This window comes from Hymenobacter properus (assembly GCF_015694735.1).
In the GTDB taxonomy this organism is placed as follows: domain Bacteria; phylum Bacteroidota; class Bacteroidia; order Cytophagales; family Hymenobacteraceae; genus Hymenobacter; species Hymenobacter properus.
The window spans coordinates 634,388-747,856 of the sequence record NZ_JADQDP010000003.1 but is presented as its reverse complement, the minus strand read 5'-3'; the positions used below and the strand labels follow the sequence as shown (position 1 = coordinate 747,856).

Below are 113,469 nucleotides of genomic sequence, written 5' to 3'. Positions count from 1 at the left end.
AGTAAATGGCTTTAATTAACACGATTCGGGAAAAATCTGGCTGGGCGGTAGGCACCGTGGCGGTCGGGATGCTGCTCTTCATTGTGGGCGGCGACCTGGTGGGCGGCAAAAACCGCCTCTTCAACCGCAACGACACCGTGGTGGGCGAAGTGGCCGGCCAGAAGGTGGAACTCGCCGACTACAACAATGCCCTGGAGCAGGCCAAGCAGGCCTTCGCTGCCCAGCAGCAGCGCCAGCCCGACGAGCAAGCCCTCGGCTACCTGCGCGACCAGGCCTGGAACCAAACGGTTTACAACCTGGCCTTCCAGCCCGAGTACGACAAGCTGGGCCTGAAAGTATCGGAAGAAGAGTTGATAGACATGGTGCAGGGCGACAACATCAGCCCCGGCATCAAGCAGGCCTTCACCGACCAGAAAACCGGTCAGTTCGACAAGGCCCGCCTGATTGACTACCTGAAAAACCTCGACAAGCTGCCGCCCGAAAACCAGATGGCCTGGCACAACTTCGAGGCCAACCTGCCCATCGAGCGCCTGCGCAACAAGTACAACGCCCTGCTGAAAAACTCGGTGTACGTGACCACGGCCGAAGCCAAGCGCTTCGACGCCAACCAGAACGCCAAGGCTTCGGTGAAGTACCTGTTCGTGCCCTACGGCAGCATTTCGGACTCGGCCGTGAAAGTGACCGATGCCGAGCTGCAAGCTTATCTGGACAAGAACAAGAGCAAGTACAAAGTAGAAGACGGCCGCTCAGTGGAGTACATCACCATCCCGGTGGTGGCTTCGAAAGAAGACAGCGCCGCTGTGAAAACCTCGATGGCCGAGCTGGCTACGCAGTTTGCCTCGGCCCCGGTCGATTCGCTGTTTGTGGCCGCTAACTCGGAGCAGCCCTACAACAAGGCTTTCCGCAGCCCCGCCGACCTGCCCGAGGAACTGCGCAAGCAGCTGCCCCTGACCCAGGGCACCATCTACGGCCCCTACGCCGAGAACGGCACCTACTCGCTGTACAAAGTGACGGGTACCGGCACCGGTAAGCAGGCTGCCGCCCGCGCCAGCCACATCCTCATCAAGGCCGAAGGCACCACGCCGGAAGCCAAAGCCGCCGCGAAAGCCAAGGCCCAGGACATCCTGAACAAAATCAAGGGCGGCGCCGACTTTGCGGCCATGGCCCGCCAGTTTGGCACCGACGGCACCAAGGACCAGGGCGGCGACCTGGGCTGGTTCGGTCAGGGCCGCATGGTGCCCGAGTTTGAGAAAGCTATTTTCGGCGCTACCAGCACCGGCCTGCTGCCCAACGTGGTGGAAACGTCGTTTGGCTACCACGTTATCAAAATCACGGCTGTGCCCACCAAGCAAACCTACCAGGTGGCTGAGGTGAAGAAAACCATTGCTCCCAGCGACGCTACCCGCGAAGCCGCCTACGCTAAAGCCCAGGAGCTGAAAGGCCAGGCCACCGACCTCGAAAGCTTCCGCAAGCTGACCACCAAAGACAAAACGCTGGTGAAGCAGGAAGCCAAGAACCTCGACCGCGGCGCGCGCAGCGTGAACAACCTGCAAAACGCCCGCGAGCTGGTGCGCTGGGCCTTCGGCTTCAGCCAAAACGGCAACGAAACCAAGGTGGGCGACATATCGGAAGTGTATGAGATGGGCGACCAGTACGTCATTGCCGCCCTCACCGACGAGCGCACCAAAGGCACCGCCACCATCGAAAGCCTCCGCCCCGAGCTGACTGCCCTGGTGCGCAACGAGAAGAAGGCCCAGCAAATCATGGACAAGCTCGGCAAGGGCGGCACCATTGAGAGCATGGCCGCCAAGTACGGCCCCACCGCCCAGGTGGGCACGGCGCCCAACGTGGTGCTCGGCCAGGGCAGCATTCCCAACATCGGCTTCGAGCCGCTAGCCGTGGGCAAAGCCTTCGCGCTGAAGCCCGGCCAGACCTCGGCCCCCATCCAGGGCGAGCAGGGCGTGGTAGTGGTGCAGACGGAAAGCGTAACGCCCGCCCCGGCTCCCGCCAACCTCAAGAACGTGCAGCAGCAGCTGGCCCAGCAACGCGCCCAGCAGCAGGACGGCAAGATTTACGAGGCCATCAAGGCCCACGCCAACGTGAAAGACAACCGCACCAAGTTTTTCTAGGTCGTCAATCCGCAAATTTGAAAAGGGCCGTACCTTCGGGGACGGCCCTTTTTCGTTGCATCAGGTGGGAGAGAAGCCCATTGAACGAACCGGCCGGGGCTGGGCGTTAAAGCCTGAGTCTGATTACTTCGCTTGCTATTTCTCGCTTGTCTATGCGCCCTTATTCTTTTCTGCTTGCCGTTTCCTTGCTCACGGCCGCGCCGGCGCTGGCCCAGCAGCCCAAGGGCTGGGCACCGATGAGCGGCACGGCCCTGGCCCAGGACTATGCACGCCGCGGCGAGCACGAGAAGGTGGTGTTTTTGTTCGAAAAGCTGTCGACCGAAGAGCAGGCCAGCTTGGCGGTGTTTCCGATATACCTGAACTCGCTGCAGGCTCTGAAGCGCTACAAGGAAGCCGAGAAAGTAGCCAAGAAAGCGGTGAAGCTGCACCCGGAAGACGCTACCCTGGGTGTGACCCTGGGAGGCGTGTACGCTGCCGCGGGCGACCAGCCAGCGGCCGACAAGCAGTGGCAGAAGGTGCTGGCCCAGCTCACGCCCACGCAGGTGCTGCCCGTAGCCACCGAGTTTGCCCGCCGCGAGCTGCCCGAATGGACCGAGCGCACCTACCTGCGCGGCCGCGCTCTGGCCAAAAACGACACCGAGTACGCCCCGCAGCTCATCCAGCTCTATACCCAGACGCAGAACCAGCCCCAGGTGCTGGCCGAAACCCTGCGCCTCGTGGCCCAGGACGACAAGCAGCTGCCCTTTGTGCGCAACATGCTGCAAAATGCCCTGCACGAGGAAAAAGACTTCGACGCACTGGAAAAGCTACTGCTCACGGCCACCCAAGAGCATCCCGAACAGGCGGCCTACAGCGAGCTGCTGCTGTGGCTGCAGGTGCAGCGCAAGGATTTCAGCGGGGCCCTGGTGCAGGCGCGGGCGCTGGACCGCCGCAGCCGCGGCGAGGGCGTGCGGGTGATGGAGCTGGCCGCCATTGCCCAGCAAAACAAGGACTACGAAAGCGCCATCGACGGCTATGCCTACGTGGCCAAGGAATACCGCAACGGCCCTTATGGCAACCTGGCCCGCCAGCGCCTGCTGCAAGCCCGCGAAGCCCAGGTGAGCACGACGTATCCCGTCGATTTGGCCAAAGTGCGGGCCTTGGTGGCCGATTACGAGCAGCTGCTGGCCGAGCTGGGCCGCACGCCCGACACGGCGCCGGTGCTGCGCAACCTGGCCAATCTGTATGCCTTTCAGCTAGGCGACCGACCCAAAGCCATGGCCTTGCTGCAGCAGGTCATCGACATGCCCCGGGCTAGCGACGAGGTGATTGACGAAGCCAAAATCACGCAGGCCGACTTGTATTTGCTGAAAGGGGAGCCCTGGGAGGCCACGCTGCTGTACTCGCAGGTAGAAAAGTCGCATAAAGACTCGCCGCTGGGCTACGAGGCCAAGCTGCGCAATGCCCGCCTGAGCTACTACGCCGGCGACTTCAAGCTGGCCCAAAGCCACCTCGACATCCTGAAAGAAGCCACCACCCGCGAAATTGCCAACGACGCCATGCAGCTCTCGCTGCTGATTCAGGACAACACCGTGGAGGATACCTTGGGTTTGGGCCTGAAAGCTTACGCGGCTGTGGAGCAGCTCGTGTTTCAGAATAAAATACCGGAGGCCATTGCGGGCCTCGACGCGCTGCTGGAGAAGTTTCCGGGCCACTCGCTTTCCGACGATACCTACTACCTCAAGGCCCAGCTGCAGCGCCGCACCGGCGACTTTGCGGGAGCCATTGCCACGCTCGAGCGCATCACTAACAACCCCAAATACGATGTGCTGAGCGACGACGCGCTGTTTTTGCTGGCCCGCATTCAGGAGGAAGATGTGAAAGACAAGGTGAAAGCGCAGGAGCTCTACAACCAAGTGATTACCAAGTACCCCGGCAGTATTTACGTGGCCGAAGCCCGCAAGCGCTTCCGCAAGCTGCGGGGTGATGGGGTGTAGGTTTTCGGGTAAGAAGGCGTGGGGGTAGAAGTTGGCGGCGGCCTTTTTACGTCATGCCCTCCTGCCCTAAAGCACTACCCAAAAAACACGAACATCAGCGCCAGCACCAGAATGAACGTGCCGTACATCAGCGCATCTGTACCGATGTACTGGCGGTATTTGCGGTAAAATTCTTGCAGCTTACGCATTGCCGGCGGCAGTAGGAGAGGGGAACGGCCCAAAGGTACGACAACAGAAAAGGCGAGGGGTTTGGTTGTACTTTTATAGCCATTTTGACGAAGTATCCGATGCCCATATCCGCGAGTAAGCGGTGGAATTATATCCCCCAACCCGACCCGGCCCTGGCCCACCGCCTGGCGCAGGCGGTTTTTATTGCCCCCGAAATAGCGGCCCTGTTGGCGCAGCGCGGCATCGACACGCCCGAAGCCGCCGCTGAATTCTTTCACCCCGACCTGCGCCGCCTGCCCAACCCATTGCTGATGCGCGGCATGGACCGCGCCGTGGCCCGGTTGGTGAAAGCCCTTGAGGGCGGCGAAAAGGTGCTGGTGCTCGGCGATTACGACGTGGACGGCATCACCTCGGTGGCCACGGTGATGAGCTACCTCACGCCGCTGTTTGGCGCCGAGCGCCTGCGCGACTACATCCCCGACCGCTACACCGAGGGCTACGGCATCTCGCAGAAAGCCATTGACTTCGCCGCAGATAACGGCTTCGCCCTCGTGGTGGCCCTCGACTGCGGCATTAAGGCCGTGGAGCAGGTGGCCTACGCCAGCAGCCGCGGCGTCGACTTCATTATCTGCGACCACCACCTGCCCGGCGAGGAGCTGCCCGCCGCCGTGGCCGTGCTCGACCCCAAGCGCGCCGACTGCCCGTATCCCTACAAAGAGCTGTCGGGCTGTGGCGTGGGCTTTAAGCTGATGCAGGCCTTGGGTGAACACCTGGGTTTGCCGACGGAGCCGCTGCACGACCTGCTGGATTTGGTGACGGTAAGCATTGCGGCCGACATCGTGCCCATTACCGGCGAAAACCGCATTCTGGCGTCCTACGGCCTGCGCCGCTTCAACGAGGACATTGCCCTGCTGCGCCCCGGCCTGGCCGCCCTGCGCGAGCTGGCCACCCTGCGCGAAGGTCCGCTGGGCATCAGCAGCCTGATATTCGGCTTCGCGCCCCGCATCAACGCGGCCGGCCGCATGGGCGACGCCCGCCGCGCCGTGGCCATGCTGCTGGCCCCCGACCAGCAGGAGGCCCGCTACACCGCCGAAGTGGTGGACCAGATGAACCAGCAGCGCCGCGGTTCCGACCAGCACACCACCCAGGAGGCGCTGGACATGATTGCCGGCGACCCGCTGCTGCAAAACGCCCGCGCCACCGTGCTTTACAAGGCCGACTGGCACCAGGGCGTGCTCGGCATTGTGGCCTCGCGCTGCCTCGACCAATACTACCGCCCCACCGTCATCCTGACGCAGCGCGACGGCAAGGCCACCGGCTCGGCCCGCTCCGTGGCGGGATTTGACGTGCACGAAGCCCTGGAAGCCTGCGCCCCGCTGCTCGACCAGTTTGGCGGGCACCGCGCCGCCGCCGGCCTCACCCTGAAGGTGGAGAACGTGCCCGCCTTCCAGCGGCGTTTCGAAGAAGTGGTTGCCGGCACGCTTACCACCGAGCACCTAGTGCGGCCCGTGGAAGTGGCCGCCGTGTTGCCCATCGGCCGCATCACCGAGGAGTTCTTCGCCGAGCTACGCCGCATGGAGCCCTTCGGCCCCGGCAACCCCAACCCGGTGTTTGCCTCGCAGCGACTCATCGCGGTGCCGCACAGCGCCCGCGTGGTGGGCCAGGGTCACCTCAAGCTGCGCCTGGCCTCGGCCGATGCCCAAGGCCCGGCCGTGGACGCCATCGGCTTCGGCCTGGCCGACTACCTGCCGCAGATAGAGCAGGGCCAGCCCTTCAGCGCCTGCTACACCGTGGAGCTGAACGAGTACCGCGGCCAGCGCAGCGTGCAGCTGCGCCTGCTGGATGTGCGCTGGGAATAGCCGCTTAGGACCCGGTGCGCCGGCTGGGCTTTACTGCTTGCTGGTGGGCGCAGGCAGCAAGTCGAAGTAAACAAATGTCTTTCGGGCAGCCGTGGCCGAGGACGGCTGCATGACGTGCTTCAAGTAGTTGCCGCGCATGAACAGCCAGCGCGACGCGGGGTGGCTGCGTACTTCGTTGTACTCGAAGGCTTCGAGGCGGATGAGGCGGTGGTCTTCGTAACGTTCCTGCAGAATGTTGCGGCCCTTGGCGTCGTAGTACGCCACCTTTTCCAGCTCAATGCCGGAGCGGCGCTTCACGACCTGTTTGCGGACGAGGCCGACGCCGCTGGGCGCTTTAGTGCCCGAGAAATCGACGGTACCGCTGAAAGACTTGGCATAGGCTTTTACGCGACGGTGCGGCCCGCTGGCATCTCCCATCGATGACTTGAAATAGCGCATGCGTGCTTCGGCGTCCGTATGCAGTTGGCTGACCAGCAGCATCAACGAGTCGTTGGCGGCAGTATAACGCTCTTTTTGGGTGTGTACCACTGCCGCGGGCAAAGGGCTAGGTGTAAGGTTTTGGGCCTGCGCCACCGCGCCGGTGGTCAATAGCAGCGCAGTCGAAAGGGAAAACAACTTCATCGGGTAGCCTGGAAAAGAAGAGAATTTCGCTGCAAGGTACTGCCCAGCTTCATGCCTGCGTTGTCTTCCATACCCACCACAGCATCGGCAACTGCAACGGTAGCCGGCCCCACGCCACCCAGCCGGGAATGCCCAGCTTTTCGTGAATCAGGGCCATGTACACATTGGCCGGAAACACGGCCACCAGCAGCGCCAGCAGGCCCCAGCCGGCTAGGCGGCGCGTGGGTTGCGGCAGCAGGCCAAGCCCACCCAGGATTTCGAAAAAGCCGCTCACGTAAATCAGCGCCAATGGGTACGGCAGCTGGGGCGGCATGATGGCCAGGTAGGTGGCAGGGTGCAAAAAGTGCCAGCTTCCGGCGGCCACAAAGAGCAAGGCCAGCGCATAGCGGCTATAACGAAGGAGCATGGGGGTAAAAGTCGCACCAAAAACCTGCCGGATACGCGCCTTGTTGACGTGCTCAAAAAAGGACGGCGGCCGCAGAATCTTTTGTGGTTCTACGGTTGTCATCAGGTGCGGCGGGCGCCAAGCTCTGCCTTGCCTAACGCCCGTTAGCAGCGTACTTTTGTGTCATCAACTCATCACTCCCACCATTCCATGCAAACGGCCACATCCTCTAGTATTTACCAACTTACCGAAGAACAACTGGCCGTGCGCGACGCCGCCCGCGACTTTGCCCAGAGCGAGCTGTGGGCTGGCGTCATCGAGCGCGACGAGCACCAGAAGTTCCCCGCCGAGCAAATCAAGAAGATGGGCGAGCTGGGCTTTATGGGCATGATGGTGAGCCCCGAGTACGGCGGCTCGGGCCTCGACACGGTGAGCTACGTGCTGGCCATGGAGGAGATTTCGAAAGTGGATGCTTCCTGCTCGGTTATCATGAGCGTGAACAACTCGCTGGTGTGCTGGGGCCTGGAGAAATACGGCACCGAAGAGCAGAAGCGTAAGTACCTGCCGCGCCTGTGCTCGGGCGAAATCATCGGCGCCTTCGCCCTGAGCGAGCCCGAAGCCGGCTCCGACGCCACCAGCCAGCGCACCACCGCCGAAGACAAAGGCGACCACTACCTGCTGAACGGCACCAAGAACTGGATTACCAACGGCACCACCGCCTCGGTGTACCTCGTCATCGCCCAAACCCACCCCGAGCTGAAGTCGCGCGGCATCAACGTCCTCATTGTCGACAAGGACATGCCCGGCTTCGTGCAGGGCCCGAAAGAGAACAAGCTCGGCATCCGCGGCTCCGACACCTGCTCGCTGATGTTCACCGACGTGAAGGTGCCCAAGGAAAACCGCATCGGCGACGACGGCTTCGGCTTCAAGTTCGCCATGCAGGTGCTGGCCGGCGGCCGCATCGGCATTGCCTCCCAGGCCCTCGGCATTGCATCGGGCTCGCTGGAGCTCAGCCTGAAGTATGCCAAAGAGCGTAAGGCCTTTGGCGTGCCCATTGCCCAGCACCAAGCCATTCAGTTCAAACTGGCCGATATGGCCACCAACGTGGACGCCGCCCGCCTGCTCTGCCTGCAAGCCGCCGCCGACAAGGATAACCACGCCGACTACGGCAAGTCGGGCGCTATGGCCAAGCTCTTCGCCTCGAAGGTGGCCATGGAAGCCTCCGTGGAGGCCGTGCAGATTCACGGTGGCTACGGCTTCGTGAAGGAGTATCACGTGGAGCGCTTCATGCGCGATGCCAAGATTACCCAGATTTACGAGGGTACTTCGGAAATTCAGAAAATTGTGATTTCGCGGGATATCCTCAAATAAGCCGCGAATTGCCTAAAATTCAGATTCATTGCACAAAACCCAGCCACTTTTTGGCTGGGTTTTTAGTTTTTGTGAATTTCAAGGTGTTATATTGCACTGCGATTTGTACCTATCCATGTAGGTCGCTCTTTTAAAAGGCCGATTTGGCACCTTGAATTATGGAAGATTACAATAAAGTCATTGAATCGTTGGGCGTCCGCTACATCAAGGCGAAGAATCTGGTGCTGCACCAGCCCTTCACCGTGCGCAACTCCTACGACGTTGGTAATAACCTTATCCTGCTGCACAAAGGCCACCTAACCTTCGGCGAAGAATCTCTGGTTGTGGAGGAGGGCGAGATGCTCTTTATTCCCGGTGGCCGCCCCACCCGCGTGAGCTACGGCGTCGACCAGAAAAACCGCGTCATCACCAACGACGACCTCATCACCAACAAGGACAAGTTCTTTCATTCCAACGATAACCTCGACCTCATCGGCGAGGCCGAAGAAAGCCACAGCTTCGTGAGCTTTGAGGCCAAGGTGTTCGACTCGGTGAACTTCTTTGCCTCGCTCGACGTGCCGGCCTTCCTCATCTCGGGGCAGCCCAAGCTGGCCAACCTGGTGATTAAGGTGGTGGAAGAAAGCATTCAGGACCTGCCTGGTCGGGAGCGCCTCATCAACATCTACACCGAAAACATTGTGGTGGAAGTGGTGCGCTATGTGCTGCGCAACAACATGTTTGTGGAGCAGCTGGCCACCAACAGCACCTACTTCAAAGACCCGCGCCTGATTGACCTGTTCAACTACATCAAGGAAAACCTGGGCGGCGACCTGTCGAACAAGGTCCTCTCGGGCGTGGCCAACGTGAGCGAGGACTACGTGGGCCAGTATTTCAAGATGCTGACCAACATCAACCCGCAGGACTACATCGAGTACCAGCGCATGGAGCGCGCCGTGTTCTTGCTGCGCACCACCAAGAAAAGCATCCGCGACATCGGCAAGGAAGTGGGCTACAAAGACACCGCCTATTTCTGCCGCCGCTTCAAGATGATGTTCGGCATCCCGGCCGGCAAGATGCGCCGCCGCGAGTCGGCCATGAACATCTAAGCAGCCAGAACCTCAGTATTTAAAAAGCCCCTGTTTCGGAAAGAAGCAGGGGCTTTTGTGTTGATTGTGAAAAACTATTGCTTGCGGTCAAAGCGTCCATCCGCGACTTGAATGGTCTTGGCTGGGTCCAGGTTGCTGACCGCTGTAAACTCAAAAGTGCCAGCTACATCTCTATTATTTAACGTGTTAACATCTACGTTAGTGATTTTAATCTGCCCTGTGTGGTTAGCATCTGTGGCATACACTTCTTGACGGGAATCATTCGGAAAGAATGCTGCGTAATTCATACACTGAGAGGGTATAGCAGCCGGTCGTACCGGCGTATTATGGTTTAAAGCGTATGTTTTGACTAATCCTTGATTTCGCTTGGAGGGGAAGCTGTTGAGAAACAGGTGCAAGCTGCCTTCGCGGTCGCCGAACTTGCCATTGAGGCGCAGGTAATAAGCGCTGTCATCGGCGAAGCCGCCGCCGATGGCGGCGACCTTGCCCAAGCCGCTGCCGTAACCCGTGGCCACGAAAACTTGCCCATTGATGCGGCAGCCGGCGGTGTTGGCTCCCGTGTGGGTGGCGGCGGGCAGGCCCGCTTCGGGGTCGTCTTTCGAGCAGCCAGCGGCGAGCAGGAACAGCAGCGCGGGCAGGCAATGCAGAGCAGATTTCATAGGAAAGGAAGTTGGGGTGTAAGGCGGCCTGAATGTAGCAGTTTACGTCACCAAATAATAAATTAAAGTATTATAAATCCGACTTTTAAATCAGTATTTAAGCCCTGGTTTGCGAGTTCGAAAAGCATTAACACTAGCTTCTGACAGGATTTGCGGGCTTAAGAAAAGGACTTTGGGAATTGCCCCTTTTTAACCACAAGCCGGCAGTTTGCTATAAAAAAAGCCCCGCTTCATGTTGAAGCGGGGCTTTTTTGCAGACTTTAATGCAGCCTATTCAATGCTGCGGAAGTCGTCATCCTTGCGGTAGCTGCTTTCCGAAGTACGGGCGCCGTGGTCGCCGGAGGCGGAGCCATAGCTGCTCTCAGAGCGGCCGCTGCCGGAATGAATGCCGGTGTTGCTGGAGGAACTGCTGGAAGAACCGCTGTTATAGCTGGAGCCACTGTTGTAGCCACTGCTGCCGTAGCTGGAACCACTGCCGCCGTAGCGGCTGCCGCTGTTGCCGTAGGGCGAGCCGCTATCGGAGCGGCTGCTGGCGCCCGAAGCCGAGCGGCGGCTAGTAGACGCATCGGGGGCCTGGTAGCCGTAGCTGCGGCGGCCGTAGCTGCCGGTGTCGCGTTGTTTGCCGTAGTTGTAGCTGGCGCTGTCCGACGACGAGGAAGACGAGGACTTGCCTTTGCGCATGGCCAGCCAGCCCAGGCCGGCGGCCAGAATGGCGCCGCCCACTACTTTCTGGGTGGTGCTCAGTTCGTTCACGCGCGACAGGGCGCGCGAGCCCCAGTCTTTCACGCCCTGGGGCAGTTGGTTTACACTGTCGAGCACGCCCGAGTCCTCAATCCATTTCTTGCCGCTGTTCAGCGCGGTGTCGAGCAGGTTGCCTTCCTGGTCGTTGGTTTGCTGGCCTTCGCCCTGGCGGTTAGTGCCGGCGTTGGCAGTGGTTTGGCTGGAGGCGCCGGGGGTAGCCGACGTGCTTTGGGCGCTGGGGTTGGCTGCCGACTTGCGCGAGGAAGTCGAAGCACCGCTGGCCGTGGCGGCCGGGTTTTGCGAATTGCGGTTGGCGTCGCTCGTGTTCGGCGTGCCGAACTGGTCTTGCTGGTTATCCATGGTAATGAGACGGAAAGGAATGTGAAAAGAAAGGAGGAAGGTGTCCTGCCGAAGCAGGAAAGCGTGGGGTTTTATTCGTAATCAACTGACGGGATGTTGCATGAAGACGGCTTTATTTTGGATTAGGCCCGAATTCCGTTGGCGCAAAAAAGCCTCCCCGTTTTGGCGGGAAGGCTCTCAGCAAGGGTCATTACCTGAAGCGCGCTTACGCAGGCGGAGTGGCATGGCGGGGGAGGGGGCGTAGCACATGGCCAGGGTCGGCCAGCACCACGCGCCGGGCTTCTTCGCGGGCTTCCACCTCATACTTGTTGTGGTAATAGCCCACACGGGCCGATTCGACCAGGTATTTCCAAAGGAAAGGCAGCAGGCCATGCTCGCGGTATTGGCGCAAGTGCACGGCCTCGTGGGCCACCCACTCGGCATCGGCCAGAAACTCTTCGCGGGAGGTGCCGCTCAGGTGCACGGTCTGGCCTACCACCATGGCTACTCGTGGCGCTTTCAGCACCATGCGGGCAATGCGGGCCAGGGGCGAATTCGTCCAGGTGCGGGGAGTGTGCATAAACAAAGATAGGGAGATAGCAGAACCGCGCATTTACGAATAGAATTCGGGCATGGTTGCAAGGCGAAACAAGATTATTGGCGACTGAGATTGTAATATAAAAAGAAAATTAGAATTTTTCTCACAAAAAGTGCGGAGCTTATCAAAAGTTTAACCTAGCTTTACCCAACGGCCTGCTCTATAGGGAATATAAATTTCCCGATTCGACGGCTTTTTCTCTTCTTTTTACCCGGCCCATTACGGCTCTGCCTATCGCCTAAGAAATCTACTAGCCCGGCTCTTTTTGCTCCCCGCAAAAACCCGGATTTGTGCTTCCCCACCTAACGACGGACAATGAAAAATACGATTCTGTATTGCCTCGCCGCTGGCTCCCTTGCTCTCTCCTTCTTCTTTGAACGCGCCCCCGATGCTTCGGCAACGGCCCGTGCCACGGCGGCACCGGTCGTGGCCGAAGCATCGCTGCTTCCGGCCCTGACGATGGACGAGCCCACCCTGGTAGCCCCTGCCGGCGATGGCAACCCAATCGAAAAGCCCACCGCCGCCGAACTGGCCGCCTCGCGCGACTCGCTGGCCTACCATTACTACGCCCAAACGCTGGGCCTGCACCTAGCTTTCAACGAGAACAAGGACCTGCTCCGTACCGTGACCGACTGGATTGGGGCGCCCTACTCGTACGGCAGCAACTCGCGCCGCGGCACCGACTGCTCGGGCTTTGTGACCCGCGTGTTCCGTGAGGTTTACGGCATCAACCTGATTCACTCCTCGCGCGCCATGTTCAGCACCACCAAGCGCGTGGCCAAGAGCGAGATGGAAACCGGCGACCTGGTGTTCTTCCGTCGGGGCAAAGGCCCGATTTACCACGTGGGCATCTACCTGAAGGACGGCAAGTTTGCCCACTCGGCCACCAACGGCGGCGTGATGATTAGCTCGCTGAACCAGCCTTATTACCACCGCAACTTCTACGCCGCCGGCCGCGTGAGCGCCGCCAAAGCTGCCGATGAAGCGCTGGTGGCAGCCGCTGCCGTGGCGGCCGCTCCTACCGAGGAATAGATTCTGTTTGCCACCCTACAAGGCAATGCGCCCGGCCCCCACAAGGCCGGGCGTTTTTTTTGGTCCATTCACCAAGTAATTGGCGCTGTTGGTAGGGAAACTCATCCAGGGCTTATGCGCAAAAGGCCATATTGTGATTAAACCCGGGGTGCCCATTTAAGTCTAGGGTAAGCCATTGGCCCAGAAGCAGAAGGCGGCTGGCTGCGGCGATGGGTTTGGGCTTCATTTTTTACGCGCTTGCTTATGAATCGTAGACATTTCCTCCAACGAAACGCCACCGTACTCAGCGCCCCGGTTGCGGCCGGTCGGGCGGCGCCCGCCGCCACCGCACAGCAGGACCCACCCGAAACAGTGAGCCGCTACGCCAACAAGGTGCTGCCCACTTTCGCGTCGCGCCTCACCAGCACGCTCACGCCCTACACCGGCACCTGGGGCGAAGCGCAGGCCGCGCACCTGCTGCGCCGCTGCCTGTTTGGGCCCACGCGCACCGAGATTCAAACGGCGGCAGCGGCTAACCTGACCACGGTGCTCAATGGCCTGCTGACGGTGCCCGCCACCGCCCCCGACCCGCCCCTGAACGTGAGCACCACCGACACCAGCGTACCCATCGGCACGACCTGGATGGCGCAAACCTTCGACCAGAATTTTGAGGGCGTGCGGCGCACCTCGCTGCGCGACTGGTGGCTGGGCCAGCTGCTGACGCAGAACACCTCGCTGGTGGAGAAGATGACGCTGTTCTGGCACAACCACTTTGTGGTGGAGTTCGGCGACATCAACGACGCCCGCATGGGCTATGAATACTGCCGCCTGCTGCGCCAGTACGCCCTCGGCAACGTGAAGCAACTGGCTAAGGACGTGACCGTGACGCCCGCCATGCTGCGCTACCTCAACGGCAACCAGAGCACGGCCGGCGCGCCCAACGAGAACTACGGCCGCGAGCTGCTGGAACTGTTCACGGTGGGCAAAGGCCCGCTCATCGCCGCCGGTAACTACACCAACTACACGGAGGCCGATGTGCAGGCTGCCGCCAAAGTCCTCACCGGCTGGCGCGACCAGAACGCACCGGTGGGCAGCTACTTCACCGCTAGCCGCCACGACACCACCACGAAGACGTTCTCCTCAGCCTTCGGCAACGCTACCATCGCCAACGCCGGCGCTACCGAGTACCAGAACCTCATTGACCTGATTTTTCAGCAGGCCGAAACGGCGCGCTTCATTGTCCGCAAGCTCTACCGTTGGTTTGTGTACTATGTGATTGATGCGCAGGTCGAAACTGATATTATTCGGCCGCTGGCCACGCTGTTGATTTCTAGCAATTTCGAGGTGGCGCCGGTGCTGCGCACGTTGCTTAGCTCCGAGCATTTCTTTGATGTGCTGAACATGGGCTGCCTTATCAAGAGCCCGCTTGATTTCACCGTTGGGCTATGTCGGCAGATGCAGGTGATGTTTCCGCCAGCTTCCGGCCCGGTGGCGCAGTACGGTATGTGGAACTACCTGAACGCAGTGACCTCGCTGCAGCAGCAGGTCATCGGCGACCCGCCCAACGTGGCGGGCTGGGCGGCCTACTACCAGACGCCGCAGTTCCATGAGCTGTGGATAAACGCCGTGACGCTGCCCCGGCGCAACCAGATAACGGACCTGCTCATCGGCTCGGGCTACACGCGCAACGGCGTCAAGATTGTGATTGACGTGCTGGCCCTCACGCAGTCGTTTCCGGCCGCCACAGCCTCGGACTGCAACCTGCTCATTGCCGAGTATGTGAAGCTGATGGTGCCCATCACGCTCACGGCCAACCAACTGGCCTTCCTGAAAACGGCGCTGCTGCCGGGCCTGCCCGATTTTGAGTGGACTGTGGAGTGGCAACAGTACCTGGCCGCGCCCACCAACACCGCCAAAAAAGCTGCCGTGACCACCAAGCTGCAAGCCATGCTACGCGCCCTCATGGGGCTGGCGGAATACCACTTGAGCTAGCGAGTGCCGGGCCTGTCATTGCGAGTGGAGCGCCGCGAAACGCGGCAATCCGTCCTCTCAACCGCGACTAGCCTTCTAATGTGACAAAGCCCTGAAATGACGGGCAAATACCTCATCACTTCTTTACAAGTGTCTGGCATTGACAAGACTGATTGCCGCTTTTTGCGGCGCTCCACTCGCAATGACAGGTTCGCTCCAACTCCATGAAACGTCGCGAATTTTTACAAACCACGGCTGCGGCCGCTGCAGGCACGGCTTTCCTGAGCGGGATGCCGGTGGGCGCTTACGGCTACTCGCCCGAGCTGGCGGCCCTCACCAATGCTACCACCCAGTCGGATAAAGTGTTGGTCATAATTCAGCTGCAGGGCGGCAACGATGGCCTGAACATGATTATCCCACTCGACCAATATTCGGCCCTGATGGCCGCGCGCTCCAACATCGCGCTGCCTCAGAATCAGGTATTGCAACTGACCACGGCTACAGGCATTCACCCCGCCATGGCCTCGCTGCAGAACATGTATCAGAACGGGCAATTGGGCGTGGTGCAGAGCGTGGGCTACCCCAGTCCTAACTTTTCGCACTTCCGGGCCACCGATATCTGGACTTCGGGCTCCGACTCCAACGTGACCTGGAACACCGGCTGGGCCGGCCGCTACCTCGACGGCGAGTACCCCGGCTTCCCCACCGGCTACCCCAATACCCAGAACCCCGACCCGCTGGCCATTAGCATCGGCTCGGTGGTGAGCAACTGCGTGCAGGGCCCCAGCGTGAACATGGGCATGGCCATTGCCAGCACGTCGTCTTTCTACCAGTTGCTTAGCGGCGGGGTAGACGCGGCGCCAAACACGCCCGCCGGCCACGAGCTGACCTTCATCCGGCAGGTGGTGAGCCAGACGCAGGTGTACACCACCACCATTCAGGCAGCGGCCGGGCGGGCCCAAAATCTCTCGCCACTCTACCCCACAGCCGGCCAGAATTCGCTGGCCGACCAGCTCAAAATAGTGGCCCAACTGGTGGCTGGCGGCCTGCAAACGCGCATCTACGTGTGCAACCTGGGCGGCTTCGATACGCACACCTTGCAGGTACCCGCCACCGGGGGCACCACCACCGGCACCCACGCCACGCTGCTGGGCAAGATTGCCGAGGCCGTGAATGCCTTCCAGGACGACCTGCGCCGCCTCGCGGTGCAAGACCGGGTGGTGGGCATGACGTTCTCGGAATTTGGCCGGCGTATCAAGTCCAACTCCGGCCTGGGCACCGACCACGGAGCGGCTGCCCCGCTGTTCGTATTCGGCACCAAGGTGAACCCCATCGTGCACGGTGCCAACCCCACGCTGCCTGCCAACGCGGGCGTAAACGACAACATCAACATGCTGTACGACTTCCGGAGCATCTATACCAGCATTTTGCAGGACTGGTTCCGGGTGACGCCAGCCACGCTTACGCAGCTCTTTGGCCGCAGCTTCCCCTACGTGCCCGTGCTGCGGCCCGGCGCCCTGGCCACTACTAAAGCGGCGGAAGTGGCCGATTTCACGGTGTACCCGAACCCGGTGGCGCGCGATGGCCGCACCACCGTGGCCTACGAAAGCGCCGGGGGCCACGTGCAAGTGGTGCTGCTCGATGCCCTGGGCCGCGAGGTGCGCCGCGCTGTGGACCGCACGCTGGCCAGCGGCCCCCAGTTCCTACCGCTTGATTTAAGCGGCCTGGCCCCCGGGGCCTACCACTGCCAGGTGCGCGAAGCCCAACGCACAGGCTCACGCATTGTGGTGGTGGAGTAAGCCGGGCGAGTATAAACAAATAACCGGCAATTGATTTGGTTGACTGCAAGGTCATTAACCCAATCAATTGCCGGTTATTTTATGGAAAAGTGGCTGGAAAGCTAGACGTAGCCAACGGTTTTGCGTAGAGGATTTTCCGGGGCGCAGGCCTCGTTTCCTTTCATTCCCTCCTTCAATCATTCCTTCTTTTATGGAAGCGCAAATCGAACAACAACTGGAAAAAATTCTGCCCGAAGACCTCGCCCGGACCTTTGAGAGTGCTTACCACGTATTCCAGGGCAACCACGAGCACATGGACGACCTGCTGAAGAACGGCGGCGTGCTGCTGCGCAAAGTGGCCCAGAAACTGTCGCCCACCCAAACCATTCTCGGCATCGCCGCCATCGCCGCCGTGGCCGTGATACTGGTGAACCGTGCCACCGATGACGACCACGAAGGCGAAGCTAAAGATGTGAGCGACCGGGACGGCAAGCGCCAAATCGGCGGCAACCAAGATAAGAAATAGGTTCGACCCCGAACCCTGAAAAGCGGCGCCCACCCGGAGCCGCTTTTTTTGTGCCCATAAAAACGTAAAGACGCAATATTTCGCTTCTTTACGCAAATAGCTTCTAGCGAATATTAACCAGTACGGGTACTACCAACCGCACGGCCACGGCCTGCCCGCGCAGCCGGCCCGGCTCGAACCGGGGCAGGCGCAGCGCCGCTGCCAGAATAGCCTGGTCGACGGGGCCGCTGATGCTGCTGAGCATCACGGGGCGGGTAACCCGGCCATCGGGCTCGACCACGAAGCTGACCTGGCCTTCGCCGTTGGTGATGTGTTCGGGGTAGTTAATCAGTTCTTGCAAAGCTGCTTGTACAGCCGTAGGGCCGGTGCGCCCGGGCAGCGTGGGCATCTGTTCTACCTGGCTGTATACCTGGTTTTCGGGCACGGGCGGCGCGGTGCCCGCGGGCGGCGCCGGCGGCCGGAACCAGATGTTGAGCGTTTGATGCACAGCCACGGGCTGGTCGTCGTAGCCCAGGGCGGGTTGCCAGCGCGGCATGGCGCGCACCAGGCGCAGGGCTTCTTCGTCGCAGCTGGCGCACAGGGAGCTTTGCACTTCGCAGGCGCCCACGCGGCCGTCGGCTTTCAGCACGGCGCGCACGGCCACGTGGCCCTGCAAGTCGCGCTGGCGGACTTCGGCGGGCACTGTCAGGTTCTTCTGAATGTATTGCTCCAGCGCCGCTTCGCCGCCAGGGAACTGCGCCGGCCGGGCCACCTCGTTGGCGGCAAACACGTGGCGCGGCGACAGGAACATAACCGGCAGGGTGAGCAAAGTGGCCACCGGCTGCCCGCCGTAGTAGCCCGGCACGAGGCGGGGCAGGCGCTTCACGGCGGCGAGCGCAGCCGCGTCGCAGGCGGGGTTGAGCGACTGCACCACGGCGGCCTGCCGGCCCACTCCGCTCACGCCCACCACGAGGCGCACAAACACCCGGCCCTCGGTGCGGCCCTCGCGCACCTCGGCGGGCAGCTGCACGAGCTTCTGCACGGCTTTTACCAGGGCCAGGTTGCCGCCCCCGCCGGGCAGGGTAGGCATTTGCTCCACGTAGCTGAATACCTGCGTGGTATCGAGGGCGTAGGGGCTGTAGAATTGCGCGGCAGCCGGGCGCACCATCCCAAGCAGCAACAGCAAAAGCAGCGCCGGACGCAACCCGGCTTGGCCGGCAACACAGAAAGCGGTTCTGAAAAGGCGAACGTCCATGCTGCAAAGGTATTGCAAGCCGAAAATGACTGTCAATACCCCGCCAAAGCGGTTATTTAGACGCAGGTTGCTCGGATGCAGCAACTATCGGGAACGTAATGGGCAGGCGCATCTGCACGGGCACGCGCTGGCCCTGCTGCCGCCCGGGTAGCAGGCGCGGCATCTTGCGCACTGCCGCCAGCACCGCAGCGTCGGGCCCGCCGCCGATGCCCGAATCAATGTAGCCGTCCTTGAAAAGGCCATCGGTGCCAATGGTGAAGGCGACCACCACACGCCCCCTGGCACTGCTGGCAACGGCCGGGTTGGTGCGCAGAATGTAGCGCTGAATGCCTTCGACCAATGCTTTGCTGCCGCCGCCCGTGGGCAGCTGGGGCATCTGCTCCACGTTGGTGTACACCTTCGAGGGCTCGGTGGAAATAGTGGGCTGGGGTGAGCCCTGCGCCGCAACAGAAGCAGGGGCAGCCGCCAGCGCAATGGCGCCTAACAATGCTAGCAAAGGGAGGGCCTTGACTCTCATAGTCTGGCTTGGCATCAATTTATTTCGCTTGCAGGGTCCAGGCGGTGGCCACGCGTGGGTTGGCCTCTTGTGCCGAGCGCAGAAAAACTAGTTCGTCGAGCTGACCAACGCGCCAGGTTTCCAACATATTGTTGTAGAACGGCGAGCCGGGGTTGCCGCTCTGCCCGCCGGGGTACACGCCATAGGCTTTCACCTGCGGGCCCAGCGCCACCACCATGCGCCACGAAGGCCCGTTGCGCTCCGAGGTGGCGTTCACGATGCCCGCGCCGCCGCCGCAGTCCACGTCCATCTGCCCGAAGCCGGGAAGCTGAAGCAGGTGCAAAATGTCGGTGCTTTTCTGGGCGGCCCAGCGCCACTTGGGCGACAGCGGCCCGAACTTGCGGGTGAGCGAATCGGTGGCGAAATGCAGGCTCTGCAGCGCCAGCTGCGGCAGCGTTTCCTTGGCCGGTGTGCGGTGGTCGTCAATCCAGGGCGAAGTAGGCTCGCTCAGAATCAGGTTGTTGGTACGGTCGCGGGCGGGGTAGCGGTAGGCCAGTCCAGTAGGCGTAATGGGAAAATCGTCGTCCCAGAGCCGTTTCACCAAGTCGTTGTACCACAGATTGAACACGCTGGGTCCAATGGCGTCGGCGGAGTACTGGTAACGCCAGCGGCGCATTTCGGCCAGTACCCGGCCTTCGGGCGAATTGGCGGCGGGAGGCGTAGCGCCGGGCTCGCTCACCAGCGCCAGCATTCGCGGCAGTATAAGCTGGGCGTTGAGGTCAAGCACGTCGTTCTGGAGCTGGCGCAGGCTGTCGGGTGTCACCTGGCTCATGGCCGCCAGCCGCTCGTTGATGCGGTGGCCGCGCTCGTAGTTGGCGTAGGTCCAGTTCAGGTAATAGGGGTAGTCGGGGCCGGCCGAAAACTGGTTGGCTGAACTCACGAAGCCGCGCGCCGGATTTTTCACGTGCGGGTTCTGGGCGGCCGGAATCCAGCCCTGCCAGTCGTAGGCCGGGTCGGTGCCGTCGAGGATGAATTTGCCCTGGTCGCGCCACTTCAGCGGAAACTTGCCGTTCGGCCAGATAGCAATGTCCTTGGCATTGTCCGCAAAAATGAAGTTCTGAGCCGGCGAGCCGTAGTTGGCCAGCGCAGCGCTGTAGTCGGCGTAGGAACGGGCCCGGTTCAGTTGGTAGAAGGTGAGGACTTCGTTAGCGCCGTCGTGGGCCGTCCAGCGCATGGCGTGGGCAATGGGCGTCTGGTTCAGGAAGGGCTTTTCGTCCTTATCATACACCACCGGGCCGTGGTGGGTATAGAGCACGGTGTCGAGCCGGTCGGGCTGCCCGCGCACCTTAATGTGCTCCACCACGCGGCGCACGGGTTTCCAGCGGCCGTCGTGCCAATACTCGCGCTTGGTGTTGTCCTTGAATTTGAGCTGGTAGAAGTCGAGCACGTCGGCCGCCACGTTGGTCACGCCCCAGGTGGCCTGCTCGTTGAAGCCGATGATAACCGTAGGCGCGCCCGGAATGGTGACGCCGTACACGTTCACGCCCGGCGCGTTCAGCTGCACCTGATACCAGATGCTGGGCAGGTTGAGCTGCAAATGCGGGTCGTTGGCCAGCAGCGGGTAGCCCGAGGCGGACTTCGCGCCGCTCACCGCAAAGTTGTTGGAGCCCAGCTCGGCGTCGGGCTCATCGCGGAGTTGCTGGGCCGCGTAGGCCGCCTCAAACGACTTTGGCACCGGCGGCGCAGGCAGCGGCTTGAAGTCCAGCGGGGTGCCTACGGGTACAATGGGGTCTTCTCGCGTGGGGTAGTCCGGAAAAAGGTCCTTGGTCACGGCCGGGCCGTACTTGCGCAGGATGTTGCTCATGCGCAGGTCGTCGGTGCGGCCACTCAGGTCCCAGGCCATGTATTTGAGCAGCAGCGCGCACTTCAGCGGTTCCCAGGGCTCGGGCTGGTAGTCGAGCAGCTTGTACTCGAAAGGCAACGACTTAGGCGTGAGCTGGCCGATGTAAGCATTCACGCCATCCGAATACGAGTTCAGCACCACCCGCGTGGTGGGGTCGGCCAGCATCACCTTCAGCGAGTTGGCTGCGCCGAAGGGCAAACCCATGCGCCGGAAAAACCGGTCGGTTTCGAGCCGGGCCGGGCCCACGATTTCGGCCAGCCGCCCGGCGGCCACGTGGGTCACGAAGTCCATCTGCCAGAGGCGGTCGCGGGCCGTGAGGTAGCCCTGGGCGAAGTACAGGTCGTGGTCGTTCTGGGCGAAAACGTGCGGCACCCGGTGGTCGTCGTAGCGCACGGTCACGGGAGCCTGCAGGCCGGGCAGCGTCAGGGTTTGCTGAGCCGGGAAGTCGCCAGTCGTCTCGCCATTTTGCCAGAAGCCGCGGTAGGGGCTCAGCAGCTTGCCAAACGGGGGGACGTCGCCGTGCTTGGTGTTCAGCGCCCACACGAGCGCAAGGCTGGCGGCCAGGGCCAACAGGGCTTTAATCATATTCGCTGTCAGTTGCTCGTTGTCAGTTGTTAGGGTTTGAGCAAAAGCAAAGGCCAATTAACGACAATGTCGCCAATTGGCCTTTGCAAAAACCGTTGCCATCAACTGAATGCCGCTTTTTAAGCAAGTGGCCTAACAACTAACAACAAATAACCAAATCACCGCAGCGCCACCTCGCGCACCAGCCCGCCGATGCCCCAGAGCAGCAGCTGCTGGCGCACAGCTTCGGCCTCGGGCTTCTCGCCAAACTGGCCCACGAGCACGCGGCTGCGCTGGCGGCCGTCGAGCAGCTCCTGGGCAATTTCCACTTTCAATTCGGGCATCAGGGCTTTGATGCGGGCCTGCACGGCCGTGGCATTGGCCGCATCCACGAAGGAGCCGGCCTGGATGAGGAAGCCAGCGGGGCAATTCACCGTTTCGGCAGTGCTGATGACTTTAGATTTGGCAGTGCCGGAGGCGGCGATGAGGGCGCCGTGTGCGTCCACGCTAGCCGAGTCGGCATTTACGGCCGGGAGGGTGGATACCGAATAAGTGGTGAATGCAGCCTCGGGGTCGGGGTCGGCGGCGTAGAGGGCGGCCAGGTTTTCGGGCGTGGTAGCGGGGCCCAGGGGCGTTTCGTCGGCCACTACTTCGGCCACCACGGTGGCGGCGCCGCACTCGGTGATGCCCAGCGGGCGGGCAGCAATTTCGGACAGGTCGAGGATGCGCTGGTGACGGAAGGGGCCGCGGTCAGACACGCGCACCACCACCGATTTGCCGTTTTTCACGTTCGTGACCCGCAGGCGGGTGCCGAAGGGCAGGGTTTTGTGGGCGCAGGTGTACTTGTTGCGGTTGTAGCGCTCACCGCTGGTGGTGCGTCGGCCCTGAAAGCTACTCGCGTACCAGGAGGCCCGGCCGCGCAGCACGGTGGTGCTAACGCTAGGGGCAGATGCTACCGTGCTTTTGGTGGTGCGCCGGGTGGTGGCGTGCGCCGGAGCGCTCAAAAACGACAGCAGAAAAAAGAAGCAACTGGAAAGGACGAGTAAAGCAGAGCGACGAAATAAAATCATGCGTTTTGCAGATGGTGAGCAAAACAAACATAGGCCTACCCGTCTAGCCAATTGCTAATTTTCCCATCCGACTACTAAGCCAATTGGAATTAAAATTGTCCTTTTCTTATAAAACTTGCATTTAATTAATCTTCATGTTGGGCCGAAAAGTAGCCGTGAGATTATCTCAAACTATATTTTGCCAAAACCGGCCTTTGCCATTGCGCAGGTGCCAAAATTAGATTATGCGACGGGTGTAAAATTCGGGCATCGCCCGGCCGGCCATCTTTGAAACCCGGTTGCACAAGTCCAGCTTTTTTTGTATGGCCCGTGCTAACCCGCCGCGGCCTAACCCTACCTTTGCCCCATGGATTTTGGCCGCTTGCCCGACCTGCGCTACGTTGATTTCCGGCTGCCGCCCGACCACCCCGAAACGGCCCGCGTGCTGGCCAAGGCCCGCCCCACGCAGCCCGCGCCCGCCCGCCTACACGTGGGCTGCCCCATCTGGACCAATAAGGAGTGGCTGGGCAGCTACTTCCCGGCCGGCATTAAGGAGCCCGACTACCTGCACTACTACGCTCAGCAGTTCAACAGCATCGAGCTGAATACCACGCACTACCGCATTCCCGACGCTACCACGGTGCGGCGTTGGCGCGAAGCCGTAGGGCCGAAGTTCAAGTTTTGCCCCAAGCTGCCGCGCAGCATCAGCCACGAGCGGGAGCTGTTTCAGGCCGATGATTTGGTGGTGACGATGGCGCGGGCCTTTGAGGGCCTGGGCGATAACCTGGGCTGGGCTTTCCTGCAGCTGCCGCCGCATTTCGGCCCCGAGCACCTGCCGCGGCTGGAACGCTTCCTACTCGACTTCCCTGATACCATACCGCTGGCTGTAGAACTGCGCCACCCGCGCTGGTTCGCCGATAAAGGCTTGGCCGATGCCGTGTTCGCCACCCTCGAAGCGCTGAACAAGACGCTGGTGATAACCGACGTGGCCGGCCGGCGCGACGTGCTGCCCATGCGCCTGACCACGCCCGTAGCTTTTATCCGCTTCAACGGCCACGGCCTGCACAGCACCGACTACCAGCGCGCCGACGCCTGGGCCGAACGCCTGGCCGCCTGGGTGGCGCAGGGCGTGCACGACATCTACTTCTTCATTCACCAGAAGGACGTGCGCCACGCCCCGGTGTTTGCGCAGTATTTCCTGGAAAAGGTGAAGGGGCTGACGGGCATTGTGGTGCCGCCACCGTTCGTCATTCCCCAGCCCGTGCAGGGAAATCTGTTTGGGTTTTGAGGGCTAACCTCAAATTGTTTGTCATCCTGAGCGCAGCGAAGGACCTTACCACGTCAGAACCAATTGGTCTAGCGTGATAAGGTCCTTCGCTGCGCTCAGGATGACAGGCGGTTGTGGCTACAAGCTAACCGGCTGCGTCAGCAGCGGCCCCAGCACCTGCCATACGTTCTCGGCTAAGATTCTCTGGCCGGCGGGGTTGGGGTGCACGCCATCGGGGAGGTTGAGCTCGCGGCGGCCCAGCACGCCTTGCAACAGAAAGGGCACAAAGGGCAGGCTGTTTTTCTCGGCTAGGGTACGGAACAGGGCTTTGAATTCGGCGGCGTAGTGCGCCAGGCGGTGGCCGCCGAGTGGGCCGAGGTCGAAGGGAAATTCCAAGCCGGCCAGCACGAGCTGAGCCTGCGGGTACTGGCGCCGCACGGCGTCGATGATGAACTGCAGGTTCTGGGTGGTTTCGCGCACCGGAATGCCGCGGATGCCGTCATTGGCCCCCAGGGCCAGCACGAAGACGTCGACCGGGTGGCGGGCCAACACGGAGGCCAGGCGTTGACGGCCGCCGGCGCTGGTTTCGCCGCTCACGCCGTAGTTGTAGGCTTTATAAGGAAGGTTTTGCTCGTCGAGGCGCTGCTGGAGCAGCGACGGGAAGCTTTCGGAAGCGCGCAGGCCGTGGCCGGCGGTGAGGCTGTCGCCGAAGAAGATGATGTTTTTCATATCGTCTTTTTTAACAGTGCAGCGAAGGGTTTCGTGCCGGAACGGCCTGCTAAAAAAAACGTCATGCGGAGCGCAGCCGAAGCATCTCGCGTGCAAGAGTAAATGATTACGTTGCGCGCTATAAATGCTTCGGCTACGCCCAGCATGACGTTCTGCTCAACATCGGCCGGCTTACTCCACCACTTCCAACATGGTGCGGAAGGAGTGGTAGCGGCCGGCGAAATGCTTGTCCATGTCGGCGCGCAAGGCGGGGGCGCACACGGTTTGGTAGCCTTCGAGCTGTTCCAGGCTGAGGCAGTAGTATTGGGCGGCGTAGGTAATGCCGTTGTCTTCCTCGTTGAGCAGGCGCAGGAGCTGGCTTTTGATGAAAAAACCGGTTTCCATCACCTCGGGCATGTGGGTGGTGCGCATGTAGTCGAGCCATTCGTCGGCCACGGCCGGGTCGATGCTGCTGGTGACGTTGTAGAGAATCATGAGTTTAGTTGTCGGCTGTTGGTTGCTTGTTGTTAGTTAAAATGGCGCAGCGGCAGGTATGCTAAAGGCCCTGACAACTAACAACAGGCAACTAACAACTAGAAATATCACACGCGCATGGTGTCAAACTGAAAATCGGTAATACGGGCCTGAATGTCTTTGGGCGAAAGCTTTTCGGTCGCGGCGGCCTGGGCCAGAGCGGGCAACTCGGCGTCGCCGACCAGGCGTAGGCTAAGGATTTGCTTGAGGGTGAGTTGCTTTTCGAGCGGGGCGAAGCGCTGCCCGCTCACCTCAAAATAACGTTGGCGCACTTCGAGCCGGCAGATGCGGTCCTGCAGTTGCAGGGCGTAGTGCTGGCGCAGCATCACCAGCACGCCCAGCCCGATGATGGCCAATGCCGCTACCGTGAACCACAGGCGGGCTATCTGGTCGTCTTCGCCGGCCACTTTGATGTAGCGCGTGATGGCGTAGCCGGCTATGAGGAAGGCCAGCGGAAGCAGCACAAAATGGTGCCACGGGTAATACATGGGGGTGTTTTTGGTGGGCGTGGCCATGCTCGGAGGCGGAATGAGAGGCGAAAACAGGTTAGAAAGAACTCCGACTAAAAATCGGAGTTACCGAGACCAAAGACGCGGTGCGGCCGCTGATGCTTGAGCTGCTTGTGCTAACGAAGGCCGCGGGCCGAGGTTGAGCCTATTCTTCCACGTAGTCCAAGTCTTTGTGGAAGCTCTCGGGCAGGGTGCTCACGGCCCAGAAAGCCACCAGCAACGAGAGGCCGCCCAGCGCCGCCGCGCCCGGCAGGCGGCCGCCCAAGTGCGCCTCGGCCCAGCGGAAGGCCGGCACTAGCGCCACTACCGAGCCGCGCGCGAAATTGGGGGCTGTGGTGGCTACGGTGGCCCGCAGATTGGTGCCGAACTGCTCGGCCGCCACCGTCACAAACAAAGCCCAGAAGCCCACCGAAATGCCCATTGCGAAGCACACGGCGTAAAACACAGTCTGCGAAACGCCGTGCAGGCCGAACAGGTAGATGCCTACCATTAAGGTGCAAAAGGCCAGGAAGAGCTGCAAGGCGCGGTTGCGCGAGCGCAGCAGCTGGCTGAGCGCCCCGCTGGCAAAATCGCCAAACACCAGTCCGAAGTAGCACCAGAACACGGCCAGTCCGGCCGACAGCGGCGCCGGCCCCGGCTGCACGCCCAGGGCCTCGCCAAACTCGGGCGCGAAGGTGATGAGGATGCCCACCACAAACCACAGAGGCACCCCAATGAGCAGGCAGCGCAGGTAGCGCCCGAGCCGGGGGCCGTTGGTGAACAGGCTCAGGAAGTTGCCCCGGCTGACGTGAGCGGCCGCCTGTGCCTTCTGAAACATACCCGACTCGAACACGCTCACGCGCAGCAGCAGCAGAGCCAGGCCCAGGCCACCGCCCACAAAGTAGGCATTGCGCCAGCCCCACCGGTCGCCTACCCAATAGCCGAGTAGGGCGCCGCTCACGCCCACGGTGGCCACTATCATGGTGCCGTAGCCGCGTTTGTCTTGCGGCAGGCTTTCGCTCACGAGGGTAATGCCCGCGCCCAACTCGCCAGCCAGGCCGATGCCGGCAATGAGGCGCAGCCAAGCATATTGGTCGAGGGTTTGCACAAAGCCGTTGGCAATATTGGCCAGCGAATAGAGCAGGATGGAGCCGAACAACACCGACAAGCGGCCCTTCTTATCGCCCAGTATGCCCCAGAGGATGCCGCCGAGCAGCATGCCGCCCATCTGCATCGAAATCAGGTACTCGCCCTGGGTTTTGAGGGCTTCCTTGCCCACCACGCCCAGCGAGGTGAGGCTGCCGACGCGCACGATGCTAAACAGAATCAGGTCGTAGATATCAACGAAATAGCCCAGCGCCGCCACGATGACAGCAGCGGTGAAAACGGTATTTTTAGTGGGGTGGGAGGCTTGCATGGCCGAAATGTAGCGCGGACTTTTAGTCCGCGAGGCCAGAAGCTGCTTAAATTCAATACTCGCGGACTAAAAGTCCACACTACTTGTGGGCTACTTCCGGCGCTTCACAATGACTGTGGCAGCCGCCGGGCAGGGCGCCGTCCTCCACCTGCACGGTGCTGTGATGAATGTGGAAGTTGGTTTCGAGTCCCTTCGTGAGCGCCCCAAGCCAGGCGGCGTCGGCGCCGCCGGGGCGCACGAGGTGGGCCATGAGGGCCGCGTCGTGGCCCGAGCTGCTGAGGCTCCAGATGTGCAGGTCGTGCACGGATTCGACCTGGGGCTGGGCTAGCAGCCAAGCGCGCACGGCGGCGGGGTCGATGCCGTCGGGTACGGCTTGCAGGCCCAGGCGCAGGCTGTCGCGCAGCAGGCCCCAGGAGCTGTAGGCGATGATGCCGAGGATGATGAAGCTGATAACCGGGTCGAGCCAGGTCCAGCCGGTGAGCAGCACGAGGCCGCCGCCGGCCACCACGCCCACGCTCACTAGCGCATCGGTGAGCATGTGCAGGTAGGCGCCGCGCACGTTCACGTCGGACTTCTGCCCGCTACGGAAGAGCAGGGCCGTGACCCCATTTATCAGAATGCCGATGCCGGCCAGCACCATCACCCAGCGGCCGTTCACGGGCTCGGGATGGCGCAGGTGGTCAATGGTTTCCCAAAGGATGAAGCCCAGCGCGGCGTAGAGCAGAGCTGTATTCAGCAGCGCGGCCTGAATGGTGGCCCCGCGGTAGCCGAAGGTGTAGCGCTGGGTGGCCGGGCGGCCCGCCAGCCAGGCGGCGCCCCAGGCCAGAGCCAGGCTCAGCACGTCGCTCAGGTTGTGGCCGGCATCGGAGAGCAGGGCGGCGGAGTTGGCCCAGAAGCCGCCGATGGTTTCGGCCACCACAAAGGCCAGGTTGAGGCCAATGCCAATGGCAAAGGCGGCGTTGAAGCCACCGCCGGGCGGCGGGGCGGCGTGCTGGTGGCCGGCGTGAGAATGGTCGTGGGGCATGGCGGGAAAGCGTGGGCGCTACGCAAGAACGTAAACGGCCAAGCTTTCGGTGCGCCAACCCGTGGAAGCACCCGATTGGGCGCTGCCGACTGAAACCTCAACCACCAAATAGTTTAGCTGTTGTCACCATCCCTGCCCTTCAGGTGCCTCGTAGGAAACTGGCACTGGAATGGAAATAATTTTGGTGCCCTCAAGGGCCAAGTCTTCAATTTGGCCCTTAAAATTCTTGCGCTGCGCCTGATGCACCTCCACCAGCAGTTGGTCGCCCGGCGCCACTATGCTTTGGAAAAGGGATAGATTAATAGTAGGAGTATTGCACACTTGAGCGGGTTCGAGCGGGGTGCCATTTCGCATCAGGGTAACGCTGTATCCCTTCAGCCGGTATTGAGCGTCGTCGAACATCATCGTTTCCAGGTACGGGTCTGGCACGGCACGCACGGTTAGGGAGTATTGTTCGTTTGGCTTAGTGTAAGTGTGCAACGGGGCCGTACCGTAGCAGGAGCAGACGTCGTTGCCATTATTTAGGGTGCAGCTTATCGTGGGTGCAGGCGGGGAGACAACCTTGAACTCGTGCTTAAACAGCAGGGCCCGGCCCTTATAAGCCCACAGAGTGACTTCTGGCGCGAAAGGCACGATGATGAAGCGTCGTTTACTCGCATCGAGCCTGCTGGTAGCACCAGTCGAAACGAAACGGATAGCGGACTGCCCACTACGCGGTGCTGCTGGTGCAATAAGTTGGTTTTCGCAGCGGGCGAATAGTTGAATGGAGTCCGGAGAGGCGTTCCACCGCGCCGGAATTAACTCGACATCGTTATTTAAGGTGATAACGGTATCCGTTGCATTATCCCAATTGCGTGTATGCATGATACGCGGCTGATATATCACCCGCCACGGTCCCCGCAACGGGCAGTTTTGTGCCTGCACATGCGCCGCGAGCAGCAACAGGCTCAACAGCCACAAGGCTGGAAGTAGAAAGCGCGCTCGCATAGAATAGTGAAAAGGACCACTTAAAAGTAAAGCGAAAACGCTGCCAGCGCGGCCGTAGTGCGTAATGAACAGCCGCCAAAAAGCAGCGCGGCTTTCCGGCCCGCTACCCTGTGCCAATGGCTCTTGTGGTGATGCAGGCTGGAAGTCCGCGCTGATTCGTTTACGTGCTGCTCCTGATGGATATAGCACTTCTGTCACGCACATCGAATTCGTGGGCTGCGATGGCAACCCTAGCTTCGCGGCGTTTAGTGCAGCACCTGGGCGCTCAGCCGCGCCAGGGCCCAGGCACCCACAGCCATCACCAGGTCGCGTACGGCCACGTCGAAGTAATGCCCGCCGGCAAGCAGGGTTGCCGCAATGGCAATGAGCCAGCCCATCACCACCCAGGCCCCAATGCGTGGCCGCAGCAGCACCAGCACCCCGGCTATTACTTCAATGATGCCAACGATGAGCATAAACGTGTGGGCCGAGACAGGCAGCATGTGGGCCAGGCCCGCCGGCAGCATGGCTTCCCAGTTGGTGAGCAGGTTGGTGAACTTGTCGAGGCCGGCCACGATGGGCACCAGGCCATACGTGAGGCGCAGCACCTGCACCACCGTGCCCAAGGTGGAGGTGGGAGCGGCGGCAGGACGCACGGCGGCGGAAGAATACGAAACGGTTTCCATGGCGTTGAGAAATTGGTGAGGTTTGGCCATTAGATGCGGCTGTGCGAAGGGAGGTTACAGCTTTTTGGCGCCTTTTTTTATGGCCCAAATTCCTGTAACCTTTCGGCCGCTGGTGCATCTAAGGGGCTCAGGGCCGGGCCGGCCTTGCACTGCTCATGCTCCTGTCGCTCCCTCCCATGCCCTACACGCCCCTTTCCGACCTGGAAGTAATTCAGCGCGTCCTCGCCGGCGAAAAGCAGTTGTTTGAACTGCTCATGCGCCGCTACAACCAGCGGTTGTACCGCGCCGGCATGGCCGTGCTGGGCGAGGCCTCCGCCACCGAGGAAGCCATGCAAATTTCCTGGGTGAAAGCCTACGAGCATCTGGCCAGTTTTGCCAGCCGGGCCAGCTTCGCCACCTGGCTCACGCGCATTCTGCTGAACGAGTGCCTGATGGGCCGGCGGCGCCAGCACCGCTTTGTGGGGCTCGACGATGATGGCACGGGCATGCCAGCCGGCGCGCGGGCTGCCGACGTGCCCACGCCCGTGCACCTGGCCCTCAACAACGAGCTGCGCATTGCCCTGGAACAAGCCGTGCAGGCGCTGCCCACCAACTACCGCAGCGTCTTTATTCTGCGCGAAGTAGAAGGCCTGAGCGTAGCCGAAACCGCTCACACGCTGGGCCTGAGCGAAGCCAATGTGAAAGTGCGCCTGCTCCGGGCCCGCGAGCAGCTGCGGACCCAGCTCGAAGATTTTGCCCCGCAGCACGCCTTCCCGTACCTGGGGCCCCGTTGCGACCGCATGGTGCGCCTCGTGTTGGCGCGCCTGCAACCCGTTGCGTAGCTGCAGTCCGCGAATCTGCTTCTTGCGCTACGCCCGCGTCAGCACCTCGTCAATCAGCCCGTACTCCTTCGCCTCATCCGCGCGCATCCAGTAGTCGCGGTCTGAGTCGTCGTGGATTTGCTGGTAGGTTTTGCCGGTGCGCTCGGCGTAGATGCCGTAGAGCTCCTGGCGCAGCTTCACCACCTCCCGGGCCGTGATTTCGATATCGGACGAGGGACCCTGCACGCCGCCGCTGGGCTGGTGAATCATGACGCGGGCGTGGGGCAGGGCCGAGCGTTTGCCCAGGGCCCCGCCGCAGAGTAGGAAGGCCCCCATGCTGGCCGCCAGCCCGGTGCAGATGGTGGCCACGTCGGGCCGCACGTATTGCATGGTGTCGTACATGCCCAGCCCGGCATACACCGAGCCGCCCGGCGAATTGATGTAAAGCAGAATGTCCTTGCGCGCATCCACTGATTCCAGGAAAAGCAGCTGGGCGTTGATGATGTTGGCAATGTTGTCGTCGACAGCCTGGCCCAGGAAAATGATGCGGTCCATAATAAGGCGTGAAAACACGTCGATTTCGGCGAAGCGCGTGGGCCGCTCCTCAATCACGGAGCGGGTCATGCCGGTGAAGTGCTGACGGGCGCGGCCTTCGGCGTGGGTGAGAAACTGGTCCACGGCGATGCCGTTGAGGCCCTGGCCGTGCACGGCAAATTTTCGAAATTCCAATTTGCTAAGCATGAGATGGAGTGGTTTGAAAACGAAAAAAATGAGGCACAGGAAGCCCCGCTTCGCCGGAAAAGGCGAAGGGAGATGCTAACCCGTGTGGGATGATTGATTAGAAAGAAGGCGGATTCAACAGCCGGTTACCACGGCTTCATCCGTTGCCAGAGCCGCGCCCACGGGCTGGCGGGCAGCTCATAAAGCCGGGCGTGAATGTCGGCCAGCTCGCGGCGCAGCTGCCGCCGGCCGGCCAGGCGCAGGCCCTGGTAAAGCTGCTGCTGGGCAGCCGTGTCGGCAGCTAATTCGCCATCGAGCAGCAGGCGCAGCTGCCAGTCCTCGGCCGGCAGGGCAGTGGAGCTGTTCAGCAGCTGTTGCTCAATCAAACGTAGGCGTTCGAGTTCGGGGCGCATGGCTTAGTAGTCAATGGTTTCGGACCGGAAAGCCCGGCGCACCGAGTTGCGCAGCCGCTCCAGGCACTTGAATTTCTGTACCGTGGCCGAGCGCACGGAGCGGTAGTCGTGGTCGGCGGCAATCTGCGTGAGCGGCTGCTGGAAGTAATAGAAGGCCAGCAGTATGTTCTTGCACCGGGCGCCCAGCTGCTCCACGTAGTCGAGCACGGCGAAGCGGGTTTCGTCGGTTTCGGGGGCAGCTTCGGCTTCCAGCGCGCTGGGGTCGTCGGGTAGGGCGTCCTGCGGGAGGCGGGCGCGGCGGCGCTGCTCATGCCGCCACAGGTTGCGGCCGATGCCCAGCAGGTAGGTGCTGGCCGAGGCGATGAGGGTTAGCTGTCCGCCCACCGCTTGCTCGTACAGAATCACCAGCGCATCGTGAAACACATCCTGCGCGTCCTCGGCCGTGCCGCCGTGGCCACACACGTGCCGGCGTACCAGCGGAAAGGCTTGGCGATAGAGTCGGGTCAGAGCCTGCTCGCGGTCGGCCAGCAGGGCGGCGCGAAGCGTGGCGGCAGATAGAAATTCGGGAGAAGTAACCATGGCGGTTGGAGTTGTATCTAAGTAATCCAGTTTCGGCCCAACTATCACCGGTTACAACAAAAAAATAGCCGCCCTGCTTTCTGGTTCCAAAGCAGGGCGGCTGGCAATCAAGTGCTTTCATGCAGATGCCTACTTAAACGACAGGGGCACCACCAGCCGCACGCTCACGTTGCGGCCCTGGTTAAACACGCCGGTGCGGCCGTTAGCAGCGTTATAGTCGGCATATTTCAAGCGGCTGAGGTGGCTTTGGTAGCCCACGTCGAACAGGTTGTTGGCCGTGACAAACAGCGAGAACAGCGTGCGGCCGGTGGCCGAAGCCACGTCGGTGCCCACACCGGCGTTGAACAAGGTGTAGCCGGGCGTGGCCGTCTCGGTATCGAAGGCCGAAAAGTAGCGGTTCTGGGCGAAGGTGTGCTCCATCTGTAGGCGCGCGTAGGGGTTGGTGAGGCGCTTGCCCTGGCGGCGGAAGTTGGCCCGCAGCTCCGACTGCAGCCGGTCGGCCGGGATGAAGGGCAGGTAGCGCTGGTCGGCTTCCACGTCCAGCTGCCGGGCGCGCACCATCGAAAACGAGTTTTCGAAGTGCAGCCAGTCGAGCGGGTGGGGGTGGAAGTCGAGGCTCACCTCGCCGCCGTAGAGGCGGGCCTGGCCCTGTTCGTACTTGTAGGCGCCGGTGTCGTCGCGCAAGGAGTCGGCCCCGCTGGCCGTGAGCAGGCGCCGCGTGAAAATGTAGTTGCTGATGCTGTTTTCGAAGGCATCGACGCTGAAGCTGACGTGCTCCGTGGCGTAGCTCACGCCGGCATCTACCTGCAGGCTGGTTTCGGCGGCCAGGTTTTCATTGCCGATTTCGTAGCGAATGGTGCCCTCGTGCTGGCCGTTCGAGCCCAGCTCGGCAATGTTGGGTGCCCGGAAGCCCCGGGCCAGGTTGGCCTTCACTGTGAGGCGTTCATTCAGGCTGTAGGCCAGCCCCAGGCTGCCGCTGTAGTTGTGAAAGTTGCTGCGGAAGCCCGGAAACTTCACCTCCGCCGAGGGGTCGGTGCTGGGCCGCTCATTGTCATCGAGCAGCAGGCGGTCGGCCGAAATCTGGCGCACATCATAGCGCAGGCCACCGCTGATGTCGAGCGCGCCAATGGTTTTCTTGGCCACGCCAAACACACCGCCCTCGTTCACGCGGTAGGCCGGAATCAGGAATTCTACGCCCAGGTTGCGGTTTTGCTGGTGCAGGCCGGTGCTGCCCACGGTCAGGTTCCAGCCGTTGCGCTCCGGCAGAAAGTAGCGCAGGGCGTAGTCCACGGTGCGCAGCTGGAAATAAAGCGAGGTTTCCGAGGGGTCGAGCGCGTTGCCATACTCGCGGCGCAGGTTCTGCTGGTAGCTCACCTGCAAGGTCAGGCGCCCGCCCTGGTCGCCCAGAATGAAGTTGTTGTCAGTACCGATGCGCAGGTGATTAATCTGCTGCTGGGGCACGGCCAGGCCGTAGCCGCGCAGGTCGGCATCGGTTACCGGCACGCTCAGGGTCGAGTCGCCGCTGGGCACATCCTTCAGGAAGCGGCCCTTCTCGTCGCGGGCGCCCTCGGTCAGCCCCACGCGCTGGTTGAAGCTGCTGAACGTGAGATGCGAATAGCCCCAGCTTTTGTTCACGCCCACGTAGCCGTTGGCGTCCCACTCGTTGAAGCCGGAGTTGTACACGCGGCCGTCGTAGCGGTTCTGGTAGTTGCCGGCCACCTTGCGGGTGCCGCGCACCAGCCAGTTCAGGCCATTGAGGTTGCCCGCATTCAGTAGCGAGTAGCCTTGCTGGTGGTTGTTGGTCTGATAGTTGGCGGTGGCCGTGCCCAGGATGCGGCCCTCCGCTACCGGGTCGGGCGCCACGAAGTTGATGACGCCGGCCATGGCATCGGAGCCGTACAGCAGCGAGCCCGGCCCCTTGATAATCTCGGCCCGGTCGATGCTAAACTCGTCCATCTCAATGCCGTGCTCGTCGCCCCACTGCTGGCCTTCCTGGCGGGCGCCGTTGTTCAGGGTCACCACCCGGTTGTAGCCCAGCCCGCGCACCACTGGCTTGCTGATAGCCGCACCGGTCGTAATCTGAGCCACGCCGGGCGTGTGGGCAATGGCATCCACGATGTTGGTGCTGGAGGTTTGATTCAGCCGCGTGCGGTCCACCACCGTGGTGGGCACCGGCGAGCGCCGCAGCTGCGTGGCCTGGCTCACGCCCGTCACCACCACTTGGCCGATTTCGGTAGCCGCCGCCGTGAGCTTGATTTCCAGCGGCTGGCCGCTGCCCGTGTCCACGGTTTGCGTCACGGTGTTGTAGCCAAGGGAGCGGACTTGCATGGTGAAACGCCCGCGCGGCAGGTTGGCAAACGAGAAGCTGCCGTCGGGCCCGGTGGCGGCGCCCTGCTTCAGGTCGTCAAATAAAACGGTGGAGCCGGGCAGGGCCTCACCGGTAGCGGCATCTACCACGCGGCCGGTGACGGGCGCGGCGGTAGCCCGGCCGCGGGTGGCGGCAGCCGGAGCAGCGGCAGGGCTACCGCTTTGGGCCAGGGCCGGCGCAATAGAGCCACTCAATAAGCCCAGCATCGTGAGCGCAGTGGGGCGAATTTTTAGAAAATCAGTTTTCGATAAGGCAGCAAACATGAAATAAAAGGGAGGGCCGCGCCAAGAAGGCGGCATAAGCGCAAGCGCCGGCCCCCGGACCGCGGCGCAGTCGGGGCAGGGCGTAGCTTAAAAATCAACAGAAGCCGGGGTGCCGCTTAGGCAGTGGGCGGGCCGCGCAGCTGGGCGGGCTGCCGGGCTATCCAGGGCGCCGTGGCCACTGTGGGCACGGGCGCGGTGGCAAAGCACGGCCGGGCCACCGGCGCAGGCGTCAGCAGGGGCGCGCTCGGCAGAAAGGGCACGTTGTAGAGCTGCTCAACCGGGCAGTGCTTGTGCTGCTTGCTGATGAGGGCCTTGCCCTTGTACCGGAAAGCCGGCGCGTGGGCTGGCTCTTCGGTGGTGTGCTCGTGGGGGTGCAAGGCCAGAATCCATGCCTCGGGCAGCAGCGTCCGAATCAGACACAGCAGCAGCAAAATGGCGAGATGGGAACGCAGGGCTTGCACGGTGCAAAGATGGGCGGAAACAGACAAAGCTGCTGGCCCCGAAAAAAAATGCTGATATTTCGGTTTCGGGCAATCCGAGGCCCTGGGTTATTACGTATGGCCCACGGCTCCTAAAAGGAGCCCCCTTTTTCGAGTTTTTTGTGATTATTACCTCCATCCCAGACCTTTCGCTGCAGTACGACGAAGCCCTGAGCTTGTTGCGCGTGGAATGGGCCGCGGGCGAGGACATGCGCACCTTCCGCAACAGCGCCGAGCAGCTGCTGCAGTTGGTGAACCAACACAGCATCCGGAACATGCTGCTGGAAATGAATACCTTCCCGGATATCTCCGTGTACGACCAGGTGTGGCTGGGTGTGAACTGGATGCCTGTGCTGGTGAAGCTGCCGCTCCAGCGCGTGGTGCTGGCCATTCATCGCCGCCGGGTGCACAACCAGTTGGCCATCGACTCGCTGATTGCCTTGTTCCGGCCGTTCATCAAGTTTGACATTCAGTTTTTCTCTACGGCCGCGCCCGGCCTGCAGTGGCTTGGCGATTATTCCGAGCGCATCCCCGCCCTGCTAACGGAATGGGATGCCGTGCACGGCCCCACGTCCGGCGGTGTGGGCGAGTCGCGGCAGATGTACATGCTTTAGAAGCCACTCGGAAAGTGGCCGAATGGTGGGACGCATCCCGGCGTCTCGCTGCAAAACCGGGCCCCGTCGCTGTCAATCTGACAGCGCCCTTCTCCTTGGAACGTGCTTTGAATGCCGCCTGGTAAGCGGCCCGGCGCCCCGTGCCCGGCCATTCCGTCTGCTTTCAACCGTTTCAAATTCTACATCATGCAAGAAACCGGCTCTATCTCCATCCACACCGAGAACATCTTCCCCATCATCAAGAAGTTCTTGTATTCCGACCACGAAATCTTCCTGCGGGAACTGGTTTCGAACGCCGTCGACGCCACCCAGAAGCTGAAAAGCCTAGCCCAACTGGGCGAGTACAAGGGCGACTTGGGCGAGCTGAAAGTGCGCGTGACCGTGGACAAAGAAGCCCGCAAAATCACGATTTCCGACCACGGCCTGGGCATGACGGCCGAGGAAATTAAGAAGTACATCAACCAGATTGCTTTCTCCGGCGCTACCGAGTTTGTGGAGCAGTATAAGGAGAAGGACGCCAACACCAAAGACCAGATTATCGGCCAGTTCGGCCTGGGCTTCTACTCGGCCTTCATGGTGGCCAAGGAGGTAGAAATCTGGTCGAAGTCGTACAAAGACGACACCCTGACGGCCCACTGGACCTGCGACGGCAGCACCGAATTCACCCTGGAAGAAACCGAAGGCGAGCACGCCAAGGCCGAGCGCGGCACCGACGTGGTGCTGCACGTGGCCGAAGATTCGGACGAATTCCTCGAAGCTGGGCGCCTGCGCGGCATCCTGGCCAAGTATTGCCGCTTCCTGCCCATTCCGATTGAGTTCGAAGGCGAGCTCATCAACGACACGAACCCCATCTGGACCAAGCAGCCCTCGGAGCTGACCGACGAGGACTACAAGAAGTTTTACCAGGAGCTCTACCCCATGAGCGCCGACGAGCCCCTGTTCTGGATTCACCTGAACGTGGACTACCCGTTCAACCTCACGGGCATCCTGTACTTCCCGAAGGTGAAGGACGAGCTGCAGTTCCAACGCAATAAGATTCAGCTGTACTCGCGCCAGGTGTTCATCACCGACGAGGTGAAAGACGTGGTGCCCGAGTTCCTGATGCTGCTGCACGGCGTGATTGACTCGCCCGATATCCCGCTGAACGTGAGCCGTAGCTTCCTGCAGGCCGACGCGGCGGTGAAGAAAATCAACACCTACATCACCAAGAAGGTGGCCGACAAGCTGAGCAGCCTGTTCAAGCAGGACCGCGCCGGCTATGAGGAGAAGTGGTCTGACATCGGCCTGTTTGTGAAGTACGGCATGCTCTCCGACGACAAGTTCTACGACAAGGCCAAGGACTTCGTGCTGCTCAAGAACGTGGACGGCAAGCTGTTCACCCTGAATGAGTACACCGAGCACATCCAGGCCAACCAGAAGGACAAGAACGACAACACGGTGGTGCTTTACACCAACGACGCCGAGCACCAGCACAGCTTCGTGGCTGCCGCCCAGGAGCGCGGCTACGACGTGCTGAACTTCGACCAGGTGCTCGACCCGCACTTCGTGGGCCTGCTGGAGCAGAAGCTCGAAAAAACCAGCTTCAAGCGCGTGGACGCCGACACGGTGAGCAAGCTCATCGAGAAGGACGACACCACCGAAAGCGTGCTGAGCGAAGACGACACCAAGAAGCTGGAGGAAACCTTCACCGCGGCCATCTCGAACCCGGCCATGCACGTGAAAGTGGCGGCCCTCTCGCCCCAGGACGCCCCGGTGGTCATCACCCAAAACGAGTTCATGCGCCGCATGAAGGACATGCAGCGCACCGGCGGCGGGGGCGGCATGCAGATGTTCGGCGCTTTCCCCGAGTCGTACGACGTGACCGTGAACGCCAACCACCCGCTCGTAAGCAAGGTGCTGGCCGACGGCGGCGACCAGTTGGCCAAGCAAGCCTTTGATTTGGCCCTGCTCTCGCAAGGCCTGCTGAAAGGCGAAGCACTGACGGCGTTTGTGAAGCGCAGCACCGAACTGCTGTAAAACCATTCAGTTGCAACCTATAGAAAGCACCCGAGGCTACGGCCCCGGGTGCTTTTTTATTGAAGCCTCATCGGCCTTAAAGGTCACAGCTTCAGATGCCTGGCTCCAAATCGAGAAGCCAGCGCGGCGGCTCAACGGCCAGGGCCAAGTCGGCCAGGTTGAGCCAGGCCCCGGCCCGGTCGAGCACAGCCGAATCGGAAGTGACGACCACATCGGTGGTTTCGGCCAGCACGCGGTCGGGGTTCATCACTACTTCGGCTGTCCAGGGCAAACCCAAGGCCGGGCCCAGCTCGCGCAGGCGCGCCGCCAGCCGGCCACTGTTCGATACAGGCTGGTCGAGCAGCCACCGCACGGGGCCGGGCGCAATGGTGAGCAGCGCAGTAGCCGCCAGCCGAATGGCCCGGTCAGTTTCCTGCACCGCCCGGTAGGTGCCATGAATGCTCGAAAGGTCGCGCAGGGCCCCGTCGCGCCCGCGCAGCACCACGCCGCCGCTCAGGGCAGTTTCGAGGGTGATAATCAGGTTGAAGCCATCGATAGACACGGGCCGGCCGTTGAGGTCACTGGGCGGCAGCCGGGTGGCGGCGCGCTGCGTGCACTGCTCATCGGGGCAGGCAGCGCGGCCCACGGCCCAGCGCTGGCGCTCGGTGAGGCCGTACCGGTCGCCCACCAGCTTTAGGGTGCTGGCGGGCGGGTAGCCCCGCGTGAGCAGCCACGACAACTCCCCCACGGCTTGGCGCAGCACCGGCAACCAGCGGGGCGCAAATAGATGGTCGTCGGCAGGGTGGGGGCCGCGGTGGCGCGTGTCGGCAGGACGCATGAGCAGGGAAGGCGTTAGCCGCAGCAAGTTGGGCGGAAAAGCGCCGGATTTCCTACTCCTGCAAACCAATAGCTGCGTAGGGGCCTGCGTCCTTAGCGGGTGGACTGATTGGCCAGCGCCTTGCTGGTGGCCCGGGTAGCTACCAGGCGGCGCAGCTCGGCATTGGTCAGCACGGTCACGCCCGAATGACTCACCAGCCACAAGCGCTGCCGTTGGTCAACCTGCAGCAAGGTCGGGTTGCCGGTTTCGGGCAGAAGCGGTAGCGGCACCAGCAGGCGCTTGGGCTCCACCTTATCGGTTGAAGGAGCGAAGCTGGCGAAACCGGCCGGCTCATTGGGCAGCAGGAGCAGGCCTTGGGCGGTAGCGAACAGTCGCCCCGCACCAGGCACGCTGGCCACGCCCATCACTTCATTGCCGGGGCGGCCGATGAACTTCACGGAGGGCAGTTCTTCCTCGGCCGCGCCGCGCTGGCCGTTGTTTTCAAACACACAGATGGCGTCCGACATCACCACCCAGAGGTTGCCGGCGTTGTCGGGCAGCAGCTTTTCCACGATGTTGTCGGGGATTTCGTGGTTGGCCACGCCTTCCTCGTTGTAGCGCGTCCACTCCGTGCCCTGCTTTCGGCTGAGGCCGATGCTGGTTGCAATCCACACGGAGCTGTCGGCCGTGGCCACGCCGCCGTTGATGGCCGGCGTGTGCAGCTCCTGGGTGAAGGTATGGTTGGCCCAGCGGAACACGCCCTGGCCGTTGGCACCCACCCACATAGCGCCGCGTGCATCGCGGAAAACGGCCGTGATGCCGGGCGTGGCGTCGGAGCCGGGCAAGGGTAGCGGGTGTGCTTTGAAAGTGGCCGTGCTCAGGGTTTGCACGCCGGCGCGGGTGCCCAGCCACAGGGCCGTATCAGCCACGGCGGCGCACTGAATGGACTGCGCGAGCTGCTGCTTGCGCACGAATTCTTTGCCTTCGAGCCGGAACACGCTGCGTTCGGTGACGAGGTAGGTGGCGCGACCCGCGTGCAACAGCGCCACCGGTTTTTCATTGCCAGCCACGGCATAGTGGGGGCGGGGCTTGGCCTGCGCGGCGCCGCAGAAGCTCAGCAGCAACAGGCCCAGCAGGGCCGGGCGGAAGCGGACGGAAGCGGGCAGGAGCGAAGGGAAAAGCATGTGCGGGCCGGCTGGGTAAAGGTGACCACAAAGGTAAAATTGCTCTAGTAAGCCATTGGTTAGGCAATTGTTACTAAATGAAACGGTGGGCTTTTTATTGGTAACGAATGGTTGATGCGGCCGTAACGGCGGCCTCACGGCGGCCCGGGAATTTTGCGGCCGAAAACCAGTCACCTCAATTTTCAGGGATTTATGAAAGGCAAACTTTTACTCAGCGGCGGCCTGCTGCTGGCCGCGCTGGCCGGGCAGGAAGCCCGCGCCCAGGCGGCCAACAACAATGTCATCATCTACATCGGCGACGGCTTCGGGTTGGCCCCGAAAACGGCCGCGCGCATGGCCATGGGCCAGGGCACCACGGGCAAGCGCTTCCCGTCGGACGCCGGCTTCCAAGTGCTCAGCCTCGACAAGCTGAAGTACAACGCCACCGTCACCACGCACTCGCTCAACTCATGGATTACGGACTCGGCCCCCGGCGCTTCGGTGTATGCCTGCGGCAAGCCCGGCAAACAGGATAACGAAGTGATTTCGCTGAACCCCAGCTCCGGCGCGGCCATCGAAACCATTCTGGAAAACGCCAAGAAGCAGGGCTACGCGGTGGGCCTCGTGAGCACGGCCCGCATCACGCACGCCACGCCGGCCGCCTTCGCCAGCCACATCTGGTTCCGCGACCTGGAAGACTACATTTCTGCCCAATACATTGCCTCCACACAAGCTCAGTACGAAGCCATTTTCAACAGCAGCCCCACCGCTTCGTACCGCTACACCGCGGCCCGCGACTGGGTGTTGCCCACCCCGAAAGTGGGCGTAGAACTCGACGTGATTCTCGGCGGCGGCGCCCGCCACTTCATGCCCCGCACCCGCACGGCCGCCAGCTCCTACGAAACCATCGTGGACCGCAACGGCACGGCCATCATCGACCCCGCCACCGGTGCTGCCGCTACCCTGCGCGGCAACCGCGCCGACGACGTGGACCTGGTAAGCTACGCCGTGAACCAGCGCAACTATGGCTATGTGAACAGCCGCGACGCCCTTAACAATATTAACCTGAGCCAGTACGGCGTAGGCGGTAAGAAGCTGCTCGGCCTGTTCAACAGCTCGCACGTGAACTACGAGCAGGACCGCCAAACCAGCGCCGCCTGGGAGCCCTCGCTGGCCGAAATGACCCACATGGCCATCGAGGTATTGAAGGCCAAGAGCAACGGCAAAGGCTTCTTCCTAATGGTAGAGGCCGGCCGCATCGACCACTTGGAGCACGCCAACACCGGCGGCATCACGGTGGTAGCGGGCGCTACGGCGGGCACCAACCAGTACACCGTGGAGGCCGACCGCCCCGCCTACGTGGGCGGCGGCGAAGCCAACTACACGGCCACGCCCAGCACGGCCCGCACCACCAACGTGTACGCCTCCGACTACATGATTAAGGAGGTGCTGGCTTTCGACTACGCCGTGGCCGAGGGCCGCGCCCTGCTCGGTACCCCATCCACCACCGGCAACACGCTCATCTTTAGCACCTCTGACCACGAGTGCGGCGGCTTTGCCGTAACGGGCCTGCACGACGAGGCCGACGCCCAGCAGAACGGTACCAAAATCCGCACCTATTCGGGCCAGATTACCAAGTCAGTAGCGGCCGAGGCGGGCTACGCCACGCCCACTAATTTGCTGCGCGGCGACGGCGGCACCGGCGGCTGGTTCCCCGATTATGTGATGAACACCTTCCAGGGCAAAGACTACCCGCAGCCGGCCTCGGCCACGGGCAAGCGCATCGTGGTGGCCTACGGCTCGAACCCCCTCACCAACGGCAACGGCACCCGCGCCAGCACCGGCGTGGGCAGCAACCAGGGCGGCACCCCCGGCAACCACACGCCCCAGGACATCTGGGTGGGGGCCGAAGACAATACCAACAACCCCTTGCACGCCGCCGCCATCACCGGCCAGGGCCTGCTGGATAACACGTCCATCACGCCCGTTATGGCCCGCTTCCTGGGCCTCACCAGCTTCTTCAACACCATCACGCTGCGGACCACGCCCGCCAAGGCCGACGAACTGCAAGGTCTGCAGCTGAGCCCGGTGCCCTTCCTCAACCAGTTCAACGTGGGCTTCACGCTGCCCACCGCCGGAGCCGTCACCGTCGAGTTGTTCGACGAGATGGGCCGCCGCGTGCAAAGCGTGGTTACGAACCAGAATTTCAGCACCGGCACGCACTCTGTAGCCGTGGACGGCAGCCGCCTCAGCGCCGGCCTCTATATCGCCGCTGTTACCATGAACGGTCAAGTGGTGAGCAAGCGCACCATCAAGCTGTAGACAGCATAAGCTGAGGGACGAATGAAGTCCTGAACGTCATGCTGAGCGCAGTCGAAGCATCTCTACCGCGCAAGTAATCCTATCAACAGGGGTTTACTTGCGCGGTAGAGATGCTTCGACTGCGCTCAGCATGACGTTCTTTTTGTGAGTTTATTTCACGTTCCGCGCCACCACAAACATCCGGTCGCCAAACCGACCCGTCAGCTTGTTCAGGTAATAGGTGGGGTACTGCCCGGCCAGCTTGCTGGCTTTTTCCAGCAGGCTGCCGCCCAGGCGGATGTTCTTCGGCGGCTTCACCGGGTTCAGTAGCTCCACTACTTCAAAACCCTGCTTCTTCAGCATTTTGGTAATGGTGGCCGGCGTGAATTCAAACAGGTGGTAGGGTGGAATGTCCATCTTGCGCTCCTTGCCCAGCGCGCCGTAGGCCGCGAAGCCCAGGCGCACGGTGGGCAGGTTGAGCGTGGCGGGCAGGGCCAGCACCAGCAGCCCGCCCGGCTCCAGAATGCGGTGGAACTTGGCCAGCGTGGCGCTGGGCGAGAGCAGGTGCTCCAGCACATCGCCCATGTAGGCGAGGTCGAACTGGTTTTCGTGGAAATCCTCGGTGGTTTCAATGTTGCCCGTTACCACGGGCAGGTGCAGTTCGCGACGAGCAAAGTCGGCGGCGTGCTCCGATATTTCCAGGCCGTGGGCTTCCCAGCCCAGCGCTTCGAGGCTTTTGAGGGTGTAGCCGGGGCCGCAGCCTACATCGAGGTAGCGGAACTTGCGGCCCGGGTATTTGGCCAGGATGTAATTGGTGAACTTGTCGGGCCGCACGTGGTTTAAAGCATCCTGCTTCTGGCCTTCTTCAATGAATGTCACGTCCTGCTGGGTGCGGTCGTAGTTGGGGCGCTCGGTGAAATAGTCCTTGCCGTAGAGCCGTTCCAGCTGCGCCGGGGTGGGCTGCGGGTCCAGAAACATCAGGGCGCAACTGCGGCATTGGGTGCCTTGCAGCCGTTGGCCTTCAAATTCGTAATAGAAGGGCAGCTTCTTAAAATCGGTGCTGCCGCACAAGTCACAGGTACGCATAGCGCAAAGGTAGAGACGCATATTTGCGTCTCCGCGTCGGGGCCGATGGGTTTCGGGACGAAACCTACCCATTCACTGTTCTTAAGGACTAAACGCCAATACGCGTTTCTACATCATATGCTCGACGTTCTCATCATCGGTGCCGGCCCCGTGGGCCTGGCCTGCGCCCTCGAAGCCCAGCGCAAAGGCCTGCGCACGGCCATCGTGGAAAAAGGTGCGCTGGTCAATTCCATCATCGGCTACCCCACCAATATGGAGTTTTTTTCTACGCCGGAGCTGCTCGAAATCGGCGGATACCCCTTTCCCACGGCCCACTACAAGCCCCTGCGCGAAGACGCCCTCGACTATTATCAGCGCGTGGCCCGGAGCGAAAAGCTCGACATCCGCCTGCACGAAACGGTATTAAAGCTTGAAGGCGAGCAGGGCAATTTCACCATCACCACTAGCAAGGGCGAAATCCCGGCCCGCAACGTCGTCGTGGCCACCGGCTTCTACGACCTGCCCAACCCGCTGGGCGTGCCCGGCGAAGACCTGCCCCACGTCAGCCACTACTACAAGGAGCCTTTCCAGCACGTGCTGCAACACGTCGTCGTCATCGGAGCCAAAAACTCCTCGGCCAAAGCCGCCCTGCAGCTCACCCGCGCCGGCGCCAAGGTCACGCTCATTGTGCGCGGCCCCGAAATCAGCTCTTCCGTGAAGTACTGGATTCGCCCCGACCTTGTGAACCGCATTGCCGAGGGCCGCATCACGGCGCATTTCAACGCCTGCGTCACCGCCATTCGGCCCGACGCCGTGGAGGTCCGCACGCCCGACGGCCCGCTCACCATTCCCACCGATTTCGTGTACGCCCTCACCGGTTACCACCCCGACGAAGCCTTGCTCGGCCGCCTCGGCGTGGAGCCCGACCCGGCCGACGACGCCCGCGCTCCGCTCTTCAACCCCGCCACGCACGAAACCACCCGGCCCGGCTTGTTCGTGGCGGGCACCGTGTGCGGCGGGCGCGCCACCAGCCGCTGGTTCATCGAAAACGGCCGGCATCACGCCCAGCTCATTGCGGCGCATCTGGCGGCGCAAGTCGCGGCTTAGTTGGCGTAGGTCACGTTGTCGACGATGGTGGTGCCGTTGCTGGTGCGCGTCGAGCGCAGCTGCATGGCGTCGGCCGTAAGGGTAACAATATCGAACGTGGTACCACCGATGGTCAATTGGGTCTGGGCCGAGTTCATGTTATAGGGGTAGGTGCCCACCACGGTCTGCGAGGTGTTGCCGCTGCAGGCCGTGGGGCCCTCCGTGCGAATCTGCACACCGTTGGTATTGAAGGCGTACCGGTCGTCGCGCTCGCAGGCAGTGGGGAAAGCCGTAGGCAGGTAATCAACGGCGGCCGCGCTGCCCGTGGTGCGGGTATAGGCCGTGATGTGCCAGGGGTCGCTGGTCAGCAGCTGGGTTTTGCTGGCAGGAGCGGGGCTCTCCGTGTCCTTTTGGCAACCGGTGAGCAGTGCGGCCGTCACGGCCGAAAGCAGCGCAATTTTCTTCAGAAAGGAGTAGCGTTTGGTCATAGTCAATGGCATTGAAGCAGGCTATTTAGCCCACAAATTAAAGTAAGCGACCTTGAACAGGGGCCCGCCGTTCTTGCTTGGGCATTAAAAAAAAAGCGCCAGCCCGATTCGGACTGGCGCTTTTGGCTGATAGGAGGCGGATGCCAACCGGGTTACGGGAACAACACGCCGCGGTAGTTGTTCGGGGCCACGCTCGGCACTTGCGAGCCGTAGTAGGCATTGATGACGCGGATGAACTCGTTGGCCACCACCGCGTAGCCACGGGGCGTGGGGTGCACGCCATCGAGGCTGAACAGGTTACCCGAGGCAAACGTGGCCGTGTTGTTCACGGCATTGGTCACCACGCCCTGTGCCGCAATGTTGTTGAAGAACGTGTTCATGTCGGCCAGGGCCAGCTTGTTTTGGCGGGCTGTTTTGGCAATGATGTTGTTCAGCTGGGTGGTGCGGGTCGTAATGGCTGTGATTTCCGAGGCGTCCAGCACGTACTGGCTGGGCAGCGGATTGGTGGGGCTTGAGCCCACGCCCGTGGCCACTACGGCTTGCGCCGTCAGCGTCAGCAAATCCGCAGACGTAGCCAGGCGTACCGACGGCGTGCCGCTGGTGGTGATGAACACACCCGGCGAAGCGGCGTTTTGGGCTTTGAAAGCCGCTGCCACCGCCGCCACCGTCACCGTGTTGAAGTACGGAATGGCCGTTACGTTGGGAATGTTGGCGCACACGCCCTTCACCGTACCGTTCTTGGAAATGGCGTTGATGATGTTGCGGTAGCCCCGGCCGAAGCTGGTGGTGTCGGTCAGGCCACTGAAGGGGTTGGTGGTGAGGCTACTGGTGGCGCCGGCCGTGGCGTAAGTCAGCACGTCGTTGTTACCCATCCAGCACGTAAAGAACGTGGGCGTTTTCTGGCCGATGTAGGTCACGTAGTCTTTCACGCCGCGGTCGGCGGCGGGCAGAATGCGCTGATAGAAGGGGTTCACGTTGCCATAGGCGCCGGCCGTGGCGCGGGTGGTGGCATCCAGCACGGCATTGCCCGTCGAAGAGGCGGTGCGGTCGGCGCTGAGTACCGAAATACCGGGCACACCCAGGTTGTCGGGCTGGGCACCGGTGTAGGCTTCCAGTTCCGGTTGGCCCGAGCCGAGCGGCGGGGCCGGCAAGTTATTGCCGGTATAAGCCACCTGCTCGCCCAGGAAGCTATTGGCGGCCGAGGGCTGCACGGGCGCGGCTGCGCCATTCACCAGCTGCAGCTTGATATAACCCGAGCCGTCCTTCCGAGCGGCCGAGAAAGCGGGCTGCACGAAGCTGGCCGGGCCCTTGCCGGTTTTGGCAAACTGCTGGGCCAGAATGGCGGGGTACGACACGGCCTGCACCTCGTTGTAGAGGCCGCCGTCGGAGTAGCCCGAGGTAAGGGAGTTGCCCACGGCCACGTAGCTGCTGAAGTTCAGCTGGCCGGCGTCGGCGGTGGGGCGGGTGTCCTCCAGCGTGGGCTGGCAGCTGCCCAGCGTCAGGCCTAGCAAGGCCAGGGCGGGCAAGGAGTGTTTAGCGGAAAAATTCATGGTTGTGCGTCAGTCTGGAAGCCGGTGGGAATTAGAATTTAACGTACAGCCCCACGCCGGGCACGGCAATGGTGGTTTTATAGGTGCCAGCCACGCGGTCGGTGGTGCCGTTGTTCAGCAGGTCGGTCTGGCTCTGGCTGCGTTTCAGGAAGTCCTCGAAGAGGAACGAAGCATCGATGCCGAAGCGCTTGCCAAACTCATAGGAAGCACCGGCCGTCAGGCCAATGCGGTCGGCGTCGGGCGTTTCCGGGGTTACGTAGCCGTCTTTCACGGCCGCCATGTCGTAGAAGCCGCCGGCGCGCACCGTGAAGGCATCGGTCACTTTGTACTGTCCGCCGAGGCGGAACGCCAGCGCATCCTGGTAGTAGCGCTTGGCCGAGGAGGTGCTGCTGCCGCCCAGCAGGCCGGGCGTGCCCACCACAGCCGGCGTGGTGCCGGTGGCAGGGCGGTCGCCGTAGCCGTTGTTGCCGCTGAACGTGAAGTCGAGCGTCCGGTAGGTGCTCCAGAACACGAGGTTGGCTTCGGCCGATATCGTCAGCTTTTCGGTGGGCATGATGGCCACGCCCGCGTTGGCAACGGCCGGCAGGGGCAAGGTGGCCGAGAAGTTTTTAGCCGTGAAGTTGCCGCCGGTCGAGTAAATCACGTCGCGCAGGCGCACGTCGCCGTCCTCAATCTTGGCGTCTACCTGCGAGCGGTAGCTCACGCCCACGGCCAGTTTGTCGCTGGGCTTGAAATAAATGCCGGCGTTGTAGCCGAAGCTTTGCTTGGCCTTGCCGTTGAGGGTGACGTGGGGCGTGGGGGCGCCGCTCTGGGCCGTCAGGGGCACGTCTTTTTGCAGGTCCACGTCGCCGTAGGCCAGCATCACCAGGCCCGCGCCCACGCTCAGCTGCGGCGTGATGGCGTAGGAGGCCGTCAGCTGCGCGAAGATGGAGCGCAGGTTGATGTCGGTGAGGGCATAGCGGCCCTCCCAGTTGTCGGCGTAGTGCAGCTCGCTGCCAAAGGGCGTGTAGGCGCCGATGCCGATTTTCCACTTGCCTTCCTTCGGGCCGAAGCCGGCGTAAAAGTTGGCTGGCGTCACGAGGGTGTTGCGCAGGTTAGACTGGCCGCCGCCGCTTTCGGGAATGAAGGCGTTGCGGGCAATGGCGGCGTTCACGCCCACCTGCACGCCGTTTTCGCGCACCATGGCCAGGGCACCGGGGTTGTAGAACATGGCAGCCTGGTCGAGCGTCAGGGCTACGCCCACGCCGCCCATGCCGTTGTTTTTCTGCCCGTTGAGGTTCACTTGAAAGCCGCTGGCAGAGGCAGCCGACGTGCCGACCAGCAGCGCGCCCCCCGCGAGGAGTAGTCTTTTAACCGTCATATAAAATAAAGATTTGGGGTGGGGTTGTTTACAAGGGTTAAAAGTAGCGCAAAAAATCAACCCAACTGTTCGGCAAGCCGCATATTTAATTGCTTTCCATCGTTGAAAGGCTACTAATCTTCCCGTCGCCTTCGCCCGTACCTTTGCTTGCATGATTCTTCGCGCCGACCATCTCATCAAAAAATACAAGGCCCGCACCGTCGTCAACGACATGTCGGTGACCGTTGAGCAGGGTGAAATCGTGGGCCTGCTCGGGCCTAACGGCGCCGGCAAAACCACCTGCTTCTACATGATGGTGGGCATGGTGAAGCCCAACAGCGGCCGCATCTTCCTGGATACCACCGAAATCACCACCATGCCCATCTACCAGCGGGCCCGGCTGGGCGTGGGCTACCTGGCCCAGGAAGCCAGCGTGTTTCGCGACCTGAGCGTGGAAGAAAACATCATGGCCGTGCTCGAAATGACCAGCATGAAAAAGGAGGCCCGCCAGGCCAAGGTAGAAGAACTGCTCGATGAGTTCAGCCTGGGCCACGTGCGCAAAAACCTGGGCAAGGTGCTGAGCGGCGGCGAGCGGCGCCGCACCGAAATAGCCCGTGCCCTGGCCGTCGACCCCAAGTTTGTGCTCCTCGACGAGCCCTTTGCCGGCGTCGACCCCATCGCCACCGAAGAAATCCAGGGCATCGTGGCCAAGCTCAAGCACCGCGGCATCGGCGTGCTCATCACCGACCACGATGTGAACTCCACCCTTAGCATCGTGGACCGCGCCTACCTGCTCTTTGAAGGCAAGCTGCTGAAAGCAGGCACCGCCGAAGACCTGGCCAGCGACGAAACCGTGCGCCGCGTGTACCTGGGCAAAAACTTCGAGCTCAAGCGCAACATCTAGCTTTAGAATGTGAAAATGTGCAGGATGTGAAGATGTACTAGATGCGGAAAAGGCGGAAAGCCCGCTTGGAAACGAGACGCTTTCAAAACTCTTTCCATTTTCGCATTTCCATATCGTCTCATTTTCACATTCAACGGATGCTCGACCAGCTACTCGCCCGTGCCGTTCAGTGGAGCAGCCTGCCGCGGATAACCCGCGTGCAAGAGCAGCCCGATGTGCTGCAGGCGCGGCTGCTGGCCCACCTGCTGCGCCGCGCCCAAGGCACTGAGTGGGGCCGGCGCTACGGCTACCGCGAGCAGCTGTCGGCGGCCGAGTTTGGCCGCCGCGTGCCGGTGAGCACCTACGAGCAGCTCTACCCGGAGCTGGAAAAAGTATTGCGCGGGCAGCCCGACGTGCTGTGGCCCGGCTGCCCGCTCTGGTTTGCCAAGAGCAGCGGCACCACCAATGCCCGCAGCAAGTACATCCCCGTCACGCCGGAGGCACTGCAGGAATGCCACTACCGCGCCGGACGCGACATGCTGGCCCTAAGCACGCACTTCTACCCCCAGGAGCGGCTGCTGGCCGGCAAAACCCTGTCGCTGGGCGGAGCGCACGGGCCCAACCCGTTTCGGCCGCAGGAACCGGCCTCGCAGGTGGGCGACGTGTCGGCCGTCATCATGGCACAGCTGCCGGGCTGGGCCGAGGGGCTGCGCACGCCGCCGCTGCCCCTGGCGCTGCTGAGCGAGTGGGAAGAGAAAATCGAGCGAATCGCGCAGCACGTGCTACGCCAGGATGTGCGCGTGCTGGCCGGCGTGCCCACCTGGATGGTGGTGCTGCTGCGCCGCGTGGTGGCCCTGGCCGGGGCCGAGCACATCACGCAGGTGTGGCCGCAGCTGCGGCTGTTTCTGCACGGGGCGGTGGCCTTTGGGCCCTACCGCGAACTGTTCCGCCAGCTGATTCCCGATGCGCGCATGCGCTACCTCGAAATTTACAACGCCTCAGAAGGCTACTTTGCCCTGCAAGACCAGCCCGATAGCGAAGACCTGCTGCTGCTGCTCGACCACGGCATCTACTACGAATTCCTACCCGCCGACCAGTGGGACGCCCCCGACCCGCGGCCCATTCCGCTGGCCGAAGTAGAGCTGAACCGGCCTTACGCCTTAGTCATCAGTACCAATGCGGGCCTGTGGCGCTACCTGGTGGGCGACACCGTGCGCTTCACCTCGCGGGCGCCCTACCGGGTGCGCATCACGGGGCGCACCAAGCACTTCCTCAATGCCTTTGGCGAAGAAGTTGTCATCGAAAATGCCGAAGCCGCCGTGGCTGCCGCTAGCCAGGCCACGGGCGTGGCCGTGCGCGACTTCACGGCGGCGCCCGTGTGGTTCGCGGCCGACAACGCCGCCTCGCGCGGGGGGCACGAGTGGGCTGTGGAATTTGCCTCAGCCGCCCGGCCCGACCTGGCCCATTTCGGGGCCGTGCTCGACGCTAAGCTGAGCGAATTGAACTCCGATTACGCGGCCAAGCGCCACCGCAGCCTGGCCCTGGCGCCGCCCCGTGTGCACGCCGTGCCCGCCGGCACCTTCGAGGCCTGGCTGGCCGGGCAAGGCAAGCTGGGCGGCCAGCACAAAGTGCCGCGTTTGCTCAACTCCCGCGACGTGCTGGATGCCGTGCTGCAAACGGCTGCGCAGCTAGTAGGCCAGGTACCCTAAAGAGCTATTGCTGAATCTTAACTGAAATTTATTCGAGTAAAAAAAGCCGTTTGCCCGCAGGAAACAGATTTTTCACAGAATCCTGAATTAACCAATTAGCGGAATTCAAGGATATGTAGTAATATTACCTTAATATTCCTACTTATGTCCACTCTTACCCAAATTCCTGCAAGCCGCAAATCGGCCTATAAGCGGCCTTATAAAACTCGTAGCCAGCGTCGTGAGCGCGACCGCCGTAAATACGACGAGAACAATGACTACAAGTTTTTATTGCGCGTCGGCATAGCCATTGGGGCTTTGATTGTGGTAGCCGTCATCTGTGCGGTTCGGGGAATGAGCGAGACTGCCATCTAGGCAGGCTTGGTGCACGGTCTTAAAGCAGCGCGCTTTACTCGTCGAGGATGCCGCCGAGCAGGCCGCCCAGCACCGAGCCGCTTTCTTTCTGAGCATTGCCGCCGGTAGGGGCCAAAGCCTGGATAAGCTTTTTAACGGGCATCGATTGCAACCACACGCGGCCGGTGCCGCGCAGGGTGGCCAGCAACAGTCCCTCGCCGCCAAATATCATCGACTTGAGGCCACCGGCCCGGGCCACGCTGAAATCGATGCTGGGCTCGAAGGCCACCACGCAGCCTGTGTCTACGCGCAGTAGCTCGTTGTTGAGCCGTTTCTCGATGATAGTGCCGCCGGCGTGCACAAAGGCTTTGCCGTCGCCGGTCAGCTTTTGCAGAATGAAGCCTTCGCCGCCAAACAGGCCGGCTCCGAATTTCTGGTTGAAGTGCAGGCTGATTTTGGTGCCGCGGGCCGCGGCCAGGAAGCCGTCTTTCTGCACAATGAGGCCGTTGGGCATATCCTCCAGGTTCACGGGGATGATGGTGCCGGGGTAGGGCGCCGAAAACGCCACCCGACTTTTGCCGTAGCCGCCGCGGTGCGTGAAGTGCGTGAGAAACAACGACTCGCCGGTGATAAGGCGGGTGCCGGCCGAAAACAGCTTGCCCATAAAGCCCTGCTCGGGCTCCGAGCCGTCGCCCATTTTGGTTTCGAAGGCAATGCCTTCTTCCATGTACACCATGGCCCCGGCTTCGGCAATGACGGTTTCGTTGGGGTCCAGTTCAATTTCCAGAACCTGAATATCGGACCCAAGAATGCGGTAATCGACGTCGTGAGAGTGCATGGCGCAGAAAGAAAAGGTTGGTGCGGCCAAAGATAGGAGCAGGCCCGAATCAGCGTCAAAAACTTTGGGCGTGGGGCAACAATATTTTGCAGCGCTTGCGTTAGTGGAAAGCTGTAACTAAATTTATAGTTACAGTTAACCACTTCTGTTTATGCGCCTTTCCCGCTTTCTGCTTCTGTGCTGCCTCACAGCGCTTCTGGGCGCTTGCGCCAGCTCTCACTCTTCGTCCCAAGCTGGTCGGCGCGGCTTCTGGCGCCCCAATCATTTTGACCGCCACGGGCTGGAAAACGGCCGCTGGCGCACCTACTACGACGATTACAAAAAGCAGCCCTTCACCACCGGCCGCTACCGCCACGGCCGGCCCGTGCGCACCTTCAATTACTACAACCCCATCGGCCAGCTCGACCGCACTGAAACCTACCGAAAGGACGGGCTGTGCGACGTCACTTACTGGCACCCAGACGGCCAGGTGGCTCGCAAGGGCACTGCCCAGTGGGTGACGGGCAAAGGCCGGGCCCCGCGTTTCTTCTGGTACGGCACCTGGACGAGCTACAACCCCACCGGCCAGGTGACGGACGTGCAAACCTACCTCGACGGCACCATCACGCGCGCCGAGAAATACGAAGACGGCCAGCTCACCCAGGTCGATATCTACGAAGGCAACAAAACCACGCGCCACGAAACCTACCAGAACGGGCAGTTGCTGAAGGTAGAAACCTACGAGAAGGGCCTGCGCACCGGCACCACCAACACGCTGTAGCCAGGGCGGCTATTCGTCGTCTGGCAGTTCGCTGCGGGTTTCGGCCACTTCCTTGTCGGGGTCGTCCACCGTTTTCTTGCGCTTGGCCTCGCGGCTGGTGCGGCGCATGAAGTCCTCGTCCGATTCTTCCGGCTCGGGGTTGTGCTCGGCATCGGCAATGGGGAAGGCCTCGTCTTCCGACTCGTCGGGGCCGGGCTTTTCGCCGAATTGCCCGGCGCGGTCGACCAGCTTCTTGTCGCGCACGTGGCGTCCCAGAAACTGGTTGATTTGCTCGATGCTGTAATTGGAGGTGATTTCGCCCAACGGGTTCACGCCAATCTCGAAGCCCTCCAACTCCTTGTGGACGCGGGCTTTTTTATTCGGGTCGGCGGCGGTTTTCTTGGGCTTGACGGGTTTCTTGGCCATGACGAAAAAGGATAAGGCAGATGCTTTGCTTGCTTTACGCGAATTCGCCTGGTGGGGTAAAACTCCTGCACAAAAAAGGCGGCCCCATCGGGCCGCCTTTTTTGTGCCCGTTGGGGCCAGATAGAATCATTGCAGTTTCCGGAGCAACCGGCCGTGGCTAGGCTGCGGCCGGCAGCATAGCCACGGCCTTGCGCAGGCGTTCGGCCACTTCGCCCGAGCCCAGAATGGCCAGGGTTTCGAACAGATCGGGGCCAGCGGCGGCGCCGGTCACGGCCACGCGCAGGGCCTGCAGCACCTGGCCAGGCTTCATGCCCTGGGCCTCCACGGTCTGGTTAAAGATGCTTTTCAGCACTTCGGCGTTGGCGCTGGGCTCCGAGTTGGCGGGCAGGCCATCGGCGTAGGCCGTGAGGGCGGTGGCCACCTGGGCGTTCCACTTCTTGCTGACAACGGCCTCGTCATACTCGGTGGGGGCCTGGAAGAAATACTTGGCTTCCTGCCAGAAGTCCTGCGGGAAGCTCACGCGCTCCTTCATCACGCCCACAATCTGCTCGGCTTTCTCTGGCGAGCAATCGATGCCGTGCTCCTGCAGAGCCGTGAGCAGGTAAGGCGCCAGCTCGGCGTTGGACTTGGCGCGCAGGTAGTGCTCGTTGAACCACTTCACCTTGTTCTGGTCGAACTTGGCCGGCGACTTGCTCACGCGCTCAATCGAGAAGGCCTGAATCAGTTCGTCCATCGAGAAAATTTCCTGCTGCGTGCCCGGGTTCCAGCCCAAGAAGGCCAGGAAGTTCACCAAGGCCTCGGGCAGGTAGCCGTCTTCGCGGTAGCCGCGGCTCACGGTGGGCTCGCCGGTGTCACCGTCGATGCCGTGCCACTCCAGCGGAAACACCGGGAAACCAAGGCGGTCGCCGTCGCGCTTGCTGAGCTTGCCGGTGCCGTCAGGCTTAAGCAGCAGGGGCAAGTGGGCAAACTGCGGCATGGTTTTCTCCCAGCCCAGGTAGCGGTAGAGCAGCACGTGCAGCGGCGCCGAGGGCAGCCACTCCTCGCCCCGGATGACGTGCGAGATTTCCATCAGGTGGTCGTCCACGATGTTGGCCAGGTGGTAAGTCGGCATGCCGTCCGACTTCATCAGCACCTTGTCATCAATGGCTGAAGAGTGCACCACTACCCAGCCACGAATCAGGTCCTGGAAGCGGACTTCCTCCTTGCGGGGCACCTTCAGGCGAATCACGTAGGGCGCGCCGCTGTCGAGCAGTTGCTTCACCTCGTCCTCGGGCAGGGTGAGGGAGTTGCGCATCTGGGCGCGGGTGATGGAGTTGTACTGCGGGTTGGGAACCTTAGCGGCCTGCAGGCGGGCGCGCATGGCGTCCAGTTCCTCGGCCGAGTCGAAGGCGTAGTAAGCGTAGCCATCGGCAATGAGCTGGTCGGCGTACTGCTTGTACATGGGCTTACGCTCGCTCTGCTTATAGGGGGCATGGGGGCCGCCTACGCCCACCCCTTCGTCAATTTGAATGCCGCACCAGGCCAGGGCTTCCAGGATGTACTCCTCGGCGCCGGGCACGAAGCGGTTCTGGTCGGTGTCTTCGATACGAAGCAGCATCTTGCCACCCAGCTTGCGGGCCAGCAGGTAGTTATAAAGGGCCGTGCGCACGCCGCCAATGTGCAGCGGGCCGGTGGGGGAGGGCGCGAAACGCACCCGAACTTCTCTTTCAGCCATAACAAATGAAAAGCGCGCCCCGAGGTTCGGAACGCGCTGCAAAGGTAAGTGGAAGGGCAGTAGCACAAAGACCACCCAGCCTCACTCGCCCCACGGGTACAGGTCGGGTAGGGTGTGCTCATTGCCTTTAATAACCAGCGGGTGCAGGGCGTGCGTGCGGTCGATAAACACAAAAGCGTCGTAGCGGTCGGGCAGGAGGGAAGGCACGTAGTTGCCAAACTGCTCGAACTGCGGCCGATATACCACCCCAATGGCCCGGTGGCCCAGTGACTTCGCCAACCGGGCATCAGTTCTGATTTCGTTTGAAAATAGCAGTGCATTCTCGCCTCCCAGCTGGTTGTGCAGCAGGGCTTCCCAAGAGTTGCGCGTGGCCGTGGGCACTGTCATACTTTCCCACAGCGCCCCCCATTCCTTGCCCGCAATCACGCTGCCCTGGTAGGAGCCAAAACCCACGCTGAACACGTTCTCCCTGCCCAACTGCTCGCGGGCCAGCTGGCCGATGTTTACCATGTCTTCGCGCCGCATGTCGGTATAGCGCGCGTCGCCGATGTGCGTGTTGTGGGCCCACACAATGGCCTTACTGTCGGGGCCGTGTAGGTTGAACAGGCGGGTAAGGGTTTCCATCATGTGCTCGTCGCGCACGTTCCAGGAGGCTCCGCCGCCGCGCAACATGGCCTTGTAGTAGCGCTCAGCATTCACGGCCACCAGCGCGTTTTGCTCGGCCGCAAAGGCTTGCTCGCGCTCCGACAGCGTGGCATAGGTACGTGTGGCCGCCTGGCGGCGCAGGGTGCGCAACAACCCGTTCACTTCGTCGTGGCAGTCTTCGGATACAAAAGCCACGGCGCGGGCGTATTCCTGCGGGTCGGAGCTGTAAGGTTCGAAGCAACCGAAGGCCTGGCGGGCGGCGGCCATGGCGCCGTCGCCCTGCTGCTCGGCGTAGTGCAGCACTTCCTGCAACGATTCCCAGAGGCTATACACATCCAATCCGTAGAAGCCCACCCGGCGCTCGGCGGGCTGCTTCAGGTTGTGGCCGTGCAGCCATTCCGTGAGGGCTGCCACCTCCCAGTTGCCCCACATCCAGGTGGGCCAGCGGTTGAAGGTTTGGAGCAACTGCGCCGCCGAACCGTAGGTGGCAGCGTCTTGCTTGATGGCCGCATTCACTTCAAAGCAATCCGGCCAGTCGCCCTCCACGGCGATGAAGGAAAACCCCTTTTCCCGAATCAAGCGTTTGCTGAGCGCCGTGCGCCAGGTGTAGTACTCGTGCGTGCCGTGCGAGGCTTCGCCCAGCAACACCACGCGGGCCTCGCCAATGGCGGCCAGCAGCGGTTCGAGGTCGGTGGCTGAGCCAAGGCGATGGGTGGGAAGGGGCGTTGCCATAGCTGAATAATCAAAAAGCCCGCCCGCAACGGTTGCGGACAGGCTTTTCCTACGCGGCTATTTACCCTGGCGTTAATGCCGAGCTTTCCGGCTGCGGCGGCTTCCAGGGCTAGTCTCGGTTCTTAAAACCCAGCCAAAGCACCAAGCCCAGCAGCGCGATGCTACCGCGAATGGCCCAGGCTACGGCGGACCCCCACTGTTCTATCCAGGTGAGGAAAACGTAGTGTAGGTTGGGGTTAATCAATGGCAGCACAAGTGAAATAAGCCCAATGATGAGCAAGCCGAGTCCAAGTTCTTTCATGCAAAGCGGGGTTTAAAGATTGGGAATGAGGCACTCCCAACGCCCACGCCAGCCGGATATTATGCGCCCACGGCGATGCACGAAATCTCCACTTGCACGTCGCGCGGCAGGCGGGCTACTTCCACCGTTTCGCGGGCCGGGGCGGTGGCTTCGTCAAAATACGAGCCGTACACCTGGTTGATGGTGGCGAAATCGCCGAGGTTTTTCACGAAAATGCTGCACTTCACCACGTCGGCCAGCGTGAGGCCGGCAGCAGCCAGAATAGCCGTCAGGTTTTTCAGCACTTGGTGGGTTTGGGCCGTGATGTCGCCGGGCACGAGCTGGCCGCTGGCGTCCAGCGGAATCTGACCCGAAACGTACACGGTGTTGCCGGCCTTCACGGCTTGCGAGTAAGGGCCAATGGGGGCCGGGGCCTGGTCGGTGAGAATAATCTGATGAGCCATGGTTGGTGGATTGGTGAGTTTGCGGGTTGGTGGATTCAGGGCCGCAAATAACGCGAAAAGCCGCCCCTGTTTCCAGAAGCGGCTTCTCATGAGCGGGCTTTAAAGCCTGCCAATTCTCAAACAACTATTCTACCGTTACCGATTTGGCGAGGTTGCGGGGCTGGTCCACGTTGCAGCCGCGCAGCACGGCAATGTGGTAGCTCAACAGCTGCAGCGGAATCACCGACACCAGCGGCATCAGTACTTCGCTGGTGTGAGGCACTTCAATTACGAATTCGGCCATGGCCGGAATCACTTTGTCGCCTTCGCTCACCACCGCGATGATGCGGCCTTTGCGGGCCTTCACTTCCTGAATGTTGCTCACTACCTTCTCGTAGGAGCTGTCGCGGGTGGCAATGACCACCATCGGCATGTTCTCGTCGATGAGGGCGATAGGGCCGTGTTTCATCTCAGCGGCCGGGTAGCCCTCGGCGTGGATGTAGCTGATTTCCTTAAGCTTCAGCGCGCCTTCCAGTGCCACCGGGAAGTTATAGCCGCGGCCCAGGTACAGGAAGTTAGAAGCGTCCTTGAAAATCTCGGCAATGGCGCGAATTTCGGTATCCAGCTCCAGCGCCTTGGTCACCTTGGCCGGAATGGTGTCCAGCTCCACCATCAGCTCGCGCAGCTTGGTGTCGGTGAGGGTGCCGCGCTTCTGGCCCATAATCATGGCCAGCAGCGTGAGCACCGTCACCTGGGCCGTGAAGGCTTTGGTGGAAGCCACCCCGATTTCGGGGCCGGCGTGGGTGTAGGCGCCGGCGTCGGTGGCGCGGGCAATGCTACTGCCCACCACGTTGCAGATGCCGAAAATGGTCGCGCCCTTGCTCTTTGCCAACTCAATGGCGGCCAGCGTATCGGCTGTCTCACCGCTCTGCGAGATGGCAATTACGATGTCGCGCTCCGTGATGATGGGGTTGCGGTAGCGGAATTCCGAGGCGTATTCTACTTCCACCGGAATGCGGGCCAGGTCTTCAATCAGGTACTCGGCCACAAGGCCGGCGTGCCAGCTCGTGCCGCAAGCCACGATGATGATGCGCTGTGCATTCACAAACTTTTGCTCGTAGGCCCGGATGCCGCCCATGTTCAGGTGGCTGGCTTCCAGCTCCAGACGACCGCGCATGGAGTCGAGGATGGAGCGCGGCTGCTCGAAAATTTCCTTCAGCATGAAGTGCGGGTAGCCGCCTTTCTCGATGCTGTCCAGCTCCAACTCTAGCTTCTGGATGTAGGGCGTCTGGCTCACATCTTCCTTCGTCCGGATGTTCAACTGCCCGTCGCGAATCATCACGATTTCGTAGTCGTTCACATACACCACCTCGTTGGTATACTCGATAATGGGCGTAGCATCGGAAGCAATGAAGAACTCACCGTCGCCAATGCCAATCACCATCGGCGAGCCTTTGCGGGCGGCGATGAGTTGGTTGGGGGCATCCTTGCTGAGCACCACAATAGCGTAGGCGCCCACTACTTCGTGCAGGGCCAAGCGCACGGCCTCTTCCAGCGAGCAGCTATTCTGCTTCTGAATCTCCTCAATCAGGTTTACGAAAACTTCCGTGTCTGTGTCGGAGTGGAACACGTGGCCCTGCTGCTGCAAGTGCTTTTTCAGCGCCGCGTAGTTCTCAATGATACCGTTGTGAATGATGGCAATGCGCTCCGACGTGGAGTAGTGCGGGTGGGCGTTTTCGTCGTTGGGCTCACCGTGGGTGGCCCAGCGGGTGTGGCCCATGCCCACAGTGGCGTGCGTATCCTTCTCGGCAATATAGGCCTCCAGGTCGCTCACCTTGCCCTTTTTCTTGTACACATTAAGGTCGCCGTTGAGCAGCGCCACGCCGGCAGAATCGTAACCGCGGTATTCGAGGCGGTGCAGGCCTTTGAGAATGATGGGGCAGGCCTCGCGATGGCCCAGGTAAGCAACAATGCCGCACATGGCAGGATGGGTTAAATTCGAAAAAAAGAAAAGCAAAAATGGCCAGAAACTTTCGCTGGCTCTGCCCCGCGGGGCAGCGTTACGTTACCGCTGCCGCGAGTAGTACACGCGCAAGCGAATGTTGTTAGCATCCAGCGCCGCCCGATTCAGCGAGAGGTTGCTCTGGGTACGGATGTTGGGCGTCAGCACCAAGTACTTTGCCTTCGTAGCCGGGGCGCTATAGAAATAGTTTTGCAGGAATGAGGTAATAGGAATGGTGTAGGAAGACTGCCCGGTCGCGTTGGCAAGCGGCCCCGTGGCCGGATAGCCTGTGCCCACGGGGTTTTGACCGTCGGCTTGCACTACCCGGTCTACGGACAAAAAGTTTACCGTACGCTGCAAAATCGCATTATTTGCATCCACCTCCACGGCATATAGCTGAGCGGGGTTAGTATACAACACATTGGTATAAGGCTTGATAGGTACCAGCAACTCGGCCCGGTTAATAACTACCCCGCTGGTATCATCCGATTGTGTCAGGTACTTCAGGGTGATGCGCGGTTGCAGGGTGATGCGCGGGCTCAAGCCTGTGCCTTCCTGCGCATAACTGGTGCCGCTTAGCGCTGCTGCCGACACGGCTCCAGACGGCGCCGCCAGCGCCGCCAGCGGCGGCGGCAACACGTTGCTGATGGTGGTGTAATAGCGGGGGTCGCGCGAGGAGGTGAGCCCCATGCCACTGTAGGTAGGGCCGAAATAAATGGAATAAACGCGCTTCAGGGTGTCCGCAGCGTGGTAGTAGACCACCATGCGCGACTTATAGCCCTTGGTGAAGCTCACCAGGCTGCCCGTATGGTTGGCGTTGGGCAGCACAGCGATGCCTTTCAACTTCGCGTCGAGCCGAGCCTGTGAGAAACCAGGAGTGTTGAGGTCGGCAAACAAGTCGGTGGCAAACGGCGAGGCCACGCCGGACACAGCCGGCCGGGTTCCACTAGCGGGCACCGCCGTGCGCTGCAGGAGCAGCCGGACCGTGGGGTCGGGCACGGTGGCCGTTACCGCCGGTGTCCCGGCCGTGGTCGATGTCGCCGCCACGGCCGCCGTCACCACCTGCACTTGCGTGCGGTCGAGGCGGCTGGTCAGGTTTTGGCCCAGCGGCGTCGGGTCGAGCGCCACGGGGTTGCTGCTGTCGTAGCCAGCTTGCCGCTCGTCGAGCGGGGCTGTCAGCTTGAATACATCAAACCGCACCGGGGCGGCCGTGCTGCCGTACACGCGGTCGAAGCCCGCCACCAGCACCACCGAGTCGAGCCGGACATTGGGCAGGCCCGCCGGCAACGAATCGGTTGGAACGCCGCCGCTGGCAGTCACGATGGTGTTGACGCCGCTCGCGTCGAGCACGTTGGAATAGAAGCCGGCCGTGGTGGTGCCGGCCACGTTGTCGGCCAGGCGGCCCACCATGAAATGGTCGGCTTTCAGGGTTTGTATCGGCGAGAGGCGCACGGTGGCCACCTCCAACTGAATGTCTTTGTAAGAAGTGTTAACGGCCGTGGTTTCCGGCAAGTCCACGTTCAGGTCGGTGCCCTTGTCGCAGCCGGTGAGCGCCGCCAGGGCGGCCACCGCTACAAGGGGCGCACAGCGGCTAGTTAGCCAATTCATTGTACAGCGCTAGGTAAGAAGAGTGCAGGTTTTCATCGGTGGCTACCTGGCTGAGCTTGTGGTTTAGGGCGTATTCGTGGAACATGCCGTTCATGTTTTCGCTGAAGTCCTCATCGGACCGGACCACGGTGTCGGCATACTCCATGCCCATTTTGATGAAGCCGCTGAAATCAGCCGACTTCAGCGAGGCCAGCATCTGGTCGTCGATGTCGAGCATCTTCGCTTTCTCCAGGATGTTACCCTCAAATTTGTCGTTGAACTCGTTGTTGTAAATCGAGAACACCGACTTGGCGTCTTTGAACACCGGGTCCTTCTTGTAGGTCGTTTTCAGATACAGCGGAATCAAACCAGTCATCCAGTCGGAGCAGTGCACGATGTTGGGCGACCAGCCCAGTTTCTTCACCGTTTCGAGCACGCCCTTGCAGAAAAAGATGGCGCGCTCGTCGTTGTCGGCGTAGAACTTGTCGTTTTTGTCGACCAGTGCCGACTTGCGGTGGAAATAGTCTTCGTTATCGATGAAATAAACCTGCAGCTTGGCCGTCGGGATAGAAGCTACTTTGATAACCAGCGGCTTTTCGTCGTCGCCCACGGCAATGTTGATGCCGGAGAGGCGCACCACTTCGTGCAGCCGGTTTTTGCGTTCGTTGATGATGCCGAAACGAGGCACAAAAATGCGAATTTCGCAGCCCATTTCTTGCATGCTGGCGGGTAGGCGCCGGAGCATTTCAGCTACTTTCGTAGTCTGCAGAAACGGGTCGATTTCGGTGGCCGCGTAAAGGATTCGTAGCTTCGACATAAGGAATTATTGAAGAGAATGGGACAAGGCCATACTATGGGTGCACAAAATTAAACAATTTTGAGCGGAAAATCAATACAGAACCCCCCAGGGCCCTGCCCACCGCCTCCCTTCTCTATGCAGATACTGACCACCGCCGCCGCGTTGCATGCCTACACCGAAACCGCCCGTCGGGCCGGACAACGCGTGGGCCTGGTACCCACCATGGGTGCCCTTCACGACGGCCACCTGCAGCTGGTGCAGGCCGCCCGAGCCCAATGCAACGTGGTGGTAGCCAGCATTTTCGTCAACCCCACGCAGTTCAACAACGCCGAAGATTTTCGCCTCTACCCGCGGGTGCCCGAGGCCGACGCAGCCCTGCTGGCCCCGGCCGGTTGCACGGCCCTGTTCACGCCCTCGGTGGAGGAAATGTACCCCCGCCCCACAGTCCTGCGATTCGACTTCGGTGACCTGGAGCGGGTGATGGAAGGCGCGCACCGGCCCGGTCATTTCAACGGTGTGGCCACCGTGGTGAGTAAATTATTTCACATGGCGCGGCCCCACCAAGCATTTTTTGGGCAGAAGGACTGGCAGCAGGTGGCCATCATCCGGCAGTTGGTGGCCGATTTGTCGTTTGACCTGGAAATTGTGACGTGCCCCACCATCCGCGAAGCCGACGGGCTGGCCATGTCCTCGCGCAACTGCCGCCTCGACGCCCCGGCCCGCGCCGTGGCGCCGCTGCTGCACCAGGTGCTGGAAGCTGCCGCCGCCCAGGTACGCCAAGGTGTGCCTCCTGCCCAGGTAAAAGCCGCGGCCGACGCGACTCTGGCTGCCGAGCCGCTGCTAACGCCCGAATACGTGGAAGTGGCCGACGCCGAAACCCTGCAGCCGCTCGATGTTTACGCTCCTGGCCGGGCCGTGGTGCTTTGCCTGGCGGCTCACCTGGGCGGCGTGCGCCTGATTGACAACGTGGTGGTAGAGTAGCGGCAGTGGAGTGACAGGGAGCGGGGCGCAAGACGTTTTACCTTTGCAGGAATTTTCTGGCTGGCGTTCTTTCTCGCTCATTCGACTTTCTCATTGAAAACGGTTTTCACGGTTCTTAAATACGCGCTGCTGCTGAGCATTTCGGGCGCGCTAATGTGGTATGCAGTGCGGGGGCAGGACCTGTCGCGCATTGGCCACTACATTGCCACGGCCAACTATTTCTGGCTGGCCGTTACCTTGTCGCTTTCGGTGTTGGGGTATTTCAGCCGGGCCTACCGCTGGCAGATGCAGCTCAAGGCTTCGCAGACGCCGGCGCCTTACTGGCCCGTGTATCACGCTATGATGGTGGGCTACTTGGCTAATTTGGTGCTGCCGCGCATGGGCGAAGTCATCCGGTGCTCGGTGCTGCGGCGCACCAGCGGCGTGCCGGTGCAGGTGGCCATTGGCACAGTGGTAACAGAGCGTGTGATTGACGTGGTGGTGCTGCTGGGTTTGCTGAGCAGCCTGCTGCTGCTGGATTTTCAGACCTTCTGGAAATTTGTGACCCAGGAAATACTGGGTGGGCGCTACGACTCACTGGCCCGCAATCCGTTGCCGCTAGCCATTGCGGCGGTGGTGGCCATTGTGCTGCTGGTGGCAGCGGGCTTTGCGCTGTTTCGCAACCTAGAGCGGCTGCGGCAGAATGCGTTTTTCAATAAGGCCGTGCTGTTTGTGAAAGGTTTGCTGGCGGGCGTATTCAGCGTGCTGAAGCTGGAAAACAAATGGTTATTTCTTTTCCACACGTTTTTCACTTGGCTGGTCTACTACCTGATGGACTACCTAGCCTTCTTTTGCTTCCCTGAGACCTATAACCTCGATATGCGCGCCGGCTTGGCCGTGTTAACATTTGGGGCGTTTGGCATGGCGGCGCCCGTGGCGGGCGGCATCGGGCCGTTTCACGTGTTGGTGCAAGGTGTGCTCATCGTGTATGGAGTGAGCAAGGAGGCCGGTATTGCATATGCGCTGGTCGTACACGGTGCCCAAACGTTACTAGTAGTGCTCATGGGCGGCATTAGCTTCATCGCGGTGGCCGCCGCCGACAAAGGCAACGTGCTGACCGAAGCCGAAGCTCTTGCTGACGAGCCACTTACCAGTGAGTGAGTGGATTAGCAGGATGGTGGATTAGAGCGGTAGCGAAATCATACGCCCTGCCTGCTATCCCTGCCATTCCATTTGCTGTTAATCCACCTATCCAATAATCCACGAACCCACTAGCATATGTGGACGAAAGATAAAATTCTGAGCCGGGAACAGTTGCCCGCTACCGTGGCCGGATGGCGTGAGCAGGGTCGCAAAGTGGTGTTCACCAACGGCTGCTTCGACCTGCTGCACCTCGGCCACGTCGACTACCTAGAGCAGGCCCGGCACTTGGGCGATGCCCTAGTGGTCGGCCTCAACACCGATACCTCCGTGGGCGCGCTCAAGCCCGGCCGGCCCATTCAGGACGAGGACGCGCGGGCCCGCATCCTAGCGGCGCTGGCGTTTGTAGATGCCGTGGTGCTCTTTGGCGAACCTACGCCACTGGCCCTCATCGAACTGGTGCAGCCCGACGTGCTGGTGAAGGGCGACGACTACGCCATCGACGGAATTGTGGGGCACGAGTTAGTGTTGAACAGGGGCGGGAAGGTGCTCACCGTGCCATTAGTGCCGGGCTACAGCACTTCGCGCATCGTGGAGCGCATTTTGCGTACTACCTAGCGTTACTCACCCTTTTTCTCTTTCAGCCATGTATTTTCTGTTGATTTTGCTGATGCTGGTTAGTTTCGGCATTCAGTGGCGTCTGCGCAGCAAGTTCAAGCAATACGCCCAAGTGGGCCTGCATGCCAATTTGACCGGCGCCCAGATTGCCGAGCTCATGCTGGCCGACCACGGCATCACCGACGTGCGCATCATCAGCACCGACGGCAGCCTTACCGACCACTACAACCCCACCGACAAGACCGTGAACCTGAGCGAGGGCGTATACGCCGAGCGCAGCGCCGCTGCGGCCGCCATTGCCGCCCACGAATGCGGCCACGCCGTGCAGCACGCCACCGCTTACTCCATGCTGCAGTTCCGTTCGGCCATGGTGCCGGCTCTCAGCGCCGTTTCCACCTACATGCCGTGGATTCTGCTCGCTGGCGTATTCATGATTAACCGCTCGCTGATTCCGCTGGGCGTGGGCATTGCGCTGTTTTCGCTTACCACGCTTTTCTCGTTCGTGACCCTGCCCGTGGAGTTTGACGCTTCGCGCCGAGCCTTGGCATGGATGGACAAGCGCGGCGTGGTGACCACCCAGGAGCACGCCATGGCCAAAGATGCCCTGTGGTGGGCCGCCATGACCTATGTGGTAGCCGCTATCAGCTCGCTGGCAACGCTGCTATACTACGTGAGCATTTTCATGGGTGGCAGTCGGCGTAACTAAGCGTCACGCATTATTTCTAAAGAAAAAGCCGCTCTGCTTGCAAGCAGAGCGGCTTTTTCTTTGGGCTGTGACTTTTGAAGCTGATTATCCCAGCTTCTTATACCGCACGCGCTTCGGCTCTACGTCGCCCAAACGCTTGCGCTTGGCCTCTTCATAATCGGAGAAATTGCCCTCGAACCACACCACTTCCGAGTCGCCCTCGAAGGCCAAGATGTGCGTGGCCAGACGGTCTAGGAACCACCGGTCGTGCGAGATGATGACGGCGCAGCCGGCGAAGTTTTCCAGCGCGTCTTCCAGGGCGCGAATGGCATTTACGTCCAGGTCGTTGGTGGGCTCGTCGAGCAGCAGTAGGTTGGCGCCTTGCTTCAGCGTCATGGCCAGGTGCACACGGTTTTTCTCACCGCCCGAGAGCATGGCTACCTTCTTCTCCTGGTCGCCACCGCCGAAGTTGAACTTGCTCACGTAGGCGCGCGAGTTCACCGGCCGGCCGGCCAGCAGCATGGTTTCGGTGCCGCCCGTGATGGCGTCGAACACGCTCTTGCTGGGGTCCAGCGTGTCGTGCTGCTGGTCGATGTAGGCCGTTTGCACCGTGGGGCCTACCACGAAGGTGCCCGCGTCGGGCTGCATCTGCTCGGTGATGAGGCGGAACAGCGTGGTTTTGCCAGCGCCGTTGGGCCCGATGATGCCCACAATACCGCCCTGCGGCAGTGCAAAGCTCAGGTTCTCGAACAGCAGCTTGTCGCCGAAAGCCTTGGTGATGCCCTCCGCCTCAATGACCTGCGCGCCCAGGCGAGGGCCGTCGGGAATGAACAGCTCCAGTTTCTGTTCCTTGTCTTTGGCTTCCTCGCTGGCCAGCTTGTCGTAGTTAGCCAAGCGGGCCTTGCCTTTGCTCTGGCGGGCTTTGGGCGACATGCGCACCCATTCCAGCTCGCGCTGCAGGGTTTTGGCGCGCTTGCTTTCCTGGTTTTCCTCCTGGGCCAGGCGGGCGGTTTTCTGCTCCAGCCAGCTGCTGTAGTTGCCCTTCCACGGAATGCCCGAGCCGCGGTCCAGCTCCAGAATCCAGCCGGCCACGTTGTCGAGGAAGTACCGGTCGTGGGTCACGGCGATGACCGTGCCCTTGTACTGCTGCAAGTGCTGCTCCAGCCAGTACACGCTTTCGGCGTCGAGGTGGTTGGTGGGTTCGTCGAGCAGCAGCACGTCGGGTTCCTGCAGCAGCAGGCGGCACAGGGCCACGCGGCGCTTCTCTCCCCCCGAAAGCGTGCCGATAATGGCTTCTTCGGGCGGGGTGCGCAGGGCGTCCATGGCGCGCTCCAGCTTAGAGTCCAGGTTCCAGGCGTCGAGCTGGTCCAAGCGCTCCTGCACCTTGCCCTGGCGTTCGAGCAGCTTGTCAAAATCGGCGTCCTCAGCCCCGAAGGCTTCGTTGATTTCGTCGTATTCCTTCAGCAGGGCCACGGTTTCGGCAGCGCCTTCTTCCACCACCTCGCGCACGGTTTTGGTGGGGTCGAGCTGGGGTTCCTGCTCCAGGTAGCCCACCGAGTAGCCCGGCGACCACACCACTTCGCCCTGAAACTGCTTATCCACGCCGGCAATGATTTTCAGCAGGCTCGATTTGCCCGAGCCGTTGAGGCCCAGCACGCCGATTTTGGCGCCGTAGAAAAACGAGAGATAGATATTTTTGAGAACTTGCTTCTGGGGCGGGTAAATCTTACTCACGCCGGCCATGCTGAAAATGATGGTCTGGTCGCTCATGGGAGTCGGAGAGGGGCTAATGGACGAATTGCAGCCGCAAAGAACGACAACTGCGGCTTGTGCGCCATGCGCCGGCCGCTGGGCTTTGCAGGCTTTGTGCCAGGCCGCCCGGGGCATTGGTCCGCGTTTCGACCTCGTTTATCGGCCCCTACATCTTATCATCACGTTTTTAGCGTAAACTTGTATTCCCTTCCCTTTCCCTTTTCAGCCACTTCCCTCTTTTTCACCTTCCTGCCCACCCTCGCACTCCTACCCACGAGCTTACACTTTTAGTATGGAATCAACCGACCACTTGCTGGCCGAAGCCCAGCGCTACGGCTACGTGGAAGCCGGAGGCGTGTGGCTGCGCCCCGTGCTTGCCCAGCCCGCCCGCCAGATTGGCTTGGTCAAAGAAACGGACGAAGCAGCGCTGCTCTATTTCGCCCAACGCTTTGAGACGCTGACCGCCAAGATTGATGCCTTGCTGGCCAAAATGGACGCCAGCGAAAACAAAGGCTCCTTCCTGATGAAGGCCCTGCACCTCAAAGAGCAGCTACGCACCTTCGACGGCCTTGGCGACTTTGAAGCCCTGCACCGCCGCCTCACCGAAGCCGAGGAAGCCATTGGCGTGACGGTGGCCCAAAACCGGGAGAAAAACCTCGCCACCAAGCAAAGCTTCATTCAGGAGGCCGAAGCCCTGCGCGACACCGTGGAGTGGGTATCGGCCAGCGAAAAGGTGAAGGACCTGCGCCAGGGTTGGCTCAAAACCGGCCCCGTAGACAAGCACCTGACCGACGAGCTCGAACGGCGCTTCCAGGCGGCCATTCAGGAGTTTTTCGACCGGCGCAAGGCGTTCCAGTCCGACAAGAAGGCCATGGTGGCGCGGGTGCAGAACCGTTACCGCGACCTCATCCAGCAAGCCGAAGACTTAAAGAATTCCGACCAGTTCGAAACCACTTCGCGCCAGCTCAAGCAGTTGCAACAGGCGTGGCGCGAGGTAAACGGTACCCTGCCCAAAAAGCAAGCTTCCGAACTCTGGACGCGCTTCCGCGCCGCCAACAACCACTTCTTCGAGCGCCTGAAAGCGCACATTGCCGCCCAGCAGGCCGCTGGTGCCGGCAGTGCCGCCACGCCCGAAGTACTGCTAGCCCGCAAGCGCACGCTCGCCGAGCGCGCCGAAGCCCTGATGGCGGTGCCGCCCCAAGAAGCCATTCACCAGGCCAAAGCCCTGCAAGCCGAATGGAAGCAGGTGGGCACCGTGCGGGGCGAAGAGTCGGACCGCATCTGGCAGCGCTTCATGGTGGCCTGCGACAAGATATTCGAGCTCAGCGCCTTGGAGTACCACCTGCGCAAGCGCGCGGCCACCGAGCCCGTGCCCACCGCCCCGGCCGAGCGCGCCCGCTTTCGAGCCAACACCTTGCGCGAGCTGCTCAAGGACGACCACACCGAGCTGGCCGCCCTGCGCGACAATCTCGACAAGCTCAGCCCCAGTGCTGCCAACGACGCCTTCCGGCAGATGCTGCAAACCAAAATCCGGTCCTTTGAGCGCAAAATCCGCACGAAAAACGACTTGATTGTGCTGTTTACCCAGCAGGCGCAGGCTGCTGGCTAACTTTGGTCGGGCTTTTGCGTTGTCGCAAAAGCCGCGGTTTAGGACCTTGTTTCTTAAGCGGAAATCGTTACCTTCGCCAACCTTTTTTTATCCGACTCCCTATGTATTGGACACTCGAACTGGCTTCTTATCTGGAAGATGCCCCCTGGCCCGCCACCAAAGACGAACTGATTGACTTTTCCATCCGCTCGGGTGCGCCCATGGAAGTGGTAGAAAACCTCCAGGCCCTGGAAGACGACGGCCAGCCCTACGAAAACATTGAGGAAGTGTGGCCCGACTACCCCACCAAGGAGGACTTCATGTTCAACGAGGACGAATACTAATAATGTTGAGTGTTAAGGATTGAATGTTGAATGATTGATACGGGCCTGTTAATGAATAACAAACCGTCACTCAATACTCAGCATTCAACGCTCAACATTCAAAATCTGGTTGCGGGCTACCCCGGCAGGGTGCTGGTCCGCAACCTTTTTTTGTGCCTGCCGGGCCCGGCTTTCGTAGCGGTGGTAGGCCACAACGGCAGCGGCAAAACCACCTTGTTTCGGGTGCTTACCGGCCAGTTGCCCTACCAAGGCAGCGTGCAGCTGTTGGGGCAGGAAGTGCGCAGCATAAGGCGGGCGGCCTCCGCGGGTCTGCTGGGCTACTTGCCCCAGCGCGGCAGCATCGACTTTGCCATCTCGGTGCGCGAGCTGGTGGTGATGGGCCGCTACCGCCACCAGGGCTTGCTCAGCACCTACGCTCCGGCCGACTATGCGCTGGCCGATGCGGCCCTGGCCTGCGTAGGCATGGCGCACCTGGCCAAGCGCGACTTCACCCAGCTATCGGGCGGCGAGCAGCAGTTGGTGTGGCTGGCCCAGCTCAGTTTGCAAGATGCCCAGCTATACTTGCTCGATGAGCCCACCCAGCAGCTCGACGTGTACTACCGCCGCCAGGTCTTCAATCTGCTGCACGACTGGGCCACTACGCAAGGCAAAACCGTGCTCTGCAGCACCCACGACCTCGACAACCTGCCCGAGCTAACGGGGTTTCTGTTGAACTTGTCGGAGCCCGAGCCGCAGTTGCGGCCCATCAGCGCTGCCTCGGTGCGGGAAGCGCGTCATTGGCTGGAGCAAGCGCCCATGGTGCGCTGAATGAACTGCTGAAGGGCCCGGGCTCAGCTAGTGGCGCTGGCCCGGCCGGCCGCGCAGCACGTGCACAATAGAGCGCATAAACGGCCATGGCGACACCGAATTCATGATGCGAAAATTATCGACCCACGAGGTGGTTTCGTCCAGAAAGCGGAAGATGCGCTCCACCGGGTTGCGCTCAAATAGCTGCCGGAAAATGTCGCGCGTGCTCTCGCCATGCCGCTTCATAATATCAAGCAGTAACGTGTCGAACAGCCGGAATTGCCATCTATCGCCAGTCACGTCAACCGGCGGGTGGCCGGTGCTGGCCAAGGCCGCCACGAGCCGGGCCGAATGCTGCTGGATGCGCTTGAAGGCGTAGCCGGTACTGGGTTTGGCCCGCCCGCCGCGCGTGCCGAGGTTGATGATGTGCGCCCCGTCGCGAGCGGGTAGTGGGTGGTCCGTCATCGGGATGGCCCCCATTTCCTCGGCTGTTATACGGAAGCTTTTCAAGCCCAGCGTATCGGTCAGATAGGCACGAATAGCAGCCTCGTACTCTGCTTTTGGCAGCACATTTTCTGAAAACAACGTGTACTCCACCAACGCTTTGCGTGGTGCATAAGGCAGCACATAGATAAATCGTGCCTCATGGTGTTGCTCGCCGCGAAAATCCATGAATTCCATGGTTATCGGGTCGAACACATCCACGTCAGTTTCCACCTCCCAGCCCACGAAGTGCTGCAGCAGGTAGCGGTGTCGCGCGGGCTGCTGCAGCTTCGCCAGGTCCGGCGGGCGGCTATCGAAGCCATAGCGCGCAGTGAATTTGCCGGTGGCGGTGGCGGCGCGCACGCCTGATGCCGTGTTTTCCAGGGCCGTCACACTGCCCTGTTCAAAGCGGAACTGCGGATTGTCGGCCAGCGCACGCCGCACAAAGTGGTAGTAATCCAGGCCGTTGATGGTTTTGTAGCGGTAGCGCCCGAGGTTGATAACCTTATCAAAGCCGGGGCTGCGAAAGGCTATCTGGCTCCATTCGTGGGTCACAACGCCATCAAAAACCGTGGGTTCATCGGTCCAGAACGACCAGGTGCGGTCGTTCTGGTCTTTGGCTTCTGGCTCAATAATCAGTACCCTTTTCGTCGCCAACCGTGGTTCCTGCGCAATGTGGAACGCCAGGCTGAGGCCTGCGGCGCCGCCCCCGACTATGAGGTAGTCAAAATCAGAATCAGCGGCAACGACGGTATTTTGCATGGAGACACGGCAGCGGGGCGGCGCAAACTAGCCACAAAAAAGCCGCTCCCGAAGAAGCGGCTTTCTGACAACACGATTAAACCGGGGCGGTTTAGAAGTTTGGCGACAGCAGGTACTTGTGGTAGAAGTCGTCGATGATTTTCACGGCTTCGCTGGCGTCGTCCACAATCTGCACCAGGTTCAGGTCCTCGGGCGAGATGTTGTGCTCTTCGTGCAGCATCACGTCCTTAATCCACTGGAACAGGCCGTTCCAGTAGGCCGAGCCCACCAGCACGATGGGGAAGCGGCTGATTTTCTTGGTCTGAATCAGCGTCATGGCTTCAAACAGCTCGTCGAGCGTGCCGAAGCCGCCGGGCATGCCCACAAAAGCCTGCGCATACTTCACAAACATCACCTTGCGCACAAAGAAGTAGTCGAAGTCGATGCACTTGTCCTGGTCGATGTAGATGTTGTGGGTTTGCTCGAAGGGCAGCTCAATGTTGAGGCCCACCGACTTACCGCCCTCGGCACGGGCGCCCTTGTTGCCGGCTTCCATAATGCCCGGGCCGCCACCCGTGATAACGCCGTAGCCGTGACGCACCAGCTTCGAGGCAATTTCCTCGGCCATCTGGTAGTAGGGATTCTCGGGCTTGGTACGGGCCGAGCCGAAGATGCTCACGCAGGGGCCGATTTTGGACATCTTCTCGAAGCCCTCCACAAACTCGGCCATCACCTTGAAAATCTGCCAGCTGTCGGCAATTTTAATCTCGTTCCAGTCCTTGTCCACGAAGGCTTTGCGCAGGCGCTGCTCGTCTTCCAGGGCCATGGTGCTTTCGCCGTGGGTGCTCTGGCGCATCTCCGTGATGGAAGTGAGCTTGTCGTCGTTGACGTTGGGTTGCTTGATGGTTTTGCCGCTGCCGGCATTCAGCAGGTCGTCAGCAATTTTGGTTTTGCTGGTTTTGGGTTTTTTCAGAGTAGACATATTGTCGAGGTGGGAGTTCCTACAAAAACAAAATCGCCCCGAAGGCGGGGCGACCAAAAGTAGGGCGTCAAAGTTATCAAATTGTTAGCAAATAAAAATGCTGCGAGTTAGGACGCTATATCGGCTGTCATCCAGCGCGCCGCGAAGGACTTTCTCACGCTAGAACAACAGTTGTTCAGCAGTGAAAAGGTCCTTCACGGTGCTCCGGATGGCAGCCGATTACGAGCAACTGCTGGTTACACCAGCTGCCGCAGCGCCATCTCAAACGAGCGTTGCGCAATGCCGGTGGGCTGCGCATTCTCGGCATGGGTGCGCTCCAGAGCCGCGCCAATGATGCGCGAGGTGTCGGCAAAAATGGCTTGGTCGGTGATTTCGGCGCCGGTTTCCATCAGGTAGGCGAACACACGGGCCATGCCGCAGTTGGCAATGAAATCGGGAATGACAGCCGTGCGCTCATCGGCAAAGACACCGGTGGGGCCGAAGAAAATTTCGGGGTCGGCAAACGGCACGTTGGCGCCGCAGCTAATCACTTTGAGGCCCCCAGCCACTAGCTGTTCCACTTGGCTTCTGGTCACGAGGCGCGAAGCGGCGGCCGGAATGAAAATATCAGCCCCCACCGACCATATTTTCTCGTTGATTTCGGCAAACGATAGCAGGTTGATGCCCGTCAGTGCGTTGCCCTGGCGAGCCAGCAGCAGCGCCCGGATTTCCTCCAGGCCCAGGCCCTCGGTGCTCAGCAAGCCGCCGGCCCGGTCAATAATGCCCACAATGCGCACGCCTTGGCCGGCCAGGTAGTAAGCAGCGGCTGCGCCCACGTTGCCCCAGCCTTGGATGATGGCGCGCTGCCCGCGCAGGTCGGTGCCGGGCCAGAGGCGGTAGTAGTGGCGCACGGCCTCGGCCACGCCGTAGCCGGTGATGAGGTCGGCTACGGTGTACTTGCGGCCCAGGTCGGGCGAAAAGGTAGCGTCTTCTACCACCTTGATAACGCCTTGGCGGAGCTGGCCCAGCTTCTGGATTTTTTGAGGTTCGGTGGCGCGGTAGTGGCCGTTCACCACGCCCTCCTGCGGGTGCCAAAGACCGTATTCCTCAGTGATAGGAATAACCTCATGTATCTCATCCACGTTAAGGTCTCCACCGGTGCCGTAATAATTTTTCAGCAGTGGGAAAACGGCCCGGTACCAGCGTTCGAGTACCCCGCGCTTGCGTGGGTCTTGCGGGTCGAAGTTAATGCCCGATTTTGCCCCGCCAATTGCCGGACCCGATACCGTGAATTTGACTTCCATCGTCTTTGCCAGGCTTTCTACCTCGCGTTTGTCGAGGCCCTTGCGCATGCGCGTGCCACCGCCGGCGGCCCCGCCCCGCAAGGAATTGATGACGACCCAGCCCTCGGCTTCGGTTTCGGAATCTTGCCACTCGAACACAATCTCGGGGCGCTTGTTTTCAAATTTTGTCAGCAGGTCAAGCATCGGTTGAACTCAAAAAAGCGTCTTTCCAAACAGGGCCGTAAAGGTAGGCGGCATTTGCTGCCCCCGCCGAGGTTTCGAATTGCATTTCGAATAGAACTAAAACCTTCGAATACTTAAGTATTGTAGTGGAGAATAAATCGATTTTCCCCTATTTTGCATAGTGCTGTCGGAACTACCTCGGTAACACGGCTGTATTTCATTTATTCTACGCTTCCATTTTCCCGTACACTTTTTATCGACTTCATGAAACCATTGCATTCGCGTGTTGAAGCGCAACAGTTGGACCGTGCCGCGGCTATGCTCAAGGTTCTCTCGCATCCCAAACGACTGGCTATTGTTGACCTGCTGGGCAAGACCAAGGGCAAAGACAGCCAAATGTCCGTTACCGATATCTACCAGGCCCTCGACCTCCCGCAGGCCATTGCTTCGCAGCACCTCATCACCCTCAAGGACCGGGGCGTGCTGAAATCGAGCAAGGTGGGCACCAAGATTTATTACTCCCTGGCGGTGCCCCAACTGCTCAAAGTAATTGACACCTTGGAGGACTACTCGGGCCGGTTATAGCTGGAGAGAGTTGAGCAAAGAGGAGGCTGTTTCGAAAGAAGCAGCCTTTTTTATGCCCCGGTGGGCCGGCTAAAGGCCGCGTGCAAAGCCAGCACCTGGGGCAGCAACGGCTGCACGTCGTCGTTGGTCAATACATAATCGGCCCGTTGCATCTTTTCCTCCTCGCTCATCTGCTTGGCCATGATGGCCTGCACATCGGCCAGGGAGCGGTGCGCGTCGCGCCGGAGCACGCGGGCCTCACGCACCGCTAATGGGGCGTACACCGTGATGATGCGGTCGAGTTGCTTGTAGGAACCTGCCTCAAAGAGCAGGGCGGCTTCTTTGAGCACGTAGGGGTAGCCGGCCGCGGCCTGCGTGGCGGCCCAGGTTTCAAAATCGGTGCCCACGTGCGGGTGCACCAAGCCATTGAGTTGGGCCAGCAGCGCGGGGTTGTTGAACACCGTGCCGGCCAATGCCGCGCGATTGAGCCGTCCGGCAGCGTCGTACGTACCCGGGCCGAAAGCGGCGCTGAGTTGTTCTCGCAATTCGACCCCGTTTTCCATCAGCCAGCGGGCGCGTGAGTCGGCGTCGTAGGTGGGCACGCCCAAGGCCTGAAACAAGCGGCTGGCAATGCTCTTGCCCGAGCCGATGCCGCCGGTAATGCCAATGCGCAACATAATCAGGATTTGGGGGCTTTGGCCGCCCGGCGTCGGGCCGGCGTTTGAGACGTTTGATTGACGCGCACGGTAGAAACGGACGAGCGCACCCGCGAAGGTGTCACCAATTCGACTTCTGTTCCGTCGGCATCCGGGGTGCCCGGCGGCAAGGCGACGGGGTAGGGGCTGGGCAACCCATTGACCAAAGTGGCTGGCCCTCGGAAAACGGCTACAGCCGGCGTCAGGCGTGCAGCTTTCTCACGGGCCGAATCGGACATGAGCACAAGCGGCAGCTTTCGCGTGGCGTAGCGGTCGAAGGTGAGGCGCAGGGTATCGCCAGCCCATTCATTCACCTGCACGCCTTCCAGCGCCGTTTGCAGGCCGCGGTGCCAGGCCTCGGGTGGCAGGTAGCGGGTGCCGGGCAAGGGCACGGGGCGCAGGTCGGCGGGGTGCGTGCCCCAGCCCATATTGGCCCGCAGCAAGCGCCAGCCCTGGCCCGTGACGGTGACCGGCAGCGCCGCCGGCAATGGCCGCAGCGGCACGTAGCGGGCCGAGTCGTAGTGCCAGGCCAGCGGGCAGTTTACCCGCGTGGTATAGGTCTTGTTCAGGGCATTCATCTGCCAGAACAGGCCGGCCGCCAGTAAGCATGCGGTCACGGCGCGGTAGAAGCTAGGCTCCTGGCCCGCGAACGGCCGCACAAACCAGCGCACGAGCCGGCCGGCCCGACTCAGGGGCCCGGCCATGGCTAGCTAGCAGCAGGCGTTTCGGCGGCCGCTGCGGTAGCCTTGCTGCCCACCTCGCGGGCAATGGCCGTGCGGTCGAAACGCAGCTTCACGCCGCGGTCTACCTCCACCACCACGGTGTCGTCGGTGAGGTCAACCACCAGGCCGTGCAGACCACCAATGGTGACGATGCGCGAGCCCTTAGTCAGCGACTGCCGGAACGCCTTGGCGTCGGCCGTGCGCTTCTGCTGGGGCCGCACCATGAAAAAATAAAATACCAGGCCAATGGCAATGGGAATGATGAGCTGGGTGATATCCATCCCGGAAGCGGCCTGCAAAAGCAAAGTCAAGAACATGATGCGAAAATAGAGAGGCGCGAATTAAAGCGGCTTTTTGTCGCCGGCCGTCAGCACGTTGCCTTTGATGAAAATGGTGGTGATGGTGGGCTGGGTGTTGGCCCGTACCGCCACCTGCTTGCCAATGATGCCTTGCTTGCCGCGGCTGTCAAACTGCACTTCAATCTTACCCTCTGCGCCGGGCGCGATGGGCTCTTTCGTCCAGCTGGGCGTGGTGCAGCCGCAGGAAGCGGTAGCATCTTCAATCAGCAGCGGCGACTTGCCGGTATTAGTGAACGTGAAGGTGTGATGCACCTTGCTATCGGGCTGAATGTCACCGAAGTCAAACTCTGGTTCGGCAAACTTCATTACCGGTGCATTGGGGTTCACCGCCTCGCTTTCGTTCACCACGTTGGGGTTGTCGATGGTGGGGTTGGCAGCGTCGGAGGTCACGTTGGCGGCCGCGTTCATGCCTTCGGTGCCGGCCTCGTTTTTGTCGCGGTTGCAGGCGCCCAGCAGAAGCGTGGCCGCCAAGAGAATCTGGTATTTCATATTCGGGGGGTAGTTACTGTCATCCTGAGCGTCGCGAAGGACCTTCTCACGTTAGAACAACAGTTGTTCGGCGGTGATAAGGTCCTTCGCGACGCTCAGGATGACAGCTAAAACTTTGGGCAACTACAGCTTAGCAATGATGCTCTGGGCAAACTGGCTGGTGCTGGCTTTGCCGCCGAGGTCGCCGGTGCATTCCTCTTGGTTCATCAGCGTAGCTTCCAGGGCTTTGTCGATTTGCTCGGCTTTGGCATGCTCGCCGATGTGGTGCAGCATCATGATGGCCGAGCGGAGCAGGGCGGTGGGGTTGGCCTTGCCCTGGCCGGCGATGTCGGGAGCCGAGCCGTGCACGGCTTCGAAAATGGCCATGTTGTCGCCGATGTTGGCGCCGGCCACCACGCCCAGGCCGCCCACAAGGCCAGCACAGAGGTCCGACAGCAAGTCGCCAAACAGGTTGGTGGTCACAATCACGTCGAACTGCTCGGGTTTGCCCACGAGCTGCATGCACATGTTGTCGATGATTTTGTCCTCGAACACAATCTCGGGGAACTCCAAGCTGGCTTCTTTGCAGGCGTTAATCATCAACGTACCGGCCATTTTGATGATGTTGGCTTTGTGGGCCAGGGTCACCTTTTTGCGGCCGTGCTTGGCAGCGTAGGCGAAGGCGGCGCGGCAGATTTTGCGCGAACCTTCCACCGTCACGCGGGCCACGGCGTCGGCAATGCCGAGGCGCTCGTCCCACATTTCGAGGCCGGAGTACAGGCCCTCAGTGTTTTCGCGGAAGAGCACGAGGTCGATGCCTTCGTAGCGGGTTTTGATGCCGGGCGTGGTGCGGCTAGGGCGCACGTTTTGGTAGAGGTCGTACTTCTGGCGCAGCGTCACGTTGATGCTGCGGAAGCCCTTGCCCACCGGCGTGGTGATGGGGCCTTTGAGGGCCACCTTATTCTTCTCCAGCGACTTGAGCAGGGCGTTCGGAATCAATTCGCCAGATTGGTCGAAGGTGGTCTGGCCCGCGTTCTGCTCTTCCCATTGCACCGGCACCTGCGCCGCGGCGAAAATATCGGTTACCGCTTTCGTGATTTCGGGGCCTATGCCGTCGCCGGGAATAAGGGTTACTACGTGCATCGTACTGGGTAATGAGTGATTGGGAGTAAGCACAAAGGACGGAATGGATGAGTGAGCGAAGACTGAATTTTATCGGTCGTTCCCTCAATCACCCATTCCGTCAAGTGCTTAGCGTCCCGAAAAAAGTTAAGCGCCCTTGCGGGAGTTGATTTGGTTGATGAGCTGGTCGACGTCGCCGAGGAGTTGTTCGGCTTTGGATTTGGCGTCGGAAATCACGCGCTGGCCTTCGCTTTTGGCCGAGGACTGGCCCAGGCCTTCGCGGCTGGTCACGAGGCTGTCGGTGAGGTCGGCCAGCACGGAGCGGTACTTCTCCAGTTGGTAGCTAAGCCAGGAGCGGGTTTCGCTGCCGGGTTCGGGGGCGTAGAGCAAGCCAAGGGCCGCGCCGGTGAGCGCGCCGCCTGCGAAGCACAGGATGCCGGTGGTGGTTTTGCTGGCCATGGTCGTCGAGAATTTGGGAAGAAAGGTGAGAATGTTTTCAGGGCTGCGTACGCAGAAACGCCGCCGTAGATGCAAAAGTGGCTATATCGACGCAATGTTCAGTGGCAGGCCATAATGTTGCGAACCTGCCGCTGTTGCTGCTACTGGTTATCGAGCAAGCCGCGGCCCGATTTGCGGATGTCGCCGCTGGCGGCCAGGTCCGTCGCCAGCTTGTCGAGAATGCCATTGACGAACTGCTTGCTCTTGGGCGTGCTGTAGAGCTTGCTGATTTCAATGTACTCGTTGATAGTGACTTTCACCGGAATGCCGCGGAAGAGCTGCATCTCGGTGAGGGCCATTTTCAGGATGATTTTGTCGAGCAGGGCTACGCGCTCCACGTCCCAGTTCTGCACCGAGCCGGCGATGAGCTTCTCCATCTTGTCGTCTTCGATGAGCGTCTGCTTGTAGAGCGTTTCGGCAAACTCGCGGTCGTCCTGCCAGTTGGCCGAGAGGTTCATCAGCTCCTGCGTTTCGGTGGCTTCGAAGGGCAGCATTTTCAGCGTCTTCAGCACCAGGTTGCGCACGATGGGCCGGTTTTCCTCCCAGTTCAAATCCGCCGCTTCGAGCTGCCGCGGCAAGGCTTCGCCTTTGAACACGAAGTCTTTGTAGATGTGACGCAGGATTTCCAGGTCGGTATTATAGTCGAGCTCGGGCGCATCGGTGTCCTTGCCGTTGAGGTAGGCTACGATGGTTTCGTCGGCCTTCATTTCCTGCCAGGCGGCGGTGAGGGCCTCGTATTCCTCGGCACCTTCCCAAGCCAGCTTGCGGCGGATGGTGGTGTTTTGCAGCTGCTCGTTGGCCATCAGCTTGGCAATGGCCTTGTTCTGGTGCAGGCGCTTGGTGTCCAGGGCGTTTTCGCTGGGGCCGCCACGGCGGCGCTCCTCTCGGCTCTGCTCTTCTTCCAGCACGCCCAGCAGGGCCTTGGGCAGGTTGAGCAGGTGCAGATACTGGTCGTGAATGCTTTCGGCGCCCACCATGAGCTGGCCGGCGTAGAGGTCGGCGTCCTTCTTCACCTGGTTCTGGAAGGAGTTGATGGCGTCGGCCACGGCCTTGTCCACGGCTTTGTCGTCCGTTTTCTCGGGCATGGTGCCGGAGCGGTACCAGTCGCGCAGCTGGGCTTCGCCCAGCTTGCGCTGGCCTTCCAGCTTGCGGCGGTCGGGGGCCTCTTTGGCCGTCAGGTCGGGCTCGAAAGCAGCCGCGATGCGGTCCTGCGCCAGCATAAAATCGGCTCCCACCGCCTGGTGGTAGGAGTAGAGCGACTGCATGACTTTGATACGGAGGAGGCGGCGGTTGAGCATCTTAGAAGTGTTGAGTGTTGAATGTTGAGTGTTGAGTTGAAAGTTGAGTATTGAATTCGACAGGCCGTTAAAACATTAAAAGTCTGTTAACTCAATACTCAACATTCAAAACTCAACCCTCCTTTAATAGGTCGACTTCACCCGGCCCACGCTGGCGATGCGCTCCTTGGCCTGCCGGATGGCGGCGGCTTGCGGGTGCGTGTGCTCTTCTTCGGCTTTCGCCAGCACTTGCAGGGTGAAATCGTAGATTTTTTCAGTTTGAGTGAGGGCGCCCTGGCGGCTAGCGCCGGTTACCTCGGAGTACACGTTGATGAGGCCGCCGGCGTTGATGAGGAAGTCGGGGGCGTACACGATGCCACGGCGCACGAGCTCGGGGCCGTGCACGTTCTCCACCTTCAGCTGGTTGTTGGCGCAGCCGGCCACCACCTGGCACTTCAGACGGGCAATAGTGTCGTCGTTCAGCGTGGCACCCAGGGCGCAGGGGGAGTAGATGTCCACGTCCTGGTCGTAGATGGCTTCCAGGCCCACGGCTTTGGCGCCGAAACGGTTGGCGGCATCCAAGGCGCGGTCTTCGTAGTAGTCAGTCACGATGAGCTTGGCGCCTTCTTTCTGCAGGTGCTCCAGCAGGTAGGTGCCCACGTGGCCCACGCCCTGCACAGCAATGCGCTTGCCGGTGAGACTCTCGGAGCCGAAGGCTTTCTTGGCGGCGGCCTTCATGCCCATGTACACGCCGTAGGCCGTCACGGGAGAGGGGTCGCCGCTACCGCCCATGCTTTCGGGCAGGCCGGCTACGTGGGTGGTTTCCATGCGGATGTACTCCATGTCCTTGGTGGTCATGTTCACATCCTCGGCGGTGATGTACTTGCCGTTCAAGTTTTTCACGAAGCGGCCGAACTTGCGCAGCAGGGCTTCGGTCTTCAGCGTCTTGGCATCGCCGATGATGACGGCCTTGCCGCCGCCCAAATTCAGGCCCGAGATGGCGGCCTTGTAGGTCATGCCGCGCGAGAGGCGGAGCACGTCGTTCAGGGCTTCCATGTCGGAAGCGTAGTGCCACATGCGCGTGCCGCCGAGGGCAGGCCCGAGCACGGTGTTGTGGATGCCGATAATGGCCTTGAGGCCCGTCTCGTGGTCATTGCAAAACACGACCTGCTCGTGCTGGTGCTCGGCAATCTGACCGAAAATGGAGTCAGGGGCCAGAATTTGGGTTTCAATCATGGGAGTGAATTGAAAATGGTGGGAATTTTTGGGAATGGATGGTTGGGAACAGTGCGGCGTAACTTTGTTGGGTCTTACTACCTATACGGGAAAACAAGAACGTCATGCTGAGCGCAGCCGAAGCATCTCTACCTCAGTACTAAAAATTAATTAGTTGTGCGGTAGAGATGCTTCGGCTGCGCTCAGCATGACGGCTTTTCTGAATGGGTGCTCGGCCTTTCAAGCCGCAAAAGTACCGCTATTTTCCCGAACCGGCCCTTCCTCTGCTATGCCCCTGCGCGCCCTCTCCGCCGTTAACCCGTTCATCTTCCGCTACAAGTGGCACTTCCTCGCCGGGGTGCTGTTCGTGGCGCTGAGCACGCTGCTGGCCATTTTTCCGGCCCAGCTGGTGCGCTACGCCTTCGATTTGGTAAACGAAGGCATCGACCTGTACCACCTCTACGCTGGCACTGAGGCCCAGAAGGGCGTGTACCAGTTGTTTGGGCGCAATGTGCTGTTCTACGGCGTGCTCATCATCGCGCTGGCGCTGGGGCGCGGCATCTTCCTGTTCTTCATGCGGCAGACGCTCATCGTGATGTCGCGCCACATCGAGAACGACCAGAAGAACCAGATTTACCAGCACTACCAGTCGCTGCCGCTGAGCTTCTACCGCCGCCACAGCACCGGCGACCTGATGTCGCGCATTTCGGAGGACGTAAGCCGAGTGCGGATGTACCTGGGGCCGGCCATCATGTACTTTTTGCAACTCGTGTTGCTGTTCCTGCTCATCGTGCCGCTCATGCTCATGGTGAACGTGAAGCTAACGCTCTATACGCTGTTGCCGCTGCCCATTCTGTCGGTCAGCATCTTCTACGTCAATAACCTGATTGAGCGCAAGTCCGACGAAATCCAAAGGGCGCTGTCGGGCATGACGACGTTTGTGCAAGAAGCTTTTTCGGGCATTCGAGTGCTGAAGTCCTTTGTGCGCGAGGCCGACTCGCACGAGCAATTCGCCAAGGCCAGCAACGAATACAAAGAGAAGTCGCTGAGTCTGAACTTCGTGAACTCATTGTTCTTCCCGCTTATTCTGTTCCTCATTGGCCTGAGCACGCTTATCACCGTGTGGGTGGGTGGGCAGGAGGTTATTCGCGGCACCATCACCACGGGCACCATTGCCGAGTTTCTGATTTACGTGAACCTGCTCACCTGGCCAGTCACGGCGCTGGGCTGGACGTCCTCGCTGGTGCAGCGGGCTGAGGCCTCGCAGGCCCGCATCAACGAGTTCCTGGACCAGAAAACAGACATCATTTCGCGCCAGAACGTGGAGCGTGAGCTGGCCGGCGACATCGTATTCGAAAACGTGTCGTTCACCTACCCCGACACCGGCATTCAGGCCCTGAAAAACGTGAGCTTCCGCGTGCGGCCGGGGCAGACGCTGGCCGTCATCGGCAACACCGGCTCGGGCAAAAGCACGGTGGCCGCCCTGCTCTGCCGCCTCTACGACGTGACGGCCGGCGACATCAAGGTGGACGGCGTGGACGTGCGCGACTACTCCCTGCGGGCCTTGCGCGGGCAAATCGGCTACGTGCCGCAGGACGTGTTCCTGTTCTCCGACACCATCCGCAACAACATCAACTTCGGCCTCGACGAACCTGACGAAACCCGGATGCTGCAAGCTGCCAAGGATGCCGATGTCTACAGCAACATCATGGGCTTCCCCGAAGGCTTCGATACGAAAGTAGGCGAGCGGGGCATCACCCTCTCCGGCGGGCAGAAGCAGCGCGTAAGCATGGCCCGCGCTTTGGTGAAAGAGCCCAAAATTCTGATTCTAGACGACTCGCTTTCTGCTGTCGACACCAAGACGGAAAATGCCATTCTGGGCAGCTTGCAGCGCATCATGGCGGCGCGCACCAGCCTCATCATCTCGCACCGCGTAAGCTCGGTGAAGCTAGCCGATGAAATCCTGGTGCTCGACGACGGCGTGATAGTGCAGCACGGCACCCACGACGCCCTGATGGCCGAAACCGACGGGCTGTACCGCGCGCTGTATGAGCGGCAGCTGCAAACCGAAGAGGCGTAGGCTGTAGCGTGGACTCTGCGAGTCCGCGCCTGCTTGCGCCATCCTGTTTAAACTGACGCATTCTATGCTCGGACTCGCAGAGTCCAAGCTACCTCCCTATGAACCAACGTCTCGCCCTCGTCACCCTGATTGTTCGCAGCTACGACGAAGCAATTGCCTTCTATACCCAGGTGCTGGGTTTCACCTTGGAATCTGACCTGGATATGGGCGGCGGCAAGCGCTGGGTAGTTGTCACACCGCCCGGTGCAACCGGTGGCAGCGGCCTGCTACTGGCAGAAGCTAAAACCGACGAAGAAAAAGCCGCCGTGGGCCAGCAGGGTGCCGGCCGCGTCTGGCTATTTCTGCACACCGATGACTTCTGGCGCGACTACCCGGTGCTGCAAAGCCGCGGCCTGAAGTTTCTGGAAACGCCGCGTAGCGAAGCGTACGGGCACGTAGCCGTATTTGAGGACCTCTACGGCAACAAGTGGGACCTGTTGGAACCGTTGGGGTGAGTGGGGGCGTACCCGATAGGCCCTGCCGTTACCATTAAAAAAAGCCGTCCTGCTCAGCAAGACGGCTTTTTTAATGGTCCACTATTAAGTCTACTGCCCGATGATGACGCGGCGGATGCCGGTTTTCTCATAAGCCGTGCAATGCACGATGTAGGAGCCAGCCGGCAACTGGCTCACGTTGAGCACAGCGGCAATCTGGCCGTTGAGCATGGTGTGGGTGATGACGGGGCGGCCGCCCACGTCGGTTACCTCCACGCGGGTGGGGCCGGGGTTGTCGGTTTTCACGGTGAGCTTGCCGGCTACGGCCTCAGCTTTCACTTTGATGGCGTTGGGGTTGGCGGCCGGCGTTTCGGGCGCAGGGGCGATGAGGGCCGTGCCGGCCGGGGTAGTGGTGGGCGCAGCTACGGGAGCCGGTGCGGCTACCACGCCGTTGGGCAAAATGGCTTCTTCCTTGGCGGGTGCAGCAGTTGTAGCGGTGCCGGCAGTGGTGGCGGCAGTGGTGGCGGTTTGCGCCTGGGCAGCCATCGACAACGAGACGCTGACCAGTAAGAATAGTAATAACTTTTTCATAAGTAGGATAAGAGCAGGATGGAGTAAAATGGCTATGGTAAAGCTACGCAATTTTAAGGCCGATTGGTCTTTAGCACGGTTAAATGTGATGCGACGTGCCTTTTTCGGTGGCTCGTCGCAAAACTTTATTTGGCCCTGGCTTGCATCAGAACGAAATAAAACCTTACCTTTGTCGCTCCAATACCAATCGGGGTGTAGCGTAGCCTGGTATCGCGCCAGCATGGGGTGCTGGAGGTCGTAGGTTCGAATCCTGCCACTCCGACGGAAGAGCAGCCGCTCTCAAAAGCCTCCGAACTTTCGGGTTCGGGGGCTTTTTTCGGCCACTCAATTGGAATCAGAAAACAGGTCGCCCCATCGGCCTGCTTTCGGGGTGTAGCGCAGCCCGGTAGCGCGCGTCGTTCGGGACGACGAGGCCGTAGGTTCGAATCCTGCCACCCCGACCCGAAAACAAACTAGAAAGGCCCGTTCCCACGCTGGAACGGGCCTTTTTATTTCCACCCCAAGAAAATAATACTTTAATGGCGCCGGCGTTTGATGGCCGCATGTGCTGCTTGCAGCACCCACCATATCCTTTCATTGCATGAAAAAATACTTGTTACTCATTGGGCTTCTGGCGGCTGCCAAGGCCGGACACGCCCAAAGCATTGCGTCCGGCACGGTTTCGCTAACCGGTAACATAGGCTACAGCCGCTCTACCAATACCAACACTAGCGGCGCTTCGTTTGGCGCCATCGGTGGCGTGATTACCCGCGTCAGCTACACCACCGAAACCACCAACAGCCAATTCAACACGGCCGTATCGGGAGGCTACTTCGTAGCAGATAACCTGGCGGTAGGTTTAAATGTGGGGTTTAGCACAAGCAGTAGTTCTCAAAAAATAACCGCGTCCAGCACCATTGGCCCGATACCAACCGTATTGCCAAGCTTAAAGCCCAATAATTTGGTGCAGGCCGGTGCTTTCGTGCAGTATTATAATTTTTTTAGCGAGCAGTTTGGGGTGGTGGGTACCCTGGGCGGAGGCTACCAGCACGGCAAGGCTTATGCCTACTCAAGCGGTATCACCCCCGAGGCTACCAGCTACAGCAGTAATGGCTACTATGCAAGCCTCACCCCAGGCATTGTGTTCTTTCCCATTCCCAAAATAGGCATCAGCGCATCCATTGGTTCCCTGGGCTTCAGCCACCTGAGCAATGATTTTCCGGAATCGGCCGGCAGCATTCCGCCCGATGGCTATGAGAATACTTCGAACTTCTTCGGCGCAAACTTTGGGCTGAACCAGTTGCAGTTTGGCGCCACGTACTACTTCGGGCGCTAATAAATTTTTTGCAAAATAAAAGCCTTTAGCCCCCGGCTAAAGGCTTTTTGCATTTGGGCCTAGCCGGGGCCGGCACCCGTTGTTCATGCAACTATCATGAGCGTTAACGTATTTTCAATAAGTTATTTACGCTTGCTGCCATGAAACAACTCGTTACGCTGCTGGCCCTGCTGGGGGCCACTGGGGCCGCATGCCCCACCCGCGTGCTGGCACAGTGCCACGCGGCCTTTTTTCCGACTTACACCTGCCACCACCAGCACCGCGACTCCTGCGCCGTGAGCAAGCCCTTTGTGCCGATTCGCCTCGGCGGCTCGATGGGACTATTGGGCGCTTCGGACCAAGCAGGTGCCCGCTACCTGGGGGCAGAGCTGGAAGCGCACTACTGGCTGCGGCCCCGCTGGAGCGCGGGCCTGCGCGGCAGCGTCACGGGCGAGATGCCGGCCCCCAGTGCGCCGGCCGAGGTGTATGCGGGGGCTACGCAGCCGCGCCTGCTGCTGTTTAGCGCTACCTGGCACAACCAACTGCTGCTGGCCGAAAGCCCCCGGTGGCGGGTGGCCGCTGAAGTAGGCGCCGGCCTGGGCGGGGCCAGCCTCTACGACAAAGCCCAGCAGGTGCAGCAAAAGGGACAAGGCTGCGGCTGCACCACCGCCAAGCGGCTCGACACGGCCGTGGCGCCCGTGACGGAAGTGGGCCTGATGGCCACCTACAAGCTGAAGCGCAGCGACGGGCCGTGGCTAACGGTGCGCGGCGGCCACCGGCAGTGGCACGGCAGTGCACCCTTTGGCACGCCGGGGCAGTTTTCGGCCTATCTGCTGAGCGTGGGCGTGAGCGTGCCCGACCTCACGCACAAACGCTGACGTCGGCGGCTACTTTACCCCAATCCACACCTCGGAGGCATCGTCGGCCCCAAACTTTTCGAGGTAGAAATTGCCGGTGGGGGTAAGCTTTTGTTCCTTGATGGCATCGAAGGCAGCGGGATAGAGCTTGTTGGGGGCCAGCAGGTAGCTCACCCCGCGCAGGCGGGCGGCCAGCACGCGCTGCCCGGCGGGCACCACGCGGTAGCGAAAGCCAGTGGGCAGGCCCTGGGTAGTATCGGCCACGGCCAGCCCGATGAAGGCCTGAATGGTGTCGTGGGCCGTTTCGGGGCTGCGGAGGTAGAGGTTGGCGAGGTCGCCGCGGAGGCGGGCCTGGGCGTCTTTGGCCTGGCGGAACAGTTGGCCAAATTTTTCGCTGTTGGGTGGGCCGCGGAAGGCCTGCCCGGCCAGGTAGACCGGCGCGGCCGTGGTTTCGAGCGTGACGGTGGGTGTGCGGGTGCCGCCGAGGTAGGCGTAGAAGCCAGCGGCGAGCAGCGTGAGCAGGATGATAGCGAGGAAGACGTAACGCATTTTCAGTTAGCGGTGAACAGTTAGCAGTGAACAGTTGGGGCGCTGGTCAGGAAGCATCTGACAATGGCTTTTGCTCGGCTGCTAACTGTTCACTGTTCACTGCTAACTGTTCACTGACCACGTACTGCATGCGGTAGAGTTGGGCATAGTAGCCGCCCTCGATGCGTAGTAACTCCTCGTGGGTGCCGGTTTCCTTGATTTCGCCTTTGTCGAGCACGATGATTTTATCGGCTTTCTGGATGGTGCTCAGGCGGTGGGCGATGACGAGGGAGGTGCGGCCCTGCATCAGCTTCTCAATGGCCGCCTGGATGAGCTCCTCGGTTTCGGAATCGACCGAAGACGTGGCTTCATCAAGCACGATGACGCGGGGCTGGTACACCATGGCCCGCACGAAGCTGATGAGCTGGCGCTGGCCCACCGAGAGCGTGGCGCCGCGCTCCATCACGGGGTAGCCGAGGCCATCGGGCAGGCGCTCGATGAAGCGGCGGGCGCCCACGAGGTCGGCGGCGGCCCATATTTGCTCGTCGGTGATGGCGGCGTTGCCCAGCGTGATGTTGTCGCGGATGCTGCCGGCAAACAGGAACACGTCTTGCAGCACCACCCCGATTTGGCGGCGCAGCAGACCAAGGTCGTACTCGCGCAGGTCGCGGCCGTCGATACAGATGCTGCCTTCCTGGATGTCGTAGAAGCGGCTCAGCAGGTTGATGATGCTGGTTTTGCCGGCCCCGGTGGCTCCTACGAAGGCGATGGTCTGACCCGGCTGCACGTGGAAGCTAATGTCCTTAAGCACCCAGTCGGGCTCGTTGTAGGCAAAGCGCACGTGCTTGAACTCCACATCACCCCGGATTTCGGCCGGCGCGAAGGTGCCGCTGGGAGCAATCAGGTCCTGATTATCCAGGAGCTTGAGCAGGCGCTCGGTGCTCACCAGGCCCAGCTGCAGGGTGTTGAAACGGTCGGCAATCTGGCGAATGGGGCGGAAAAACAGGGCGTTGTACATGATGAAGGCGATGAGCGCGCCCTTCGAGATGCTGCCTTCAATCTGCCCCTGTGCGGCATACCACACCAGCAGCCCCACACCGATGGCGCCCAACACTTCGGCCACCGGGAAGTAGATGCTGTAGTAGAGCACCGAGCGAATGTTGGCGTCGGTGTGCTCCTTGTTTATCTTCTCAAACTTGCGGAACTCCCGTTCCTCGTTGTTGAAAATCTGGACTACGTTCATGCCGGTGAGGTGCTCCTGCACGAAGCTGTTGAGCTTGGCCACGGCCGTGCGCACGTCCTGAAATGAACCCTTGATTTTTTCCTTGAACACGTAGGTGCTGAACAGCAGCGGCGGAATCACCGAAAGGCTCACCAGCGTGAGGCGCCAGTCTATCCAGAACATGAAGGCCATGATGAAGAGCAGCTGCAGGATGTCGCCCACCATGGCGGCCAGGCCCTCGCTGAACACGTCGGATAGGGTTTCGACGTCGGAAATGTTGCGTGTCACGAGCACGCCGATGGGCGTCTGGTCGAAGAACTTAAGCTTGAGGCTGAGCAGGTGGCGGTAGAGGTCGGTGCGAATGTCGCGCACGATGTATTGGCCCAGCCAGCCGCCGTAGTAGGTCTGCAGGTAGCTCACGCCGGCGTGGGCCACCAGCAGCACCAGCAGCAGGAGGAACATGAAGTTCAGGCCCTTCATGTCGCCCTGCTCGATGCTCACATCGACCATGCGCTGGATGAGAAAGGGGCGCAGCGTACCCAGCACGGCCGTGGCAATGGTGAGCACCACGAGGCCGATGAATACGCGCCGGTAGGGGCGCACGTAGCTGAGCAGGCGGCGCAGCACGGCCCAGTCGAAGACCTGGCCGGTTTTGGTGGCGGAAGTGGTGGGGTCCATAAGTAAGGCAAAGGTCGGGAAGAAACGGCGGCCGGCGGCAAGGAGTTGGCCGGGCCGCTGTTTCCGACGCCGGCCCTACCGCACAATCTCCACCCAGCCCTTCACCCGCTCCCCGCCATCGGCCCGGCTGAAGAGGTAGTAGTAGAGCCCGGCCGGCAGGCCTGCGCCATTCCAGTCGTTCTGATACACCGGCACGTCGAACACCTGCTGGCCCCAGCGCGAGAACACCTGCAGGCGGCCCGGGCAGCCGCCCAGGCGCGGCGCAAAGAATTCATTCTGCCCATCGCCATTGGGCGTGATGATGTTGGGCAGCAGCGCATCCTGCACATCCACCGGCGCCAGCGTTACCAGGCGCTGGCAGGGGCCGGGTGGGTTGGTGGCGGGCAGCGTGGCCCGGGGCGCAAAGCGGCCGCCCGCGGTATAAATGTGCTCCACGGTAGCACCGGTGGCGGTGGGGCTGCCGTCGCCAAAGTCCCACTGCACCTGGCTGGCCGTGGAGCCGGCAGCCGTGAAGCGCAGCCGGCGCGGCGCTATTTGGTTTTCGGCGCAGTCGAGGCCCGTCCAGGCAGCCGTGAAGCCGGGCGCTGCCGGAATGGTGATGCGGTAGGGCGCCGTGGTGCAGCCGCCGGGCAGCTCGTAGTGCAGCTCCACGGTGCCCGGCGTGGTGGGCGGGGTAAAGACGCCGGCGGCCGTCACGCCCGGCCCGCTCCAGGCGCCGCCGGGCGGCGAGGCCCGCAGCTGAAACGGTGTCTGGCTGTTGCACAGCGTAGTATCAGCCGGCACGCGCACATTGGGCACCACGCTCACCACCACAGTTTGCGACACCACAATGGGGCAACGCACCTGCGGGAAGTCCCAGGTGTAGGTGAGGGTGTAGCGCCCGGGGCCCACGTCGCCGGGATTGAAGCGGTTGCCTACCACGCCCGGCCCGCCAAACGTGCCGCCCGCTGGCGAGGCCGACAGCACCACCCCATGGGGAGGCGCTGCCAGGCAGATGCTGACATCGCCCACGGGCGCAAACAAAACCAGCGGCAGCGGCAGCACCCGCAGCCGCAACTGGCCCGCGTAGGCGCAGGAAGTATCGGCTGGCGTAGGGCCGGTGTACGTCAGCGTCTGGCTGCCGGCCAGCGCCGCCGAGGGCGTGAATACAAAGCCCGCACTGACGGAGCCCGTTACGCCCGGTCCGCTCCATACCCCGCCGGTGGGCGTGGCGCGCAAGGGCTGGGGGCCGGCCACGGCGCACATCACCGTATCGGGCAGGCTGAGGGTGGCCACGCCGGCGCTGCGCACGTTGATGATGCGGCGGGCCCGGCCTGGGCACTGCGGGTTGGTGCCGGGCGGGGCGGTATAAAGCAAAAACTGCTTGCCCACCAGCAGCGGAGTGGGCGTGAACACAAAGCCCGCGCTGACGGAGCCCGTCACGCCCGGCCCGGTCCACTCGCCGCCTGCGGGCGAGCCGCCCCACAGCCGGATGGGCCCGCCCGAGAGGCAATACGACGTATCGCGCGGCACGCGGGCCGTGCTGCCGGGCGGCAGCACCGTCACGCGCATGGTATCGGTGGCCGGGGAGCAGTCTAGGTCGCCCTGCAAAGAATACACCAGTAGGTGTGGCCCTCCAATCAGGGCCGTGCTGGGCGTGAACACAAACCCGCCCATGACGCCCGACACACCCGGCCCCGTCCAGATGCCGCCGGGCGGGCTACTGTTCAGCTGAACCGGCGGGTCGTTGGCGCACACGCGCAGCGGCGGATTGGGCGTGATGACGGGCACCGTCTTTACCACCATGGTCAGCGTGACCGACACGGGGCAGCGCCCGCCCACCACCTGATACACGATGCTGTGGTTGCCATTGCCGGCCCGCATGGGGTCGAACAGGGCCGTGCCAGGCACCACGCCCCGCCCCGTGAACGTGCCTCCAGCCGGTGTGCCGGTGAGCGGCACGGGGGCCACGGTGGTGCCCGGCCGCAGGCAGAACACCTGCTGGGGCGCCGTAAGGGTGGCCGTGCCCTGGGGCAGCACTGTGATGCGCCGCGTGCTGGTGCCGGCGCAGCCATTCACGGCCACCGGGCTGGTGTAGGTGAGCACCTGCTGCCCCACCAGCCCCGACGAGGGCGTGAAGTAGAAGCCATTGGCCAGCGAGCCCGACACGCCCGGTCCCGTCCAGGTGCCGCCCTCGGGCGAGCCGCTCAGCACGATGGTGCCGCCCTGCGCGCATACCGACAGCGTATCGGTGCCTGCCGGCGAGGTATTGGCTTGAAAAGCGAACTTAAACGCCGCGTTGTTGCAGTGCGGTGAGCCGTTGGCGCTGGTATAGGTGCCCGCGCCGGGTGGCACCGGAATGCCGGTGCCGCCGCTCTGGTCGCAGGCGCACACGGCTTGGTAGAGCACATTTTGGCTGTCGAAGCGGGAAGTACCGCCGTCCACGTGGTCGTCGGCCGTGGTGCCAAAGAAAGTGGCGTAGTCGAGTCCCCGCGCGCCGTCCGAAAGCTGCATCAGGTAGAAATCCACGCCGTCGGTGGCGCGTTGGATGGCGTCGGGCGTGGTGGGCAAGCCGGTGGTACTCCCGTTGTTGGGGTCGAGGCCGCCGCCCCAGCCGGCCAGTGCCATGCGCCCGTAGCAGTCCACCCCGAAGGCCGTAGGCGAGATATCCGTGGTGGCGCGCCCGCTGCCAAACACGGTGGCAAAGCCGGCCGTGCGCAGGTTGGGCTCGAGCTGCTGAATGAAATGCTGCCCGTGCGCCACGTGGTAGCGTGTGGTGTCCACGCCAGGATAATTCCCGAGCGTCTGGCCCAGCACATATACCCTCCCGCCCGGCCCCGAACGTACAAAAAAGGCCTGGTCGTAGCCGCTGGTGCCCAGATAGGTGGCTTGCGTGAGAGCTCCGGCGCTGGTTATGCGCGCTACGAAGCCGTCCACGTTGCCGGCCAGGCTGGCGCGGTAGCCGTTGGTAGCACCGCTCAGGGCCGCACTGGTGGTGCCGCCGGCCACCAGCAGGTCGCCGCCCACGTCCTCGCGCTGCAAGGAATAAATGGCATCGGCCCCGGCCCCGCCCACCGTGGTGGTCCAGCGCACCCGGCTCAGGCTGGAGTCGAGGCTCGTGACAAGGCCGTCGGAGCTGCCGCCGCGGTAGGCGCTCAGCCCGGGAAAATCGGATGAGCCCGTCACGCTGGCCACGTACACGTTGCCTTGTGGGTCGAGGGCAAGGTCGCCGCGGAAGGCGTCGCCGTAGTTATGGCGCAGGCGCGGCGCAGCCGCGGCCGGGTCAAGCAGGCCGTCGGTGCCGGTGCCGCCCAGGTAGGTGCTGGCCCGCAGCCCGCCCCCGCTGGCGCTCAGCCGAGTGAGTACCAGGTCGGCGCCGCCGGTGAGCACGAAAGGCGACGCAAGGCCAAACGGTGCCACTGCCGGCCCGCCCCGCAGGGTCCGGCTCTGGGCCGTGGCGGTGGTCGGGAAATCGGTCGAAGAGGTGGTGCCCATCAGCAGCAGTTCGTTGCGTGCGTTCACCAGCAGGCTGTGCGGAAATTCCAGGTTGTTGCCGCCCAGGTAAGTAGCCCAGGCCCGTGCCGTGGCGCCCGTGGCCCCAGCGTTGAACTTCATAATGGCGATATCGATGTTGCCGCTGAAGGCAGTTTGATAAGCGCCGGTGGTCACTGGGTAGCCGGGTTCAAATACCACCCCGGCCGTGTAAAGGTTGCCGCGTGCGTCGTGCGTGGCCGCAAAGCCCCAGTTCTCCACCGCCGAGCCGGTGTAGGAAGCAAACTGCACAGCAGGGTCAATGGTAAGCGGGCGCTGCGGGTCGTAGGCCCCCAGCCGTAAGCTCACTGTGGTGCCGCGTAGCTCAAAGGCGCAGGCCACGGTTTGAGGCTGGCCGGTGGCCGGGTCGGTTTGCCAGGCGCGGGGCCGCGTTTCGGTCAGCAGGCCGGCCGAGGTTTGTACCTCCAGGCGCCCAGTGGCGGGGTCGAGGCGCAAGGCATCGGCCCCGCGGTAGTCCCAACGGGCCAGGGTCGGGTCGGCACCGGGGGCCAGCAGCAGGTCGTATTCAAGCTGCTGGCTGCTGTTTTCCCGCAGCGACAAGTCGATACCGGGCCAAAGCTGGCGGTAGCGCAGGCCGCGCCAGGCGCGCACGTCGGGCGCCCAGCGGCGGCTGTCGGCTCCGCGCAGGTAGTGGCGCCGGCCGGGCGCGGCGGTTTCCGCGGCGGCTTCCAACTTGGCGGTGGGCGAGGGCGCCACAAACTCCATCCGCAGGCCGTGGGCTTTCACCTGCCCGTTGGGCAAGCCCGTAGGAGCAGCGCCTGCCTGCGGGCCGTGGCCCGGCAGCCCGGCAGTGAGGGCGTAGGTAAGCCCTGCAGGCTCTATGAACAGCCGCGCCCCTGGCGCTACCTGGGCTGCATAGCGCGCCCGGGCATCCCATTGGCCCCGGTTTTCAATGAACTCCAGCGTAGCGCGCGCTGCCTGCCCCCGTCCGGGCACAGACCACAGCATACCCCACAAAAACAGCCAGGTAAAAAGTAGACGCATAAGCAAATCACCGGAAAGAAGGATAGCAGTAAAGCTAGACGGCAACGTACAAAAACCATGCGTACATCCGCTTTTTCCTCCCTTATTTTCAGCTGTTTGCTTAGCAGTTTACTATGCCGGTTCCGGCACAATGCCCGGCTCGTATTCTACCCGGCTCAGAAACAGGCCCCGCGCCGGAGCCGCACCGCTGGCATCCACGCGCCGGCAGGCCCACAGCAGTTCTTGAAATTCGCGCGGCGTCATCCGGCCGCGGCCTACGTCGAGCAGGGTGCCCACCACCAGCCGCACCATGCCGCGCACAAAGCGGTTGGCCCGAATGCGAAACACCAGCCCGCCCGGCGCGGGGTGCCAGGCGGCTTCGTAGAGGTAGCACACGTAGTGGTTTTCGCCGCCTTTCACCTTCGAGAAAGACGTGAAGTCGAACTGCCCTATCATGGTGGCGGCGGCTTCATTCATAGCCGCCACGTCGGGCGTGCGGTCGAGGTACAGGGCGTGGTCGCGCCGGAAGGGGTCGGGCACGGGCGTGGCCACGAAATAGTCGTAGGTGCGCTCCTCGGCCGAGAAGCGGGCGTGCGCGTCGTCGGCCACCGGGTGCAGGCGCAGGGCGCCGATGTCGGCCGGCAGGGCCCGGCGCAGGCGGTAGAGCAGCAGGTCCAGCGTCAGCGTGTCGGGCAAGTCGGCGTCGAAGTGGGCCACCTGGTGGCTGGCGTGCACGCCGGTGTCGGTGCGGCCGCTGCCCACGCAGTAGGTGGGGCGGCGCAGTATCTGGGTAAGGCAGCGGTCTACCTCGGCCTGCACGGTGGGCTGGCCGGGCTGAATCTGCCAGCCGCGGTAATGAGTGCCGTCGTAGGCAAGGTGCAGGAAGTAGCGCATGGAGCGCAAAAGTACGGCCGGGCTGATACTGGCTATTCCACAACCACGCGCTTGGTGAGGCTGCCCGCGCCCGTGCTCAGGTGTAGCGAGTATACACCTGGCGCCAGCCCGGCCGTCTCCACGGTGAACTGCGCGCCGGCCGCGGCGGGGCGACGCACCACCTGGCCCAGGGCGTTCAGCAGCTCGGCGGGGGTGGCGGCAGCGCCGGCCGGCAGCGATACCGTGAAGGCGTCGTGGGCGGGGTTGGGGGAGAGGGTGATGTCGACAGCCGTAGCAGTGCGAGCGGTGGATAGGGGCGTGTAGGTGCCAGTGTTGAGGAAAACGCCCGCCGTGCCGCTCCCGGTGTTGGTGGTAGTAGTTACAATGTCCAGGCGGCGGTCGCCGTTTACATCGCCCAGGGCTATGCTGCGGACAATGCCGGGGCTGCCGATGTTGTACTGCACGGCGGCGGCGAAAGTGCCCCCGGGCTGCCCCAACAGGACGCTCGCCGTATTCGCGCTTGCCCCAAAGTTGGCCGTCACGATGTCGGCCTGGCCGTCGCCGTTTACATCGCCCACCACTGCCGTCAACGGGGTGCTGCCGGTGCTGTAGCTGATGGCCGCGCCAAACCCTCCGGTGGCTTGCCCCAGCAGCACGGCCACGTTGGCGCCGCGGTAGTTGGCCGTCACAATGTCCAGGCGGCCATCCTGGTTCACGTCGCTCAGGACGAGGTTGGTGACGTTGGTGAGGTTGTTGCTGTTCGCGCCAGTAGGGTACTGCGTGGCCGCCGCAAAGCCGCCCGCCGCCTGCCCTAGCAGCACCCCGACCGACGTGGCGCCGGCAGTCACCGTCACGATATCGGGCCAGCTGTCGCCGTTCATGTCGCCCAGCGCCACTCCAGTAAATGACAAAGTGCTTGAAAAGCCGTACTGCATGGCGGGGGCAAACGTACCGCCGGCCTGGCCCAGCAACACGCCAACCGTGGAGCTATTCAAATTGGCCGTCACAATGTCGAGCCGCCCGTCGCGGTTCACATCACCCAGGGTGAGGCCGGCCGGGCCACTGAATGCCCCAGTAGAATAGAATACCGCGCTGGCAAAACCACCTGCTGCCTGACCCAGCAATACCGCCACCGCATTGGTAGTGGCGCTGCTCATCACGATATCGAGCCGGCCGTCGGCGTTCAGGTCGCCTACTGCCACCCCCGCAAGTGGAGCTGTGGTGGGCCCGCCCGCCGGGTAAAACGTAGGATTGCCAAAGCCGCCGCCCACTTGCCCCAGGAGCACTCCCACTGAAGCAGCGGAAGGGTTTACCGTCACGATGTCGAGCCGACCATCGCCGTTCATGTCGCCCAATGCCACGCTATTGGGGTCGGTTGTTCCAACATTATAGGTACTAACCGGCCCAAAGCTTTGCCCCCAGGCCGCCGGCCCGGCCGCGCCCAAGGCCAGCAGCAGCGCCCCGCGCCGGGCGCGGCTTAAGAAACAGTTTGCGGTAGAATTAAAAAGGCGTGTCATGCGCAGAAATGAAAGGGGAGTTAGTCAATCACCACTCGCTTGGTGACGATGCCTGCTCCCGTGCTCAGGCGCAGCGAGTACACGCCCGGCCCCAGCCCAGCCGTCTCCACGGTGAAGCGGGTCCCGGCTACGGCGGGGCGGCGCACCACCTGGCCTAGGGCGTTCAGCAGCTCCCCTTGCGTGACGGCAGTGCCGGCCGGCAGCCTCACCACGAAGGCGTCGTGGGCGGGGTTGGGAGCGAGGGTCACGTCGGCCGGAGGGGCCCACATGCCGGCACTGAGTGTACCCACCGAAAAGGGGATGCCGGTGGCAGTGCCCCCGAGTGTCGTCACGGTCAGGAGGCCGGTGGTGGCGCCGGGAGGCACGGTAGCTGTCACGGTGGTGGCATTCACCACGGCAAAGGTGGTGGCCGCCGTGCCATTAAAACGCACAGCTCTCGTGCTGCTCAGGTAGGTGCCGGTAAGGGTGATGCTGGTGCCTATGGGACTGTTTGTGGGGCTTACGCTGCGCAGAGTGGGCGGCTCATACACAGTGGTGTTGAGCATGACGCCGGCCGAATAAGCAGCGTCGTTGACTGTAATGATGTCGAGCTTGCCATCGCTGTTCACATCGCCCAGCGTCATATCAATAAGTCCGCTGCCTGAGCCAGTAGAGTAGTGCGTCATCGCGGCAAAACTGCCCGAACCGGTGCCCAGGAGTACCCCGGCCGTACCAGCGGTATAATTGCCGGTGACGATATCGAGCTGTCCGTCGCCGTTCAGGTCGCCCAATGCCACGCTTTGGGGGGCACTATTGGCGCCGGTGGCGTATAGCACCACCGCCGCGAAGGTGCCGCCGCCCTGTCCTAGCAGTACCCCAACCGTGTTTCCTGCGCTGTTGCCGCCTATAATATCCAGGTGCCCGTCGCCGTTCACGTCTCCCAGCGCCACCCCTACAGAACGGGTATTTACCCCACTCAGCAGGTATTGGACTGGGGCTGCAAACCTGCCGCCGCCCTGTGCCAGTAGCACGGCGGCCCTGCCAGTAGGGGGGCCAGAGGATGTGTTGAGTGTCGAGTTAGTTGTGACGATGTCGAGCCAGCCGTCGCCATTGAGGTCACCCAGTGCCACGCCGATGGGCTCGGAGGAACTTGTTCCCGTGGCATACTGCACCACGGTTCCGAGAGTGCCACCGGTTTGCCCCAGCAGCACGCCCACCGTGCCGAGATAATAGTTGGTTACGACAACGTCGAGTCGGCCATCGTTGTTTACGTCACCTAGTGCGATGCCATAGGGAAAGCAAGTGCTTGGCCCCGAGATGTATTGCACCGGCGCTGCAAAGGTGCCACCGGCTTGCCCCAGTAGCACGCCCACCGAATTGGTGTTATAATTGGTCGTAATGATATCGAGCCGCCCATCACCGTTGAGGTCGCCCAATGCTACGGAGTAGGTAGTGCCACCTCCGGTGGGGTAGGTAGTCACCGGAGCAAACGAGCCTCCTGGCATTCCTAGCAGTACCCCGACCATGCCCGAATAGAAATTAGCCGTGACGATGTCGAGGAGGCCATCGCCGTTCAGGTCGCCTCGTGTTACGCTGTGGGGAGAACTGAGGATGCCTACCCCCGAGGTGTAGCTCACCGTGGGAGCAAAGGAACAGGTTTGGGCCATTGCCGCGCCACCCGGCGTAAAAAGCAGGGCCAGCAGCGCCCCGAACCAGGCAAAGCCAAAGAAATTATTGGTGACAGGTGTAGACAACTCTTTCATTGGCCAGCGGGTAGAATCCTTAATTCAAATAAGGGTTAAGATGCAGCAAAGCAAAACGAAAGAAGGCGGTTCTAGCAAGAATTTTACTTGCTAGAACCGCCTTCTTTCGTTTCAGCATTTCAGTTAGCCTACAGCTTCTCGTACACCACGGCCGCGCCCTGGCCCACGCCCACGCACATGGTGGCCAGGCCGTAGCGCATGCCCTCGCCGCGGCGGTGCATCTCGTGGAGCAGCGTGGCCGTGATGCGAGCACCCGAGCTGCCCAGCGGGTGGCCCATGGCAATGCTGCCGCCGTTCACGTTCACCTTGGCCATGTCGAGGCCAAGCTCGCGCACGCAGGCAATGCTCTGGGCTGCGAAGGCTTCGTTAAGTTCAATCAGGTCGATGTCGTTGATGGTCAGGCCAGCGCGTTGCAGCACCTTGTGGGTGGCCGGAATGGGACCCAGGCCCATCACCGCCGGGTCCACACCCGCCACAGCCGAGGCCACGATGCGGGCCATGGGCTTCAGGTCGTAGCGTTTCAGGGCCTCCTCGCTCACCACCAGCACGGCGGCCGCGCCGTCGTTGATGCCGGCCGAGTTGCCGGCCGTCACGGTGCCACCTTCGGGCTGGAAGGCGGGCTTGAGGGTGGCCAGTTTCTCCAGCGAGGAGAAGCGCGGCTGCTCGTCGGTGTCGAACAGGGCCGTGTCGCCCTTAGGGTTCGGAATGAACACGGGCACGATTTCCTTGCGGAAGCGGCCTTTTTCCAGCGCCCGCGCGTATTTGCGCTGGCTCTCGAAGGCAAAGGCGTCCTGCTCCTCGCGGGTGATGCCGTACTGCTTGGCCACGTTCTCGGCCGTCTGGCCCATGGCGAAGGGGTAGTGCAGCTTGCTCAGCTTGGGGTTCACGAAGCGCCAGCCCAGGGTGGTGTCGTGGGCCGTGAGCTCGCGCCCGAAGGCCGACTCCGACTTAGCCATCACGAAGGGCGCACGGGTCATGCTCTCGGCCCCACCGGCCAGAAACACGTCGCCTTCGCCGCACTTCACGGCCCGGGCCGCGTCCATGATGCTTTGCAGGCCCGAGGCGCAGAGGCGGTTCACGGTATTGCCGGGCACTGTTATTGGCAGGCCGGCCAGCAGCGCCGCCATGCGGGCCACGTTGCGGTTATCTTCCCCGGCCTGGTTGGCGGCGCCAATGATGACGTCCTCCACGGCATTTTTATCAACGGATGGATTGCGGCGCATGAGCTCACGCAGAACGTGGGCGGCCAAATCATCGGGGCGGACGCTGCTCAGCGCGCCGGCAAATTTTCCAATCGGGGTACGCACCGCGTCCACGATGTATGCAGTTGGCATTACGGGTAACAATAGCGGCGCAAGCGCCGGATGAGACTAAATTTGTGGCCCCGGCACTCGCCCGGACCTCTTTCTTTACTACAACAAAGATGATACAAAGAATTCAAAGCGTATTTCTGCTCCTGCTGGCCCTGGCCATGCTCAGCGTGCTGGCCCTGCCGCTGTGGCACAAAGTCGACGGCCTCACCCACCAGGAGCTTACCCTCACGGCCTTTGGCTTCCAGACCGAAGGCTGGCAGCTGCCGGCCGGCCAAGGCCCCGTGTGGCTTATCGGCGCACTAGCTGCTGCCTCGGCCGCCGTGGCTGCGTTCGAGATTTTCCAGTTTAAAGCCCGCGGCAAGCAGCTCATGCTTGGCTCCCTCAACCTGCTGCTCATTGTGGCCACGCTGGGTGCCATGTTCTATTTCTCCAGCAAAGGCGAGCAGCTGCTCAACATCAAGCTCGAAGGCCAGTACCTACCCGGCTTCTACCTGCCCACCCTGGCTCTGCTGCTCAATCTGCTGGCCAACCGCTTCATCCGCCGCGACGAGCAGCTCGTGCGCAGCATGGACCGCCTGCGGTAATCAAAAGTTAACGAAAACAAAAAGGCCGCTGTGGTATCCACAGCGGCCTTTTTGTTTGTAGCGCGAACTCTGTAGTTCGCGTGCCTGAACGATATCTAAACGGCGCGGGATACGCGAACTGCAAAGTTCGCGCTACGTCGTTCTACTGCTGGCCGCCCTCGCGCACGGCTTGCTCCACCGCATTAGCGCCGGCTTCGGTTTCAAAAGCCTCATACACGCGGCCAAAGTTCTCGGGGTCGCTCACGTGCGAGTAGGCAAATTTGGCGAGGTCGATGCGGCAGGCTTCCGAGTTGAGGCTGCGCAGCAAACGGTTCAGGTCGTCGGCTTGCAGGGCGCGCTGGTTTAGGCCCTCTTTGGCCGCGTTCAGCTTGCTCACTTCCGTGATGCGCTGCTGCATGGTTTGCGCCAGTGCATTCACATCGGCCGGGGCCATCATGCGGTAGCTGCTGGTAACCGTGCCGGGGTAAGCGCCGCCAGGGCCGTTGTTGTAGCCGCCGTTGGAACCGTTGTTATAACCTCCATTCGGAGTGCCATAGCCGCCAACAGGGCCGTTGGGGTTGTTGCCGTAGCCGCCATTGTTGCCGCCGTAAGGGCCGTTGCCATTTGGCGTGCTGTAGCCACCGTTCGGGTTGGCGTTGGGGTAGCCGTTGTTCGGATAATTGCCATTGGGGCCGCTGGGGTAAGCAGAGCCGGGTGCCGGGTTGCCGTAACCGCCCTGGCCATAAGGCTGCGGGCTGTTGTATTGCCCGCCATAGCCGGGGTTATTATAGTAGCCCCCGTAACCGCCCCGCGCGGGACCATACAGCGCCACCGCCCCCACTTGCTGCAAGCCCAGCGGCCGGCCGGGCCGGGCAATGAGCGCATACGACGTTTCGACGCCCGGCTGCAGCCACACCTGGCTACGGAAGCGCACCACCCGGCCATAGCCGGCAGGCACGGTAAAATCGGCCCAGTGCTGGCCGGGCATCAGCTGGTCGACGTGTACTTGCCGAGCGCCGCCCCGCGTCACCAGCCGGCCATCGAGCACGAGGTCGAACGGCACGCCCCGCTCCGAAACAAAGTTGACATTAGCCGCTGGCGGCGGATAGGCAAGGGCAGGAGCCACCGTCGAAAATAAGCTGGCAATAGCGAGGAGTAGGGCCTTTTTCATGGCGTTTGCAGAAAAGAATCCGCGGTGAATTCAGCGGGTGTTATCCTATTTCCAAAAGGTGTGCCACGTTTTAATAGCAAAAAAGGAACGTCATGCTGAGCGCAGTCGAAGCATCTCTGCCGTGAGAATAAATAATTACGTTGCGCGGTAGATATGCTTCAACTGCGCTCAGCATGACGTTCTGTTTCAACTTGGCCACGCCTAGCCCAAACGAATAAAAAAGCCCCCGCAACCAAGGCTGCGGGGGCTTCTCAAGCTAGTCGAAACGCTGAGGTTACTTCGCTATTCGCGTCACCTTGAATTCGGTGCGGCGGTTGCGCTGGTACTCAGCTTCCGTCTTGGCGTTGGGCACTACCGGGCGGGTTTCGCCGTAGCCCTTGGCCGTGATGCGGCTCTTGCTGATGCCTTTGCTCACGATGTACGCCACGGCTGCTTCAGCACGCTGCTGCGAGAGCTTCATGTTGTAAGCGTCTTTGCCGCGCGAGTCGGTGTGCGAGCTCAACTCGATGCTGATTTTGGGGTTGTCCACCAGCGTCTGCACCAGGGTATCGAGGCGGATGGCAGCATCCGGACGGATGTTGTACTTGTTGTAATCGTAGAAAATGTCCTTCACCTCAATGGCCTTGGCCAGGATGATTTTGTTCAGCGTCAGGGTCACCGGCAGCTGCACGTCGTTCATCGGGTTGGCCAGGGCATCTTGGCTGGGCTTGCGGCCTACGGTGCTCAGCGTGGTGCGAGCCGTGAAGTCACCGGCACGCTCGGCGCGGAAGCTGTAGTTGCTCACCGAGTCCAGCTTCACGTTGAATTTACCGGCGGCGTCGGTGGTCACCGTCTGGGGCTGGCCGTTGGGGCCCGTGATGGTCACGGTAGCGCCGGCTGCGGGCGTCGTGGTGTTGGCTTTGTCGTCGCGCTCCAGCACGGTACCGTCGGCGTAGAAGGTCACCAGCTTCAGCGGCTTCTTCTTGAACGAGTAGAAGTCGTCGGAGCCTTTGCCACCGGCGCGGTTCGAGCTGAACAGGCCCATGTCACCGGCCATGGGTACGGGGGCGAAGTCATCGGCTACGCTGTTCACTTCCGGGCCCAGGTTCACGGCCTGGCCGCCTTTCACCATGAACAAGTCGAGCTTGCCCAGGCCGGGGCGTCCGTCCGAAGCGAAGTACAGCGTACCATCGGGGGCTACGCCGGGGAAGTTGTCGTTGCCGGCGGAGTTGATGCTTTCGCCCAGGTTTTCAGCCGGCGAGAAGCGGCCGTTCGGGCCGAGGGTGGCTTTGTACAGGTCGTTGCCGCCCTGGCCGCCTTTGCGGGCCGAGGAGAAGTACAGCGTGGTGCCGTCCGGAGCAAACACCGGCGAGAAGTCGTCGGCCGTGCGGTCGTTGATATTGGCCAGCACGGGCGGGGTCCAGGCGCCGTTTTTCAGGTACGAAATCCAGAGGTCGTCGCTCAGCAGCGTGGTTTTGTCGCCGCCTTCGGGACGGTAGTCGTTTTTCTTGCCGCTGTTCGAGCGGGCAAATACCATCGTCTTGCCGTCGGGGGTGTAGGTGGCGCTGGCTTCGTGGCGGTCTTCGGAGTTGAAGGGGCCTTCGAGCTTGCGGGCGCTGCCACCGGTCATGGTAGCGGCGTTGTCAAACTTAATGGCGTAGAGGTCGTAGAAATTCTCGCCGTTGCCGAGGTACTTCTTGCCTTCGCGGTTCGAGGCAAACACGAAGTCGGAACCCGGGCCGGCCATCATGGTACCACCGAAGTCGGAACCAGCCGAGTTCAGCGCGTCCACCGGCATCACGTCGTATTTGCTCTTCATGCTCGCCATGGCTTTGCTGGCGTTCACGTTTTTAGCTTCGGTTTCGGCGCGGGCGGCCAGGGTGCGGTTGCCACCGCTGCTGGCGTAGGTGCTGAACTGCGCCGCGGCTTCGTCGTATTTGCCATTAGCCTTCAGAGCTTCGGCGTAGCGGAAGCCGGCGTCGGCGTTTTTCACCCCACCGTCGAGGGCCGCTTTGTAGAACGGCTCGGCCAACTCCACGCGGTTCGACAGGCGGTAGGCCTCACCGATGCGGAAGTTGTTGATGGCCGCGTTTTTACCCTTGGCCACATCAGCCTGGTAGAGCGGAATGGCCGTTTCGTACTGGCCCCGGGCAAACTGCTTGTCGGCCTTACTCATGGCGCCGCTGCTGGCACAGCTGTTCAGCATAGCTGTTGAACCAGCGGCAGCGCAGATTAATAATAGTTTCCTCATAGGTGGTGTGGTGGAGGGGTGGTGAGGGAGAAGGAGCCGGAAAATATTCCCGACTAGGCATTTTTGGGTTAGCAATAATACTACGTTTAGGTAGGATTCACGCAAGGCCCCTTTTTTTTTCTTACTAGCCAAAGTAGCGGGCCAGCCAAGTTTCGGCCGCCGGGCGGGGCCAATGCGTGTCTAGCTCAGCCTTGGTAGCCAAGGTGTTATCGAAATAAAACGTGTCGGGCTCGACGGTGCCCGCCGCCACGGCGGCCTTTATCTCGTTGTGTTTCAAGAGGTGCACAACCCCATCCTTTAGAAAGGCCAAGTGCGACTTGTCGAGCAATGCCACGCCCAGCTGCTGCTCCAGCTGCGCCACGAAGCGCACCGACGCATCGATGGAACAACCGCTGGCGCCGGCCACACCTTCGTCGAGACCGATAACTAAAAATTGCTGGTGCAGGATTTCGGCCGAGGCTAACAGGCTACGGCCGTGGCTTGTCCATTCCTCCGAGAAGCGGGCCAGGTTGGGCAGCGCGGCCACCACTTCCGGGCCCGTGAGCGGGCGAGCCGCCTGATATATCCAAACCCGGGCCGTGGGCGGAAGTTGGTCAAAGGCTACGTACATAAATCACGGATTGGCTACGCCGAACCTTGTTTCGACGGATTATTCGCGGATTAGGCAGGTTTCTTGGCAGGTATGCGGCCAAACCAAGCCGTGGCGCTGCACTAAGCCGACCACTCGACAAAGATGCCGCAAAAAAGTTGCGCCGCCGCCATGCCCGCAGGCACAACGGCGGCGCTATACCGCTCACAACAGTCGACGAATCCGTCGTTTAAGCATTGATGCCTTCGGCCGAAGCCACCAACTCGGCCAGGTCGAACACCTGCACCTTGCTTTCCTGCTCCTTGTTTTTCACGCCGTCGCTCATCATCGTCATGCAGAAGGGGCAGCCTACGGCAATGATGCTGCCCTGCAAGTCGTGGGCGCCGGGCGCGGCGGTTTCGGTTTCCACACCGCCGAGGTTGGCCAGCGCGTCGGCCTTGCCGGCCAGGGTGGCCAGGGCTTCTTCGGTGCGCTCGATGTTAATGTCTTTCTTGCCGGGCTCGGGCTCTTTCCACATCTGGGCGCCGCCTGCGCCGCAGCACAGACCGTTGGCGCGGCTGCGCTTCATCTCTACCAGGTCGGCATCGAGAGCGGCCAGCACTTCGCGCGGGGCTTCGTAGATGTCGTTGGCGCGGCCCAGGTAGCAGCTGTCGTGGAAGGTGATGCGGCGGCCCTTGAAGCTCTCGCCGCCGCTCACGCCTACTTTGCCTTCGTTGATGAGTTGCTGCAGGTAGGTGCTGTGGTGAATTACTTCATAGTCACCACCCAGCGCGGGGTATTCGTTCTTAATCGTGTTGAAGCAGTGGGGGCAGGCGGTCACGATTTTCTTGATGCCGTAGCCGTTCATCGTCGTGATGTTCTGCATGGCCTGCATCTGAAACAGGAACTCGTTGCCGGCGCGCTTGGCGGGGTCGCCGGTGCAGCTTTCTTCCAGGCCCAGCACAGCGTACTTGGTGCCCACGTGGTCGAGGATGCGCACGAAGGCGCGGGTTACGCGCTTGTACCGGTCGTCGAAGGCGCCGGCGCAGCCCACCCAGAACAGGATTTCGGGCGACTCGTTGCGGGCCGCCAAATCGGCCATGACGGGAACGTTGATTTGCTTTTTAGCGGGAGCTTCGGGAGTCGAGGGAGACATAAGGGGGAGCGAACGACACGGTTGTCATCCTGAGCGCAGCGAAGGACCTTATCACGTCCGCGCCGCAGTGAGTTAGTAAACCAGACGAAAGCAGCGGTGATAAGACGCTTCCTTCGTCAGCATGACAGGCGATTTAGGCGACCGTAATCTTCGCCGGCTTCTCAGCCGCAAACAAGTCATCGGCCCAGTTGAAGCGGTCGGATGGCGAGAAGGCCCAGGGGGCGCCGTTGTTTTCGATGTTAGAGAACATCACGTTCAGCGAGTTTGGCGCGGCCGATTCTTCCAGCACCAGGAAGCGGCGCATCTCGATGATGCTTTCCAAGGGGTTGATGTTCACGGGGCAGCTTTCCACGCAGGCGTTGCAGGTGGTGCAGGCCCAGAGCTCCTCGGGCGTCACTTTGCCGCGCAGCAGGGTGGCCTCCAGCAGGTCGGTCACGAGCTCGTGCTTGGCTTCGGGGCCGTACTGGTTGGGGCGGAAAATGAGGGGCGACTCGTACTTTTCCTCCATGCGGTCGCGCGTGTCCATGATGATTTTGCGCGGCGAGAGCAGCTTGCCCGTCAGGTTGGCGGGGCACACGGAGGTGCAGCGGCCGCACTCGGTGCAGGAGTAGGCGTTCAGCAGGTTGGTCCAGGGCAGGTCCTCCACATCCTTAGCGCCGAAGGGCGTGGGCGCCAGGGCCGAGCCGTCGGGCGCGGTGGGGGCAGGCGGCACCACGAAGCTGGGGTCCATCATGGCCTTCACCTCGTTGGTGATGCTTTCCACGTTGGAGAACTGGCCCTGCGGCACCAGGCGCGAGTACCACACGTTCGGGAACGCCATGATGATGTGGAAGTGCTTGGAGCTGGGCAGGTAGTTGAGGAACAAGAAGATGCCGGTGATGTGAATCCACCAGCCGGCGCGCTCCATGATTTCCAGCGCGCCCGTGCTGCTGGGCAGCAGGCCCACCAGCAGGTTGCTCACGGGGAAGGTGCCGGGGAGGTCCTTGCCTTCGAGCTGGTGCAGCTTGAGGTCGGCCGTGTTCATGAAGAACAGGGCCAGCATCAGGGCCACTTCGATGTAGAGAATGATGTTGGCGTCGAGCTTGGGCCACATGCGCAGCTCCACGCCGGTGAAGCGGCGCACGGGCGGGTTGCTGTTGCGGCGCCACCAGAAGGCGGCCACGGCCACAATCACCAGCGCGGCCAGGATTTCGTTGGTGGCCATCAGCACGTCGTACACCGGCCCGAGGAAGCTGAGGGAGCGGTGGAAGCCGAAGATGTTGCCAAACAGGCCGTCGATGACGATTTCAATCACCTCAATGTTGATGACCAGAAAGCCCACGTACACCACCAGGTGCAGCAGGGCGGGCGTCATGCGCTTGAACATTTTCTGTTGCCCGAAGGCCACCAGCAGGGTTTTGCGCAGCCGCTCGGCGGCGTGGCCGCTCATGTCACGGTCGCGCCCGACGAGGATGTTGGCGCGGATTTTCCGGACCTGCCAGGCGAACAAGCCGAATGCCGCCACCAGGAGCAGCAGGAAGAGGATGGATTGCAACATGCGGTAAAGGTAAGGCGGGAACGTTTGGGGCCGCAAGATACTCGGCATGCCGAGTAGTTTTTAGAAAAAACCGCCGGCTCACACACTTTTTTTACTGCATTTCTTGCGTCATTGTTTTGCGTTCGTACCTTTGCGGTCCCCAAAGCAACCTAAAAGGCGCCCCGGGGAAACGGCAACATAGCTCAGTTGGTAGAGCACAGCACTGAAAATGCTGGTGTCGTTGGTTCGATTCCAACTGTTGCCACTAAAAAGCCCCTCACGGTTTCGTGAGGGGCTTTTTGTTTATTGGTGTGCGAGGTGGGATTCTTTAATAATTGCTTTTGGGGTCGCACGACTACGGCCAGCACGCCTAATATTTCAGCCGCGTTTATTTGCCTAAAAGCCCGTCGGATTGTAGTTGCCAGCTCTATCTACGACAAAAGCCCCGCGCTCCTCATTCGAGGGCGCGGGGCTTTTTGTAATTTGCCGTTACACTTTTTAACTACGTCATGCTCTCAACTAAAAGCATATTTGTCTTGCTGCCAATTTCAGCTTTAATAGCCAGTTGTGAAAATGCTGAATCGCAAGCGAATGAAGAAAAAAGCAGAATTACTAAAGAGTTTTGGAAACAGCAGGAGTCCGATAGAAAGGCCGACGATGCATTACGAATGAAAGCACTAGAACAGCGGGTAATGGGTTCCCCGCTTGCTGTATCTCATTCTGAATTCAAGGCTGATAAAAACCTTAATGCATACTTGCCTTTCACAATAACCAATAAGGCAAACAAAACAGTGATTGGCTTCTATCTGCTACAAATAGGGAATGGAGCAGACACAAAACTGGGAAAATTCAAGAAAACAATTAAGCCCGGCAAATCAGTAGTAGTCCGCGTTAGTGCGGCTAAATTGGGTGTTTCTTCAGAAGAAGCCATGAAAAATCCTGATTTTCAGTATTCAGTCGATTTATACAGTTATGTGGCTACACCTGTTTTTGCAGACGGAACATCAAGCTATGGTTATCCCATTCGTCCAATAATTGGCCGATAAAGACTCAGGTTCTTTAATCATGGATGTTGGTATTAATCAGTTCGAACGGCCTGAATAGCAGTCCAGCAGCTTGTTTATTATTGAGGCGGTTAGCTTCGTGTTCTTCAGGGAAGGGGCTGCCGCCAACGAGCGTTACCTTCACTGGCTATTTGGTTTCCTTAGTAGCCAGGGTAGTGAGCTACAGCTCTGGGGTTATAAATTCGACTAGCTTTCACGGTGGTGGCTCAAGTCTCCACTTACAAACCAACCCCTCAAAACTCCACAATGAACCCCACCGTCGGCACCACCAGCGCGTCGCTGTCGGGCAGGAGGATGGGGACGGCGTTGCTGCCGTCGGGGCGCAGGGGCTGGCCGTCGGTGGTGGTGTAGGCGGAGTTGTCGGGCAGGCGCTCGAAGGTGTAGGTGGGCACCGAGACGGGCTTGGCCAGCAGCGCGTTCTGCACGTCGATGTAGAAATCGAAGCTCAGGCGACGCAGGCTGATTTTCTTGTCGAGGCGCAGGTCGAGCTGCTGGAAGGAGCTGAGGCGCTGGGTGTTTAGCTGGTGGTAGTCGAGGATGCCCTGGCCCACGGCCTGGTAGCTGGCCCGGCTGGCGGCCGCGTCGTAGGGCGTGTAGGGCGCGCCGCCGCCCACGCGGAATTTGGCCCCCAGCTCCCAGCCGCGGCCCAGCTTGTAGCCCAGCAGCGCCGAGCCCAGGAAGCGCGTGTCCCAGGCCGTGGGGCGGTACACGCCGTCGGCCCCGTTGAACTCGGAGCGGAAGGCCGTGAGCGACACAATGGCGAAGAGCTTGCCGCTGAGCTTCTGCTGGAAAAACGCCTCGGCCCCGTAGGCGCGGCCCTGGCCGGTGCTCGTCACGGCCTCGTTGCCGATGGCGTTGAAGTCGCCGCCCAGGTTGGCCAGGCTGATGCCGTCGCGCACGCTCACCGGGTAGTAGGCGTACTTTTTATAGAAGCCCTCCAGCGTGAGGCGGGTGGCGGCGCCGGGCAGCCACTCCAGCCCCGCCACCGCGTGGTCGGAGCGGATGTAGCGGCTACCCGCGTTCACGAGCTGGCCGCTGGCGTCGCGGTAGCCCAGGATGGTGCTGGGCGGAATCTTGTAGTAGCGGCCCAGGCTGGCGTTCAGGTTCAGGGTGGGCAGCAGGGCGTAGCTCAGCGAGGCGCGCGGCGAGAGGGTGCGGTCGAGGCGGTAGCCCTGGGCGAGGGCGCTGGTGCCATCGGCCCGCAGGCCCGCCGACACGGTGAGGCGGCTGTCGGCGCCATAGGTGCGGGTGGCCTGGGCAAACAGGCCGTAGCGCACAAAATCGAGGTCGGTCACGAAGTTCACCGTCACGGCCGGGCTCACGAGGGCGCCGCTGCCGTCGCGCACTTCGGCCCGGATGCGGTTGCGCAGGTTGTTGTCGTAGTGCACCAGCTGGCCCACCACGCCGTAGCTGTACTGCCAGCGGCCCACGCGCTTGTTCACGTCGGCGCGCAGCTTGTTTTCGGTTTCGTGGCTGCGGGCGAAGAGCTTGCGGTAGGCCTCCTGGCCCGCGTAGCCGTACTGGAACTGGTCGGCGGCGGCGTATTGCTGGGTGCGGCTCAGGGCCAGGTTCAGGTAGCCGTTTTCCACCAAGTGGCGCAGGTTCAGGCCCACAGTGTAGTTCCACTGGTTGATGGTGGGGTTGTTGCGCAGGATGAATTCCTTGCTCGGCGAGCTGTTTTTGGGCGGCACAATCTCGAAGTGGTCGATGGCACCCAGCCCCAGCGTGGTCAGCGTGGTTTTTTTCGACAGCTTGGTGGTGGTCTTGAATTGGAAGTCGTAAAAATCGGGCCGGATGGGCAAGTCAATCAGCTTGAACAGCAGCTGCAAATAGCTGCGTCGGGCCGAGGCCAGAAACGTGGTGTTCTTCGTGAGCGGGCCTTCCAGCGTGGCCGCCACCTCGGTGCCCGAGGTGCGCAGGTTGCCCTGAATGCGCTCCGGGTTGCCGTCGCGCTGCCGGAACTGCAGCACGGCGCTCAGCGCATTGTCATACCGCGCCTGGAAGGCCGACGAGATCAGCGTCACGTCCTCAATGAAGCTGACGTTGAGGATGCCGGCCGGGCCGCCCGCGCTGCCCTGGGTGGGAAAGTGGTTGATGACGGGCACCTCGATGCCGTCGAGGTAATACACGTTTTCGTTCGGCGCGCCGCCCCGGATGATGATGTCGTTGCGAAAGCCCGCCGTGCCGCCCGCGCCCCCGCCGCCCACGCCCGGCAGGCTCTGCACCACCCGCGAAATGTCGAAGTTGCCGCCCGGGTTGCTCTTGATTTCCTCGGTGGTGAGGCGCTGCACGCTCAGCGGCGTTTCGGCCGTGGCCACCCGAATGGCGCGGTTGGCCGTCACGGTCACCTCGCTCAGGGCCTGCGGGCTTTTGTTGAGCTCGAGGTTGAGGGTGTTCACGTTGCCGCTGCTCACGGCCACGTCGGCGCGCAGCAGGGCATCGTAGTCCACGAAGCTGGCGCGCAGGTTGTAGGCCCCGGCCGGCACGCCCGCGAGGCGGTAGCGCCCCTCGGCATCGGTGGCCGTGCCAAAGCTGCTGCCTTCCAGCGTCACGCTCACGCCGGGTAGGGCTTCCTGGGTGGCGCGGTCGCGCACGGTGCCAGTGAGGGTGCCAGGGTTTTGGGCCAGAGCGGTGAGGGAGAGAAGCAGGAAAAGCAGCAGGGTAGTTATTCGCATGTAGCTGCAAGTATTGGAAAAGGAAAATGTTTACGGGTTTGGCAGCTCTTAGCCTTACTGTCATTCTGAGCGCAGCGAAGGACCTTCTTACGTTGGAACGACAGTTCAGACGTGAGAAGGTCCTTCGCTGCGCTCAGGATGACAACGATTTTGGCTTTCTAAACAGCTGCAATGGCTGCCATACTGAGTGCGTCGCGCATCAACAGCTGCGTTGGTCGGCCTGAACAAGCGAGAAGGACCTTGCCCCGCCACCCAAGTTGTGGAAACGGAACAAGGTCCTTCGCGTTGCTCAAGCCGACCAACGCAGCGGAAAAAAGCTTCGGCCTAACGGTCCTACTGCGCCGGCAGCACCAGCACCGGCAGCTGGCTCTCGCGCATTACCTCGGCCGTGACGCTGTGGTGGAACAGACTGCCCGTGAAGCAGTGCCGCCGGGCCACCACCGCCACCATATCATAATCGCCCGATTGAGCGGCTTCCAGAATGCCTGTGGCGGCGTGGGAACTGACGACGGTGTGCGACTCCACGGCGGGCAGGTGGGCCACCAGGCCCGTGCGTACCAGCGAATTCATCACCAGCGGCGCCAGTTCCTGGGGGCCGGTGTCGGGGATGACGTGAAACACGGTGATGGCGGCCCCGAGGGCTTCCAGCAGCTGGTACGTAGCGCTGCTGGGGTCGCCCAGCTTGAGCGGACAGCCATCCACGGCCAGCAGCAGGCGCTTGGGGGGGGCGGTGCTGGCTATGCCGTGCGGCACCACCAGCATGGGGCAGGGCACCTCGGCGCGCAGCAGGTCGAGCGAGGTGGTTTGCACCAGCTCGTCGGGCAGGTCGGAATAGTCGGGGCGGCCCAGCACTACCAGCAGGGGATGGTGGCGGCGCACAGCATCGACTACGGCTTCGGCCACGCGGCCGTGGCCAATTTCGGCTACCACAGGCACGGGCAGGTGGCCGGCCACGCTGCCCAGGGCCAAGTGCACGGCTTCGGGCGTGAGGTTGGAGAGGCTGCCGCTGAGCATGTCGGGGTCGAGCAGGGAGTTGCGGCGCACGTGCAGCAGCACCAGACGCGCTTTGAGCGCGCCGGCCAGGTTGGTGGCGTAGTCCAGGGCCTGGTTGGCGGCCTGGAAAAAGTCGGTAAGGATGAGCAGTGAGGCGTCCATGAGCATGGTGGAGGCAGAGAAGAACTCCAACACAAAGGACTGGTTTTCGGGCGCTCAGCGCCCTGCGCAAGATTAGGTCGGCGCCTGATTTTGCTCATGGTTTCCGCCCTCAATTCATTGCAAACTTTAGTAATAATCTGAGCCAGGGGTACTGCCATTCGAGCAATATCAAAGCTGGTCTGTACGCAAGCTTATCAGGTCATGAAACCGAGAAAAATAATGGGGTTGCTGCTGGGGCTGTTAAGCACCGCGCACCTGGCCGCCGGCCAACGACCCGCCGCTGTCATTCCGCCAGCGGTGGCGCCGGCGCCCGTCGATGAGCTGGTGATAACCAACGTGAACGTGGTGAACGTGGACCTGGGCGAAATCGAACCCAACACCAACGTGGTGCTGCGCGACGGCTTCATCGTGTCGGTAGGCAAATGGCTGCCCGCCGGCCGGGGTGTGCCCGCGGTAGACGGCCGCGGCAAATACCTGGTGCCCGGCCTCTGGGACGGGCGCACCCACGCTCTCACCACGGCCGCCGTCGAGCAGGTGGCGCTGCCGCTCTACGTGGCCCACGGCATCACCAGCATCCGCGACGTGGGCACGGGCCGGCCCCTCACCGACTTGCTCCGCACCTACCAGGCCCTGGAAACCGGGGTGCGGCCCGGGCCCCGCATCGAGCTGGCCGGACCGGTGCTGGACGGCTCGGCCGACCACCACACCGGCCTGGGCCTGACGGCCACCCGCACCGAAGGCCGCCAGCAGGCCGAAGCCCAGATTCGGGCCGGCTGGTGCAGCCTGCAGCCGGGGCCCTGGCTTTCGCATGAGGCGTACTGGGGCGTGGCGGCAGCGGCCCAGGAAGCCCGTGTGCACCTGGTCGGCCCTGTGCCGGAGGCCGTGCCGGTGCTCGCGGCCGTGGCGGCCGGCCAGCGCGGCATCGAGCAGACGGACAAGCTGCTGCTGGGCTGCTCCGGCCGCGAAACGGAATTTGTGCAGGCGCGGGCGCTGGCCCTGGCCGGCCGGCGGCCCCTCGCCACCCTGCAGGCCCGCACCAAGGCCCAGCAGCCAGACATCGTGGCCAGCTTCAGCGCTGAGCGCTGCACGGCGCTGGCCCAGGCACTGGTGCAGTATCAGGTGTTCGTGCTGCCCCAGCTAGGCGCCCGCGACTTCGACCTGCGGCGCGACCCCGACCCGGAAGACCCGCGCTACCGCTCGGTGCCGGCCAGCGTGCGCCAGCAGTGGGCCCTGGCCGCCCACGAGCGGCCGCGCCTGGCCCCGGCCCGGCTGGCCCGCCTGCAAACGGCCGACTCGCTGCAGCGCCGCCTGGTGGCCGCGCTGGGGCAGGCGGGCGTGCGGCTGGTGGCGGGCAGCGACGCCGGCTCGGGCACGCCCCACATTTTCTACGGCGGCAGCCTGCACGACGAGCTTGAACGCCTCGTTGGCCTGGGCCTGACTCCCGCCGCGGCCCTGCGCGCCGCCACCATCAACGCAGCCATGGCGGCCGGCCGTGGCTTCGACCTGGGCCGCCTGCACTCCGGCTACCTGGCCGACATGGTACTGCTGAACGGCAACCCGCTCGACGACATCCACAACCTGCGCCTGATTCAGGCAGTGGTGCTGCGCGGCCACCTGTTCGACCTACCGGCCCTGGCCCGCCTGGCCGCCGATGCCGAGAAAGCCGCCGCCCAGCAAGACGCGGCTAGTCGTGCCGTCACGGCCATTCGCTGAGCTATTTATTGGAGTAGAAACCTTTTATAGCCTTTCAATTATGAACGCCAAGCAATCTGTTTTGTGGGGCTCGGCGGCGCTGGCGGCCGGGGCGGCTGGCCTGCTGCTAAGCCGGGCTGCCAGCGCCCGCCGCCTGCACGACGACGCAGCCCGGCTGTTTGCCGGCGCAGCCGACCCTTCGCGGCACGTGTACCGCGAGGCGCAGCTAGTGGGCCTGCCCGCCCCGGTGAGACGCTACTTCCGCCACGTGCTGCCCGATGGCCGGCCCTACCTGCGCGGCCTGCGCCTGCGCCACCACGGGCAGTTCAAAACCGATTTGAACAAGGAGTGGGTGGCCATAAGCGGCGAGCAGTACATGACGGCCTGCCCACCGGGATTCATCTGGCAGGGCAGCACTGGCCAGTTCACGGCCCGCGACGCCTACGAAGACGGCCATGGCCGCCTGGCGGTGCACCTGCTGGGCCTGTTGCCGGTGCTGCACGGCGAGGGGCCGCATTACGACAGCGGCGAGCTGCTGCGCTGGCTGACCGAAAGCGTGCTGCTGCCCACCGCCCTGTTGCCCAGCGACGAGTTGTGCTGGCTCGCCCTCGACGACCAATCGGCCCGGTTGCTGCTGAGCCACCACGGCCAGTCGGTGTCGTGCATTGTGCGCTTCAACGAGGCCAACGAAATCGAGGAATGCGAAGCCCTGCGCCATCGGGGCGACGCCGGCCTGCAGCCCTGGGTGGGCCGCTTCCTGCACTACCGCGACTGGCACGGCGTGCACGCCCCCAGCGTGCTGGAAGCCAGCTGGGTAGTGAACGGCCAGCGCCAGCCCTACGCCCGCTTCACGGTGCAGGAGCTGGAGTATGACCAGCTGAAGCCTTATTGAGTAAACCCTACACCCTGGCGGCATGATAAAAATCAGCCGCTCAGGTAATCTAAATCAGGGGTTTAAGAGAAGAAATTGACGATTTTTGGAAAGGTGCGTTGGCGGGTGCCGGGCAGGTGGTTGGGCGGGCTGCCGCGGTACCGCGCCTGCAGGAGCCTTCGACGCAGCTTCATGGGCGCCGGCCGAAAAACCGACGCTTAACCGGAATGGAAATGGGCGGCCTGACACCGCCCATTTCCTCCGCGCCCTCACTCTTTTCTGCTGATTGCCATGAGCCACAACATCGTCGTTCTCACTGATTTTTCGCTCGCGGCGGAGCGGGCCCGGGCCTACGCCGCCGTGCTGGCCGCCCCGCTGCAAGCCGACCTGCACCTCGTGCACGTGTACAGCCCCACGCCCATCACCACCGAGTACGGCCTCGTGCTGCCCGTGATGGACCCGCAGTACGCGCCCGAAACCCAGCGCAGCCTGCAGCAGGTGGCCAAATCCCTGCCCGTGGCGGCCACGGCCGAAGTGCTGGAAGCCGACTGGCCCGGCGCCATCGGCGAGGCCCTCGACAAGTACCGGCCGCTGCTGGTAGTAGCCGGCCTCACCGAAACGGAAGGCTGGTTCAGCGAGTGGTTTAGCAACCGCTCGCGGCCTTTGGCAGCCCAAACCGGCTACCCGCTGCTGCTGGTGCCCGAGCACCTGCCCGATGCCGCCCTGCGCCTGCCCCAGCGCCTGCTGCTGGCCATCGAAGACCGGCCGTTTCAACTGGAGCCACCGGCCCAGGCCGTGGCGGCCCTGCTCGACGTGCTGGCTCTTGACATTGTGGCCGTCACCGTATTGCCGCCCGAAGAAAACACCGGCGGCTGGGAGGGCCTGCGCGCCGCCCAGAAGAGCGGCCTGGCCGCCTGCATGCCCCGGTGCGGCCTGCATAAAGTGCAGAGCGAGCTGCCCGCCTCGGGTGTGCTGGAGGCCGTGAGCGACTTGCACGCTGATGTGCTGGCCCTGCTCGACCAGGGCCACGGCTGGGTACACAAGCTTTTCCGCGGCAGCGTCATCGACCACGTGTTGCGTCACTCGCGGGTGCCCGTGTTGCTGTTGGCAGCCCGGCTGCCATCGCCGGAGCCCGCGCCGCTGCCAAACTGGGTTATCTAAAGAGAGGAGATGTTGCGATGGTAAAAGAGAACGTCATGCTCCGGCTGCGCTCAGCCTGACAGTTTTGCTCGTTTATTTAAAATAAATTGTCAATCATGTGCCTCACTATCATTGTTATATCGGGATTTTATGAGCCGGCGCGGCACGCCATGCGCTATGCCGATACGCTGGCGCAGGCCGTGCGCGGCAACCTCGTGCTGCTGCACGTGAACCGCGCCTCCCTGTTTGACCCCTACGAGCTGGTGGGTGCGGTGGGGGAGCGGCTGCACCAGCAAGAACTGCAGGCGCAGAGCGATACGGCTATGGCCCTGCGGCAGCTGGCACAACGCCTGCACGTGCCCACCACGGTCGAAATGGCCACCGATTTGCTGCCCAATGTGGCCCGCGAGCTGGCGGCGCGCTACCACCCGGCCCTGTTCGTGCTGGGCCAGCCCGACGAGGACCACCCCGACTTTGCCGGCATGGCCACCATGTGCGCCGAGCTGTTGCGCGTTGGCCATTTCCCGGTGCTGGCCGTGCCCACTTCAGCCCCTGCCGACACGCCCCCGCACCGCTTCCTCATTGCCGCCGACCGTGAGCCCTTCACCCTGGGCCCGGCCAGCAAGGCCCTGTGCCCCGCGCTGGCTTTGCTGGGCACCGAGTTTGTGGTGGCCTACGTCTCGGCCGGAGTCGATGATGACGATGGCTGCGCTGAGGCGCTGCGGGCCGTGCGCAACAGCGGCCTGGTCGAGTTCAGCAACCCCGAGCTACAGGGCTACGTCGACAGCGATTATGCCCAGGGCCTGCTTACGGCGGCCCTGGAGGCGCCGGCCGAAGTG

Annotated in this window: 100 protein-coding genes and 3 tRNA genes (1 of these 103 running past the window's edge); 40 read left to right on the top strand and 63 right to left on the bottom strand. The window is 61.8% G+C overall.

All coding sequences use genetic code 11. The features are described 5' to 3' along the window. Nucleotides 1-5 precede the first annotated feature (5 nt). The 3 genes from I2I01_RS15100 (at nt 6) to recJ (ending at nt 6,132) form a co-directional block, all read left to right on the top strand. The gene (locus I2I01_RS15100; protein ID WP_196287307.1) at nt 6-2,129 is read left to right on the top strand and encodes a peptidylprolyl isomerase; all 2,124 of its coding nucleotides are present in this window, start codon (nt 6-8) and stop codon (nt 2,127-2,129) included. A 152-nt stretch (nt 2,130-2,281) separates the two neighbouring features. Next, nucleotides 2,282-4,105 (top strand): tetratricopeptide repeat protein, encoded by a 1,824-nt coding sequence (locus tag I2I01_RS15095; RefSeq protein WP_196287306.1) that lies wholly within the window; start codon nt 2,282-2,284, stop codon nt 4,103-4,105. A gap of 287 nt (nt 4,106-4,392) precedes the next feature. Beyond that, a complete protein-coding gene (gene recJ / locus I2I01_RS15090) occupies nt 4,393-6,132 on the top strand; it encodes a single-stranded-DNA-specific exonuclease RecJ (RefSeq protein ID WP_196287305.1) in 1,740 nt (579 codons plus the stop codon). Nucleotides 6,133-6,162: 30 nt separating this feature from the next. Here recJ and I2I01_RS15085 read toward each other — a convergent pair whose 3' ends face one another. Both I2I01_RS15085 and I2I01_RS15080 read right to left on the bottom strand, forming a co-directional pair. Then, on the bottom strand, nt 6,163-6,753 hold the full coding sequence (locus I2I01_RS15085; RefSeq protein ID WP_196287304.1) for a hypothetical protein: 591 nt from the start codon (nt 6,751-6,753) through the stop codon (nt 6,163-6,165). Between the two features lie 49 nt (nt 6,754-6,802). Then, nucleotides 6,803-7,159, bottom strand: coding sequence for a DoxX family protein (locus I2I01_RS15080; RefSeq protein WP_196287303.1), 357 nt, complete (start codon nt 7,157-7,159; stop codon nt 6,803-6,805). Nucleotides 7,160-7,348: 189 nt separating this feature from the next. Between I2I01_RS15080 and I2I01_RS15075 the strand changes: the two genes are divergently transcribed. Then, entirely contained in the window at nt 7,349-8,509 is a 1,161-nt protein-coding gene (locus tag I2I01_RS15075; RefSeq protein WP_196287302.1) for an acyl-CoA dehydrogenase, read from the top strand. Nucleotides 8,510-8,667: 158 nt separating this feature from the next. Further along, complete coding sequence (locus I2I01_RS15070) at nt 8,668-9,594, top strand: helix-turn-helix domain-containing protein (protein WP_196287301.1); 927 nt, start codon at nt 8,668-8,670, stop codon at nt 9,592-9,594. 74 nt (nt 9,595-9,668) lie between these two features. Here the strand turns inward: I2I01_RS15070 and I2I01_RS15065 are convergent, their stop codons facing one another. From I2I01_RS15065 to I2I01_RS15055, 3 genes are all read right to left on the bottom strand, one after another. Then, nucleotides 9,669-10,253 carry a DUF6252 family protein gene (locus I2I01_RS15065; protein ID WP_196287300.1) on the bottom strand — a complete coding sequence of 195 codons (585 nt, stop codon included), beginning with the start codon at nt 10,251-10,253 and terminating at the stop codon, nt 9,669-9,671. A 270-nt stretch (nt 10,254-10,523) separates the two neighbouring features. Beyond that, the gene (locus I2I01_RS23425; RefSeq protein ID WP_196287299.1) at nt 10,524-11,354 is read right to left on the bottom strand and encodes a hypothetical protein; all 831 of its coding nucleotides are present in this window, start codon (nt 11,352-11,354) and stop codon (nt 10,524-10,526) included. 205 nt (nt 11,355-11,559) lie between these two features. Further along, the gene (locus tag I2I01_RS15055) at nt 11,560-11,913 is read right to left on the bottom strand and encodes a hypothetical protein (protein WP_196287298.1); all 354 of its coding nucleotides are present in this window, start codon (nt 11,911-11,913) and stop codon (nt 11,560-11,562) included. A gap of 333 nt (nt 11,914-12,246) precedes the next feature. Here I2I01_RS15055 and I2I01_RS15050 point away from each other — a divergent pair, with 333 nt between their 5' ends. The 4 genes from I2I01_RS15050 to I2I01_RS15035 all read left to right on the top strand — a co-directional run bounded on the left by I2I01_RS15050 (nt 12,247) and on the right by I2I01_RS15035 (nt 17,217). Next, nucleotides 12,247-12,963, top strand: a complete 717-nt coding sequence (locus tag I2I01_RS15050; RefSeq protein ID WP_196287297.1) for a C40 family peptidase — start codon at nt 12,247-12,249, stop codon at nt 12,961-12,963. Between the two features lie 243 nt (nt 12,964-13,206). Next, nucleotides 13,207-14,934, top strand: coding sequence for a DUF1800 domain-containing protein (locus I2I01_RS15045; protein WP_196287296.1), 1,728 nt, complete (start codon nt 13,207-13,209; stop codon nt 14,932-14,934). Between the two features lie 203 nt (nt 14,935-15,137). Further along, on the top strand, nt 15,138-16,712 hold the full coding sequence (locus tag I2I01_RS15040; RefSeq protein WP_196287295.1) for a DUF1501 domain-containing protein: 1,575 nt from the start codon (nt 15,138-15,140) through the stop codon (nt 16,710-16,712). Nucleotides 16,713-16,902: 190 nt separating this feature from the next. Continuing rightward, entirely contained in the window at nt 16,903-17,217 is a 315-nt protein-coding gene (locus I2I01_RS15035) for a hypothetical protein (RefSeq protein ID WP_196287294.1), read from the top strand. 103 nt (nt 17,218-17,320) lie between these two features. On the opposite strand, the gene I2I01_RS15030 is transcribed toward I2I01_RS15035, so the two are convergent. The 4 genes from I2I01_RS15030 to I2I01_RS15015 all read right to left on the bottom strand — a co-directional run bounded on the left by I2I01_RS15030 (nt 17,321) and on the right by I2I01_RS15015 (nt 22,484). Further along, complete coding sequence (locus tag I2I01_RS15030; RefSeq protein ID WP_196287293.1) at nt 17,321-18,382, bottom strand: TonB family protein; 1,062 nt, start codon at nt 18,380-18,382, stop codon at nt 17,321-17,323. Between the two features lie 121 nt (nt 18,383-18,503). Continuing rightward, complete coding sequence (locus I2I01_RS15025; RefSeq protein WP_196287292.1) at nt 18,504-18,947, bottom strand: energy transducer TonB; 444 nt, start codon at nt 18,945-18,947, stop codon at nt 18,504-18,506. 40 nt (nt 18,948-18,987) lie between these two features. Further along, on the bottom strand, nt 18,988-21,435 hold the full coding sequence (locus I2I01_RS15020) for a penicillin acylase family protein (protein WP_196287291.1): 2,448 nt from the start codon (nt 21,433-21,435) through the stop codon (nt 18,988-18,990). Between the two features lie 158 nt (nt 21,436-21,593). Beyond that, nucleotides 21,594-22,484: a septal ring lytic transglycosylase RlpA family protein gene (locus I2I01_RS15015; RefSeq protein WP_196287290.1), complete on the bottom strand. Its 891-nt coding sequence runs from the start codon at nt 22,482-22,484 to the stop codon at nt 21,594-21,596. 346 nt (nt 22,485-22,830) lie between these two features. Here I2I01_RS15015 and I2I01_RS15010 point away from each other — a divergent pair, with 346 nt between their 5' ends. Further along, on the top strand, nt 22,831-23,751 hold the full coding sequence (locus I2I01_RS15010) for a DUF72 domain-containing protein (protein WP_196287289.1): 921 nt from the start codon (nt 22,831-22,833) through the stop codon (nt 23,749-23,751). Nucleotides 23,752-23,868: 117 nt separating this feature from the next. Here I2I01_RS15010 and I2I01_RS15005 read toward each other — a convergent pair whose 3' ends face one another. From I2I01_RS15005 to I2I01_RS14975, 7 genes are all read right to left on the bottom strand, one after another. Then, nucleotides 23,869-24,459: an arylesterase gene (locus I2I01_RS15005; protein WP_196287288.1), complete on the bottom strand. Its 591-nt coding sequence runs from the start codon at nt 24,457-24,459 to the stop codon at nt 23,869-23,871. Nucleotides 24,460-24,630: 171 nt separating this feature from the next. Next, entirely contained in the window at nt 24,631-24,933 is a 303-nt protein-coding gene (locus I2I01_RS15000; RefSeq protein WP_196287287.1) for a DUF4286 family protein, read from the bottom strand. Between the two features lie 107 nt (nt 24,934-25,040). After that, nucleotides 25,041-25,487: a DUF6526 family protein gene (locus tag I2I01_RS14995; protein ID WP_196287286.1), complete on the bottom strand. Its 447-nt coding sequence runs from the start codon at nt 25,485-25,487 to the stop codon at nt 25,041-25,043. A gap of 139 nt (nt 25,488-25,626) precedes the next feature. Then, nucleotides 25,627-26,877, bottom strand: a complete 1,251-nt coding sequence (locus tag I2I01_RS14990; RefSeq protein ID WP_196287285.1) for an MFS transporter — start codon at nt 26,875-26,877, stop codon at nt 25,627-25,629. A 79-nt stretch (nt 26,878-26,956) separates the two neighbouring features. Continuing rightward, nucleotides 26,957-27,901 carry a cation diffusion facilitator family transporter gene (locus tag I2I01_RS14985; protein ID WP_196287284.1) on the bottom strand — a complete coding sequence of 315 codons (945 nt, stop codon included), beginning with the start codon at nt 27,899-27,901 and terminating at the stop codon, nt 26,957-26,959. Nucleotides 27,902-28,024: 123 nt separating this feature from the next. Continuing rightward, nucleotides 28,025-29,086 (bottom strand): GldM family protein, encoded by a 1,062-nt coding sequence (locus tag I2I01_RS14980; protein WP_196287283.1) that lies wholly within the window; start codon nt 29,084-29,086, stop codon nt 28,025-28,027. Between the two features lie 47 nt (nt 29,087-29,133). Beyond that, nucleotides 29,134-29,553, bottom strand: coding sequence for a hypothetical protein (locus I2I01_RS14975; protein WP_211537967.1), 420 nt, complete (start codon nt 29,551-29,553; stop codon nt 29,134-29,136). 155 nt (nt 29,554-29,708) lie between these two features. Here I2I01_RS14975 and I2I01_RS14970 point away from each other — a divergent pair, with 155 nt between their 5' ends. Next, nucleotides 29,709-30,374, top strand: coding sequence for an RNA polymerase sigma factor (locus I2I01_RS14970; RefSeq protein WP_196287282.1), 666 nt, complete (start codon nt 29,709-29,711; stop codon nt 30,372-30,374). 27 nt (nt 30,375-30,401) lie between these two features. Here I2I01_RS14970 and I2I01_RS14965 read toward each other — a convergent pair whose 3' ends face one another. The 5 genes from I2I01_RS14965 to I2I01_RS14945 all read right to left on the bottom strand — a co-directional run bounded on the left by I2I01_RS14965 (nt 30,402) and on the right by I2I01_RS14945 (nt 35,157). Beyond that, complete coding sequence (locus I2I01_RS14965) at nt 30,402-31,094, bottom strand: ClpP family protease (RefSeq protein WP_196287281.1); 693 nt, start codon at nt 31,092-31,094, stop codon at nt 30,402-30,404. A gap of 125 nt (nt 31,095-31,219) precedes the next feature. Further along, on the bottom strand, nt 31,220-31,486 hold the full coding sequence (locus I2I01_RS14960) for a hypothetical protein (RefSeq protein WP_196287280.1): 267 nt from the start codon (nt 31,484-31,486) through the stop codon (nt 31,220-31,222). Nucleotides 31,487-31,489: 3 nt separating this feature from the next. Continuing rightward, complete coding sequence (locus tag I2I01_RS14955) at nt 31,490-32,065, bottom strand: RNA polymerase sigma factor (RefSeq protein WP_196287279.1); 576 nt, start codon at nt 32,063-32,065, stop codon at nt 31,490-31,492. A 129-nt stretch (nt 32,066-32,194) separates the two neighbouring features. After that, nucleotides 32,195-34,696, bottom strand: a complete 2,502-nt coding sequence (locus tag I2I01_RS14950) for a TonB-dependent receptor (RefSeq protein ID WP_211537966.1) — start codon at nt 34,694-34,696, stop codon at nt 32,195-32,197. A gap of 116 nt (nt 34,697-34,812) precedes the next feature. Next, on the bottom strand, nt 34,813-35,157 hold the full coding sequence (locus I2I01_RS14945) for a hypothetical protein (RefSeq protein WP_196287278.1): 345 nt from the start codon (nt 35,155-35,157) through the stop codon (nt 34,813-34,815). 140 nt (nt 35,158-35,297) lie between these two features. On the opposite strand from I2I01_RS14945, the gene I2I01_RS14940 reads away from it, so the two are divergent. Together I2I01_RS14940 and htpG are read left to right on the top strand one after the other, a co-directional pair. Continuing rightward, nucleotides 35,298-35,789, top strand: a complete 492-nt coding sequence (locus I2I01_RS14940; protein ID WP_196287277.1) for a hypothetical protein — start codon at nt 35,298-35,300, stop codon at nt 35,787-35,789. A gap of 186 nt (nt 35,790-35,975) precedes the next feature. Next, nucleotides 35,976-37,805, top strand: a complete 1,830-nt coding sequence (gene htpG, locus I2I01_RS14935) for a molecular chaperone HtpG (protein ID WP_196287276.1) — start codon at nt 35,976-35,978, stop codon at nt 37,803-37,805. A 91-nt stretch (nt 37,806-37,896) separates the two neighbouring features. Here the strand turns inward: htpG and I2I01_RS14930 are convergent, their stop codons facing one another. After that, complete coding sequence (locus tag I2I01_RS14930; RefSeq protein ID WP_196287275.1) at nt 37,897-38,622, bottom strand: DUF434 domain-containing protein; 726 nt, start codon at nt 38,620-38,622, stop codon at nt 37,897-37,899. Nucleotides 38,623-38,714: 92 nt separating this feature from the next. Next, the gene (locus I2I01_RS14925; RefSeq protein ID WP_196287274.1) at nt 38,715-39,785 is read right to left on the bottom strand and encodes a ligand-binding sensor domain-containing protein; all 1,071 of its coding nucleotides are present in this window, start codon (nt 39,783-39,785) and stop codon (nt 38,715-38,717) included. Nucleotides 39,786-39,977: 192 nt separating this feature from the next. Here I2I01_RS14925 and I2I01_RS23570 point away from each other — a divergent pair, with 192 nt between their 5' ends. Then, nucleotides 39,978-42,086, top strand: coding sequence for an alkaline phosphatase (locus I2I01_RS23570; protein WP_196287273.1), 2,109 nt, complete (start codon nt 39,978-39,980; stop codon nt 42,084-42,086). Nucleotides 42,087-42,236: 150 nt separating this feature from the next. Here I2I01_RS23570 and I2I01_RS14915 read toward each other — a convergent pair whose 3' ends face one another. Beyond that, entirely contained in the window at nt 42,237-43,151 is a 915-nt protein-coding gene (locus I2I01_RS14915; RefSeq protein ID WP_196287272.1) for a class I SAM-dependent methyltransferase, read from the bottom strand. A 117-nt stretch (nt 43,152-43,268) separates the two neighbouring features. On the opposite strand from I2I01_RS14915, the gene I2I01_RS14910 reads away from it, so the two are divergent. Further along, the gene (locus I2I01_RS14910) at nt 43,269-44,237 is read left to right on the top strand and encodes a YpdA family putative bacillithiol disulfide reductase (protein WP_196287271.1); all 969 of its coding nucleotides are present in this window, start codon (nt 43,269-43,271) and stop codon (nt 44,235-44,237) included. On the opposite strand, the gene I2I01_RS14905 is transcribed toward I2I01_RS14910, so the two are convergent. The 3 genes from I2I01_RS14905 to I2I01_RS14895 form a co-directional block, all read right to left on the bottom strand. Further along, complete coding sequence (locus tag I2I01_RS14905) at nt 44,234-44,704, bottom strand: lipocalin family protein (RefSeq protein ID WP_196287270.1); 471 nt, start codon at nt 44,702-44,704, stop codon at nt 44,234-44,236. The two genes, I2I01_RS14910 and I2I01_RS14905, sit on opposite strands and share 4 nt — an antisense overlap. A gap of 152 nt (nt 44,705-44,856) precedes the next feature. After that, the gene (locus I2I01_RS14900) at nt 44,857-46,254 is read right to left on the bottom strand and encodes an SGNH/GDSL hydrolase family protein (RefSeq protein ID WP_196287269.1); all 1,398 of its coding nucleotides are present in this window, start codon (nt 46,252-46,254) and stop codon (nt 44,857-44,859) included. Between the two features lie 31 nt (nt 46,255-46,285). Next, nucleotides 46,286-47,614 (bottom strand): OmpP1/FadL family transporter, encoded by a 1,329-nt coding sequence (locus tag I2I01_RS14895; protein WP_196287268.1) that lies wholly within the window; start codon nt 47,612-47,614, stop codon nt 46,286-46,288. 151 nt (nt 47,615-47,765) lie between these two features. Here I2I01_RS14895 and lptB point away from each other — a divergent pair, with 151 nt between their 5' ends. The 3 genes from lptB to I2I01_RS14880 all read left to right on the top strand — a co-directional run bounded on the left by lptB (nt 47,766) and on the right by I2I01_RS14880 (nt 50,539). Beyond that, entirely contained in the window at nt 47,766-48,497 is a 732-nt protein-coding gene (lptB, locus tag I2I01_RS14890) for an LPS export ABC transporter ATP-binding protein (RefSeq protein ID WP_196287267.1), read from the top strand. A 137-nt stretch (nt 48,498-48,634) separates the two neighbouring features. Beyond that, nucleotides 48,635-50,185: a GH3 auxin-responsive promoter family protein gene (locus I2I01_RS14885; RefSeq protein WP_196287266.1), complete on the top strand. Its 1,551-nt coding sequence runs from the start codon at nt 48,635-48,637 to the stop codon at nt 50,183-50,185. 144 nt (nt 50,186-50,329) lie between these two features. Next, nucleotides 50,330-50,539, top strand: a complete 210-nt coding sequence (locus tag I2I01_RS14880; protein ID WP_196287265.1) for a hypothetical protein — start codon at nt 50,330-50,332, stop codon at nt 50,537-50,539. Nucleotides 50,540-50,573: 34 nt separating this feature from the next. On the opposite strand, the gene I2I01_RS14875 is transcribed toward I2I01_RS14880, so the two are convergent. After that, entirely contained in the window at nt 50,574-51,356 is a 783-nt protein-coding gene (locus I2I01_RS14875; protein ID WP_196287264.1) for a TIGR00266 family protein, read from the bottom strand. Nucleotides 51,357-51,507: 151 nt separating this feature from the next. Here I2I01_RS14875 and I2I01_RS14870 point away from each other — a divergent pair, with 151 nt between their 5' ends. Next, the gene (locus tag I2I01_RS14870) at nt 51,508-52,116 is read left to right on the top strand and encodes a toxin-antitoxin system YwqK family antitoxin (RefSeq protein ID WP_196287263.1); all 609 of its coding nucleotides are present in this window, start codon (nt 51,508-51,510) and stop codon (nt 52,114-52,116) included. Nucleotides 52,117-52,125: 9 nt separating this feature from the next. Here I2I01_RS14870 and I2I01_RS14865 read toward each other — a convergent pair whose 3' ends face one another. The 8 genes from I2I01_RS14865 to I2I01_RS14830 all read right to left on the bottom strand — a co-directional run bounded on the left by I2I01_RS14865 (nt 52,126) and on the right by I2I01_RS14830 (nt 60,741). Beyond that, nucleotides 52,126-52,521 carry a hypothetical protein gene (locus tag I2I01_RS14865; RefSeq protein ID WP_196287262.1) on the bottom strand — a complete coding sequence of 132 codons (396 nt, stop codon included), beginning with the start codon at nt 52,519-52,521 and terminating at the stop codon, nt 52,126-52,128. Nucleotides 52,522-52,678: 157 nt separating this feature from the next. Next, nucleotides 52,679-54,235 carry a glutamate--tRNA ligase gene (gene gltX, locus I2I01_RS14860; protein WP_196287261.1) on the bottom strand — a complete coding sequence of 519 codons (1,557 nt, stop codon included), beginning with the start codon at nt 54,233-54,235 and terminating at the stop codon, nt 52,679-52,681. An 81-nt stretch (nt 54,236-54,316) separates the two neighbouring features. After that, entirely contained in the window at nt 54,317-55,612 is a 1,296-nt protein-coding gene (locus I2I01_RS14855) for an erythromycin esterase family protein (protein ID WP_196287260.1), read from the bottom strand. Between the two features lie 109 nt (nt 55,613-55,721). Beyond that, the gene (locus tag I2I01_RS14850) at nt 55,722-55,913 is read right to left on the bottom strand and encodes a hypothetical protein (RefSeq protein WP_196287259.1); all 192 of its coding nucleotides are present in this window, start codon (nt 55,911-55,913) and stop codon (nt 55,722-55,724) included. Between the two features lie 59 nt (nt 55,914-55,972). Then, nucleotides 55,973-56,356 (bottom strand): RidA family protein, encoded by a 384-nt coding sequence (locus I2I01_RS14845; protein ID WP_196287258.1) that lies wholly within the window; start codon nt 56,354-56,356, stop codon nt 55,973-55,975. Between the two features lie 124 nt (nt 56,357-56,480). After that, nucleotides 56,481-58,316: a glutamine--fructose-6-phosphate transaminase (isomerizing) gene (gene glmS, locus I2I01_RS14840; RefSeq protein WP_196287257.1), complete on the bottom strand. Its 1,836-nt coding sequence runs from the start codon at nt 58,314-58,316 to the stop codon at nt 56,481-56,483. An 84-nt stretch (nt 58,317-58,400) separates the two neighbouring features. Further along, nucleotides 58,401-59,945, bottom strand: coding sequence for a DUF4270 family protein (locus tag I2I01_RS14835; protein WP_196287256.1), 1,545 nt, complete (start codon nt 59,943-59,945; stop codon nt 58,401-58,403). Then, nucleotides 59,929-60,741 carry a glycogen/starch synthase gene (locus tag I2I01_RS14830; RefSeq protein ID WP_196287255.1) on the bottom strand — a complete coding sequence of 271 codons (813 nt, stop codon included), beginning with the start codon at nt 60,739-60,741 and terminating at the stop codon, nt 59,929-59,931. The genes I2I01_RS14835 and I2I01_RS14830 overlap by 17 nt, the downstream gene beginning before the upstream one ends. A 117-nt stretch (nt 60,742-60,858) precedes the next feature. Here I2I01_RS14830 and panC point away from each other — a divergent pair, with 117 nt between their 5' ends. The 4 genes from panC (at nt 60,859) to I2I01_RS14810 (ending at nt 64,147) form a co-directional block, all read left to right on the top strand. Then, a complete protein-coding gene (gene panC, locus I2I01_RS14825) occupies nt 60,859-61,704 on the top strand; it encodes a pantoate--beta-alanine ligase (protein ID WP_196287254.1) in 846 nt (281 codons plus the stop codon). A gap of 93 nt (nt 61,705-61,797) precedes the next feature. After that, nucleotides 61,798-62,844, top strand: coding sequence for a lysylphosphatidylglycerol synthase transmembrane domain-containing protein (locus tag I2I01_RS14820; protein WP_196287253.1), 1,047 nt, complete (start codon nt 61,798-61,800; stop codon nt 62,842-62,844). Nucleotides 62,845-62,961: 117 nt separating this feature from the next. Continuing rightward, nucleotides 62,962-63,441, top strand: a complete 480-nt coding sequence (gene rfaE2 / locus I2I01_RS14815; RefSeq protein ID WP_196287252.1) for a D-glycero-beta-D-manno-heptose 1-phosphate adenylyltransferase — start codon at nt 62,962-62,964, stop codon at nt 63,439-63,441. Nucleotides 63,442-63,469: 28 nt separating this feature from the next. Continuing rightward, nucleotides 63,470-64,147, top strand: a complete 678-nt coding sequence (locus I2I01_RS14810; protein WP_196287251.1) for a zinc metallopeptidase — start codon at nt 63,470-63,472, stop codon at nt 64,145-64,147. 84 nt (nt 64,148-64,231) lie between these two features. Here the strand turns inward: I2I01_RS14810 and ettA are convergent, their stop codons facing one another. After that, nucleotides 64,232-65,896: an energy-dependent translational throttle protein EttA gene (gene ettA / locus I2I01_RS14805; protein ID WP_196287250.1), complete on the bottom strand. Its 1,665-nt coding sequence runs from the start codon at nt 65,894-65,896 to the stop codon at nt 64,232-64,234. A 274-nt stretch (nt 65,897-66,170) separates the two neighbouring features. Between ettA and I2I01_RS14800 the strand changes: the two genes are divergently transcribed. From I2I01_RS14800 to I2I01_RS14790, 3 genes are all read left to right on the top strand, one after another. Next, nucleotides 66,171-67,487 carry a DUF349 domain-containing protein gene (locus I2I01_RS14800; protein WP_196287249.1) on the top strand — a complete coding sequence of 439 codons (1,317 nt, stop codon included), beginning with the start codon at nt 66,171-66,173 and terminating at the stop codon, nt 67,485-67,487. 101 nt (nt 67,488-67,588) lie between these two features. Then, nucleotides 67,589-67,810, top strand: a complete 222-nt coding sequence (locus I2I01_RS14795; RefSeq protein WP_035561220.1) for a DUF2795 domain-containing protein — start codon at nt 67,589-67,591, stop codon at nt 67,808-67,810. Between the two features lie 129 nt (nt 67,811-67,939). Then, nucleotides 67,940-68,617, top strand: a complete 678-nt coding sequence (locus tag I2I01_RS14790; protein ID WP_317196894.1) for an ABC transporter ATP-binding protein — start codon at nt 67,940-67,942, stop codon at nt 68,615-68,617. A 27-nt stretch (nt 68,618-68,644) separates the two neighbouring features. Here I2I01_RS14790 and I2I01_RS14785 read toward each other — a convergent pair whose 3' ends face one another. The 3 genes from I2I01_RS14785 to I2I01_RS14775 all read right to left on the bottom strand — a co-directional run bounded on the left by I2I01_RS14785 (nt 68,645) and on the right by I2I01_RS14775 (nt 72,268). After that, nucleotides 68,645-69,841: a lycopene cyclase family protein gene (locus I2I01_RS14785; protein WP_196287247.1), complete on the bottom strand. Its 1,197-nt coding sequence runs from the start codon at nt 69,839-69,841 to the stop codon at nt 68,645-68,647. Nucleotides 69,842-69,932: 91 nt separating this feature from the next. Next, nucleotides 69,933-70,646 carry an LOG family protein gene (locus I2I01_RS14780; protein WP_394369281.1) on the bottom strand — a complete coding sequence of 238 codons (714 nt, stop codon included), beginning with the start codon at nt 70,644-70,646 and terminating at the stop codon, nt 69,933-69,935. A gap of 392 nt (nt 70,647-71,038) precedes the next feature. Continuing rightward, nucleotides 71,039-72,268, bottom strand: coding sequence for a Glu/Leu/Phe/Val dehydrogenase dimerization domain-containing protein (locus tag I2I01_RS14775; RefSeq protein WP_196287245.1), 1,230 nt, complete (start codon nt 72,266-72,268; stop codon nt 71,039-71,041). Between the two features lie 243 nt (nt 72,269-72,511). Here I2I01_RS14775 and I2I01_RS14770 point away from each other — a divergent pair, with 243 nt between their 5' ends. Beyond that, nucleotides 72,512-72,832, top strand: a complete 321-nt coding sequence (locus tag I2I01_RS14770) for an ArsR/SmtB family transcription factor (RefSeq protein ID WP_190926467.1) — start codon at nt 72,512-72,514, stop codon at nt 72,830-72,832. 50 nt (nt 72,833-72,882) lie between these two features. Here I2I01_RS14770 and coaE read toward each other — a convergent pair whose 3' ends face one another. The 8 genes from coaE to I2I01_RS14730 form a co-directional block, all read right to left on the bottom strand. Then, the gene (gene coaE / locus I2I01_RS14765) at nt 72,883-73,488 is read right to left on the bottom strand and encodes a dephospho-CoA kinase (RefSeq protein ID WP_196287244.1); all 606 of its coding nucleotides are present in this window, start codon (nt 73,486-73,488) and stop codon (nt 72,883-72,885) included. 2 nt (nt 73,489-73,490) lie between these two features. Further along, nucleotides 73,491-74,210: a YbbR-like domain-containing protein gene (locus tag I2I01_RS14760; RefSeq protein WP_196287243.1), complete on the bottom strand. Its 720-nt coding sequence runs from the start codon at nt 74,208-74,210 to the stop codon at nt 73,491-73,493. A gap of 2 nt (nt 74,211-74,212) precedes the next feature. Further along, nucleotides 74,213-74,545: a preprotein translocase subunit YajC gene (yajC, locus tag I2I01_RS14755; RefSeq protein ID WP_196287242.1), complete on the bottom strand. Its 333-nt coding sequence runs from the start codon at nt 74,543-74,545 to the stop codon at nt 74,213-74,215. 24 nt (nt 74,546-74,569) lie between these two features. Next, nucleotides 74,570-75,076, bottom strand: a complete 507-nt coding sequence (locus I2I01_RS14750; protein ID WP_196287241.1) for a DUF1573 domain-containing protein — start codon at nt 75,074-75,076, stop codon at nt 74,570-74,572. 123 nt (nt 75,077-75,199) lie between these two features. Then, complete coding sequence (locus I2I01_RS14745) at nt 75,200-76,198, bottom strand: isocitrate/isopropylmalate dehydrogenase family protein (RefSeq protein WP_196287240.1); 999 nt, start codon at nt 76,196-76,198, stop codon at nt 75,200-75,202. Nucleotides 76,199-76,324: 126 nt separating this feature from the next. Then, entirely contained in the window at nt 76,325-76,636 is a 312-nt protein-coding gene (locus tag I2I01_RS14740) for a YtxH domain-containing protein (protein ID WP_196287239.1), read from the bottom strand. A 140-nt stretch (nt 76,637-76,776) separates the two neighbouring features. Beyond that, nucleotides 76,777-77,973, bottom strand: a complete 1,197-nt coding sequence (gene nusB / locus I2I01_RS14735) for a transcription antitermination factor NusB (RefSeq protein WP_196287238.1) — start codon at nt 77,971-77,973, stop codon at nt 76,777-76,779. 123 nt (nt 77,974-78,096) lie between these two features. Next, complete coding sequence (locus I2I01_RS14730; protein ID WP_196287237.1) at nt 78,097-79,188, bottom strand: Glu/Leu/Phe/Val family dehydrogenase; 1,092 nt, start codon at nt 79,186-79,188, stop codon at nt 78,097-78,099. A gap of 274 nt (nt 79,189-79,462) precedes the next feature. Between I2I01_RS14730 and I2I01_RS14725 the strand changes: the two genes are divergently transcribed. Both I2I01_RS14725 and I2I01_RS14720 read left to right on the top strand, forming a co-directional pair. Next, nucleotides 79,463-81,247, top strand: coding sequence for an ABC transporter ATP-binding protein (locus tag I2I01_RS14725; RefSeq protein ID WP_196287594.1), 1,785 nt, complete (start codon nt 79,463-79,465; stop codon nt 81,245-81,247). A 98-nt stretch (nt 81,248-81,345) separates the two neighbouring features. Next, nucleotides 81,346-81,741: a VOC family protein gene (locus I2I01_RS14720; RefSeq protein WP_196287236.1), complete on the top strand. Its 396-nt coding sequence runs from the start codon at nt 81,346-81,348 to the stop codon at nt 81,739-81,741. Nucleotides 81,742-81,831: 90 nt separating this feature from the next. Here the strand turns inward: I2I01_RS14720 and I2I01_RS14715 are convergent, their stop codons facing one another. Continuing rightward, nucleotides 81,832-82,311, bottom strand: a complete 480-nt coding sequence (locus I2I01_RS14715; RefSeq protein WP_196287235.1) for a T9SS type A sorting domain-containing protein — start codon at nt 82,309-82,311, stop codon at nt 81,832-81,834. A gap of 188 nt (nt 82,312-82,499) precedes the next feature. Here I2I01_RS14715 and I2I01_RS14710 point away from each other — a divergent pair. From I2I01_RS14710 to I2I01_RS14695, 4 genes are all read left to right on the top strand, one after another. After that, nucleotides 82,500-82,573: transfer RNA gene (locus I2I01_RS14710), tRNA-Pro, on the top strand. 104 nt (nt 82,574-82,677) lie between these two features. Then, nucleotides 82,678-82,751, top strand: a tRNA-Pro gene (locus I2I01_RS14705). A gap of 140 nt (nt 82,752-82,891) precedes the next feature. Further along, nucleotides 82,892-83,626 carry a hypothetical protein gene (locus tag I2I01_RS14700; RefSeq protein WP_196287234.1) on the top strand — a complete coding sequence of 245 codons (735 nt, stop codon included), beginning with the start codon at nt 82,892-82,894 and terminating at the stop codon, nt 83,624-83,626. Between the two features lie 140 nt (nt 83,627-83,766). Then, nucleotides 83,767-84,483 carry a hypothetical protein gene (locus I2I01_RS14695; protein WP_196287233.1) on the top strand — a complete coding sequence of 239 codons (717 nt, stop codon included), beginning with the start codon at nt 83,767-83,769 and terminating at the stop codon, nt 84,481-84,483. 9 nt (nt 84,484-84,492) lie between these two features. Here I2I01_RS14695 and I2I01_RS14690 read toward each other — a convergent pair whose 3' ends face one another. The 7 genes from I2I01_RS14690 to I2I01_RS14660 all read right to left on the bottom strand — a co-directional run bounded on the left by I2I01_RS14690 (nt 84,493) and on the right by I2I01_RS14660 (nt 96,850). Continuing rightward, complete coding sequence (locus tag I2I01_RS14690) at nt 84,493-85,011, bottom strand: GyrI-like domain-containing protein (protein WP_196287232.1); 519 nt, start codon at nt 85,009-85,011, stop codon at nt 84,493-84,495. A 46-nt stretch (nt 85,012-85,057) separates the two neighbouring features. Further along, nucleotides 85,058-86,890, bottom strand: coding sequence for an ABC transporter ATP-binding protein (locus I2I01_RS14685; RefSeq protein WP_196287231.1), 1,833 nt, complete (start codon nt 86,888-86,890; stop codon nt 85,058-85,060). Nucleotides 86,891-86,965: 75 nt separating this feature from the next. Continuing rightward, the gene (locus I2I01_RS14680) at nt 86,966-91,405 is read right to left on the bottom strand and encodes a DUF7948 domain-containing protein (RefSeq protein WP_196287230.1); all 4,440 of its coding nucleotides are present in this window, start codon (nt 91,403-91,405) and stop codon (nt 86,966-86,968) included. Nucleotides 91,406-91,516: 111 nt separating this feature from the next. Further along, entirely contained in the window at nt 91,517-92,278 is a 762-nt protein-coding gene (gene truA, locus I2I01_RS14675) for a tRNA pseudouridine(38-40) synthase TruA (RefSeq protein WP_196287229.1), read from the bottom strand. A gap of 32 nt (nt 92,279-92,310) precedes the next feature. Continuing rightward, the gene (locus I2I01_RS14670) at nt 92,311-93,774 is read right to left on the bottom strand and encodes a T9SS type A sorting domain-containing protein (RefSeq protein WP_196287228.1); all 1,464 of its coding nucleotides are present in this window, start codon (nt 93,772-93,774) and stop codon (nt 92,311-92,313) included. A 20-nt stretch (nt 93,775-93,794) separates the two neighbouring features. Continuing rightward, a complete protein-coding gene (locus I2I01_RS14665) occupies nt 93,795-95,516 on the bottom strand; it encodes an FG-GAP-like repeat-containing protein (RefSeq protein ID WP_196287227.1) in 1,722 nt (573 codons plus the stop codon). A gap of 128 nt (nt 95,517-95,644) precedes the next feature. Next, a complete protein-coding gene (locus tag I2I01_RS14660) occupies nt 95,645-96,850 on the bottom strand; it encodes a thiolase family protein (RefSeq protein ID WP_196287226.1) in 1,206 nt (401 codons plus the stop codon). Nucleotides 96,851-96,939: 89 nt separating this feature from the next. Between I2I01_RS14660 and I2I01_RS14655 the strand changes: the two genes are divergently transcribed. Then, entirely contained in the window at nt 96,940-97,413 is a 474-nt protein-coding gene (locus I2I01_RS14655) for a DUF4293 family protein (RefSeq protein WP_196287225.1), read from the top strand. 142 nt (nt 97,414-97,555) lie between these two features. Here I2I01_RS14655 and I2I01_RS14650 read toward each other — a convergent pair whose 3' ends face one another. From I2I01_RS14650 to I2I01_RS14630, 5 genes are all read right to left on the bottom strand, one after another. Next, on the bottom strand, nt 97,556-98,563 hold the full coding sequence (locus I2I01_RS14650; protein WP_196287224.1) for a DUF4476 domain-containing protein: 1,008 nt from the start codon (nt 98,561-98,563) through the stop codon (nt 97,556-97,558). A 274-nt stretch (nt 98,564-98,837) separates the two neighbouring features. Further along, nucleotides 98,838-100,748 (bottom strand): OmpA family protein, encoded by a 1,911-nt coding sequence (locus I2I01_RS14645; RefSeq protein ID WP_211537964.1) that lies wholly within the window; start codon nt 100,746-100,748, stop codon nt 98,838-98,840. Nucleotides 100,749-100,917: 169 nt separating this feature from the next. Continuing rightward, nucleotides 100,918-101,403, bottom strand: a complete 486-nt coding sequence (locus tag I2I01_RS14640) for a hypothetical protein (RefSeq protein WP_196287223.1) — start codon at nt 101,401-101,403, stop codon at nt 100,918-100,920. Nucleotides 101,404-101,611: 208 nt separating this feature from the next. Next, nucleotides 101,612-102,463 carry a (Fe-S)-binding protein gene (locus tag I2I01_RS14635; RefSeq protein ID WP_196287592.1) on the bottom strand — a complete coding sequence of 284 codons (852 nt, stop codon included), beginning with the start codon at nt 102,461-102,463 and terminating at the stop codon, nt 101,612-101,614. Nucleotides 102,464-102,650: 187 nt separating this feature from the next. Then, nucleotides 102,651-104,054 (bottom strand): (Fe-S)-binding protein, encoded by a 1,404-nt coding sequence (locus tag I2I01_RS14630; protein WP_196287222.1) that lies wholly within the window; start codon nt 104,052-104,054, stop codon nt 102,651-102,653. A gap of 171 nt (nt 104,055-104,225) precedes the next feature. On the opposite strand from I2I01_RS14630, the gene I2I01_RS14625 reads away from it, so the two are divergent. Both I2I01_RS14625 and I2I01_RS14620 read left to right on the top strand, forming a co-directional pair. Further along, nucleotides 104,226-104,298: transfer RNA gene (locus I2I01_RS14625), tRNA-Phe, on the top strand. Nucleotides 104,299-104,542: 244 nt separating this feature from the next. Next, nucleotides 104,543-105,079: a hypothetical protein gene (locus I2I01_RS14620; protein ID WP_196287221.1), complete on the top strand. Its 537-nt coding sequence runs from the start codon at nt 104,543-104,545 to the stop codon at nt 105,077-105,079. 251 nt (nt 105,080-105,330) lie between these two features. Here the strand turns inward: I2I01_RS14620 and I2I01_RS14615 are convergent, their stop codons facing one another. Further along, on the bottom strand, nt 105,331-107,772 hold the full coding sequence (locus I2I01_RS14615) for a TonB-dependent receptor (protein WP_196287220.1): 2,442 nt from the start codon (nt 107,770-107,772) through the stop codon (nt 105,331-105,333). A gap of 333 nt (nt 107,773-108,105) precedes the next feature. Continuing rightward, entirely contained in the window at nt 108,106-108,927 is an 822-nt protein-coding gene (locus I2I01_RS14610) for a universal stress protein (RefSeq protein ID WP_196287219.1), read from the bottom strand. A 201-nt stretch (nt 108,928-109,128) separates the two neighbouring features. Between I2I01_RS14610 and I2I01_RS14605 the strand changes: the two genes are divergently transcribed. From I2I01_RS14605 to I2I01_RS14590, 4 genes are all read left to right on the top strand, one after another. Next, nucleotides 109,129-110,640 carry an amidohydrolase family protein gene (locus tag I2I01_RS14605; protein ID WP_196287218.1) on the top strand — a complete coding sequence of 504 codons (1,512 nt, stop codon included), beginning with the start codon at nt 109,129-109,131 and terminating at the stop codon, nt 110,638-110,640. Nucleotides 110,641-110,680: 40 nt separating this feature from the next. Further along, complete coding sequence (locus tag I2I01_RS14600; protein WP_196287217.1) at nt 110,681-111,511, top strand: DUF6544 family protein; 831 nt, start codon at nt 110,681-110,683, stop codon at nt 111,509-111,511. A gap of 270 nt (nt 111,512-111,781) precedes the next feature. Next, complete coding sequence (locus tag I2I01_RS14595; protein ID WP_196287216.1) at nt 111,782-112,651, top strand: universal stress protein; 870 nt, start codon at nt 111,782-111,784, stop codon at nt 112,649-112,651. 95 nt (nt 112,652-112,746) lie between these two features. After that, on the top strand, nt 112,747-113,469 hold the 5' portion of the coding sequence (locus I2I01_RS14590; RefSeq protein ID WP_196287215.1) for a universal stress protein. It continues 168 nt past the right edge of the window; 723 of the gene's 891 nt are visible here — the first part of the coding sequence; the start codon lies at nt 112,747-112,749; the stop codon falls past the right edge of the window.

Coding starts and splice junctions, on each gene's coding strand:
- glmS (WP_196287257.1), bottom strand. CDS start 58,316: ATGTGCGGCATTGTTGCTTACCTGGGCCATCGCGAGGCCTGCCCCATC.
- I2I01_RS14870 (WP_196287263.1), top strand. CDS start 51,508: ATGCGCCTTTCCCGCTTTCTGCTTCTGTGCTGCCTCACAGCGCTTCTG.
- yajC (WP_196287242.1), bottom strand. CDS start 74,545: ATGTTCTTGACTTTGCTTTTGCAGGCCGCTTCCGGGATGGATATCACC.
- I2I01_RS14745 (WP_196287240.1), bottom strand. CDS start 76,198: ATGCACGTAGTAACCCTTATTCCCGGCGACGGCATAGGCCCCGAAATC.
- panC (WP_196287254.1), top strand. CDS start 60,859: ATGCAGATACTGACCACCGCCGCCGCGTTGCATGCCTACACCGAAACC.
- I2I01_RS15075 (WP_196287302.1), top strand. CDS start 7,349: ATGCAAACGGCCACATCCTCTAGTATTTACCAACTTACCGAAGAACAA.
- I2I01_RS14645 (WP_211537964.1), bottom strand. CDS start 100,748: ATGCTGAACAGCTGTGCCAGCAGCGGCGCCATGAGTAAGGCCGACAAG.
- nusB (WP_196287238.1), bottom strand. CDS start 77,973: ATGCTCAACCGCCGCCTCCTCCGTATCAAAGTCATGCAGTCGCTCTAC.
- I2I01_RS14850 (WP_196287259.1), bottom strand. CDS start 55,913: ATGAAAGAACTTGGACTCGGCTTGCTCATCATTGGGCTTATTTCACTT.
- coaE (WP_196287244.1), bottom strand. CDS start 73,488: ATGTTGCGCATTGGCATTACCGGCGGCATCGGCTCGGGCAAGAGCATT.
- I2I01_RS15020 (WP_196287291.1), bottom strand. CDS start 21,435: ATGATTAAAGCCCTGTTGGCCCTGGCCGCCAGCCTTGCGCTCGTGTGG.
- I2I01_RS14680 (WP_196287230.1), bottom strand. CDS start 91,405: ATGCGTCTACTTTTTACCTGGCTGTTTTTGTGGGGTATGCTGTGGTCT.
- I2I01_RS14985 (WP_196287284.1), bottom strand. CDS start 27,901: ATGCCCCACGACCATTCTCACGCCGGCCACCAGCACGCCGCCCCGCCG.
- I2I01_RS14960 (WP_196287280.1), bottom strand. CDS start 31,486: ATGCGCCCCGAACTCGAACGCCTACGTTTGATTGAGCAACAGCTGCTG.
- I2I01_RS14835 (WP_196287256.1), bottom strand. CDS start 59,945: ATGAATTGGCTAACTAGCCGCTGTGCGCCCCTTGTAGCGGTGGCCGCC.
- I2I01_RS14700 (WP_196287234.1), top strand. CDS start 82,892: ATGAAAAAATACTTGTTACTCATTGGGCTTCTGGCGGCTGCCAAGGCC.
- I2I01_RS14660 (WP_196287226.1), bottom strand. CDS start 96,850: ATGCCAACTGCATACATCGTGGACGCGGTGCGTACCCCGATTGGAAAA.
- recJ (WP_196287305.1), top strand. CDS start 4,393: ATGCCCATATCCGCGAGTAAGCGGTGGAATTATATCCCCCAACCCGAC.
- I2I01_RS14795 (WP_035561220.1), top strand. CDS start 67,589: ATGTATTGGACACTCGAACTGGCTTCTTATCTGGAAGATGCCCCCTGG.
- I2I01_RS15050 (WP_196287297.1), top strand. CDS start 12,247: ATGAAAAATACGATTCTGTATTGCCTCGCCGCTGGCTCCCTTGCTCTC.
- gltX (WP_196287261.1), bottom strand. CDS start 54,235: ATGGCTGAAAGAGAAGTTCGGGTGCGTTTCGCGCCCTCCCCCACCGGC.
- I2I01_RS14800 (WP_196287249.1), top strand. CDS start 66,171: ATGGAATCAACCGACCACTTGCTGGCCGAAGCCCAGCGCTACGGCTAC.
- I2I01_RS14770 (WP_190926467.1), top strand. CDS start 72,512: ATGAAACCATTGCATTCGCGTGTTGAAGCGCAACAGTTGGACCGTGCC.
- I2I01_RS14715 (WP_196287235.1), bottom strand. CDS start 82,311: ATGAAAAAGTTATTACTATTCTTACTGGTCAGCGTCTCGTTGTCGATG.
- I2I01_RS15055 (WP_196287298.1), bottom strand. CDS start 11,913: ATGCACACTCCCCGCACCTGGACGAATTCGCCCCTGGCCCGCATTGCC.
- I2I01_RS14845 (WP_196287258.1), bottom strand. CDS start 56,356: ATGGCTCATCAGATTATTCTCACCGACCAGGCCCCGGCCCCCATTGGC.
- I2I01_RS14895 (WP_196287268.1), bottom strand. CDS start 47,614: ATGACGGTTAAAAGACTACTCCTCGCGGGGGGCGCGCTGCTGGTCGGC.
- I2I01_RS14880 (WP_196287265.1), top strand. CDS start 50,330: ATGTCCACTCTTACCCAAATTCCTGCAAGCCGCAAATCGGCCTATAAG.
- I2I01_RS14740 (WP_196287239.1), bottom strand. CDS start 76,636: ATGGCCAGCAAAACCACCACCGGCATCCTGTGCTTCGCAGGCGGCGCG.
- I2I01_RS15040 (WP_196287295.1), top strand. CDS start 15,138: ATGAAACGTCGCGAATTTTTACAAACCACGGCTGCGGCCGCTGCAGGC.
- I2I01_RS14955 (WP_196287279.1), bottom strand. CDS start 32,065: ATGGTTACTTCTCCCGAATTTCTATCTGCCGCCACGCTTCGCGCCGCC.
- I2I01_RS14630 (WP_196287222.1), bottom strand. CDS start 104,054: ATGTTGCAATCCATCCTCTTCCTGCTGCTCCTGGTGGCGGCATTCGGC.
- I2I01_RS14760 (WP_196287243.1), bottom strand. CDS start 74,210: ATGGCCGGGCCCCTGAGTCGGGCCGGCCGGCTCGTGCGCTGGTTTGTG.
- I2I01_RS14775 (WP_196287245.1), bottom strand. CDS start 72,268: ATGCTTGACCTGCTGACAAAATTTGAAAACAAGCGCCCCGAGATTGTG.
- I2I01_RS14990 (WP_196287285.1), bottom strand. CDS start 26,877: ATGCAAGCCTCCCACCCCACTAAAAATACCGTTTTCACCGCTGCTGTC.
- I2I01_RS14670 (WP_196287228.1), bottom strand. CDS start 93,774: ATGACACGCCTTTTTAATTCTACCGCAAACTGTTTCTTAAGCCGCGCC.
- I2I01_RS14620 (WP_196287221.1), top strand. CDS start 104,543: ATGCTCTCAACTAAAAGCATATTTGTCTTGCTGCCAATTTCAGCTTTA.
- I2I01_RS15015 (WP_196287290.1), bottom strand. CDS start 22,484: ATGATTTTATTTCGTCGCTCTGCTTTACTCGTCCTTTCCAGTTGCTTC.
- I2I01_RS14685 (WP_196287231.1), bottom strand. CDS start 86,890: ATGGACCCCACCACTTCCGCCACCAAAACCGGCCAGGTCTTCGACTGG.
- I2I01_RS14915 (WP_196287272.1), bottom strand. CDS start 43,151: ATGCGTACCTGTGACTTGTGCGGCAGCACCGATTTTAAGAAGCTGCCC.
- I2I01_RS15000 (WP_196287287.1), bottom strand. CDS start 24,933: ATGATTCTCTACAACGTCACCAGCAGCATCGACCCGGCCGTGGCCGAC.
- I2I01_RS14730 (WP_196287237.1), bottom strand. CDS start 79,188: ATGATTGAAACCCAAATTCTGGCCCCTGACTCCATTTTCGGTCAGATT.
- I2I01_RS15095 (WP_196287306.1), top strand. CDS start 2,282: ATGCGCCCTTATTCTTTTCTGCTTGCCGTTTCCTTGCTCACGGCCGCG.
- I2I01_RS14810 (WP_196287251.1), top strand. CDS start 63,470: ATGTATTTTCTGTTGATTTTGCTGATGCTGGTTAGTTTCGGCATTCAG.
- I2I01_RS23425 (WP_196287299.1), bottom strand. CDS start 11,354: ATGGATAACCAGCAAGACCAGTTCGGCACGCCGAACACGAGCGACGCC.
- I2I01_RS14930 (WP_196287275.1), bottom strand. CDS start 38,622: ATGCGTCCTGCCGACACGCGCCACCGCGGCCCCCACCCTGCCGACGAC.
- I2I01_RS14690 (WP_196287232.1), bottom strand. CDS start 85,011: ATGCGTTACGTCTTCCTCGCTATCATCCTGCTCACGCTGCTCGCCGCT.
- I2I01_RS14900 (WP_196287269.1), bottom strand. CDS start 46,254: ATGAATTTTTCCGCTAAACACTCCTTGCCCGCCCTGGCCTTGCTAGGC.
- I2I01_RS14965 (WP_196287281.1), bottom strand. CDS start 31,094: ATGCTTAGCAAATTGGAATTTCGAAAATTTGCCGTGCACGGCCAGGGC.
- I2I01_RS14780 (WP_394369281.1), bottom strand. CDS start 70,646: ATGGCCCTGGAAGACGAGCAGCGCCTGCGCAAAGCCTTCGTGGACAAG.
- htpG (WP_196287276.1), top strand. CDS start 35,976: ATGCAAGAAACCGGCTCTATCTCCATCCACACCGAGAACATCTTCCCC.
- I2I01_RS15100 (WP_196287307.1), top strand. CDS start 6: ATGGCTTTAATTAACACGATTCGGGAAAAATCTGGCTGGGCGGTAGGC.
- truA (WP_196287229.1), bottom strand. CDS start 92,278: ATGCGCTACTTCCTGCACCTTGCCTACGACGGCACTCATTACCGCGGC.
- I2I01_RS15035 (WP_196287294.1), top strand. CDS start 16,903: ATGGAAGCGCAAATCGAACAACAACTGGAAAAAATTCTGCCCGAAGAC.
- lptB (WP_196287267.1), top strand. CDS start 47,766: ATGATTCTTCGCGCCGACCATCTCATCAAAAAATACAAGGCCCGCACC.
- I2I01_RS14600 (WP_196287217.1), top strand. CDS start 110,681: ATGAACGCCAAGCAATCTGTTTTGTGGGGCTCGGCGGCGCTGGCGGCC.
- I2I01_RS14925 (WP_196287274.1), bottom strand. CDS start 39,785: ATGCTTTTCCCTTCGCTCCTGCCCGCTTCCGTCCGCTTCCGCCCGGCC.
- I2I01_RS14950 (WP_211537966.1), bottom strand. CDS start 34,696: ATGTTTGCTGCCTTATCGAAAACTGATTTTCTAAAAATTCGCCCCACT.
- I2I01_RS14885 (WP_196287266.1), top strand. CDS start 48,635: ATGCTCGACCAGCTACTCGCCCGTGCCGTTCAGTGGAGCAGCCTGCCG.
- I2I01_RS14830 (WP_196287255.1), bottom strand. CDS start 60,741: ATGTCGAAGCTACGAATCCTTTACGCGGCCACCGAAATCGACCCGTTT.
- rfaE2 (WP_196287252.1), top strand. CDS start 62,962: ATGTGGACGAAAGATAAAATTCTGAGCCGGGAACAGTTGCCCGCTACC.
- I2I01_RS14615 (WP_196287220.1), bottom strand. CDS start 107,772: ATGCGAATAACTACCCTGCTGCTTTTCCTGCTTCTCTCCCTCACCGCT.
- I2I01_RS14995 (WP_196287286.1), bottom strand. CDS start 25,487: ATGGCCACGCCCACCAAAAACACCCCCATGTATTACCCGTGGCACCAT.
- I2I01_RS15045 (WP_196287296.1), top strand. CDS start 13,207: ATGAATCGTAGACATTTCCTCCAACGAAACGCCACCGTACTCAGCGCC.
- I2I01_RS14910 (WP_196287271.1), top strand. CDS start 43,269: ATGCTCGACGTTCTCATCATCGGTGCCGGCCCCGTGGGCCTGGCCTGC.
- I2I01_RS15085 (WP_196287304.1), bottom strand. CDS start 6,753: ATGAAGTTGTTTTCCCTTTCGACTGCGCTGCTATTGACCACCGGCGCG.
- I2I01_RS14655 (WP_196287225.1), top strand. CDS start 96,940: ATGATACAAAGAATTCAAAGCGTATTTCTGCTCCTGCTGGCCCTGGCC.
- I2I01_RS15080 (WP_196287303.1), bottom strand. CDS start 7,159: ATGCTCCTTCGTTATAGCCGCTATGCGCTGGCCTTGCTCTTTGTGGCC.
- I2I01_RS14595 (WP_196287216.1), top strand. CDS start 111,782: ATGAGCCACAACATCGTCGTTCTCACTGATTTTTCGCTCGCGGCGGAG.
- I2I01_RS14665 (WP_196287227.1), bottom strand. CDS start 95,516: ATGAAAGAGTTGTCTACACCTGTCACCAATAATTTCTTTGGCTTTGCC.
- I2I01_RS14640 (WP_196287223.1), bottom strand. CDS start 101,403: ATGTACGTAGCCTTTGACCAACTTCCGCCCACGGCCCGGGTTTGGATA.
- I2I01_RS23570 (WP_196287273.1), top strand. CDS start 39,978: ATGAAAGGCAAACTTTTACTCAGCGGCGGCCTGCTGCTGGCCGCGCTG.
- I2I01_RS15005 (WP_196287288.1), bottom strand. CDS start 24,459: ATGAAAAACATCATCTTCTTCGGCGACAGCCTCACCGCCGGCCACGGC.
- I2I01_RS14875 (WP_196287264.1), bottom strand. CDS start 51,356: ATGCACTCTCACGACGTCGATTACCGCATTCTTGGGTCCGATATTCAG.
- I2I01_RS14605 (WP_196287218.1), top strand. CDS start 109,129: ATGAAACCGAGAAAAATAATGGGGTTGCTGCTGGGGCTGTTAAGCACC.
- I2I01_RS14610 (WP_196287219.1), bottom strand. CDS start 108,927: ATGGACGCCTCACTGCTCATCCTTACCGACTTTTTCCAGGCCGCCAAC.
- I2I01_RS14750 (WP_196287241.1), bottom strand. CDS start 75,076: ATGAAATACCAGATTCTCTTGGCGGCCACGCTTCTGCTGGGCGCCTGC.
- I2I01_RS14635 (WP_196287592.1), bottom strand. CDS start 102,463: ATGGCCGATTTGGCGGCCCGCAACGAGTCGCCCGAAATCCTGTTCTGG.
- I2I01_RS15070 (WP_196287301.1), top strand. CDS start 8,668: ATGGAAGATTACAATAAAGTCATTGAATCGTTGGGCGTCCGCTACATC.
- I2I01_RS14650 (WP_196287224.1), bottom strand. CDS start 98,563: ATGAAAAAGGCCCTACTCCTCGCTATTGCCAGCTTATTTTCGACGGTG.
- I2I01_RS14695 (WP_196287233.1), top strand. CDS start 83,767: ATGAAACAACTCGTTACGCTGCTGGCCCTGCTGGGGGCCACTGGGGCC.
- I2I01_RS14855 (WP_196287260.1), bottom strand. CDS start 55,612: ATGGCAACGCCCCTTCCCACCCATCGCCTTGGCTCAGCCACCGACCTC.
- I2I01_RS14970 (WP_196287282.1), top strand. CDS start 29,709: ATGCTCCTGTCGCTCCCTCCCATGCCCTACACGCCCCTTTCCGACCTG.
- I2I01_RS14975 (WP_211537967.1), bottom strand. CDS start 29,553: ATGGAAACCGTTTCGTATTCTTCCGCCGCCGTGCGTCCTGCCGCCGCT.
- I2I01_RS14785 (WP_196287247.1), bottom strand. CDS start 69,841: ATGCAAAATACCGTCGTTGCCGCTGATTCTGATTTTGACTACCTCATA.
- I2I01_RS15065 (WP_196287300.1), bottom strand. CDS start 10,253: ATGAAATCTGCTCTGCATTGCCTGCCCGCGCTGCTGTTCCTGCTCGCC.
- I2I01_RS14720 (WP_196287236.1), top strand. CDS start 81,346: ATGAACCAACGTCTCGCCCTCGTCACCCTGATTGTTCGCAGCTACGAC.
- I2I01_RS14905 (WP_196287270.1), bottom strand. CDS start 44,704: ATGACCAAACGCTACTCCTTTCTGAAGAAAATTGCGCTGCTTTCGGCC.
- I2I01_RS14865 (WP_196287262.1), bottom strand. CDS start 52,521: ATGGCCAAGAAACCCGTCAAGCCCAAGAAAACCGCCGCCGACCCGAAT.
- I2I01_RS15010 (WP_196287289.1), top strand. CDS start 22,831: ATGGATTTTGGCCGCTTGCCCGACCTGCGCTACGTTGATTTCCGGCTG.
- ettA (WP_196287250.1), bottom strand. CDS start 65,896: ATGAGCGACCAGACCATCATTTTCAGCATGGCCGGCGTGAGTAAGATT.